The sequence below is a fragment of the Acinetobacter sp. ANC 3929 genome, assembly GCF_000369405.1.
Taxonomy (GTDB): Bacteria; Pseudomonadota; Gammaproteobacteria; order Pseudomonadales; family Moraxellaceae; genus Acinetobacter.
This window is the reverse complement of the sequence record NZ_KB850000.1, coordinates 519,041-634,383: the sequence shown is the minus strand read 5'-3', so window position 1 is coordinate 634,383 and position 115,343 is coordinate 519,041. Positions and strand designations below refer to the sequence as shown.

The 115,343-nt window shown below is 40.4% G+C and carries 109 protein-coding genes, 2 pseudogenes and 1 riboswitch (2 of these 112 running past the window's edge); of the genes and pseudogenes, 46 read left to right on the top strand and 65 right to left on the bottom strand.

What is annotated here, in order from left to right; genetic code table 11:
* The 3 genes from F909_RS05430 to ybaK all read right to left on the bottom strand — a co-directional run.
* Window positions 1-600, bottom strand: partial view of a lysine N(6)-hydroxylase/L-ornithine N(5)-oxygenase family protein gene (locus tag F909_RS05430; protein WP_005152735.1) — the start only. It extends 882 nt beyond the left edge of the window; only the first 600 of its 1,482 coding nucleotides appear in the window; its start codon is at window positions 598-600; its stop codon lies off the left edge, out of view.
* Window positions 593-2,377, bottom strand: a complete 1,785-nt coding sequence (locus F909_RS05435; RefSeq protein WP_005152734.1) for an IucA/IucC family protein — start codon at window positions 2,375-2,377, stop codon at window positions 593-595. The genes F909_RS05430 and F909_RS05435 overlap by 8 nt, the downstream gene beginning before the upstream one ends.
* Before the next feature lie 334 nt (window positions 2,378-2,711).
* On the bottom strand, window positions 2,712-3,176 hold the full coding sequence (gene ybaK / locus F909_RS05440) for a Cys-tRNA(Pro) deacylase (protein ID WP_005152733.1): 465 nt from the start codon (window positions 3,174-3,176) through the stop codon (window positions 2,712-2,714).
* A 165-nt stretch (window positions 3,177-3,341) separates the two neighbouring features.
* Between ybaK and F909_RS05445 the strand changes: the two genes are divergently transcribed.
* Both F909_RS05445 and F909_RS05450 read left to right on the top strand, forming a co-directional pair.
* Window positions 3,342-3,647 (top strand): hypothetical protein, encoded by a 306-nt coding sequence (locus F909_RS05445; protein ID WP_005152732.1) that lies wholly within the window; start codon window positions 3,342-3,344, stop codon window positions 3,645-3,647.
* Between the two features lie 194 nt (window positions 3,648-3,841).
* Window positions 3,842-5,215, top strand: coding sequence for an ABC1 kinase family protein (locus tag F909_RS05450; RefSeq protein ID WP_005152731.1), 1,374 nt, complete (start codon window positions 3,842-3,844; stop codon window positions 5,213-5,215).
* A 114-nt stretch (window positions 5,216-5,329) separates the two neighbouring features.
* On the opposite strand, the gene pobA is transcribed toward F909_RS05450, so the two are convergent.
* Complete coding sequence (gene pobA, locus F909_RS05455; RefSeq protein ID WP_005152730.1) at window positions 5,330-6,538, bottom strand: 4-hydroxybenzoate 3-monooxygenase; 1,209 nt, start codon at window positions 6,536-6,538, stop codon at window positions 5,330-5,332.
* Between the two features lie 146 nt (window positions 6,539-6,684).
* Between pobA and pobR the strand changes: the two genes are divergently transcribed.
* The 6 genes from pobR (at window position 6,685) to F909_RS05485 (ending at window position 13,071) form a co-directional block, all read left to right on the top strand.
* A complete protein-coding gene (pobR, locus tag F909_RS05460; protein ID WP_005152729.1) occupies window positions 6,685-7,491 on the top strand; it encodes an IclR family transcriptional regulator PobR in 807 nt (268 codons plus the stop codon).
* A 322-nt stretch (window positions 7,492-7,813) separates the two neighbouring features.
* Entirely contained in the window at window positions 7,814-9,244 is a 1,431-nt protein-coding gene (locus tag F909_RS05465) for a gamma-aminobutyraldehyde dehydrogenase (RefSeq protein WP_005152728.1), read from the top strand.
* A 28-nt stretch (window positions 9,245-9,272) separates the two neighbouring features.
* Entirely contained in the window at window positions 9,273-10,043 is a 771-nt protein-coding gene (locus F909_RS05470; RefSeq protein WP_005152727.1) for a nuclear transport factor 2 family protein, read from the top strand.
* Window positions 10,044-10,099: 56 nt separating this feature from the next.
* Window positions 10,100-10,819 carry a FadR/GntR family transcriptional regulator gene (locus F909_RS05475; protein ID WP_005152726.1) on the top strand — a complete coding sequence of 240 codons (720 nt, stop codon included), beginning with the start codon at window positions 10,100-10,102 and terminating at the stop codon, window positions 10,817-10,819.
* A gap of 64 nt (window positions 10,820-10,883) precedes the next feature.
* Window positions 10,884-11,591 (top strand): cache domain-containing protein, encoded by a 708-nt coding sequence (locus F909_RS05480; RefSeq protein WP_005152724.1) that lies wholly within the window; start codon window positions 10,884-10,886, stop codon window positions 11,589-11,591.
* 148 nt (window positions 11,592-11,739) lie between these two features.
* On the top strand, window positions 11,740-13,071 hold the full coding sequence (locus F909_RS05485) for an APC family permease (protein ID WP_005152723.1): 1,332 nt from the start codon (window positions 11,740-11,742) through the stop codon (window positions 13,069-13,071).
* Between the two features lie 422 nt (window positions 13,072-13,493).
* Here the strand turns inward: F909_RS05485 and F909_RS05490 are convergent, their stop codons facing one another.
* Genes F909_RS05490 through paaA form a run of 12 tightly spaced genes read right to left on the bottom strand, consistent with a single transcriptional unit; the run spans window position 13,494 to window position 24,414 of the window.
* Window positions 13,494-14,093 (bottom strand): hypothetical protein, encoded by a 600-nt coding sequence (locus F909_RS05490; protein ID WP_005152722.1) that lies wholly within the window; start codon window positions 14,091-14,093, stop codon window positions 13,494-13,496.
* Window positions 14,074-15,039, bottom strand: coding sequence for a phenylacetic acid degradation operon negative regulatory protein PaaX (gene paaX, locus F909_RS05495; RefSeq protein WP_005152721.1), 966 nt, complete (start codon window positions 15,037-15,039; stop codon window positions 14,074-14,076). Before paaX ends, F909_RS05490 begins: the two co-directional genes overlap by 20 nt.
* 60 nt (window positions 15,040-15,099) lie before the next feature.
* Window positions 15,100-16,389: a phenylacetate--CoA ligase PaaK gene (gene paaK / locus F909_RS05500; RefSeq protein ID WP_005152720.1), complete on the bottom strand. Its 1,290-nt coding sequence runs from the start codon at window positions 16,387-16,389 to the stop codon at window positions 15,100-15,102.
* Between the two features lie 52 nt (window positions 16,390-16,441).
* A complete protein-coding gene (gene pcaF / locus F909_RS05505; RefSeq protein ID WP_005152719.1) occupies window positions 16,442-17,653 on the bottom strand; it encodes a 3-oxoadipyl-CoA thiolase in 1,212 nt (403 codons plus the stop codon).
* Between the two features lie 12 nt (window positions 17,654-17,665).
* The gene (locus tag F909_RS05510; RefSeq protein ID WP_005152704.1) at window positions 17,666-19,204 is read right to left on the bottom strand and encodes a 3-hydroxyacyl-CoA dehydrogenase; all 1,539 of its coding nucleotides are present in this window, start codon (window positions 19,202-19,204) and stop codon (window positions 17,666-17,668) included.
* 2 nt (window positions 19,205-19,206) lie between these two features.
* Window positions 19,207-19,998, bottom strand: a complete 792-nt coding sequence (paaG, locus tag F909_RS05515) for a 2-(1,2-epoxy-1,2-dihydrophenyl)acetyl-CoA isomerase PaaG (protein WP_005152701.1) — start codon at window positions 19,996-19,998, stop codon at window positions 19,207-19,209.
* The gene (locus F909_RS05520) at window positions 19,998-20,771 is read right to left on the bottom strand and encodes an enoyl-CoA hydratase-related protein (protein ID WP_032878195.1); all 774 of its coding nucleotides are present in this window, start codon (window positions 20,769-20,771) and stop codon (window positions 19,998-20,000) included. Before F909_RS05520 ends, paaG begins: the two co-directional genes overlap by 1 nt.
* 10 nt (window positions 20,772-20,781) lie before the next feature.
* Window positions 20,782-21,843 carry a 1,2-phenylacetyl-CoA epoxidase subunit PaaE gene (gene paaE / locus F909_RS05525; protein ID WP_005152697.1) on the bottom strand — a complete coding sequence of 354 codons (1,062 nt, stop codon included), beginning with the start codon at window positions 21,841-21,843 and terminating at the stop codon, window positions 20,782-20,784.
* A gap of 23 nt (window positions 21,844-21,866) precedes the next feature.
* A complete protein-coding gene (gene paaD / locus F909_RS05530) occupies window positions 21,867-22,367 on the bottom strand; it encodes a 1,2-phenylacetyl-CoA epoxidase subunit PaaD (RefSeq protein ID WP_005152696.1) in 501 nt (166 codons plus the stop codon).
* Window positions 22,368-22,383: 16 nt separating this feature from the next.
* On the bottom strand, window positions 22,384-23,139 hold the full coding sequence (gene paaC, locus F909_RS05535) for a 1,2-phenylacetyl-CoA epoxidase subunit PaaC (protein ID WP_005152695.1): 756 nt from the start codon (window positions 23,137-23,139) through the stop codon (window positions 22,384-22,386).
* Window positions 23,140-23,151: 12 nt separating this feature from the next.
* Window positions 23,152-23,442, bottom strand: a complete 291-nt coding sequence (paaB, locus tag F909_RS05540; protein ID WP_004807366.1) for a 1,2-phenylacetyl-CoA epoxidase subunit PaaB — start codon at window positions 23,440-23,442, stop codon at window positions 23,152-23,154.
* Window positions 23,443-23,475: 33 nt separating this feature from the next.
* Window positions 23,476-24,414 carry a 1,2-phenylacetyl-CoA epoxidase subunit PaaA gene (gene paaA, locus F909_RS05545; RefSeq protein ID WP_005152694.1) on the bottom strand — a complete coding sequence of 313 codons (939 nt, stop codon included), beginning with the start codon at window positions 24,412-24,414 and terminating at the stop codon, window positions 23,476-23,478.
* Window positions 24,415-24,679: 265 nt separating this feature from the next.
* Between paaA and paaZ the strand changes: the two genes are divergently transcribed.
* The 4 genes from paaZ to F909_RS05565 all read left to right on the top strand — a co-directional run bounded on the left by paaZ (window position 24,680) and on the right by F909_RS05565 (window position 29,942).
* Window positions 24,680-26,782 carry a phenylacetic acid degradation bifunctional protein PaaZ gene (paaZ, locus tag F909_RS05550; protein ID WP_005152690.1) on the top strand — a complete coding sequence of 701 codons (2,103 nt, stop codon included), beginning with the start codon at window positions 24,680-24,682 and terminating at the stop codon, window positions 26,780-26,782.
* A gap of 87 nt (window positions 26,783-26,869) precedes the next feature.
* On the top strand, window positions 26,870-27,160 hold the full coding sequence (locus F909_RS05555; protein WP_005152688.1) for a DUF1330 domain-containing protein: 291 nt from the start codon (window positions 26,870-26,872) through the stop codon (window positions 27,158-27,160).
* Window positions 27,161-27,440: 280 nt separating this feature from the next.
* On the top strand, window positions 27,441-28,727 hold the full coding sequence (locus F909_RS05560) for an acyl-CoA dehydrogenase family protein (protein ID WP_171067350.1): 1,287 nt from the start codon (window positions 27,441-27,443) through the stop codon (window positions 28,725-28,727).
* A gap of 15 nt (window positions 28,728-28,742) precedes the next feature.
* Window positions 28,743-29,942: an acyl-CoA dehydrogenase family protein gene (locus tag F909_RS05565; protein ID WP_005152686.1), complete on the top strand. Its 1,200-nt coding sequence runs from the start codon at window positions 28,743-28,745 to the stop codon at window positions 29,940-29,942.
* 81 nt (window positions 29,943-30,023) lie between these two features.
* Here the strand turns inward: F909_RS05565 and dsbG are convergent, their stop codons facing one another.
* The 3 genes from dsbG to dsbD are packed head-to-tail and all read right to left on the bottom strand — an operon-like array spanning window position 30,024 to window position 33,561.
* Window positions 30,024-30,770 (bottom strand): thiol:disulfide interchange protein DsbG, encoded by a 747-nt coding sequence (dsbG, locus tag F909_RS05570; RefSeq protein WP_005152684.1) that lies wholly within the window; start codon window positions 30,768-30,770, stop codon window positions 30,024-30,026.
* The gene (locus F909_RS05575) at window positions 30,767-31,615 is read right to left on the bottom strand and encodes a TlpA disulfide reductase family protein (RefSeq protein WP_005152678.1); all 849 of its coding nucleotides are present in this window, start codon (window positions 31,613-31,615) and stop codon (window positions 30,767-30,769) included. Before F909_RS05575 ends, dsbG begins: the two co-directional genes overlap by 4 nt.
* Window positions 31,612-33,561 carry a protein-disulfide reductase DsbD gene (gene dsbD / locus F909_RS05580; RefSeq protein ID WP_005152676.1) on the bottom strand — a complete coding sequence of 650 codons (1,950 nt, stop codon included), beginning with the start codon at window positions 33,559-33,561 and terminating at the stop codon, window positions 31,612-31,614. Before dsbD ends, F909_RS05575 begins: the two co-directional genes overlap by 4 nt.
* Window positions 33,562-33,670: 109 nt before the next feature.
* Between dsbD and F909_RS05585 the strand changes: the two genes are divergently transcribed.
* Both F909_RS05585 and F909_RS05590 read left to right on the top strand, forming a co-directional pair.
* Window positions 33,671-34,342: a response regulator gene (locus F909_RS05585; protein ID WP_005152674.1), complete on the top strand. Its 672-nt coding sequence runs from the start codon at window positions 33,671-33,673 to the stop codon at window positions 34,340-34,342.
* A complete protein-coding gene (locus tag F909_RS05590; RefSeq protein ID WP_005152673.1) occupies window positions 34,339-35,685 on the top strand; it encodes an ATP-binding protein in 1,347 nt (448 codons plus the stop codon). Before F909_RS05585 ends, F909_RS05590 begins: the two co-directional genes overlap by 4 nt.
* Window positions 35,686-35,726: 41 nt before the next feature.
* Here F909_RS05590 and gorA read toward each other — a convergent pair whose 3' ends face one another.
* Together gorA and F909_RS05600 are read right to left on the bottom strand one after the other, a co-directional pair.
* Entirely contained in the window at window positions 35,727-37,079 is a 1,353-nt protein-coding gene (gene gorA, locus F909_RS05595) for a glutathione-disulfide reductase (protein ID WP_005152672.1), read from the bottom strand.
* Between the two features lie 158 nt (window positions 37,080-37,237).
* A complete protein-coding gene (locus F909_RS05600; RefSeq protein WP_005152671.1) occupies window positions 37,238-38,482 on the bottom strand; it encodes an alkane 1-monooxygenase in 1,245 nt (414 codons plus the stop codon).
* Window positions 38,483-38,669: 187 nt separating this feature from the next.
* Here F909_RS05600 and F909_RS05605 point away from each other — a divergent pair, with 187 nt between their 5' ends.
* Complete coding sequence (locus tag F909_RS05605; protein ID WP_005152669.1) at window positions 38,670-39,602, top strand: AraC family transcriptional regulator; 933 nt, start codon at window positions 38,670-38,672, stop codon at window positions 39,600-39,602.
* 43 nt (window positions 39,603-39,645) lie between these two features.
* Here the strand turns inward: F909_RS05605 and lpxA are convergent, their stop codons facing one another.
* The 12 genes from lpxA to rimO form a co-directional block, all read right to left on the bottom strand.
* Window positions 39,646-40,434, bottom strand: coding sequence for an acyl-ACP--UDP-N-acetylglucosamine O-acyltransferase (gene lpxA / locus F909_RS05610; protein WP_005152667.1), 789 nt, complete (start codon window positions 40,432-40,434; stop codon window positions 39,646-39,648).
* A complete protein-coding gene (fabZ, locus tag F909_RS05615) occupies window positions 40,431-40,916 on the bottom strand; it encodes a 3-hydroxyacyl-ACP dehydratase FabZ (RefSeq protein WP_005152665.1) in 486 nt (161 codons plus the stop codon). The genes lpxA and fabZ overlap by 4 nt, the downstream gene beginning before the upstream one ends.
* Before the next feature lie 6 nt (window positions 40,917-40,922).
* On the bottom strand, window positions 40,923-41,993 hold the full coding sequence (gene lpxD, locus F909_RS05620) for a UDP-3-O-(3-hydroxymyristoyl)glucosamine N-acyltransferase (protein WP_005152663.1): 1,071 nt from the start codon (window positions 41,991-41,993) through the stop codon (window positions 40,923-40,925).
* Window positions 41,994-41,996: 3 nt separating this feature from the next.
* The gene (locus F909_RS05625) at window positions 41,997-42,497 is read right to left on the bottom strand and encodes an OmpH/Skp family outer membrane protein (RefSeq protein WP_005152661.1); all 501 of its coding nucleotides are present in this window, start codon (window positions 42,495-42,497) and stop codon (window positions 41,997-41,999) included.
* A gap of 44 nt (window positions 42,498-42,541) precedes the next feature.
* A complete protein-coding gene (gene bamA, locus F909_RS05630; protein WP_005152659.1) occupies window positions 42,542-45,109 on the bottom strand; it encodes an outer membrane protein assembly factor BamA in 2,568 nt (855 codons plus the stop codon).
* Between the two features lie 34 nt (window positions 45,110-45,143).
* The gene (gene rseP, locus F909_RS05635) at window positions 45,144-46,499 is read right to left on the bottom strand and encodes an RIP metalloprotease RseP (protein ID WP_005152653.1); all 1,356 of its coding nucleotides are present in this window, start codon (window positions 46,497-46,499) and stop codon (window positions 45,144-45,146) included.
* A gap of 5 nt (window positions 46,500-46,504) precedes the next feature.
* Window positions 46,505-47,701 (bottom strand): 1-deoxy-D-xylulose-5-phosphate reductoisomerase, encoded by a 1,197-nt coding sequence (gene ispC, locus F909_RS05640; RefSeq protein WP_005152651.1) that lies wholly within the window; start codon window positions 47,699-47,701, stop codon window positions 46,505-46,507.
* Window positions 47,702-48,526, bottom strand: coding sequence for a phosphatidate cytidylyltransferase (locus tag F909_RS05645; RefSeq protein WP_005152649.1), 825 nt, complete (start codon window positions 48,524-48,526; stop codon window positions 47,702-47,704).
* A gap of 2 nt (window positions 48,527-48,528) precedes the next feature.
* Window positions 48,529-49,278 carry a polyprenyl diphosphate synthase gene (gene uppS / locus F909_RS05650; protein ID WP_005152646.1) on the bottom strand — a complete coding sequence of 250 codons (750 nt, stop codon included), beginning with the start codon at window positions 49,276-49,278 and terminating at the stop codon, window positions 48,529-48,531.
* 7 nt (window positions 49,279-49,285) lie between these two features.
* Window positions 49,286-49,840: a ribosome recycling factor gene (gene frr / locus F909_RS05655; RefSeq protein WP_005152644.1), complete on the bottom strand. Its 555-nt coding sequence runs from the start codon at window positions 49,838-49,840 to the stop codon at window positions 49,286-49,288.
* A gap of 96 nt (window positions 49,841-49,936) precedes the next feature.
* A complete protein-coding gene (gene pyrH / locus F909_RS05660) occupies window positions 49,937-50,665 on the bottom strand; it encodes a UMP kinase (protein WP_005152641.1) in 729 nt (242 codons plus the stop codon).
* Between the two features lie 51 nt (window positions 50,666-50,716).
* Complete coding sequence (gene rimO / locus F909_RS05665; RefSeq protein ID WP_005152639.1) at window positions 50,717-52,060, bottom strand: 30S ribosomal protein S12 methylthiotransferase RimO; 1,344 nt, start codon at window positions 52,058-52,060, stop codon at window positions 50,717-50,719.
* A gap of 328 nt (window positions 52,061-52,388) precedes the next feature.
* Between rimO and glnL the strand changes: the two genes are divergently transcribed.
* The 5 genes from glnL (at window position 52,389) to F909_RS05690 (ending at window position 57,462) form a co-directional block, all read left to right on the top strand.
* The gene (gene glnL / locus F909_RS05670) at window positions 52,389-53,498 is read left to right on the top strand and encodes a nitrogen regulation protein NR(II) (RefSeq protein WP_005152635.1); all 1,110 of its coding nucleotides are present in this window, start codon (window positions 52,389-52,391) and stop codon (window positions 53,496-53,498) included.
* Entirely contained in the window at window positions 53,485-54,978 is a 1,494-nt protein-coding gene (gene glnG, locus F909_RS05675; protein WP_005152633.1) for a nitrogen regulation protein NR(I), read from the top strand. Before glnL ends, glnG begins: the two co-directional genes overlap by 14 nt.
* Before the next feature lie 144 nt (window positions 54,979-55,122).
* A complete protein-coding gene (locus F909_RS05680; RefSeq protein ID WP_005152631.1) occupies window positions 55,123-55,764 on the top strand; it encodes a TetR/AcrR family transcriptional regulator in 642 nt (213 codons plus the stop codon).
* Between the two features lie 109 nt (window positions 55,765-55,873).
* Window positions 55,874-56,794: an ornithine carbamoyltransferase gene (argF, locus tag F909_RS05685; RefSeq protein WP_005152630.1), complete on the top strand. Its 921-nt coding sequence runs from the start codon at window positions 55,874-55,876 to the stop codon at window positions 56,792-56,794.
* A 143-nt stretch (window positions 56,795-56,937) separates the two neighbouring features.
* Window positions 56,938-57,462: a protein tyrosine phosphatase family protein gene (locus F909_RS05690; RefSeq protein ID WP_005152628.1), complete on the top strand. Its 525-nt coding sequence runs from the start codon at window positions 56,938-56,940 to the stop codon at window positions 57,460-57,462.
* Here F909_RS05690 and ispF read toward each other — a convergent pair.
* On the bottom strand, window positions 57,450-57,941 hold the full coding sequence (gene ispF, locus F909_RS05695) for a 2-C-methyl-D-erythritol 2,4-cyclodiphosphate synthase (RefSeq protein WP_005152626.1): 492 nt from the start codon (window positions 57,939-57,941) through the stop codon (window positions 57,450-57,452). The two genes, F909_RS05690 and ispF, sit on opposite strands and share 13 nt — an antisense overlap.
* Before the next feature lie 98 nt (window positions 57,942-58,039).
* On the opposite strand from ispF, the gene F909_RS05700 reads away from it, so the two are divergent.
* Window positions 58,040-58,687, top strand: coding sequence for an A1S_1983 family putative colistin resistance protein (locus tag F909_RS05700; protein WP_005152623.1), 648 nt, complete (start codon window positions 58,040-58,042; stop codon window positions 58,685-58,687).
* A 47-nt stretch (window positions 58,688-58,734) separates the two neighbouring features.
* Here F909_RS05700 and F909_RS05705 read toward each other — a convergent pair whose 3' ends face one another.
* From F909_RS05705 to F909_RS05720, 4 genes are all read right to left on the bottom strand, one after another.
* Entirely contained in the window at window positions 58,735-59,979 is a 1,245-nt protein-coding gene (locus F909_RS05705; protein WP_005152619.1) for a D-amino acid dehydrogenase, read from the bottom strand.
* Between the two features lie 179 nt (window positions 59,980-60,158).
* Window positions 60,159-60,248, bottom strand: a riboswitch (glycine riboswitch).
* A 137-nt stretch (window positions 60,249-60,385) separates the two neighbouring features.
* Window positions 60,386-60,877 carry a hypothetical protein gene (locus F909_RS05710; protein ID WP_171067348.1) on the bottom strand — a complete coding sequence of 164 codons (492 nt, stop codon included), beginning with the start codon at window positions 60,875-60,877 and terminating at the stop codon, window positions 60,386-60,388.
* A 115-nt stretch (window positions 60,878-60,992) separates the two neighbouring features.
* Entirely contained in the window at window positions 60,993-62,387 is a 1,395-nt protein-coding gene (gene fumC / locus F909_RS05715) for a class II fumarate hydratase (RefSeq protein ID WP_005152615.1), read from the bottom strand.
* Window positions 62,388-62,502: 115 nt separating this feature from the next.
* Entirely contained in the window at window positions 62,503-63,510 is a 1,008-nt protein-coding gene (locus tag F909_RS05720; protein WP_005152613.1) for an SDR family NAD(P)-dependent oxidoreductase, read from the bottom strand.
* Window positions 63,511-63,579: 69 nt separating this feature from the next.
* On the opposite strand from F909_RS05720, the gene tusD reads away from it, so the two are divergent.
* From tusD to F909_RS05740, 4 genes are read left to right on the top strand one after another with little or no spacing between them, the layout of a single operon-like run.
* Window positions 63,580-63,948 carry a sulfurtransferase complex subunit TusD gene (gene tusD / locus F909_RS05725; protein ID WP_032878070.1) on the top strand — a complete coding sequence of 123 codons (369 nt, stop codon included), beginning with the start codon at window positions 63,580-63,582 and terminating at the stop codon, window positions 63,946-63,948.
* A 43-nt stretch (window positions 63,949-63,991) separates the two neighbouring features.
* Window positions 63,992-64,342: a hypothetical protein gene (locus tag F909_RS05730; protein ID WP_005152609.1), complete on the top strand. Its 351-nt coding sequence runs from the start codon at window positions 63,992-63,994 to the stop codon at window positions 64,340-64,342.
* Window positions 64,343-64,353: 11 nt separating this feature from the next.
* Window positions 64,354-64,629, top strand: coding sequence for a hypothetical protein (locus F909_RS05735; protein ID WP_005152606.1), 276 nt, complete (start codon window positions 64,354-64,356; stop codon window positions 64,627-64,629).
* A gap of 39 nt (window positions 64,630-64,668) precedes the next feature.
* Window positions 64,669-64,980 carry a TusE/DsrC/DsvC family sulfur relay protein gene (locus F909_RS05740; RefSeq protein ID WP_005152605.1) on the top strand — a complete coding sequence of 104 codons (312 nt, stop codon included), beginning with the start codon at window positions 64,669-64,671 and terminating at the stop codon, window positions 64,978-64,980.
* A gap of 8 nt (window positions 64,981-64,988) precedes the next feature.
* Here the strand turns inward: F909_RS05740 and F909_RS05745 are convergent, their stop codons facing one another.
* The gene (locus F909_RS05745) at window positions 64,989-65,852 is read right to left on the bottom strand and encodes a DMT family transporter (RefSeq protein WP_005152604.1); all 864 of its coding nucleotides are present in this window, start codon (window positions 65,850-65,852) and stop codon (window positions 64,989-64,991) included.
* 124 nt (window positions 65,853-65,976) lie between these two features.
* On the opposite strand from F909_RS05745, the gene F909_RS05750 reads away from it, so the two are divergent.
* On the top strand, window positions 65,977-67,374 hold the full coding sequence (locus tag F909_RS05750) for an aminotransferase-like domain-containing protein (RefSeq protein WP_005152603.1): 1,398 nt from the start codon (window positions 65,977-65,979) through the stop codon (window positions 67,372-67,374).
* 1 nt (window position 67,375) lies between these two features.
* Here F909_RS05750 and F909_RS05755 read toward each other — a convergent pair whose 3' ends face one another.
* The 8 genes from F909_RS05755 to F909_RS05790 form a co-directional block, all read right to left on the bottom strand.
* Complete coding sequence (locus tag F909_RS05755) at window positions 67,376-67,858, bottom strand: winged helix-turn-helix transcriptional regulator (protein ID WP_005152602.1); 483 nt, start codon at window positions 67,856-67,858, stop codon at window positions 67,376-67,378.
* Between the two features lie 172 nt (window positions 67,859-68,030).
* Window positions 68,031-69,269 carry a molybdopterin molybdotransferase MoeA gene (locus F909_RS05760; protein ID WP_005152601.1) on the bottom strand — a complete coding sequence of 413 codons (1,239 nt, stop codon included), beginning with the start codon at window positions 69,267-69,269 and terminating at the stop codon, window positions 68,031-68,033.
* Window positions 69,269-70,192, bottom strand: coding sequence for a bifunctional molybdenum cofactor biosynthesis protein MoaC/MoaB (moaCB, locus tag F909_RS05765; RefSeq protein WP_005152599.1), 924 nt, complete (start codon window positions 70,190-70,192; stop codon window positions 69,269-69,271). The genes F909_RS05760 and moaCB overlap by 1 nt, the downstream gene beginning before the upstream one ends.
* Window positions 70,193-70,209: 17 nt before the next feature.
* The gene (locus F909_RS05770) at window positions 70,210-70,725 is read right to left on the bottom strand and encodes a molybdenum cofactor biosynthesis protein MoaE (protein WP_005152597.1); all 516 of its coding nucleotides are present in this window, start codon (window positions 70,723-70,725) and stop codon (window positions 70,210-70,212) included.
* Window positions 70,726-70,727: 2 nt separating this feature from the next.
* Complete coding sequence (locus F909_RS05775) at window positions 70,728-70,979, bottom strand: MoaD/ThiS family protein (protein ID WP_005152595.1); 252 nt, start codon at window positions 70,977-70,979, stop codon at window positions 70,728-70,730.
* A gap of 24 nt (window positions 70,980-71,003) precedes the next feature.
* Entirely contained in the window at window positions 71,004-72,035 is a 1,032-nt protein-coding gene (gene moaA / locus F909_RS05780; RefSeq protein ID WP_005152594.1) for a GTP 3',8-cyclase MoaA, read from the bottom strand.
* A 269-nt stretch (window positions 72,036-72,304) separates the two neighbouring features.
* Window positions 72,305-74,605, bottom strand: coding sequence for a molybdopterin-dependent oxidoreductase (locus F909_RS05785; RefSeq protein WP_005152593.1), 2,301 nt, complete (start codon window positions 74,603-74,605; stop codon window positions 72,305-72,307).
* Between the two features lie 18 nt (window positions 74,606-74,623).
* A complete protein-coding gene (locus tag F909_RS05790; RefSeq protein WP_005152592.1) occupies window positions 74,624-75,502 on the bottom strand; it encodes a MaoC family dehydratase in 879 nt (292 codons plus the stop codon).
* Between the two features lie 368 nt (window positions 75,503-75,870).
* Here F909_RS05790 and F909_RS05795 point away from each other — a divergent pair.
* Window positions 75,871-76,065: pseudogene (locus F909_RS05795) on the top strand (NAD(P)-dependent oxidoreductase); the annotation flags it as partial.
* A gap of 57 nt (window positions 76,066-76,122) precedes the next feature.
* On the opposite strand, the gene F909_RS05800 reads toward F909_RS05795, so the two are convergent.
* Window positions 76,123-77,532: an iron-containing redox enzyme family protein gene (locus F909_RS05800; protein ID WP_005152588.1), complete on the bottom strand. Its 1,410-nt coding sequence runs from the start codon at window positions 77,530-77,532 to the stop codon at window positions 76,123-76,125.
* Window positions 77,533-77,972: 440 nt separating this feature from the next.
* Between F909_RS05800 and F909_RS05805 the strand changes: the two genes are divergently transcribed.
* The 3 genes and pseudogenes from F909_RS05805 to F909_RS05815 all read left to right on the top strand — a co-directional run bounded on the left by F909_RS05805 (window position 77,973) and on the right by F909_RS05815 (window position 79,348).
* Window positions 77,973-78,155, top strand: coding sequence for a hypothetical protein (locus F909_RS05805; RefSeq protein ID WP_005152586.1), 183 nt, complete (start codon window positions 77,973-77,975; stop codon window positions 78,153-78,155).
* A 94-nt stretch (window positions 78,156-78,249) separates the two neighbouring features.
* Entirely contained in the window at window positions 78,250-78,570 is a 321-nt protein-coding gene (locus tag F909_RS05810) for a hypothetical protein (RefSeq protein WP_005152583.1), read from the top strand.
* Window positions 78,571-78,671: 101 nt separating this feature from the next.
* Window positions 78,672-79,348 (top strand): annotated as a pseudogene (locus F909_RS05815) (DUF421 domain-containing protein).
* Between the two features lie 39 nt (window positions 79,349-79,387).
* On the opposite strand, the gene F909_RS05820 reads toward F909_RS05815, so the two are convergent.
* The 7 genes from F909_RS05820 to F909_RS05845 form a co-directional block, all read right to left on the bottom strand.
* Complete coding sequence (locus F909_RS05820; RefSeq protein ID WP_005152576.1) at window positions 79,388-79,615, bottom strand: hypothetical protein; 228 nt, start codon at window positions 79,613-79,615, stop codon at window positions 79,388-79,390.
* A gap of 39 nt (window positions 79,616-79,654) precedes the next feature.
* Window positions 79,655-80,083 (bottom strand): hypothetical protein, encoded by a 429-nt coding sequence (locus F909_RS05825; RefSeq protein ID WP_005152574.1) that lies wholly within the window; start codon window positions 80,081-80,083, stop codon window positions 79,655-79,657.
* 276 nt (window positions 80,084-80,359) lie between these two features.
* Complete coding sequence (locus F909_RS05830) at window positions 80,360-80,614, bottom strand: hypothetical protein (RefSeq protein WP_005152566.1); 255 nt, start codon at window positions 80,612-80,614, stop codon at window positions 80,360-80,362.
* Between the two features lie 184 nt (window positions 80,615-80,798).
* A complete protein-coding gene (locus F909_RS21300) occupies window positions 80,799-80,960 on the bottom strand; it encodes a hypothetical protein (RefSeq protein ID WP_005152563.1) in 162 nt (53 codons plus the stop codon).
* 543 nt (window positions 80,961-81,503) lie between these two features.
* The gene (locus F909_RS05835; protein WP_005152561.1) at window positions 81,504-82,046 is read right to left on the bottom strand and encodes a glycine zipper domain-containing protein; all 543 of its coding nucleotides are present in this window, start codon (window positions 82,044-82,046) and stop codon (window positions 81,504-81,506) included.
* Window positions 82,047-82,296: 250 nt separating this feature from the next.
* The gene (locus F909_RS05840; protein ID WP_005152560.1) at window positions 82,297-82,776 is read right to left on the bottom strand and encodes a hemerythrin domain-containing protein; all 480 of its coding nucleotides are present in this window, start codon (window positions 82,774-82,776) and stop codon (window positions 82,297-82,299) included.
* An 83-nt stretch (window positions 82,777-82,859) separates the two neighbouring features.
* Window positions 82,860-83,312: a hypothetical protein gene (locus F909_RS05845; protein ID WP_005152558.1), complete on the bottom strand. Its 453-nt coding sequence runs from the start codon at window positions 83,310-83,312 to the stop codon at window positions 82,860-82,862.
* 345 nt (window positions 83,313-83,657) lie between these two features.
* Between F909_RS05845 and F909_RS05850 the strand changes: the two genes are divergently transcribed.
* Both F909_RS05850 and F909_RS05855 read left to right on the top strand, forming a co-directional pair.
* Window positions 83,658-84,110 (top strand): hypothetical protein, encoded by a 453-nt coding sequence (locus F909_RS05850; RefSeq protein ID WP_032878066.1) that lies wholly within the window; start codon window positions 83,658-83,660, stop codon window positions 84,108-84,110.
* An 82-nt stretch (window positions 84,111-84,192) separates the two neighbouring features.
* Window positions 84,193-85,518: a D-serine ammonia-lyase gene (locus F909_RS05855; RefSeq protein ID WP_005152549.1), complete on the top strand. Its 1,326-nt coding sequence runs from the start codon at window positions 84,193-84,195 to the stop codon at window positions 85,516-85,518.
* Between the two features lie 82 nt (window positions 85,519-85,600).
* On the opposite strand, the gene mobA is transcribed toward F909_RS05855, so the two are convergent.
* The 5 genes from mobA to F909_RS05880 all read right to left on the bottom strand — a co-directional run bounded on the left by mobA (window position 85,601) and on the right by F909_RS05880 (window position 94,878).
* A complete protein-coding gene (mobA, locus tag F909_RS05860) occupies window positions 85,601-86,227 on the bottom strand; it encodes a molybdenum cofactor guanylyltransferase (RefSeq protein WP_005152545.1) in 627 nt (208 codons plus the stop codon).
* Window positions 86,224-89,004 carry a nitrate reductase gene (locus F909_RS05865; protein ID WP_005152543.1) on the bottom strand — a complete coding sequence of 927 codons (2,781 nt, stop codon included), beginning with the start codon at window positions 89,002-89,004 and terminating at the stop codon, window positions 86,224-86,226. Before F909_RS05865 ends, mobA begins: the two co-directional genes overlap by 4 nt.
* Window positions 89,005-89,319: 315 nt before the next feature.
* The gene (nirD, locus tag F909_RS05870; RefSeq protein ID WP_005152540.1) at window positions 89,320-90,939 is read right to left on the bottom strand and encodes a nitrite reductase small subunit NirD; all 1,620 of its coding nucleotides are present in this window, start codon (window positions 90,937-90,939) and stop codon (window positions 89,320-89,322) included.
* An 11-nt stretch (window positions 90,940-90,950) separates the two neighbouring features.
* Window positions 90,951-93,497 (bottom strand): nitrite reductase large subunit NirB, encoded by a 2,547-nt coding sequence (nirB, locus tag F909_RS05875; RefSeq protein WP_005152537.1) that lies wholly within the window; start codon window positions 93,495-93,497, stop codon window positions 90,951-90,953.
* A gap of 28 nt (window positions 93,498-93,525) precedes the next feature.
* Complete coding sequence (locus tag F909_RS05880; protein ID WP_005152536.1) at window positions 93,526-94,878, bottom strand: MFS transporter; 1,353 nt, start codon at window positions 94,876-94,878, stop codon at window positions 93,526-93,528.
* Between the two features lie 530 nt (window positions 94,879-95,408).
* Here F909_RS05880 and F909_RS05885 point away from each other — a divergent pair.
* The 5 genes from F909_RS05885 to accC all read left to right on the top strand — a co-directional run bounded on the left by F909_RS05885 (window position 95,409) and on the right by accC (window position 100,042).
* Complete coding sequence (locus F909_RS05885) at window positions 95,409-95,999, top strand: ANTAR domain-containing response regulator (protein WP_005152534.1); 591 nt, start codon at window positions 95,409-95,411, stop codon at window positions 95,997-95,999.
* Complete coding sequence (locus F909_RS05890) at window positions 96,000-97,034, top strand: ABC transporter substrate-binding protein (protein ID WP_005152532.1); 1,035 nt, start codon at window positions 96,000-96,002, stop codon at window positions 97,032-97,034.
* Window positions 97,035-97,761: 727 nt separating this feature from the next.
* Window positions 97,762-98,211, top strand: coding sequence for a type II 3-dehydroquinate dehydratase (gene aroQ / locus F909_RS05895; protein ID WP_005152530.1), 450 nt, complete (start codon window positions 97,762-97,764; stop codon window positions 98,209-98,211).
* 26 nt (window positions 98,212-98,237) lie between these two features.
* On the top strand, window positions 98,238-98,660 hold the full coding sequence (accB, locus tag F909_RS05900; RefSeq protein ID WP_005152528.1) for an acetyl-CoA carboxylase biotin carboxyl carrier protein: 423 nt from the start codon (window positions 98,238-98,240) through the stop codon (window positions 98,658-98,660).
* Between the two features lie 17 nt (window positions 98,661-98,677).
* Window positions 98,678-100,042, top strand: a complete 1,365-nt coding sequence (gene accC, locus F909_RS05905) for an acetyl-CoA carboxylase biotin carboxylase subunit (protein ID WP_004807534.1) — start codon at window positions 98,678-98,680, stop codon at window positions 100,040-100,042.
* A gap of 50 nt (window positions 100,043-100,092) precedes the next feature.
* Here the strand turns inward: accC and F909_RS05910 are convergent, their stop codons facing one another.
* The gene (locus F909_RS05910) at window positions 100,093-100,572 is read right to left on the bottom strand and encodes a hypothetical protein (protein ID WP_005152526.1); all 480 of its coding nucleotides are present in this window, start codon (window positions 100,570-100,572) and stop codon (window positions 100,093-100,095) included.
* A gap of 204 nt (window positions 100,573-100,776) precedes the next feature.
* Between F909_RS05910 and F909_RS05915 the strand changes: the two genes are divergently transcribed.
* Window positions 100,777-102,267 (top strand): amidase, encoded by a 1,491-nt coding sequence (locus F909_RS05915; RefSeq protein WP_005152524.1) that lies wholly within the window; start codon window positions 100,777-100,779, stop codon window positions 102,265-102,267.
* 1 nt (window position 102,268) lies between these two features.
* Here F909_RS05915 and F909_RS05920 read toward each other — a convergent pair whose 3' ends face one another.
* Together F909_RS05920 and F909_RS05925 are read right to left on the bottom strand one after the other, a co-directional pair.
* Window positions 102,269-103,441 carry an MFS transporter gene (locus F909_RS05920; protein WP_081401922.1) on the bottom strand — a complete coding sequence of 391 codons (1,173 nt, stop codon included), beginning with the start codon at window positions 103,439-103,441 and terminating at the stop codon, window positions 102,269-102,271.
* Window positions 103,442-103,620: 179 nt separating this feature from the next.
* On the bottom strand, window positions 103,621-105,009 hold the full coding sequence (locus tag F909_RS05925; protein WP_005152519.1) for an amino acid permease: 1,389 nt from the start codon (window positions 105,007-105,009) through the stop codon (window positions 103,621-103,623).
* A 355-nt stretch (window positions 105,010-105,364) separates the two neighbouring features.
* On the opposite strand from F909_RS05925, the gene fahA reads away from it, so the two are divergent.
* The 4 genes from fahA (at window position 105,365) to F909_RS05945 (ending at window position 108,918) form a co-directional block, all read left to right on the top strand.
* Window positions 105,365-106,669 carry a fumarylacetoacetase gene (fahA, locus tag F909_RS05930; RefSeq protein WP_005152518.1) on the top strand — a complete coding sequence of 435 codons (1,305 nt, stop codon included), beginning with the start codon at window positions 105,365-105,367 and terminating at the stop codon, window positions 106,667-106,669.
* Complete coding sequence (gene maiA, locus F909_RS05935; RefSeq protein ID WP_005152516.1) at window positions 106,656-107,288, top strand: maleylacetoacetate isomerase; 633 nt, start codon at window positions 106,656-106,658, stop codon at window positions 107,286-107,288. The genes fahA and maiA overlap by 14 nt, the downstream gene beginning before the upstream one ends.
* Before the next feature lie 19 nt (window positions 107,289-107,307).
* The gene (locus tag F909_RS05940) at window positions 107,308-107,856 is read left to right on the top strand and encodes a VOC family protein (protein ID WP_004653219.1); all 549 of its coding nucleotides are present in this window, start codon (window positions 107,308-107,310) and stop codon (window positions 107,854-107,856) included.
* 282 nt (window positions 107,857-108,138) lie between these two features.
* Window positions 108,139-108,918 (top strand): IclR family transcriptional regulator, encoded by a 780-nt coding sequence (locus tag F909_RS05945; RefSeq protein WP_005152515.1) that lies wholly within the window; start codon window positions 108,139-108,141, stop codon window positions 108,916-108,918.
* A 71-nt stretch (window positions 108,919-108,989) separates the two neighbouring features.
* On the opposite strand, the gene hppD is transcribed toward F909_RS05945, so the two are convergent.
* Window positions 108,990-110,045 (bottom strand): 4-hydroxyphenylpyruvate dioxygenase, encoded by a 1,056-nt coding sequence (gene hppD, locus F909_RS05950; RefSeq protein WP_005152513.1) that lies wholly within the window; start codon window positions 110,043-110,045, stop codon window positions 108,990-108,992.
* 466 nt (window positions 110,046-110,511) lie between these two features.
* On the opposite strand from hppD, the gene F909_RS21425 reads away from it, so the two are divergent.
* The 4 genes from F909_RS21425 to F909_RS05970 all read left to right on the top strand — a co-directional run bounded on the left by F909_RS21425 (window position 110,512) and on the right by F909_RS05970 (window position 115,294).
* Entirely contained in the window at window positions 110,512-110,745 is a 234-nt protein-coding gene (locus tag F909_RS21425) for a hypothetical protein (protein ID WP_005152512.1), read from the top strand.
* Window positions 110,746-111,176: 431 nt separating this feature from the next.
* A complete protein-coding gene (locus tag F909_RS05960) occupies window positions 111,177-112,568 on the top strand; it encodes a GntP family permease (RefSeq protein WP_005152510.1) in 1,392 nt (463 codons plus the stop codon).
* 30 nt (window positions 112,569-112,598) lie between these two features.
* Complete coding sequence (locus tag F909_RS05965; RefSeq protein WP_005152508.1) at window positions 112,599-113,762, top strand: iron-containing alcohol dehydrogenase; 1,164 nt, start codon at window positions 112,599-112,601, stop codon at window positions 113,760-113,762.
* Between the two features lie 35 nt (window positions 113,763-113,797).
* Window positions 113,798-115,294 carry a CoA-acylating methylmalonate-semialdehyde dehydrogenase gene (locus F909_RS05970; protein ID WP_005152507.1) on the top strand — a complete coding sequence of 499 codons (1,497 nt, stop codon included), beginning with the start codon at window positions 113,798-113,800 and terminating at the stop codon, window positions 115,292-115,294.
* Between the two features lie 44 nt (window positions 115,295-115,338).
* On the opposite strand, the gene F909_RS05975 is transcribed toward F909_RS05970, so the two are convergent.
* Window positions 115,339-115,343 carry the 3' end of an IclR family transcriptional regulator gene (locus tag F909_RS05975; RefSeq protein WP_005152506.1) on the bottom strand. Its footprint extends 745 nt past the window's final position, so 5 of the gene's 750 nt are visible here — the last part of the coding sequence; its start codon lies off the right edge, out of view — the gene reads right to left on this strand; the stop codon is at window positions 115,339-115,341.

Genomic DNA, 115,343 nt, shown 5'->3' with positions numbered 1-115,343 from the left:
GAAAACTTCAGCTGCAGATTGACCAGAACCTAATACGACGACATCCCCATGCAAATCTGCATCAGCATGGGTCATATACTGAGCCGAATGTAGACATTGTTGTGGCTGTTGTTGCTGAACTTTTGCCAAGCATTCAGGTAAATAAGGGACATTTCCACTGCCAATTACCAAATGACGGCATAAATAACTTTGCTGAATACCTTCTGACTCTACACGTACTTTAAAACCAATGGTTTGAGGTTCAATCTCTAAAACAAGAGACTGATATTCAATACAATCCAATTGCGCTGCAACCCATTGGCAGTAATGGTTATACTCACAACGTGGAATATGTGGCTGCTCTAAAAAATAAAACTTATATAGACGCTGCTGGTGGCGTAGATAGTTCAAAAAACTGAATGGACTGGTTGGATCAACCATCGATACCAAATCAGCCATAAATGGAACTTGCAATACCGTATTGGGTAATTGCATGCCTGCATGCCAGTCGAACTGCGCCTTTTGCTCGAAAAATACATAATTAAGCGAGCTCTTATTTTGAAGAAGGCTGGCAAGACTTAAGTTAAAGGGCCCTAGACCAATTCCTATAAAATCAAGCATAACTGACATCCTTCTGTGAAATACGCAGTGGATTTGGCAGTTGTACATAGACCGATTGATTTTCAACAGGAGCGATGAGCTCATCTAACTCATGCAAGCGTGTCAACAAATTACCTTTATAAGGTAAAGTTGAATTGAATAATAATCCCTGTAACAAGGTACTGTCAGGATATTGCTGTAATTGCTCTTGTAAAAAGCCACTAAGATGTTCGAGCAGTTCGCCTTCAGTCATATAGCCCGTTGCACCAATCGCATTGATAATGCCAAATAAGGTATTTCCAAAGAAATAGTAGCTAAAACGTTCATCCACAAAATCTTTTGGACCAACAGCAAACGCTTTTTCTTTCAGTTCTGGCAATGCTTTTAAAATTTCAGTGGCAAATTCTTCAATATAATAAAAACCTTGGTTATCACGTAGCCATAATGTTTTAGGGAAATGATTTTCCAGCTCTAACAACACATTCTGCTGATGTGACTCAAAAGCCATCCCATAACGATGATAGAGATACATTAACGGTTGCAGACTAACTTCGAGGAAGCGGCTAAACCAATCTAAGGCAATCTCTGAAAAATTAGTTTCATGATGCGTTTTGGCGATTTTTGCAAATAAAGCATTAAAACGATTCAGAGATTTACTTGGATGATCTTGGCATAAGGATGCAATACAAGTAACTTGCTGTTGAGGATGGAATGGCTGATCTCGGAAAATACAAATACTTTCATTGACCACTTCATCATCAATTTTCAAAGCAATCCAGGCTGGATCATTGACTGCTTTTAAACTTGGGCATTGTTTTAAGATGGTCTGGCCCAATTCGCTATGCCATAAACGATGCGTAAGTTCACCACGGTGACATTCTTTTTCAAGGTTCACGCGAATTGAATTGGTAATCATCACTGATAGTGAAGGCTTGACCATCCACGGCGCATTAAAGCTTGCAAGCGTACGAATCGATGTCGTCGGATAAAATTGCCAACCACGCAAGCCTAAATCAATCAATTGGCCTGTTTGTTTCAAACGCTCAAACCAGGGTTTACTTTGTAAATAACGTGCCTGCCATGGATGCAAAGGCAGTAATTTATATTCCGTATGTGTTTTTAAAAGGTGTAGGTCATTTTCAGATAAATACCATTGCAACGCAGTTTTGAGCTGACTTGAGATCGTTACATCAGTTGCGCTGCCTTCAGAAATATAGTCTTGATGGACCAACCAGTAATGAAGTTGTGTCTTGCCTTTGTGCTCAGGAGAGAACTTTAGCCAATCTTCATGAACAAAACCTGTCCTGCTTTTCGGGGCGGGATGCATACTATGGCCGAGGATTAAAGCTTGCTCTGTTTCTATAAAGTTCTGACCCGCTTTCACCAAGTCATCAAAATCATCTTCACGTTGCAGTAAAAACTGTTGCAACGCATCACGACTTTGAATCCACTTTTCGACCAAAGAAGCCGCATCCACTGGAATAGAAGATTCAAAAACTAACTCTTCAAGTAATAACCCAATAACTGCAACTGGGCTGAATGTCTTGATTTGTCCTTGAATAATAACTTGTGGAAGATCTGCTAAACGGTGCCGTCCAACTCGACTGACATAAGATAAAGGAAAATTACAGTGTGCTTGAATAGAATGGATTGGAAGCGATAACAGCGTCAAACCTTGGCTAAACGCTTGTTGTTTTGGACTTTGCTGACTTTTATCTAGCAAGTGACCTTTGCCAGTTTCTTGCGTATATGCGTTGACAAAATGTTGCATCGCCAACCGATTGGCAAGTGATTGCATCTGACGGTTTCCTCTTTCAAGAGAGTTAATTTGTTTTTCGAAATGTTTAGGCCTGAAACATATCTTAAGCACAAGGGAGGTTATGATTAAGATCAAGCTAATGATAATTATTATCATTTATATTTTCAATTCAACAATGCTATTTAAAAAATAGAACTTAAGCTATTGAATTAATTTATTTAGTAGGCATTTTTTGAACAGAAAAGATACAAAAAGATAATAATAATTCTCATTAAATAAAATGATAATTTTTGTATCGGCAATAGTTTTTATAGATTTATAAAAACTTATAAATAACAATATTTTAAAAAAAATTGTCTGTGAAATTTATTTTTCAGTCTAAAAGATCAAAGAAATCTGCACCAAGCAATTTCGCGAGTTGCTGTGGATTAAGACCAATGTCCAGCCCTCTTTTACCGCCACTAACATAAATTTTATCAAATGACTTCGCCGTTACATCAATCACTGTTTTGAGGCGTTTCTTTTGTCCTAATGGACTAATTCCACCAACAAGATAACCTGTTAAACGCTCAGCGTCTTTAGGATTTGCCATTTGTAATTTCTTGCAACCCACTGCTGCTGCAACTTTTTTTAGATTGAGTTGATGATTTACTGGCAAAATTGCGATGAAATAATTTTTTTCATCTGTCACCATCAAGGTTTTAAATACTTCTTCAACATTTAAGTTCAACTTTTCTGCAGCTTCCAGCCCGAAACTTTTTGCATTAACATCATGTTGGTACTCATGAATTGAGAATGCTATTTTATTTTTTTCCAATAATTTACAAGCAGGTGTCATATCTATTCAGTATTTTTGATTTAGGAATAAAAGTGGGATAAGTGTAGCATTTAAAAATTAAAGATTAAATTTACTTAGGCTATTTTGGATATAAATATCTTCTTGATAAATGCTGAACCAACCTCATATATTGGCTAAGGTGAAACAAACAGGCTCAATTCCTATATGAGTTATAAGCATAATAATTTAATGGCCATGCGTCAGAATTATTGGGATGATGAGTCATCCAGTACCATACAAGCTGAAAAACAGTTTCTAAGAGAAATGTTGGTTGCTGAAGGCATTTTTAAAGATGCGACTTTAGACGACACCAAGTATTTTTTCTTTACACTCCCCAGTATTATTATTGTCAAAGCTTACTCAGTTGGCTTTCACCATAGTGAAGTCAAACGAATGTTAGTGAAGCATATTCATAGCAATCGAGCAGCCTTGATAAGAAAATCTTCACTCAAAATTCAGTTTAAGATTTAGGACATATGTATAGTAAATATCGAGTAAATGCGAAATATTTACTTAGGCTATTTCCATATCACGGCCCTTTTGCACAAATTTAGACTGATAATTCAAGAGATTGAACTATTTTAATACGTTCAAAAGCTGTAATATCCGCTACAATTAAAGTCTCGGCTTTTAACTCTCCAGTTTCAGCATAGGATTTTTCTTTCATGTCAGATCAGAACGATAAGCTTAAGAATCTAAAAACCTCATCGGTGGATCGTCGCTTATCTATTGCAAAAGCTTCTTTACTTGCTGGAACTCGTTGGGCGACTGCAAATGCCACTTCTCTTTTCTCAAGCGAAGAAGAAAAAGAGAAGAAACGTAAAAAAGCCATGGCTGAACAGGCACATTATTTAGTTTCTGAAATAGGGAAATTAAAAGGCTCAATCGTGAAGATTGGGCAAATGATGGCTCTCTATGGTGAACATTTTTTACCTGAAGAAATTACACAAGCCTTAAATACGCTCAATAATCAAACGGTTGCACTGGCTTGGCCTGCAATCAAAGCACATTTACAAGAACAGTTAGGTTCAAAATTAGATGAGCTTACCATTGATCATGAGCCAATCGGAACCGCTTCACTCGCTCAAGTGCATCGTGCCACACGTAAATCTGATGGTCTAGAGTTGGTACTTAAAATCCAATATCCTGGTGTTGCCGAAGCGATTGATTCAGACATGAATCTGTTCAAGAACATGCTGAAATTGACACGTATGGTGCCGCAAACTCGCGAATTTGATCAGTGGTTTGATGAAGTTCGAGAAATGATGCATCGTGAAGTTGATTACGGCATTGAAGCTGCGACTACACGTCGTTTTGCTGAACGTTTAAAAGATGATCCGCGTTATATCGTACCTCAGGTTGTTGATGAGTTCTGTGCTGAAAAAATACTGTGTATGACCTTTGAGCGCGGTGTTCCTGTGAATAGTCCCGTCATGCTTTCTCTTCCTCAAGAACGTCGTAACCAATTAGGTGAAGCTTCTTTAGAGATTGCAGTACGTGAGTTATTTGAATGGGGCGAAATGCAGACCGATCCGAACTTTGGGAATTACCTCGTTCGTTTAGGCGATGGTAATGACGTGAAAGACAAAATTGTTTTACTCGACTTTGGTGCGATTCGCCAGTTCGATAACAATTTACTGACTGTAGCGCGTAATCTGATTCAAGCAGGTTATGAGCATGACAAAAATGCAATGGTTAAAGCCATGACAGGCTATGAATTCTTCGATGGCATGCCTGAAAGTGTTAAACCTGGTATGGCGGATGTATTCCTGATTGCCACCGAAGCCTTTAGCTGCCCAAGCAATAATCCAGATATGCCTGTAGGTATTATGGATGAGCAAGACCGCTATGACTGGAAAAAAAGCCAATTACACAGCCGTGTCATGCAGCAGGCAGGACAATCCATGGCTTCTCGCTATTTTTCAGTTCCACCTAAAGAGTTCATGTTTATTAGCCGTAAATTCATTGGTGCTTATACCTTCATGACCGTGATTGATGCAAAAACCAATGTACGCAAAATGATTCCTCAATTTGCTTAATACAGCGATATTTTTAAATCTTTTAAAGGACCTGTCCAAGTCATTGTGCAGGTCTTTTTCATTTCAGTATGAAGCTACTTCATCAGTTAAAGTTTATCTAAAACAATACAAGACTTAAGCACAAGTTTCTGGCACTGGTTGAATTTCATAAGGTAAACCAACATAGTTTTCTGCCAATGTCGTCTTGCCCGCAGTCGAACCTAGAATGTAGCTTAGCTCAGCCTGTTTAATTTTATGCTCAAACTCCGTTTCGGTTTCAAAACGATGTAACAAGTGCGTCATCCACCAGGAAAAGCGTTCAGCCTTCCAAACTCGCTGTAAACATTTTTCCGAATATTCCTCAATACCTTGATCTGAACCTTCAACATAATATTGAATCAATGCACTTGATAGATAGGCAATATCTGACGCTGCTAAATTCAACCCTTTTGCGCCAGTAGGTGGCACAATATGGGCTGCGTCACCCGCTAAAAACATTTTCCCAAAGCGCATGGGTTCGGTCACAAAACTACGCAACGGTGCAATACTCTTTTCGATGGATACACCTGTGACTAAATGTTCTCGGCTTTCAGTATCTAAACGGCATTTCAATTCTTCCCAGAATCTATCATCTGACCAATCTTCAACCCGATCAGTCAATGGCACCTGTAAATAATAGCGGCTACGGGTTTCTGAACGCATGCTACACAATGCAAAACCGCGCTCAGACTGTACATAGATCAACTCATCTGCAACTGGTGGCACGTCAGCCAATATCCCCAGCCAGCCAAATGGATAGACTTTTTCAAAGGTTTTAATTTTATCTTTTGGAACACTGGCACGACAGATACCATGATAGCCATCGCAACCTGCAATAAAGTCACAGTGAATTCGAATCGCCTTGCCCTGATACTCAAAATGAACCTGAGGTCGTTCATAAAAATCTTTCACCTGCACATTTTCCGCTTCATAGAATGATGTGAGTTGTTCAGTCTTACGAGCAGCCATTAAATCTTTAGTGACTTCGGTCTGTCCATACACTGTGACTTGCTTTCCGCCTGTAAGCGCAGACAAATCAACGCGGTGCTTCTGACCATTGGTGAGTATCTCAATCCCTGAATGTGGTAACCCTTTCTCTTTTAAGTGTTGATCTACACCTGCCTGTTTGAGCAAATCCACCGAGACTTGCTCTAAAATTCCTGCACGAATACGCGAGGCTACATACTCAGCGCTGCGTTGCTCAATGATGATATGTTCAATACCTGCTTTATAGAGAAGTTGTCCCAACAATAATCCAGCAGGCCCTGCACCAATAATTGCAACTTGTGTTGTTAAAGTCTCCATGACTTCATCCTTGTACTGTCCTGACGTTTAAACTACTGCTTTTGTATTCTGTATACGATGTATCCAAGTTGAAAATATCCGTTTATCATTTAATCTGTCCGAATAGCGGACAAAAAATCAAAATAACTGTCAGGAAAGATCCCCCTATGGATACTTTTTTAGAGCACCCCAATTCACATGAGCGTATCCGTCAGGACGACTATATTGCAGGTTTAGCAAAAGGTCTGGCTTTACTTGAAGCCTTTGGAATTGATCGTCAGCGTCTGAATGTCACACAAGTGGCAGAGCGTACAGGGATTAGTCGAACCGCAGCAAGAAGGCATTTAAAAACCTTAAAATACTTAGGCTATTTGGAAACAGACGAGCACTATTTTTGGCTGACCCATCGGGTGTTACGGCTTTCAAGCTCTTATCTCAGTTCTGCTCATTTGCCTAAAATCGCCCAGTCTTTCCTGAATCTGCTGTGTGCCCAGACCACATTAACATTCTCTTTAGTGGTCTTAGATGATAATGAAGTTGTGCCCATCGCTCGAAGTTATCTTCCTCAACACGATAATTTGCGGGTGAGCCCCTATGGCATGCATTTAGGCAATCGCTTGCCTGCACATGCAACTTCGACAGGAAAGGTTTTATTGGCGGCACTCTCCGAACAAGCGCAGCATGAGTGGATCAAAAGCTATGGACTAAAACGGTTAACTCCTTTCACTATACTGGATGAGCCAACGTTTTTAGATGTATTAAAAACGATTTCCCGATCAGATTATTGTCTATCCAAGGAAGAACATGAACTCGGTGTGATTGCGATCGCAGTTCCTGTGCTGAATGCTCAGGGAAAAGCAATTGCTGCACTCAATTGCATGTCTCAAACCAATCGTGTACAGCAAGATTATTTGATTGATCAAATTTTACCGCTGCTACGCAACACAGCAAATGAACTACGTAATGTGATTTAAAAAGTAAGCTTTAAAATTATTATCGTCTTGCCCTCTTCATTTTTGCAGTTTCACTATACGAAATACGACCTAAAAAGCATTCATAAACAATTTAGGCATTTGATCGTAATTTTCTAAACATAACGGGACATTTTTCAAATTTAAAAAAGAAAAATGAATGAAACTATATTTAAATAGATATCAAATCCTTATGGACACTCAGCGTTTTTAAAAGCCAATTCCCCCAGTAAAGATGGTTCAAAATAATTTGACAGGAAATTTAAAACATAATACATATAGTTTTATATGTTATATTTTAAACCTAAAAGACAAGGAATGGACAATGTCTAAAATTCAACTGAAACACTTTATTAACGGCGAATATGTAGCGGCAAAAGGAAACGAATACTTTGACCTTGTAAGTCCTGTAACGGGGCAAATCTATGCAGAATCACCGAATGCAACGGAAGTCGAAGTAGATGCAGCGTATGCAGCAGCAAAACAAGCTTTTAAGATTTGGGGACGCAGCACACCGGCAGTTCGCCAAAAAGCCCTACTTGATTTAGCAGATGCCGTTGAAGCGAATGCTGATCGTTTAGTTGAGGCGCAAAGCCGTAATACTGGCCAACTTAAGCATCTGATTGCTTCTGAAGAAGTTGCTGTTTCTGCAAATCAAATTCGTTTCTTTGCTGGTGCTGCGCGTTTACTCAATGGTTCTGCTACAGGTGAATATCTAGATGGCTTAACCTCAAGTATCCGACGTGAACCTGTTGGCGTTGTCGGTCAGGTTACCCCATGGAATTATCCTTTGATGATGGCTGTCTGGAAAATCGCGCCTGCTTTGGCGGCTGGAAATACCGTCGTTTTAAAACCAAGTGATACAACACCTGAAAGTACCCTGCTTTTAGCAGAGATTGCCGCACCATTTTTCCCTAAAGGTGCTTTCAATGTCGTTTTAGGCCGTGCTGATGCTGGTTCTAAAGTGGTGTCACATAAGACACCTGCTCTGGTGTCTATTACAGGTTCAGTTCGTGCAGGTTTACAAGTTGCTGCTTCAGCTGCTGCCAACTTAGCCAAAGCACATCTTGAACTGGGCGGGAAAGCACCAGTCCTCGTATTTGCTGATGCAGATATTGATAAAGCAGTAGAAATGATTGCCTTGACTGGTTTCTTCAATGCAGGACAAGACTGTACCGCAGCGACACGTGTCATTGTAGAGGAATCTATTCATGATGCATTTCTAGCAAAACTGGTCACTGCTGCAAAAAAAACACGCTTTGGTGAGCCTGATGACCAAGATGCACTTTATGGTCCATTAAATAATGCCAATCAACTTAAAAATGTACAGACATTCATTGAAAAACTACCAGCCCATGCCAAAGTCGAAACTGGCGGCAAACATGCCAATCGTCCAGGTTTTTATTTTGAAGCAACTGTAATTAGCGGTTTACAGCAACAGGATGACGCCATTCAAAACGAAATTTTTGGCCCAGTGATCACGGTTCAAAAATTTACAGATGAAGACGATGCTGTTGAAAAAGCCAATGATATTGAATATGGCCTAGCTTCAAGTGTCTGGACAACCAACCATGCCCGCGCAACCCGTCTCTCTCGTGAACTAGATTTCGGTACAGTCTGGATCAATACACATATCCCTTTAGCGGCAGAAATGCCACACGGTGGTTTCAAAAAATCAGGATATGGAAAAGATTTATCTGGTTATGGATTCGAAGAATACACGCGCATCAAGCATGTCATGAGTTCAAATGAATAATAAAAACAGAAGCAAATAGGAGCATAGAATGGATACTCAGGAAGCCAAACGCTTTGTTAGCAAGGCTCATCATGTCTTGTTCAATTTACATGATCCCCGAGCTCTAGACCGTTATTTTTCTAAAGATTTTATTGAACATTCACCGTTAGTTGCAGATGGTCTGGCAGGTCTGCATCAACTGATCCAAGATTGCCCTCACATCCAGCATGAAGCAATTCGTGTACTGGCTGATGGCGATCTGGTGGCAATCCATGGTCGTTTTCATGGACTAGATGAAACGCCATTGGTTGGATTTGATATTTATCGTGTCAAAGACGACAAGATCGTTGAGCATTGGGATGGCTTAGTGACTGAAGCACAGCCGAATATCAGTGGACGTACCCAACTGGATGGCCCGACCCAGATTGATAACCATGCCGATCGTGAAGCAAACCGTAAAATCGTCCGAGATTTTTTTCAAAAGGCCTTGATTGACGGGGACTATGAAGCGTTCAGAACCTATACGGATGGCGATCATTTCCTACAACATAGTCCTGATATTGGTGACGGCGTAAATTCCGTGATTGATTTCCTGAACAAAATCCGTAATGAAGGACAAGGTTTGGTATACTCCAAAACGCACCGAAGCATTGCCGATGGACAGTTTGTACTGACCCATTCTGAAGGCAGTATTGCAGGAAACCGACACGCCTATTTTGAATTATGGCGTCTCGAAAATGGCAAAATTGCTGAACTCTGGGATGCTATACCTGCTGTTCCAGAAGATGAAAAGGCAATACACAATTTTGGCGTGTTTTAAGCCATGATCCGCATCATTAAGCGAAGTGATTAAACTTCGCTTTTAGAGAACTAGCTATGTCAGCATATACGATAATCTTTTCACCGATCACACAGTCAACCCGCTCAGAACAGGTAGTTGAACGTTTGGAGAATGCGATTATCTCAGGACTGCTTAAAAGTCAGGAACAGCTTCCAAATGAAGCTGACTTAGCGCGTTTAATGGGTGTTTCACCTATCACGGTGCGTGAAGCTTTAACCACTTTACGTGTCAAAGGTTTAATTGATACGCGACGTGGCCGCAATGGTGGCAGTTTTGTTTGTGAATTACCTGCTGATTTACGTTTAAGTCTGCATCCTTTGCGTCAGGCATCAACAGAGTATCTGGCAGATTTAGGCGAGTTCCATAGTGCGATTTTAAGTCATAGTGCATATCTGGCTTGTCAAAGAACAACCGACGCCGAACTTGAGAAAATTAGCACATTGATTGAACAATTTAATCAAGCTCGTGAAGCAGATATCCGTGCTCAGCTGGATTTACGTTGTTTACTCAGTTTGACTTCTGTTGCCCAATCTGCACGACTGGCAAATCAAGAACTGGCTTTACAGGCAGAATGGGCCCCACTTATTGCTGTTTTATACCAAGATGATAGATTTCATCAGGCTGTTATAAATCAATACCATAAAATTTTGTCATCATTGACTCAGGGAAATGGAGATGAAGCCATGCTACAAACGAGAAAAATTATTTCCATGCAAACCGATCAAATGCTGCAATACAAATTATCGATCAATTAAAAAAATAACCAAGGGATAATCAACGCATTGATTGCAAGAATATGGAATTTTAGGAGTTATAGGAATGACCCAACTTGCATATATAGAAGAGCTTCAACAGCTGCTTCAACACATAACCGATGAAACGACTTCTCTTGCAGAGATCCTCTCAGATAAAACCAGTCAGATTTTATCTAAGCATAAAACTGCAAAAACCAAAGACATCAAGCTTTCTACGTCAGAGCGTAAAGCACTGCAACATGAAATAAAAGCTGCGCTTCACCAAAGCCAGTATAGTCAAGGCATGGGGTTCGCCAGTTATAGTCCTGCAACCAGTACAGAGCAAGAATACTGGACACTGGAATGGTGGTATAAAAAGGAAAATCAATTACAACAGGCACAACTGGAGAACTATCAAAACGCGCAACGTTTTTTAGATTTCCGGACTTTTGAATGGTTCCAGCAACCTGCCAAAAATAAACAACCTGGTTTTTATGGTCCCTATGTCGATTATATCTGCAATGGTGCTTATACCATTACCATGGCTCACCCTGTGATGATTGGTGAGCAGTTTATCGGTGTGATTGCGATTGATGTTCTGGTCTCGGCATTAGAGAAAGTTCTGCTTCCAAAACTTAAAAACATCCAACAAAAAGCAGTCGTCACCAATAACACGGCTCGTGTCATTACCTCAAATGACATCAGTATCAGAACAGGCACTTTGTTGAAGAGTTTAACGAGCAAACACGCAAGTACTCTCACCAATCAGTCTTTAAGGTTGGTGGTGATTTAGCGTTATCTCGCTCTAAATTAAACGCTTAACCTTCTCTTTCTCATAAGTTTCTTCTTTTTGGCTTGTCAATATAAGCCAAGGGAGTTTTTTGCCTAAAAATTACAAGTTTTTCTGGATAGAAAAGCGCAATAAATCAGGTTGAAGGAATATGGAACAAGAATCTGTCTCTCTCAAAAAGCTTTCTTTATGGCAAGTCACCGTGATTGGTATTGCCTACATGACCCCAATGACCGTATTTGATACCTTTGGTATTGTTTCAGGAATTACCAACGGTCATGTCCCGCTGGCTTATTTATTGGCACTCACCACGATGCTATTAACTGCTTTTAGTTATGCACGATTTAGCAAACATTCTGAAAAAGCAGGTTCTGCCTATACCTACACCGCGGAAAGCATTGGCCCTAAAAGTGGTCTGTTCGTCGGTTGGTGTACCTTACTCGACTATTTATTATTGCCTTTAATTAACGTTCTACTTGCAGCTATTTATTTAACCGCACTGATCCCAAGTGTCCCCTACTGGTTTTGGGTCATTGTCTCTGCAGGTCTAGTGACTTTAGTGAATTGCTTCCGTATTCGTTTGCTCGCCAACATTAGCCTAATTTTTGTATTTGCCCCGATTATCCTGATGATTATTTTTGTGTATCTGGTAATTCAAGGCATTGGAAGCACACAAGGTTATGAATATGTACTGACCTTAAATCCTTTATGGACAGGCCCACAAGAGTTATTGCCGCTGGTTGCAGGCGCATCGGTACTGTGTTTTTCTTTTCTCGGTTTTGATGCAGTCACAACACTTTCAAACGAAACCCAAAATCCGACCAAGACGATTCCTTATGCGGTTCTCCTGACCACACTTTTTGGTGGCTTGATCTTTTTTACCGCATCTTGGTTTATTCAGTTGTATTATCCAAGCAATGTCCGTTTTCATCATCCGTCAGAAGCATTACCAGAAATCGTTCTGTATGTTGGTGGTGCTTTATTTCAGTCAATTTTCCTGTGCGGACAGATTATGAATACGGTGGCTTCTGGTCTTGCCTCACATGCCAGCGCCTCTCGCTTACTCTACATCATGGGCAAAGATAATATTTTCCCCAAAAAGTACTTTGGAACACTGCATAACACCTTAGGTACACCATTTTTCTCGGTGTTATTTGTTGGATTGATTTCATTAAGTGCTATTTTCTTAAACTTGGCGCAAGTGATCAGCTTAATTAGCTTTGGTGCTTTGGTTGCATTTACCGCTGTTAATTTTTCAGTCTTTGTCCGCTTTTATATCAAGGAAAAACAGCGTGCTGGATTTAGAAATAAATTTTTTAATCTTTTCTTACCACTACTTTCGGTCATTAGCATTGCTTGCCTATGGATCAATCTTGATTCATCAGCCTTAAAATTTGGCAGTTTCTGGCTAGCGATGGGCGTATTTCTATTTATTTACAAAATCCTCAGAAAACAAAAGATCCATTTAACCAATGCATATTGAGCAGGAATGTTTAATATGACGATTTCGACCTAAATCGTTAAATCATATGGATGACTGAAAAAAGTTACTGACTCACCCCGTAACTTTTTTGCTTAGATCCCATTCATATATGCACAACGTTTATCTATAAACACGCTCCTCTAAAATCATGAATCATACCGTTTGAAATAAGCTCAATATCTTCTAGACTTAATCCACTCAAATTAAGCACTACATCAGCAGAACTTTCGGCCTATGATTCTAAATCAAGAAAACTCTTTATAAACCATTAAAATAGGACAGTAATTTTTTATATTTAGGACATATCTTCGATATTTGATCTTTTATTATTGAATATTGTTTATACAGAGGGATGGATTATAATTTTTTAGCCTTATTACATTTAAAATAAAATGTCCATTATAAAAAAAGAGGCAGATTATTTATATGCTGGGTTTAATTTGGTGCTCTGACTGAAAATCCTGATAAGTCTTCCGTTCAGCAGATTCTTTTGCTAAAGGTACAACTTCCTTCATTGTGCTTAAACAACGCTGTGCCAACTGAATATATTCCTGCGTCCCTTTAATTTTCCAGTGTCTTTCTTTTTCCGAAAGTTCTCTGGCAACTTTTGCAGGACTGCCTAAAGCCAGAACATTGGCAGGAATATGATCTTTGGTTTTCACCAAGCTATTGGCACCAATAATGGTATTTTCACCAATTTCCGCATAATCCAGAATAACACTGTTCATGCCAATCAAGACATTTTTACCGATACGACAACCATGCAATGTTGCCGCATGACCAATATGTCCCATTTCCTCAACTAGTGTGACACTTTGCGGAAAACCGTGAATGATACAGTTGTCCTGTACATTGGCATTTTCCTTGATATGAATACGACCAAAATCAGCCCGTAATGAAGCAAAAGGACCAATATAAACCCCTGCCTCGATAACCACATCACCAATTAAAACGGCAGTAGGATGAACAAATGCACTAGGATGAACTACTGGAATCACACCATCAATACTGTAACAAGGCATCACTCATTCTCTCAGTGTTTTGATTCAAGCCGCCAAAGCGACGCCAAAAATGTGCAGTTGCATTTGGCATAGGCCCTTCGGATGTGGCAGCAACTGACAGGAAATAGTCATCCGCGGCCTCAAAGACTTTCTTATAAATATTCATGGATAAAGTACGGGCATTGATTGCAGGCCAATCTGCTGACAACAACTCTAATGGCAAAGCAGGATCTTTAAGCAAGATCCGACGATAATAATGAATCAGTAAAGTACGAATCTGAAAAGCTTGAACTGGTTCGATGCTCTCATCTTCCTGCATCAGAATTGCTCCGATTTCCCGAAACATATCCAGAAATTGCAGGTAACGTTGACGCAACTCATCAATCGGCCAGTTGGTCTCTAACATACGACTAATGGTATCGGTCGAGTTATTAAAGAGCTGCAAGGTCTCTGCCTTAAACACCACCACCTGTTCACTCATGTTGAGATCAACCAGTAACTTTTGCAATTGCAGTCGATTAGATCCCGGATAAGCCATCAGATTGGTCGAGATATTGGCAAAGCCCAGCCACTCCAGTTCTTTTTTCAAAAATGCTTTATTGTCCGTATCCAGGCTCGACATCAGAATTAGATCCCAAGAATGATCCCATTCTTTCATCTGATCATTATAAATCCGTTGCTCAGCCTGCAAATACTTGGATCGACTAGCATCGGTAATACGATAAAAACTGGTTCTGCCAATCTTGTCTGAATCTAGCCAGTCATTTTTCACCAAGCGAAACACGGAAGTCCGTACAGCGCGATCATTAAAATCAAACAGCTCCAGCAACTGAATCAAGCTGGCAAGACTAATATTACCGCCACGATGCAGCACCGAATCACCAAAAATGGTTGAAATGAGCGATGTACCGCTTAAGGTCTCATTCTGAATAATCGAATCAATAATTTGCTGTAGCTTTGCACTCATACTTTTATCTTGGCGTTTAAGATTCAGGATATAGATTCTATACCCTGAACGATCATAATGTTAAGCAATCTGGCGCATATCAATCACGCGTTTTGCTTTCCCCTCAGAGCGCGGTAAAGTCAGTTCATTCACCACTTCTACCGTTACTGAAATCCCGATCATGGTTTTAATGCGCTGCATCAACTGCTGAGCCAGTTGCTGCGCCTGCTTATCACAGTTATGGCACATTTCGGTCCGGATATGCAAAGTATCCATGTGACCTTTTTTCGCCACCAGAATTTCATAATTCGGCACCAAACTTGGAACCTGTAAAATCTGTTCTTCGATCTGGGTCGGGAAAACGTTCACACCACGAATAATCAGCATATCATCACTACGCCCTACGATCTTGTCCATACGGCGCATAGCAAGCTTCTGGCCCACCAATAAACGGGTTAAATCACGGGTACGATAACGGATGATGGGCAAACCTTCTTTGGTGATAGTGGTGAACACCAGTTCGCCCAGCTCACCGTCCTTGCACACTTCACCAGTTTCAGGATTAATAATTTCAGGATAGAAATGATCTTCCCAAATGGTTAATCCATCACCTTCATTGAGGCATTGCATGGCAACGCCAGGGCCCATAATTTCAGATAAACCATAAATATCCAGTGCTTTGATATTTAGGCGCTCTTCGATCTCACGGCGCAACTCTTTCGACCACGGCTCTGCACCAAAAATACCGACTTTTAGAGAAGTATTCCGTGCACTGCCCAACTGTTGCTCGAGTTTTTCAATAATGCTGACACAATACGATGGTGTTACCATAATTGCCGTGGGTTTAAAGTCCTGAATCAGTTGCACCTGTTTCTCAGTCTGACCGCCTGACATCGGAATCACGGTGGCGCCTAAACGTTCAGCACCATAATGCGCACCTAAACCGCCAGTAAACAGGCCATAACCATACGCCACCTGAATCATATCTTTGGCACTCAAGCCTGCCATACGCAAGCAACGCGCAACAATATCCGACCAAGTATTGATGTCTTTTTGGGTATAGCCAACGACGGTTGGTTTACCTGTGGTACCAGACGAGGCATGTAAACGAACAATCTGCTCTTGCGGAACGGCAAACATGCCAAACGGATAGTTGTCGCGTAAATCCTGTTTGGTGGTAAATGGAAATTTAGCCAGATCATCCAGTGTGACGAAATCATCTGGATGCACACCTGCATCATCAAACTTTTTCTTATACACAGGACTATTGGCGTAAACATTATTCAATGTTTCTTTTAACCGTTTGGTTTGAAGCGCTCGTAACTCCGCAAGCGTCATTTTTTCTACGTCTTCTGTGATGAGGCTATCCACTGCCGTCTCTCCTATTTCGTTATATTATTCGAACCGTTTCATTGCAATTAAATTAAGCTATATTTTCTAAAATCAGGGCGACACCTTGTCCAACACCGACACACATGGTGCAAAGTGCATACTTCCCTTGGCGTCTTTTCAATTCTCTGGTGGCGGTAATCACCAAACGCGTACCACTCATGCCGAGAGGATGACCCAAGGCAATTGCACCACCATTGGGGTTTACACGCGTATCATCATCCTTGAGACCTAACTCACGCATACAAGCCAGTGACTGTGCCGCAAAAGCTTCGTTCAGTTCAATCACATCCATTTGTTCTAAACTGAGTCCCGTTTGTTTCAATAATTTTTGTACCGCTGGTACTGGGCCGATGCCCATATATTTCGGTTCCACCCCTGCACTGGCAATCGCCACCACACGAGCCAAAGGTTTTAAACCATGTGTATCTGCAAACTGGCGGTTCGTGAGCAAAACACACGCCGAGCCATCGTTTACACCTGATGCATTGCCTGCTGTAACTGAACCACCTTCTTTACGGAATGGTGCTTTTAATTTTGCCAAACTGTCCAGACTCGTATCTGCACGAGGATGCTCGTCTTGGGCAAACATTGTGATGTTCTTTTTGCGATCTACCAGTTCAACTGGCAAAATTTCTTCATCAAAAAAACCTGCCTGTTGTGCCGTAGCCACTTTTTGTTGACTACGAATTGCAAAGGCATCTTGATCCTGTCGGCTGATTTGATATTTTTCAGCTACATGTTCAGCCGTTTCTGGCATGCTATCTGTACCATATTGTGCTTTCATCTTTTTATTGATGAAACGCCAGCCAATGGTCGTATCAAAAATTTCAGGACTACGCCCAAAAGCTTCAGTTTGCTTGGCTTGTACAAAAGGTGCACGGCTCATGGACTCGACACCACCCGCCAGTACAAACTGTGATTCACCTGATTTAATCGAACGTGCTGCCAAGCCTACCGCATCCAGTCCTGAAGCACAAAGCCGATTCACGGTCATTGCAGGAACCGCTTCTGGTAGTCCTGCCAATAAGGTTGCCATACGTGCCACATTACGATTGTCTTCGCCCGCCTGATTGGCACAACCTAAAAATACTTCATCTAAATCCTGCCACGGTAAATGTGCGTGTTTTTCTTTTAAATGCTTGATAGGCAATGCAGCAAGATCATCAGTACGTACTGAACTCAATGAACCCGCATAACGACCAATCGGGGTACGAATAAAATCACAAATAAAAACGTCTTCCATGATCACTCCTGCTTATGCAAATGCGGTTAAATCTTTTGAATCGTTGGCTGTTAGGCTTTGCTGCTGTGCCACGTATTGTTTGAGATAAAGACTTGCACGATATTTTTCTTCGCCATAAATGGCATATAAATTATTGAGGGTTTGCAGCACATACTGCGCACCCAATTGCATCATCCATTGATACGGCCCCTTAGGATAATTGACACCATATCTCATGGCATTATCAATATCTTCCATACTGGTAATCCCGTGAAGACTGGCTTCACAGGCTTCATTGATCAGCAAGACAAGGGTACGTAAAGTTAATAATGCAGGATGGTCTGTAATCCAGATCACATGCATCTGATATTGAGCAAAAAATGCCTCAACTTTTGCCAGATCATCGGCTTGACACAATTGATTGTGGCTCAGCACTACGGCTTGCGCCTTAGAAAAATCATGATGCCAATCCATCAATACCGTTTTACGGCTTTGGTAATTCAGGTTGGCAGATTCACCCTGACTTAACCGTAGATCAATATCATCCATCTGAATGATATTTTCTTCATTTTCAGTCCCACCATTCAGCGCTAAACGTGTGAGTAGCGTTGGTAGCTGAGACCATACGCCTTTGACCTGAACCTTTGCTTGAAAGGCTGCCGCTGTAATGGCTTGGGGTTGAAAAGTCGAATACTGATTTTTTTCATCGTAGTGATAGAAACCTTGCTTTGACTTACGTCCCCATGCGCCTGCATCGACGAGCTCTTTTTGTACCAGACTCGGACGATAACGCGGCTCATAAAAGAAGGCTTCATAAACACTTTGGGTTACAGAAAAATTCACATCCTGCCCAATCAAATCGGTGAGTTCACACGGCCCCATCGCAAAACCACCACACTGCTTTAAGGCATAGTCTAACTGATCATAAGTTGTGACCTGTTCTTGTAAGGCACGAAATGCTTCTGCGTAAAATGGACGGGCAATGCGGTTCACGATAAAACCAGGTGTAGACTTGGTCAAAACTGGGATTTTTTTCCACGCCAACATCAAGGCTTTTAACGCCTGACATAGGCCAACTGGCGTTTTTAAACCTTGTACAATCTCGACTAGTTTCATCACTGGCGCAGGATTGAAAAAATGTAAGCCCACGACACGTTCAGGTTGTGGAATCCCAGCCGCAATCGCAGTCACTGAAATTGAAGATGTATTAGTGGCAAAAATAGTATGTTCGCTACAAATAGCGGCAAGCTGTTGAAATAAAGACTGCTTCACTGGCAGTTTTTCAACCACAGCCTCGATCACCAAATTCACATCAGCTAAATCTTCTATACCATCAGCAATGCTTAAACGTGAACATGCCAGTTGAGCCTGTTCATCCGTTATCTTGCCTTTTTCAACCAGTTTGGCAAAGGTTTTGTGCAATCCATCAATCGCCTGCTGGATCTTTTCACGATCAAGATCGTAGAGAACAGTTGAATGACCATTCATAATAGCCAATTGGGCGATCCCGATACCCATGGTTCCAGAGCCAATGACGGCGATGCTGGCATCAGATAAATCCAGATGAGTCATGCTTAAAGCCCCTGAAAGTTTGGCTCACGCTTATTCATAAAAGCTTGTACGCCTTCACGATAATCTTCTGAACGACCCGCAATACGCTGTAGGTCTCGTTCCAGATGCATTTGCTCCTCAAAGCTATGATTACGAGATTGATGGATGGCTTTTTTAATCAATGAAAGACCAAAAGTCGGCTGTTTGGCGAGACGTTCAGCCAACTCAGTGACTTTTGTTTTTAATTCTGCATCTTCAGCAACATCCCAGATCATGCCCCATTCTTTGGCAGTTTCAGCAGGTAATTTATCACCGAGTAAAGTCAGGCCCATGGCACGTGCGTGACCGACTGCGCGTGGCAGGAACCATGTTCCACCTGAATCAGGTACCAGACCTAAACGGCAGAACGCCTGTACAAAGTTGGCAGATTTAGCTGCAATGACTAGATCACACGCCAAAGCGATATTTGCACCTGCACCTGCCGCCACGCCATTCACCGCACAGATGACAGGTTTTGGCATATTCACAATGGTTCTAATCAACGGGTTATAGTAAGTTTCAATCGAATACCCTAAATCAGGTGCAGCGGCATTCGGATCAACCACTCGATCGCCTAAGTCTTGCCCTGCACAAAAGCCACGACCTTCACCACTGATCACGATGCAGCGAACGTCCTGTTTTTTTGCCCAAAGATTCAAGACTTCTAACACCTCACGGTGCATGTCTACGTTAAAGCTATTCAATGCTTGTGGACGATTGAAGCTTAGATAACCCACACCATTTTTTTCTTCAACAATAATATTTTTATAGTCCATCACTCACCTCTAAAGATTGGTTTTCTTTTTTCAAAAAATGCGCTAATACCTTCATTCCGATCCTTGGTTGCTGCCAACCAGACAAAGTTTTGTCGCTCGGATTTCAGTCCCTGACTTAATGTTGTCTCATGAATACTTTTGATCGATTGCTTGATTACCCGAATCGCTAAAGGCGCTTGTTTGGCAATCTTACTTGCCAATTGAATGGCATATTCCACCGTGAGTGCGACGGGTACCACCTCGCTACAGATGCCATGCTGCTGTGCTTGCTTGGCGGAGATCATTTCACCCATCATTGCCCAACGCATGGTCAGTTGCTGACCGACCAAACGTGCTAAACGTTGTGTACCACCTGCACCTGGTAACATTCCTAAACCAATCTCAGGCAGAGCAAATTTGGTATTGTCACCACAAATCACGATATCCGAATGTAGAACCAGTTCAAATCCAGCACCTAAGGCATAACCATTCACTGCTGCGATGATGGGCTTAGTAAACGCATCGATCTTCTGCCATAACGTTGGACGAATATCGAGTTGTAAGGACACCGCATCCATTGCCGCCAATTCGCTCAGATCTGCACCCGCAGCAAAGCAATTGTGATTGCCCGTTAACACAACCACTTTTACTTGAGGATCGTGTTCAGCCTGTTCCAGCAAATCACATAAACACTGTAAAGTGGCGTTGTTCAAAGCATTACGTTTTTCTGGACGGTTTAAGCTCAGCAGCATGACACCCTCAAGCGGTGTTTCAACCTGAATCAATGTTTGCATCACTGTTTCTCTACTCATCAAAGCTCAAAAGCACATTCACACCTTTGGGTAAAGTCTGGCAGCTCAGTACATAGCCTTTTTCCACCTCATCGTCTTCAAGGCTATAATTCAGGAACATATCCACTTCACCTGAAAGTACCTTGCAGCGACAGGTGGCACATACGCCACCTTTACAGGCATAAGGCAAATCTGCACCTGCACGTAATGCAGCATCGAGAATACTTTCATCCTCTTGTCCAACTGCAACAATCAGCTCTCGTCCGTCGAGCACGATGTTGACTTTTTCTTCCTTACGATGGGCATCGGCTTCCGCTGGACGTTTACGGATATGACCTGTATTAAAACGTTCGGTATGAATGCGCTCTTTCGTAATCCCCAAATCAGGTAACAGGCTTTCGACGGTATCCATCATTTCATCAGGGCCACAGGCAAACACATGATCAAAGTCTGACTCTAATACGCCATGTTCAAATAACTGCTTGAGCTTCTTTTCATCAATACGACCATTCAGCAGCTCACTGTCGTTGAACTCCCGCGAAAAGATATTGATGAGCTGGAAACGTTCTTTAAACTGGTCTTTCAAATCCATAATCTGCTCGGAAAACATGGTCTGTTTCCACGAACGATTGCCATATAACAAGGTAAAATTTGCCGAATCTTGCTCAAATAAGACCTGTTTAATGATGGAAAGAATTGGGGTAATTCCACTGCCCGCAGCAACCCCTAAATAGGCTTGACCGCCGGTACGTGCTGCTTTCTGGAAAAACACACCTTGTGGTGGCATGACTTCCAGTACATCACCTACTTTTAAATGCTCATTGACCCAGTTGGAAAATTGGCCCTGCTCAATCTTTTTGACTGCAATACTGATGTCTTCTTTTGGCGCATAACTACAGATTGAATAGCAACGGCGAATTTCCCCAGCTTCGGTTAAATGGCGAATAGTGAGATGCTGCCCTGGCTGAAATTGAAACTGTTGCTGTTGTTCTGCGCCCAGATCAAAGGCAATGCAAATCGCCTGATCCGTCTGTGGTGTAATTGTTTTTACTTTTAATGGAATAAATTGGCTCATGGCTAATTTCCTTATCCAAGACTTTAAATACATTTAAAATAATCAAAGGGTTCAAGGCAGTCCTGACATTTGTACAAGGCTTTGCAAGCGGTGGAGCTGAACTCGGTTAACAGTCGGGTTTTACGGCTCTTACAATGGGGACAAACCACACCATCGCTCAGATGCACATGGGTTCCGCATTGCTGTGCAGTACCTTCTGGTGGCGCAATGCCATAGGCTTGCAGTTTCTGTTTACCTGCGTCCGACATCCAGTCCGTGGTCCATGCTTCTGATAGATCAATGATGACTTTTGCGGGAATCAAATCTTCTGCTGCCAATGCTTCGACAATCTGTGCTTTTAACAAGTCAGTGGCTGGACAACCGCTATAAGTTGGTGTCAATCGAACAATAATTTCTTGCTGTTCATTCAACTCCACACCACGGATCATGCCCAAATCCACCACCGACAGCACTGGAATCTCTGGATCGCTGACGTTTTGTAAAACATCCCAACATTGATCAATACAATGACGAATCATCTGCATGCTAACGCTCCTTGTGCTACCAAGTCATCTCAGGATAACTGCGTTGAATAGATTGCATTTCAGCCAACAGATAACCTAAATGCTCGGTATGCAAACCTTGTTTGGCCCCACGGCGGTAGGCACCATTTACAGGAATGCTGAGTTCAAAACGCTTCAGTTCGGCAGCGATGACCTGATCCCAATGTGCTTTTTCGCTGGATAAATCAGGAATGATGCCTTGCTCAACCAGTGTTTTTTCTTCCGCAGTCAGTTCGAACAGTTCGGCACTAAAACGCCACAAATTGTCTAATGACTGTTGTACACGTTGAAGTGCTTCTGCTGTGCTGAGGCTTAAACGCTCCATCCAGCTGGTTGAGAAACGAATGTGATACTTGGCTTCTTTTAAAGATTTCACCGCCAATGCCGCGACTTCTGCTGTTGCGGATTGAGTTAAAGCCGTTAACAACAACACATGGTAATGATCGATCAGCCATTGACGAACGATGGTCTGTGCAAAATCACCATTCGGTTGTTCACATAGCAATAAATTAAAAAACTCACGTTCGTTGCGGAAATAGGCCAGTTGATCTTCATCACGTTTCTCAGCTTCGTATTGGCCAGCCAAAGTCAGGAAATTTCGGGATTGTCCCAGTAAATCCAGACCGATATTGGCCAAAGCAATATCAATTTCCAGCTCTGGCGCATGACCACACCATTCCGCTAAACGTTGCGCCAATACCAACTGGCTATCGCCGATATGTAATAAGAACTTAGATAAAATAGGATTATTCATTTGCATACTCCCTTACATATGCTCAATGCCATCAGGGATATGGTAGAACGTCGGATGACGATAGACTTTGTCCAGTGCAGGTTCAAAAAACTCTGCTTTTTCATCTGGCTGTGAGGATTTAATCAGTTCCGAACGCACCACCCAGATACTGATACCTTCATTGCGGCGGGTATAGACATCACGCGCATGTTGCAGTGCAATTTCATCATCTGGGGCTCTTAGACTGCCGACATGACGATGGCTTAAACCTTGTTTACTGCGCACAAACACTTCATAGAGCGACCAATTGTTGTTATTTTCCATTTCGATATCCTCAAATTTTTCCCTAAATCTTGCTTAAGCAACTTTGCCCACTTGGTTTTGCTGCTTTTTGGCGTACACAACAGCTGCATCACGCACCCACTTGCCATTTTCCCAAGCCTTGCGGCGTGCTTCGATCCGTTCATGATTGCAAGGCCCACGACCTGCAATCACCTCATTAAATTCTTGCCAGTCAATTTCGCCATAGCTGTAATGACCAGTTTCCTCATTCCATTTCAAATCTGCGTCAGGCACGGTCAAGCCAAGCTGTAAGATTTGCGGTACGGTGTTATCAACAAACTTCTGGCGCAATTCATCATTACTAAAGCGCTTGATTCCCCATGCCATACTTTGTGCACTGTTTGGAGAATGGTCGTCACTTGGGCCAAACATCATCAATGCAGGCCACCAGAAGCGGTTCACTGCATCTTGCGCCATCTGTTTTTGTTCAGGAGATCCAGCAGCCAATGCCATCATGGCTTCAAAACCCTGCCGCTGATGGAAACTTTCTTCTTTACAGATTCGCACCATGGCACGCGCATACGGCCCATAAGAGGTACGGCATAAAGCCACCTGATTGACAATCGCAGCACCATCCACCAGCCAGCCAATCGCCGCCACATCGGCCCAGCTCACCGTTGGATAATTAAAGATCGATGAATATTTCATTTTTCCATCAATCAATTTTTCCATCATCTCATCACGGTCTGCGCCCAAGGTTTCAGCCGCACTGTAAAGATAGAGACCGTGCCCTGCCTCATCCTGCACTTTTGCCAGTAATACAGCTTTACGCTTCAACGTCGGTGCACGGGTAATCCAGTTGCCTTCTGGCAGCATCCCGACAATTTCCGAATGACCGTGTTGTCCAATCTGACGAATCAAGGTTTTACGATAAGCCTCAGGCATTTCATCTTTGGCTTCGATGGTGATGTCATTGGCAATGTTGTGCTCAAATTTCTGATAATTATTTTCCATGTGTCAATTCCTTGAGGATTTCATCCATGAATCTATTTTTCGATACACACAAAACAAAGTCAATCAATATTTTTGTATCAAATTACAACCCACCACAAAATCAAAATCAAGCAATTGATTTAATTAGATTTAATTAAATTTATAAAAATTTTATTTAATTTTAAAAACAAAATAAGGTTGACTTTTAGCGTAATCAATATGAAATTATGAATCATATTTTAAGTATTTCTATAATTGATGTATCACATAAAAATGGAGTTTGATCATGCTTGAACAAGCACATCTAGAAGAAGCGACCACGGATATTAAAGAACAAAGCGCAAGCCAGCAATTAACCAAACTGGCGTCTTATGTCTATGGAATCTGGCATTCAAGCCATGAAGAGACACGTACCGTTGTAGATGCAATTACTGGCGCACCGATCTATAGCGTCAGCAGTCATGGCATCGATATACAACAGGTCGTGCAATATGCCAAGCAAAATGGTACTGAACTGGCAAACTGGACTTTTCATCAACGTGCCAATGCCCTAAAGCAAATTGCTCAACATTTACTTGAACAAAAAGAACAGTTCTATAGCTTGGCTCATGCCACTGGTGCGACACGTAAAGATGCCTGGATTGATATCGAAGGCGGGATTCAGACCTTATTTGCTTATTCAAGTCTGGTACGCCGCGAACTGAATGATGAAAAAATTATCACTGAAGATAGCTGGATACAGCTCTCTAAAAACGGCACTTTTGGCGCCAAGCATATTTTAAGTCCTAAAGCCGGTGTTGCTGTGCATATCAATGCCTTTAACTTCCCAATCTGGGGCATGCTGGAAAAAATTGCGCCAACGCTCTTGGCAGGTGTGCCTTGTATTGTCAAGCCAGCCACTGAAGGCGCTCAACTGACTCAAGCAGTGGTCGAGGCAATTATTGCAACGGGCATTTTACCCAAAGGTTCGCTACAACTGATCTGTGGTCAAATTGATGATCTTTTTGATTATTTAGGCCCTCAGGACTGCGTCACCTTTACGGGTTCAGCGTATACAGGGCAAAAACTTCGCAATCATCCACACTTAAATAAATACTCCATTCCATTCAGTATGGAAGCAGATTCAGTCAATAGCGCGATTCTCAGTCCAGAAGCGAATGAAGCAACGCTAGATCTGTTTGTGCGCGAAGTATTTCGTGAAATGACCACCAAAGCAGGACAAAAATGTACCGCGATTCGCCGTGCCTTTGTTCCTCATACTCTGCTTGAACAAGTCCAGCAAAAACTGAGCGCTAAACTGGCAAAAGTCGTGGTTGGAGATCCACAAAAACCTGACACAACAATGGGCGCCCTAGCCAGCCCTAAACAAAAACTGGATGTAGCAGCCAAAGTTGCTGAACTGGCAAAAGAAGCTCAAATTGTTTTTGGTGGCGATAGCGCAGTCAAATTCAATGCGGATCATCCAGAAAAAGGCGCCTTCTTTCCACCGACACTCTTGCGCTGCGACAAACCATTAGAAGCCATCTCAGTACATACCACTGAAGCATTCGGCCCTGTATGTACCTTGATGCCTTATCAATCCATTGATGAACTTGCAGAGCTGGTAGCTCGTGGTGAAGGCAGTCTGGTGGCCTCCGTCGTAAAAAATACGGATGAAAATATTGAACAGATCATCCAGAAAATTGCGCCGTGGCACGGTCGTGTTCATATTCTGGATGAAGAATCCGCCAAAGAAAGTACGGGACATGGTTCTCCACTACCTCACCTCATTCACGGCGGCCCAGGCCGTGCCGGTGGCGGCGAAGAACTTGGCGGCATTCGTGCAGTCAAACACTATATGCAACGTACCGCAATTCAAGGTTCACCGAATAGCCTGACGCAAGTCACCCATTCATGGACGGTGGGTTCAAATATTAATGAAGACCGAGTCCATCCATTTAAAAAATCATTTGATGAACTGGTGATTGGTGAACGTTTACTGACTGCACGCCGTACCGTGACTGAAGCAGATATTGTCAATTTTGCTTGCCTCAGTGGTGACTATTTCTATGCCCATACCGACAAAATCGCTGCGGCAGATTCTTTCTTTGGTGAGCGTGTTGCGCATGGTTATTTCATTGTTTCAGCAGCAGCAGGCTTATTTGTCGATGCTGCTCAAGGCCCTGTGATTGCCAATTATGGTATGGATAATTTACGTTTTGTTGAACCCGTCAAAATTGGCGATTCGATTCGGGTAGAACTGACCTGCAAACAGAAAACACCAAAACCGCAAAAAGATCCTTCTCAACCCGAACATGGCGTGGTGGTTTGGGATATCAAGGTAAAAAATCAGCGTGATGAACTGGTGGCGACTTATGATATTTTAACTTTGGTTGCCCGCGCAGCTTAAATTATACAGATTGGTGGATGCGATCAAGTGTCCATCAATCATTTTGAAATTTAGTATCTTAAAAATAAGTTCAATTTAGGAAAATCCATGAGTGCATACATTATTCTTATTCGTAAAGAATTAAAAAACCAAGATGAAATGAAAACCTATACAACACTGGCACGTCAAGCCAGCCAAGGTTTCGAGGCTGAACCCATCGTATTTTATGGGCAATCCATTGCTCTGGAAAATATTGAAAGTGATGGTGTTGCAATCATCAAATTTAGCAGTATGCAGGAAGCACAAAACTGGTATCACAGTGATGCCTATCAACAGGCAAAAAAACACCGTGATTTAGCAGGTGAATATATCGTGATTCTAACGGAAGGATTAGAGTAAGCGCATATATAGAGATAGACAGATAAATGACAGATTCAGCTTACTGAACAAGAAACAGATCAAGGCAAGTTCTTACCTCTGTCATTTAGGTCAATTTTTAAAAGAAATATTTTTCAAACATTTTTTTTAAACTATAAAAAACAATTAAATACAAAACAAAAACCAGCTCTTTTACCCTTTATCTTTCTCCAGTCTGCATGTCAAACAAGACATAGTCTTTTGATCAGGAGCATGTCAGCATAATTTTACAACCATCCTTCAGGATATAACCATGTCGAATATGATGACTAAGGCTCAAGGCTTTGGGCTATCTTTGATCACCAAAATCGCAGGAAGCGAAGTTCTTGATCAACTCAAATTAAGAAAATTTGTAGAAAAATCATTATATCAAGGTTCAAAAACAGGCTTTAAGGTACTCAATAAAACTCAAAAAGCATTTAAGCCTCAACCGATCGATAAACAACGTCTCCCAAATCAGACCAACAAAAATCTGTTTGATCTCAGCTTGACCGAAGAACAGCAGATGACCGTTGACGCAATGTCGCAATTTGCTGGAGAGGTCCTATATACATTGGCACATGATGCGGATCATCACGCCCAGTTTCCAGAACAACTCTGGCAACATCTGGTCGATCTGGGTTTAAACTACTACGCGCTTCCAGAAGCTTTAGGTGGCGTTGCAGCAGAACAAAATATTGTTAGCAATATCCTGATTGCAGAAAATCTGGCAAAAGGCGATTTCAGCCTGACTGCGGGTTTACTGAGTACATTCAGCGTGATCAATGCCATAACTCGTTGGGGATCAACTCAAGTTCAATCCATGTATTTACCTGTATTTGCTGAAGATACCGATGTCACCGCAAGTTTTGCCTTCCAAGAAGCAACACCGGCATTTAACCCGTTTCAGTTAAAGACCAAAGCCACAGAAACCAATGGACAATTTTATATCACAGGTGAAAAAACCTTAGTGATTTTAGGTGATACCGCGGATGTCCTTCTTGTCAGTGCAGAATTCAATGGTCAGCCTGATATTTTCGTGGTGCAATCCAATGAAACTATTGCCATTAAAACCAATCCAGCGATGGGCCTAAAAGCCGCTGAAACCGCGGCACTGCAATTCAACCAGACCCCAGCCTTGCGTTTAGGCGATAGCGATTTTGATTACTCTGCTTTTGTCGATCTAGGCAACCTGATGTGGTGTGCCATGGCTGTTGGAACCTGTGAAGCCATCAAAACTTACTGTATTAAATATGCCAATGAGCGTACTGCCTTCGGTGAACCTATTTCACATCGTCAAAGTGTAGCCTTCATGATTGCGGACATGGCGATTGAAATCGATGCCATGCGTATGCTGGTACTCAATGCCGCAAGCTTGGCAGAAGCAGGACAACCCTTCCATCGTGAAGCTTATCTTGCCCGCCTGCTTTGTGCTGAAAAATCCATGAAAATCGGTACGGATGGCGTACAAATTCTGGGTGGTCATGGCTTTACCAAGGAGCATCCTGCTGAACGCTGGTATCGCGACCTTCGTGCGACTGCAATCCTGCATTCTGGCTTACACGCTTAATTTTGGAGAACAATAATGAACTTACAAAATCCGAAAAAATTCAAAATGCTGGTGGATCAGGCACACGAAACTGCGCTGAATGTTTTACGTCCTATTTCACGTAAATATGACAAAGCCGAACATGCCTACCCGAAAGAACTGGACATGCTTGCTGCCTTACTGGATGGTATGAATGAAAGTGGCGAAGGTGTCGGTGCAGCCAATGCCAGTAAACGCGGTACTGTAAACCCAAATACAGTGGTAAATGGCGGCAATATGTCTGCAGCGCTGGGTATTATTGAAATGTGTTACGGCGACACAGGCCTATTACTAAGCATGCCACGTCAAGGCTTGGGGAACTCTGCCATTGCTGCGGTTGCCAATGATGAACAGTTAGAACGCTTCAAAGGCACTTGGGCCGCGATGGCAATCACAGAACCTGGTTGTGGTTCTGACTCGGCAGCAATTCGCACTACGGCGACTAAAGATGGCGATGACTATATCCTGAATGGTGAAAAAATCTTTGTCACGTCAGGTGAACGTGCCGACTCGGTGGTGGTGTGGGCAACATTAGATAAAAAGCTAGGTCGTGCTGCCATTAAATCATTCGTGGTAGCAAAAGGCACACCAGGAATGAAGGTTGAGCGTCTGGAACATAAACTCGGAATTAAAGCTTCAGATACCGCTGTGATTAGCTTTATTGACTGTCGTGTGCCTGCTGCCAATTTGTTAGGTAATCCTGAGATTGACGTGGCAAAAGGCTTTGCTGGCGTCATGGAAACCTTTGACAATACCCGTCCACTGGTTGCGGCAATGGCAATTGGTTGTGCCAAGGCCTCGTTAGAGCGAATTAAAGAAATCTTTAAAGATCAGCTTGATCCAGACTACAAAACACCCTACTTACAAACTTCAAATTTAGCTGCGCAGATCTATCGAATGGAAGCCGAATGGGAAGCAGCCCGTTTATTAATGATTAAAGCAACGTGGATGGCCGACAATAAAAAGCCGAATTCAAAAGAAGCATCGATTGCCAAAGCGAAAGCTGGACGGGTTGGCAATGAAATCACACTGAAATGCGTCGAGCTGGCTGCCAGTGTCGGTTATGGCGAAGATGAATTACTGGAAAAATGGGCAAGAGATTCGAAAATCTTAGATATTTTTGAAGGGACACAGCAAATTCAGCAATTGATTATTGCGCGTCGTGAACTTGGTAAATCATCCAGTGAACTGAAGTAGTTTTTTCTTACGCGATATAATGAATTATAACAAGGACGTTTTCGAACGTCCTTGTTATATCTATCACTTCACGGATTCAATCTATTCAAAAACACTTTTCAAGTCTTTAGGTAATCCTTGAGCCGTTTCCAGTTTGCCTTGACTATTTTTCCAGATTAAAGCAGGTGTGGCATAAAACCCATATTTATTCATCATTTCTTCATTGCGCTCTAATTTTTCAGCGAGATGAGCTGGTATGGGTTTTAACTCTTTCAGCTTTTGTTTGCCTTTGGCTGCATTAAATGCTTCAAACACTTGTTGCGGATTAGAAGCAGCCAAAAGTGTTGCTGCCTGCCCTCGACTTTCAGGTCGAATCACCCCGACTTGAATATGGCGTAATTGCACCTTCCTCGCTTTCACATACGGACGCGCCTTTTCCCAAAAAGCGTGACAATAAGGGCAATTTGGATCCGAGAACACATAAATAATCCGTGGTGCTTTCTCACTTCCATCTTGGATCCACGCAGACTGCTCTAAGCTTTTCCACACATCATCCAACACAGATTGCTTTACATGTTTATTCAGCACATCGACCGTTAGATTATCGCCTTTGGCATTATGTAAATCGCCAATAATATAATATTTATTATCATTCGAAATAAACACCGTAGCTGGATTCTGTTGCATATGTCCCGCCCAACCTGTCATTTGAGCAGGCGCTTCAATTTGCTTAACAAAAGTGAAGCCTTCTTTTTCCAGTTTTTGCTTAATTGTCGGAACTGCGGCAAATACCTGAGCAGTAAATAAGCTCAGTGCTAAACCTATTAAAAATTTAGAATTACGGTTCATTGAGATGACACCTTCTGATGTTGATTAATCTTTTGCAAATACTGCTTAAGCATTGCAGGACTGAGTTCACCCATATGCCTTTCTACAAGTTGACCTTTAGCATTGAAGAACAAGGTACTTGGCATCCCGTACATATTCATCTGCTGTGCCATATCCCCATTAAGGTCTGTTAGTACATGTTTAAAATTAAATTCATGATGGCTTAGATAATCTTTAATGACATCAGCTGTTTCGCCCTGATTGAGCATGACAAAATGTATATTCGGATAATCTTGTTGCGCTTGATACAGTACAGGCATTTCACGATGGCAAGGTGGGCACCAACTTGCCCATAAATTAACCACTGTAGGTTGTCCAATAAACTGGGTTAAAGCTTGCGGCTGTTGCTGTAAATCATCAAAACTGAGTACGGGATAGTGTGATTGGACTTGAACGGATTTAATAACACCTACGCCTACGAGTTGTATTGCCAAAAAGACCATCAGGCTGATGCTCAGCAGTTTGAGTTTTAAGGCTCTATTTTGCCAAATAAACCATAGACAAGCTGCAATAATACCTGCACAAAGATGGAAGCCTTTATCCTGAATCTTAATGATATCAATTGGATGTACCAAATACACATCGGCATGGATCATCACAAAAACCATTCGCGCAGCGAAGAATCCCACCAAAATCGCCGACCAGAGCGAGTCTTTATAACACTGCCAAACATTTTCTGACCATGCATATTGACGACTAAAATAAAGCCCCGATAGAAAAACAGCGAGCCATCCAATTAAAATGATCAGCAATGTCCATGGCAAAATAAACCCACCCAAATGCAAGGCTTCTGAGGACATCATCATGATTCTTGCTCAACTAACTGTTTTATATTTTGAACCAATTGATTTGCAGTAAATGTTCCTGTTAAGCGTAAATCCCGCTGTTCCTCATGTGCTTTATTCAAAAATAAAACGGTTGGAGGACCTAAGATTTGACGCTCTTTTAAAATCGTGTCTTGTGATGCTTCATAATCAGTTAAATCCAATTTGATCCTCACGACATTTGCAATCGCGAGCTGTACTTCTTGTGAAGGAATCACATCCCGTTTAATAGGCTGACACGCTGCACACCAATCTGCATAGACATCGATCAAGACACGTTGATCAGCATGATCAGCTAAAGCCTTTTGTAGCTCTTGTTTATTTTTGACCACAATCCACGAATGCAAAACCTGGGCTTGTTGCTGATTCAAAGACGATATTGCGAAATGCGCTTGCCAAATACCACTGGCTGCTACAGCACCGATTAAAATGAACATCAAAATTCGAACAGGCAATTTTGCCATATGACACGAAATATTAATTAAATACCCCGCTGCTGCGATTAAAATAATTGCAAAAACAGAATAATAGATCACATTTGGCAATAACGGTCGTGCAAAATAAACTGCCATGGCCAACATGACAAAACCGAAGCAGAATTTCAGTCGTTCCATCCATAGCCCAGGCTTAGGGAGATACTTCGCCCCAAAAACACTGGCAATAAAGAGTGGAATTCCGATCCCCAAACCCATGATAAATAAATAAAATCCGCCTAATAAGCCATGTTCCAGTTGTGAAACATACAATAGAGCACCAGCAAGTGGAGCACTCATACATGGACCTACGATTAAAGCAGATACAGCTCCCATCACCCCAGCCCCAACAAAAGTCCCACCCTTTTGAGCTTGTTGAATCCGATCTAAACGCTGTAATAAAGCTTGAGGTAAAGACAATTGATAGAGCCCAAATAGATTCAATGCAAAAACAATGAACATCAAAACAAACAGGCCAATAAAAACAGGATTTTGGAACCAACGTTGAATATTAAAACCGAGCTGTGATACCACGACACCCATCATGGCATAGACCAATGCCATACTCAGCACAAAGGTCATGGCGATCAGTGCTGCCCGATGCCCTTTATTTTGCTGTACTAAAATACCGGAAAGAATCGGAATTAAAGGCAATGAACAGGGTAAAAATGCCAACAATATGCCAAAACCTAAGAAAACGATTAAATTGAGCCAAACCGTTTGGCTGGATAATAAGTGAAGGAAAAACTGGTCGTTATTCCAGTCTTTTTTTAGTGATTCGCCAAAAATCGGCTGTGACTCAAAGAAATCATTTGATTCAGCCGCAGACTTAATCGTTTCTACATCTGATAAAGGCAGCACCTCTTCTAAATTTGGTGCCGTCTCAATTTGCTGATCTTCTTCAGTTCGGGCAGCATTTAAAGAGGTTACAGAAGCTTTACCCACTTGAGCATCAACTGAATTAATTGACTGATCTGAAGGTTGATTTGACTTTGTCGGTGCTTGCGCTAAAAGTGTCAAATTCGCTTGAGGTTCTTTATGCTTTAGCTGTGGTAATAAGCCTGCATCGTCAGTCTGAATAGTTGTTCGTTGTACGGGATAACATAATCCATCTTCAGCACAGCCTTGCCATTGAACCTTATATTGCTGATTTGGCTGTACCTCAAATTGTGCGGTTACGTTGTTATAATGAACATCCGTGATACCAAAAGTTGGATCATCCTTTTCTATTCCCTGAGGTAAGTTTAGATCAATATTTTTACCATTTACACTTACTTTGAATTGATCATGATAGAGATAATAATGAGGCACAATGTCCCATTTTAACTCTGCTTTCTCTTTTGAAATGGAATTTGCTTGAAACTTAAAAGCTTGATCAGGCGGCAGAAACTCTCCAGCGGCCCATGCGGTACTACTTAATCCAAGTAACATACCCGCAAGAAATTGAAATCGCATATCAATGTGTCTAAAACTCAACGTGAAAGTATTATCAAACGGATAAAATTAAGAGAACATTAAGAGCTGTATTTGTTTGTAAAATGAGTGCAGTTATTGAGGGAAAGCCATGTTTGTTGTACTTGTTGAAGATGATCCCTATATCGCCCAAAGTATTATCGCGACATTGGATTATCTAAATATCTCGGTAGAACACGTAAATACGGCAAAAGCTGCTGATTATTTTATCCGCAACAGTGCCGTTGATTTATGCCTACTGGATCTTGGCTTACCAGATCAAGATGGGCTAGAGCTATTACAGAGCTGGCGCAAAGCGGGTTTACATGTTCCTGTACTAGTTCTTACAGCGCGTAATCAAACTCAACAATGTGTGGAAGCCCTGAACAGTGGAGCTGATGATTATCTCACCAAACCATTTGATCTAACTATCTTGGTTGCTCGAGTTCATGCATTGGCGCGGAGAAACCGAGGCTATTCTTCCAATATTTTACAGCTTGGTGATCTAAAAATTCATCAAGACACTCAACAAGCCTACTACCAAGAGCAACTTTTAGATCTCTCTCGACGTGAATACAGTCTGCTCGAAACTTTTATGATGTACCCCAACCAAATCCTTAAAAATGAACATTTAATTGATAAGGTTTATGGTTTTCAGGACAGCATCGAAAGTAACGCCATTAATGTGCATATTTATCATTTAAGGCAAAAGATTCAGCCAGACATTATCCAAACCATTCGAGGTGTCGGTTATATGTTTAAAGCGCCTGAGTCCAGCCTATGAAAAACTATAGCCTAAAGTGGCGTTTGGTGACCACCATCTCCCTTGTGTTTATCCTATTATGGTCACTGGTATTTTATTGGCTCTATGTCGATCTAGAAAAACGTTTACAAAATACATTGGATGAACGTCTTTCAGCTTCAGCCCAAATGGTTGCCCATCTGATTCAACAGCTGCCCGTTGATCAGATTATGAATAGCTTGGATTCTGTACAACAGAAACATAATCCGCAGAATTTAATTGTCTGTGAAGTTTCTCTTTTTAGCTACAATCGTGCTGAAGATCATCAGGTGCTTGTAAGGACTCAAGGTTCACCAAGTTTAAACTCTAGAACAGTTGGTTTTAGCACATGGCAAGAAAATGGTATTGATTGGCGTAGTTATGTCCTGCAAAAAGGACAAATAAGAGTGGTCACTGCTGAGAAATTACAGCTTCGTTATTCTCTGCTCACCCAAATTTTACAATCTGTTTTAATCCCTTTAATGCTTACGCTAATTTTATGCATTCTTTTGATTTTATGGATTATCCGAGTTGAATTTAAGCCGCTTGATCAAATAGCACAACGACTCCGAAAAAAAGAACAGTTTTCCATAGCGGCGAATCATCTATTAGATTTAAATACCCAAAATATTCCTAATGAAATTCAACCCTTTGTAGATAGCATATTGGAATTAATACAGAACTTACATCAAAGTTTGGAAAATGAAAAAAGTTTTAGTGCTTTTGCGGCACATGAGCTACGCAGCCCACTCACAGCAATTAAAACACATGTACAGCTCAGTAAACTCATGCTGACACAATCTAGCTCTGAGCAGTACAAACTACTGGATAATTTAGAAAAAGCAGAAACAAGCATCCTTCGTTATGAACAATTATTGGAGCAATTATTATTACTGAGCAAAACTGAGAATCAAGCTCAATCATCCATCGGCATAGTTGATGTTACTAGGTGTCTAACCCAAGTGCTGAATGAATTGGAAAAGAAATATCATCACTTATCACAACAATTATTTATTGATTGGAACAGTCTATCTCCCATTCCACTTCCATCTGAGACATTGAGTATTGTGCTGAAAAATTTAATTGAGAATGCCTATTTACATGCTCAAACCCCAATTCATATTTATATGCAAAACAATCAGCTCGTAATCACAGATACTGGCAATGGCTTAACTGATAATGAACTGTCTCTACTCACTCAACGTTTTTGGCGTAAATCATCACAAAATGATGGACATGGACTAGGATTGTCGTTAGTGAAATTGCTACTGGATCAATATGAGTTCAAGATCACATTCAGCCACAATTCTCCAAGTGGCCTCAAAGTGATCATTTCCATGATTTGATCTATGAAATGATCACTGACATTTAGAGATGTAAAGTACGATTAACGCATGGTGACAAACTCTTCGGCGGACGTTGGATGGATAGCTACCGTATTATCAAAGTCTTTCTTGGTTGCTCCCATTTTTAAGGCAACAGCAAAACCTTGCAGAATCTCATCCATACCAAAGCCAATGCCATGAATGCCTACAATTTTCTCCTCATCACCCGCACACACCAATTTCATTTTGGTTGGCTGACGGTGCTGCGTAATGGCACTGTACATCGCAGTAAAGGATGAGTTATAGACTTTTACCGCTTGCTGACCATATTGTTCAATGGCTTCCTGCTCAGTAATCCCCACCGTTCCTATTGGAGGATGGCTAAATACCACCGTCGGAATATTGTCATAGTCTAAATGCTCCTCTAGTTTATGATTGAATAATCTTTCGGATAATCTTCGCCCAGCAGCAACGGCTACCGGTGTGAGTTCCATTTTCCCAGTAATATCGCCCACCGCATAAATGCCCTGTTGTGAGGTATTCTGGAATTTGTCGGCTTGAATATAGCCACGCTCATCGAGCTGGACATTGGCTTTATCCAAATTCAAACTCGCAGTATTCGGTTCTCGACCCGTTGCCCAAATCAGACAATCTACTGTATGTATTTCACCATTCTCTAAATGCAATACAACACGGCCATCCGCATTTTTGGTGACTTTTTTAGGAACAGCCTGTGTATGTACAGTAATTCCATCCGTTTGCATCACCTCAACTAAAGTTTCACTTAAGAAAGAATCAAAACGTCTTACAGGTAAATCTTTACGAATAAATAATCCCACCTGAGAACCTAAAGCATTCAACACACCTGCCAATTCAACTGCAATATAACCCGAACCAATCACGGCAGTTGTTTTTGGTAAAGCACTTAATTCAAAAAAACCATTTGAATCTATCCCATATTCCACCCCGTCGATCTTAGGCAATGAGGGCTGTGTGCCTGTCGCAATCAGAATATGATCTGCTGTGAATCGTTCACCGTTGACTTCAATCGTATTTTTATCAATAAAATAAGCCGCACCGTGAATAAGATCAACCTGATTTTTGCTTAGGCTATTTTGATAAGACTGATGAATTCTATCAATATAGGCCTGTCGATTTTTGATTAAAACCTGCCAGTCAAATGACTCGACTTTACTATTGAAACCATAGTCAGGACCATATTTTTGAATCGATTCAGCAATATGAGCGGCATACCACATCACTTTCTTAGGCACACAGCCCACGTTGACACAAGTTCCACCTATTTCCGATTTTTCAATTAAGGCACATTTTTTTCCATACATGGCAGCACGATTCACTGATGCAATACCGCCACTACCACCACCAATCGCAATATAATCATAATGTTTTGTCATCTTTGCCTCATAAACCAATTACAAGATTATTTTTAAGTTATACATAGATATACAGCAAGAATATTCAAAATCTGTACTTGGTTAAGCTTTTTATACAAGAAAATAAAAAGGCACTGACGATTGCTCATCAGTGCCCTGCTTTGGGAAAGCAGTTTGGATTATGCTGTAGTTAGTGTCTCGGTAGAAACTTCATTCAGAGACTGATCCACTACACCAAACTTTTTAAAGATTTTAGCGCGACGTTTAGGGAAAATATTAGCTTTATTCAAATCACCTTTGTAATGATCAAATACTCGCTTATCCATCATTTTTGACCACAGTGGTGGAATCAAAGCAGGCAATAACATACTTGCATAACCACTTGGCAACTCAGGTGCTTCATCAAAATGACGCAACGCTTGGAACGGGCGTGTCGGATATGCATGATGATCCGAATGACGTTGTAATTGATACAAGAATAAGTTAGTCACAATATTATTATTGTTCCAGCTATGTTCTGGCATGGTACGTTCATATTTACCATTCTTGTCTTTTTGGCGTTTTAATCCATAGTGTTCGATATAGTTAATAATTTCAAACAAGCTAATGCCATAGAAAGCCTGTGTTGCCAGATAAGGAATGACCCCTTTACCAAACAAGCCAACCATTGAACCATGAAAAGCAGCACTCATGCCCCAACCTTGCAACAATTCATTGTCCATTGACCAGAATTGTTTGCCTTTACGTTTTAAACGAGTCGTTTCAATTTCAATTGCTGATTTGAAAGAGCCAATGACCGTACGTGGCCAAAACTCATAGAATGTTTCACCCATTTGTGAAGATGCTGGATCTTCAGGTGTCGCAGCACGTTTATGGTGACCATAAGGATGCTCAATACGGAAATGGTTATAACCCGTTGGTACCAACGCCAAATGTGAAAGGATATGATCAATACGATCAGATTTATGACTCAGCTCATGTGCAGTATTAATGGCAATCCCGTTAATTGCACCCATTGAAATACCTAAAAAGATCTTATCAATCAAAGACGTTTCTTTACGACTGGTTAAATAACATGCATAGATATTGGCTGCATATTGCAAAGGAATAAAGCTTTTCACCAATCGAGAATAATATGGGTCTTTTTCAAGTAATCGAATATCTTCATCTGTAGGATTATTTGCATCTTTACCAATAATGGTATCAATTGTTGGAATCACAATATGCAAAACAATTGGGCCGCCTAAAGCAAAGATTTTCTTCAATGGACGTGGCGCAAATTGATAACCTGCTAAAATACCAATCCCGATTGCAGGCAAAGCTGGGCTAATGGCCCATAAATAACGTTTACGATCTAACTGAGTTTTTGACTTTGGAATGCTTACTGGCGTAAGTTCTTGCTCAACATTTACTGGCGCATTCATCATCGAATCCATGTCTTTGTATATATGTATATTCTGAGGAATTATGAATTTCATGACAGTTGCAAGCGTCCAAAAAACCTATGTCAAAGTCTTTGGCATCATCCACCCTGTTTTTGTCCTATAAACACATATTGAGTTATTGGCGCAGCTCTCTATAATTTAAATGAATACATCGTTAAAAAATCATATGGATGCTTTAAGTAAAATATTTGCTGATATTCATTTAAATCACACTGAATATATCTACTTGAAAACTCAAGGAGAATGGAGTTTTATCTGCCAAGATCAAACGGCCTTAATTGTTCATATTGTTTTAGTTGGTTCTGTTTTTATTCAAATTGACGCACAAAATAGTTTAACTGCACATGCAGGTGAAATTGTGGTCATTCCGTCAGGGAAAGCACATACAGGCGCAGATAATACGATTACCAAGCTGGTCGATGCCGTTGATATTTCAAAGCTGTTCGATGGTCATAAAGAAGAAGCCATCGAATTCGGTACTCACTCATCTGAGAAAAACCTTATTCTGACCGTACGCTGCCAGATTGATACGATTATGGCTCGTCCTTTTATTCAGGCATTACCTGCAATTATCCATTTGCAACATGGAGATACCAATGCACCTGAATGGCTGCAAATCGGCTTACACTTTCTGGCCTTAGAAACGCAGAATATTCAAGCAGGTCGCGATATCATCATCGATCATCTCGTCAATATCTTACTAATTAAATGTATTCGAGACCACATTCAACAGATTTCAAGCCAACATGGCTGGCTCAGTGCTTTAAATCATCCTGAACTGAGCAATAGCTTGGCAGCAATTCACAATCATCCTGAAGATGCCTGGACGGTTGAATCATTGGCAGAACAATGCTGCATGTCGCGTTCAAAGTTTGCCAGTTTATTCCATGAAGTGATTGGCGAATCTCCGCTTGCTTATTTACAACAACATCGCATGCGCCTAGCCAGCCAATATTTACGTAAAAGTAATTATTCAGTTCAACAAATTGCAAATAAAGTAGGTTACTCATCAGAAACCGCATTCAGCCAAGCTTTTAAACGCACTTTTGAGCATTCACCTAAACAGTATCGACAACAATTTGTCGAAGAAGAGAATTAGGCATAAAAAAAGACACCTCAGTGTCTTTTTTTCAATCTCGTGATTAACGCACAATACCACGCGTTGATTGCTCTAAAGAGTCAATAAACAATTGCGCTTCTGGGGTTTTCACTAGAATTTCATTACGAATCTGTTCAATTGCCTGATCAGCGGTTAAACCAGATTTATAGATGAGCTTATAAGCTTCTCTTAAACCCTGAATGGTATCTCTGGACCAACCTTTACGACGCATACCTTCAATATTCATACCATAAGCACGTGCTGGGTTACCAGAAGCCATGATATATGCTGGCACATCTTTAAGAATTAAAGCAGCACCGCCGATCATACTATATGAATCAATACGACAGAATTGATGAATACCCGCATTACCACCGACGATCACATGATCACCAACATGAACATGGCCAGCAACACCCACATTATTGGCAAAAATATTATGATTACCAATCACACAATCATGTGCAATATGTGTATTGACCATTAACAAGTTATGACTGCCAATTTTGGTCAGGCTATGATCCTGAACTGTACCTCTATGCAAAGTACAATGTTCACGAATCGAGTTATGATCGCCAATTTCTAACCAAGTTTCTTCGCCCTGATATTTTAAATCCTGACAAATTTCCCCAATGCTCGAGAATTGAAAAATATCATTATTTTTTCCAATTCTCGTAAAACCACCAATGACAACATGTGAATGTAATTTTGTACCAGAGTCAATACTTACATTGGGACCCACAACACTATAAGGACCAATTTGTACATCAGATGCAATTTCTGCAGACGGGTCAATAATTGCTGTGGGATGTATTAAATTTTGACTACTCATGTCTGCTCAATTTTCTGGTGGGAAATAATAATCTCTGCCGTTGCAGCAACAATGCCATCGACGCTCGCAGTACAATTGTACTTGTAAATGCCACGTTTTTGCATCACTAGTTCAGATTTTAAGACAAGCTGGTCACCTGCAACAACTTGTTTCTTAAATCTGATTTTTTCTGCACCTGCAAATAAAAACAGCGAACCTGCTTTCGGCTTTTGATTAGTTAAGACAAAACCCAAGATTCCAGAAACCTGTGCTAATGCTTCAATCATCAGTACACCAGGCATAATTGGATAGGTTGGGAAATGCCCTTGGAAAAACTCTTCATTAATAGAAACGTTTTTATAACCGACAATACTATTCTCAGTAATTTCTGTAACGCGATCAACGAGTAAAAATGGATAACGATGAGGTAAATATTCACGAATCGTAAGAATATCCATGGGTAATTCAGGCATCGTGAATGCAGGTAATGTAGTCTCAGTCATAATAAATTATTTACGTAACTTAAAGGTTGATTCAAGGGACTCTAATTGAGCTTGCATATGATCAAGCCTTTTAGTGATTTGGGTCAATGGCACATCTGCTAATTGTCTGAGACGTACAATTGTCTTTTTCCAATGGCTATTTTCAAAAAGCCCCATCCCAGAAGAATACGTTCCTGCTTCAGAAATATTTTTTGTGACCATTGACATTGCCGTAAGTGTCACATTATCGGTGATTTCAAGATGTCCAACCACCCCAGAGGCACCACCCATGATACAGTTTTTGCCAATTTTTGCACTTCCAGCAATACCACAGTTTGCTGCAATCGCAGTATTTTCTCCAATCTGAACATTGTGAGCAATTTGCACAAGGTTATCAATAATGACACCATCCGCTAGAATTGTATCGTCTAATGCGCCACGATCAATACTACAATTTGAACCAATCCGGACATCATTTCCGATGCGAACTGAACCCAGTTGCGCAATGCGATGCCATTTCCCTTGATACGGTGCAAACCCAAAACCTTCAGAACCAATCACTGTATTCGCATGAATACGAACACGATCTTGTAATTTTGCTGCACCCGTAATAGTAACATGTGCATCAATAAAGCAATCTTTACCAATCTCAACTTCATCATCAAGGAACGTATGTGCCTGAATAATTGTGTTGTTCCCCACAACACAATGTTCACCAATCACAACATAATGCCCAATATAAGCATCATCAGCAATCATGGCAGAAGGATGAATTTGAGCAGTACTCTCGATACCTCGTTGAGTTATTTTGTTTTGAAATAAATGCGTTAAAGTAGCAAATGCCAAATAAGGATTATCTACAACAATAAAATTTTGTTTGCTTGTCAGTTGTTGTTTAAGTTGTGCTGTGACGATAAATGCGCCAGCATGACTTGCCTCTGCTTGTGCTAAATATTTTTCACCATTTACAAAGCAAATATGCTGTTCTTGCGCATATTCCAAACTTGCCAAGTTAGAAACTTGGAAATCTTTTTCACCGAAATGCTCACCTTTGACAAGGTGAGCAATTTCTTCTAAACGATAAGTACGTCTATTCATTGATTATTTAATTGCGTTAACCTTTTGAATCATTTTATCAGTTAAATCATACTGAGCGTCAGAGGCAATCGTAGAATTTTTATTCAAAATGAAGTCTAAGTTGTTTTCTTTACGCAATTGTTCAGCAGCTTGCTTCACGCGCGATTCAAAAGTTGTATTCATCGCTTGTAAGCTTGACTGAACTTTGGTCTGTAAACCTTGCTGAGTCGAGTTGAATTCACTTAATTTCGACTGATACTGAGCAGTGAGCTTTTGGATATCAGCCTGATTCATTTTTTGACCATCAGTCTGCGCTTTTTGCTGCAAAGACTCTAACTCTTTACCCAATTGCTCAAGTCGAGTTGAAGTAGGTTTTACTGACTGAGTTAAGCTCGCATTTTGTTGTTTGAGATAAGTACTGCTTTCAACAACTTTAGCTAAATCAACTACAGCAAGACCAGCGGCATTTACAGTTGCAGAAACCGTAAATCCTAAACCTAACATAAGCATTGTTAATTTTTTCATTATTGCATCCTTTATATATTTTACAGCGATAAACGAGGTCGCCCTTAGAAGGTACGACCGATTTCGAATTGGATAGATTTGGTGTTATCACCTTTTTTATCATTCAATGGGAATGCATAACTGAGAGATAATGGACCAATCATGGTAATCCACGTGAAGCCAACACCGACGCTATAACGCATATTGCCAAGATCAAACTTATTGTTATCATTGCAATATTGCTTCATATCAATATTAGTACCGTAGACTTTACCTTTTGGTATGTCACATTTCGTATCAAAGACTTGTGCACCTTCGGCAAATAAGACTGGACGCACTTGACGCGTCCAATCACCTTTAAATGGTAAAGGAAGCGCAAGTTCTGTACCAAACTGAACCAAAGCGTTACCGCCAACTTCTTCAGGATTCGGGTCATTTTGACCTTGCTCTTGGAAAATTACACTTGGGTATTTAGGCCCTAATGAGCTGTTATCATAGCCACGTACTGAACCATAACCACCCGCATAGAAATTTTTATAGAATGGTAAATCATTACCATAGCCTAATTTACCGTAACCACGAAGAACAAATCCACCCCAAAGTGATTTAAAGGCCTGCGCATCATAAGTTAACTTTTGATAATCTACATCACTACCAGGTAAACCAATTTCCAAACCAACACGATGTGACATACCAGAAGTTGGGAAAATTGGTCTATTCAAAGTGTTATAAGACCAACCTAAATTTAACATATAGGTTAAGAAAGTACCTTCAAATGCGTTACCGTATTCGGTTAAGTCTAATGGCTTAGAGTCTTTATCTACACAATTTATTGCTAAATCATAGTCAGCAGGTACAGGACTCGGTGCAGGCTTACCATTAACCGCATCTATTTCTCGCTGTGACTTATAGTTACCAGAGCAATACGTACTTGTAGAAGTCTGTTTACCACCATTCGCTAATAAATAATCACGGATATAAGTCGAAACACTTGGACCAGTCCGTACTTTGGTTTGATCAATACCTAAAGAAGCACTTAGACTTTGATTTTCATCAATTGGGTAACCAAAACTGACGCTACCACCAATACTATCGGTGACATAGTTGTTAACGTTATAGTCTTTGTTTAGCTTAGTTTTACGGTAATAAACGTTATAACCACGGCTCACACCATCAATGGTGAAGTATGGGTCAGTCACACTTAAGTTATAGTAATCTTGCGTTTCTGAACGAGATAAATCGATCGCGACACGATTACCTGTTCCCATAAAGTTGGTTTGACTTAAACCTGCTTGGAAAGTTACACCACCATTTTGTGAGTAACCTACAGCTAGTGTAGTCGTACCAGAATGCTGTTCTTCAACATTCACGTTTAAATCAACTTCGTCTGGTGAATTTGGTACGCGAACAGGTTTAACATCTACGGTCTTAAAGAAACCTGTACGTTCTAAACGAACTTTAGACAAGTCGATTTTTTCATTACTTGCCAACGCACCTTCCATTTGGCGCATTTCACGACGTAATACTTCATCAGCCGTTTTACTATTACCAGTGAAGTTAATACGACGAACAGTCACTTGTTGACCTGGGTTAATATAATAATTTAACCCCACGATACCCGTTTCATTATTGATATCAGGTACAACATTCACTTCAGCATAGTAATAGCCTGCATTACCATACTTGCGCAATAATAATTGCTTAACAGCATTCACTTTTTCCTGAGAATAAGTTTCACCATCTTTGTACAATTTAAGCGCTTGTAACTCTTGTGGTTTATAGAGTGCATCACCTAAGAATTTGGTTTCACCAAATTTAAACTGGCTACCTTCATCAACCGAAACTTCAATAAAGATATGTTTTTTATCTTCGCTAATATTCAACTGAGAATTGATGATATTAAAGTTGATATAACCTTTGTTTAAATACAATGCACGTAAGGCTTCTAGACTTGCAGCCATTTTTTCGCGTGCATAACGGTCATTACGAGTAACAATAGATGCCCAGCCACTTTCTTTAACGGCAAAGGCTTGCTTGATATCACTATCACTAAAGACAGTGTTACCAATAATGTTGATATCAAATACTTTTGCAGCGGTACCTTCATTAAAATTAAGCTTTAACTCAACACGGTTATTTGGACGAGCAACTGTTTCAACAGTCACATCCGCATCATAGCGACCTTGCTGGGTATATTGTTGCTCAAGCTCAGTTTCAATCGTCTGCAATGCAGATTTTTTAAACACTTCGCCTTCGGCAATCCCCATTTTCTTTAAGCCCTGCTCTAAGGCTTCTTTTGGAATCAGTTTATTACCTTTGAATTCCAGCTTTGAAATAACTGGACGTTCAACCACTTTAAAGACCAAAACATTATTTTCTTTATAGGTTTTGATGTCATCAAATAAACCCGAAGCATATAAAGTACGGATTGCCTCAGCAATCATAGGATCACTTACTCTATCGCCACTATTTATTGGTAACATAGAATAGATACTTGCAGGTGTTAAACGCACTAAGCCATCAATTCGTATATCTTGTGCAAGAAACTCATCTGCAGCGTATGCTTGTTGTACCACTGCCATCGCACTAACCAGTGCCAAAGGCATTAATAAATGTGTGTGACGCATGCCCATATATTTTCCAGTAAGTTAAATTCCATTTGCGTTGTTATAAACGCATGAAGTCGTTAAATAAAGCCAAAAGCATCATGCTACCGAGCAGTACCATACCAACTTTTAGACCAAACATCTGTATTTGTTCAGAAACAGGTTTACCACGGATTGCTTCGATGAAGTAATAGACTAAATGACCACCATCAAGCATCGGAATTGGTAATAAATTTAGAATGCCAAGACTTACACTCATCAAAGCCATGAAAGAAATGAACGTTTGCCATCCCATTTCAGCACTTTGGCCAGCCACTTTGGCAATGGTGATTGGGCCAGATAAGTTATCCAAACCAATTAAACCACGTACCATTTTGATAATCGAATTGAAAATCATGCCCGAAAGCTGAGTTGTCTTTTCAAAAGCAACAACTAAGGCTTCTACAGGTGAATATTGAATGGTTTGCTTGTAATCATTCGGAATCGTGATTTTGCCTGCATCACTTTTCACGCCAAGCATTCCAGTAGTATTGCCCATATTATCGCGCTGCCCTTGTGGCATCACTTGTAAATGGACAAGTTGACCTTGACGCATCACATCAATATTTAAAAGCTTTTCTGGTGAGCTTTGAACAACAGCAACTACATCAAACCAATCTTTCATTGCAACATTATCAATTGCAACGATTTGATCTCCGACTTTCATACCTTGGCGTATCGCTGCGCCATCAGGACTCAATTCTTTCACCATTGCAGGAATCTGAGGACGATACGGTAAAAAACCTAATACGTCCAAAGGCGACTGACTTTGATCTTTCAAAAACTCTTTAATCGGTAAATTAAACTGTTTTTCGGTCCCCGCACGATCAACGATGATTGAAACCTGCCCAGTCTCACCAACACGGTTCACTAAGGCATAATTCAATTTTTCCCATGTTGGCGTTGTTTGTCCGTCAACATTGATAATCTTATCGCCGACTTTTAAATCGACTTGAGCTGCGGGTGTATTTGGCATGATTTTGCCAATACGAGTGTTCAACTGATCTTGTGCGGGTAAAAATAAAATCCAAAATAGAAATACAGCAAAAATCAGATTAATCAAAGGACCAGCAGCTACAATCGCAATGCGCTTCCACGGAGATTGGCGGTTAAAGGCATAAGGCAGGTCTTGCTCAGCAACATTCCCCTCACGCTCATCCAACATTTTGACATAACCACCCAGCGGTAATGCTGAAAGCTGATATTGGATTCCTGATTTTTTAGATTGCCATTTCAATAGAGTTGGACCAAAGCCAATGGAGTAAACCAACACTTTGACACCTAATCTACGTGCAACCCAATAATGACCAAATTCATGAATTGCAATTAGAGGACCAAGCAATAAAATCGCTGCAACAATCATAAATAGTGCATTCATACGATTTAGCCTCCTATATCCACAATATACTTTTCTGCAATTCGTCTTGCGATCATATCAGTCTGCAAGATGATGTCTATATTTTCTGCTTTAGCATTTTGTACAGTTTGCAAGGTATTTTCGACAACTTGAGCAATCTCAGTAAATCGAATTCTTTGCTGCAAAAATGCTGCAACTGCAATTTCATTTGCCGCGTTTAAAATCGTCGGTGCTAAACCACCTGCACGCATCGCCTGACGTGCTAAATCTAATGCAGGAAATTTAACAAGATCAGGCGACTGAAAGTTCAGTTGAGCCGTCTCAAATAAATTTAAAGCAGGAACATTTGTCTCCAAACGTGTTGGCCAAGCCAATGCATGTGCAATTGGTGTACACATATCTGGATTACCCATTTGTGCCAAAGTTGATCCATCCACATACTGCACCATGGAATGAATAATACTTTGTGGATGAACAACAACTGTAACAAAATGTTCTGATATTGAAAACAAATGACAAGCTTCTATTAATTCTAAGCCTTTATTCATCAAAGTCGCAGAATCAACAGAGATTTTTTGCCCCATTGACCAGTTTGGATGCTTACACGCTTGCTGCGGAGTGACATCATACAATTGATCTAATGAGTGATTCAGGAACGGACCACCAGATGCAGTCAGTAAGATCTGAGATACACCTAATTGTGGTTGGCCCGTTCTTTCAGCATCTAAATAATTATGCGGTAAGGATTGAAAGATTGCATTGTGCTCAGAGTCGACTGGCAGTAACAAAGCATTATGTTCGCGCGCAGCTTGCATCATGATATCACCAGACATCACGAGCGACTCTTTATTGGCAAGTAAAACACGCTTACCGGCTTTGACTGCCGCCAGTGTTGGTAACAACCCAGCCGCACCCACAATGGCTGCCATGACGATATCAACATCAGCATGTTCAGCAATTTCAATTAAGCCAGTTTCATCTGTCAAAATTTCAATCTGTTTTAGATTTTCTTGATTGAAACGTTGTTGTAACTCAAATGCTTTCTCATTCGGCACAACAACAATTTTGGGATGATGTTTTTTACAAACTTCTAAAAGTTCATCTAAACGACTATATGCAGAGACTGCAAATACAGTGTATTGGTCTGGGTGTTGTTCCAATACTTTTAAAGTACTCTGTCCAATTGAACCCGTAACACCCAATATACAAACAGCTTGAGTCATTTAAAGATCTACACCAATAAGTTTTAATATATACATGCCAGTTGCAAAAATCGGCGCAGCAGCAAGTAAAGAATCAATACGGTCTAACACACCACCATGCCCAGGAAGAACACGACCAGAATCCTTGATTCCTGCACGGCGTTTAATCATTGATTCAAACAAATCACCTAACACAGATGCAAACACGGTAATAATCGAAAGGATTAAGAATAAAATAAGCTGTATAACACTTAAATTTAAATAGAAATATTGTACAACCAGCATAATGATAATCGTGGTTGCAATGCCGCCATATAAGCCTTCAACCGATTTATTTGGGCTTACAAATGGTGCTAGTTTTTTCTTACCAAATTTACGCCCAACAAAATATGCACCACTGTCTGCTCCCCATACCAACAGGAACAAATACATCAACCACCACGGTGAACTATGCCAAACAGCATACAGTGCAGTAACCGCAGCAGATATCAGAATAAAGCCAACGATATATAAAGATACGTTGTACCAACTATCTGATTCAGGAAAATTCTTAACCCAATAAATACTGCCTAACCACGTGAGAATTGATGCAGCCCAAAGCAAAAGTGCGACATCATCAAAAAATAATGCGAGTGTTGATACTGCCGCAACACATCCACCATATAACCAAGCTTTCGGTTTTGACACAGCCGTAACTGCTCGCGGCATAAGCTTAAACCACTCATAACCAGCGACCCCTGCGGCTAAAATCATAAGCATAAACATTGGATAATGTGATTGCGTTGCAAACATGCAACTTAAAACAACAGCAACTAACACCAATGCGGTAATAATCCGCTCTAACATTATTAATTCTCTATTTTCGCTTGTTGAATCTGTTCTGAGGTTTTACCAAAGCGTCTTTCACGTCCTGAAAAAACACGAAATGCGTGATCTAGCTCTTTCACTGTAAACTCGGGCCATAATGTCTCGGTAAAATACAACTCTGCATACGCGGCTTGCCACAGTAAGAAGTTAGATAAACGATAGTCACCACCTGTACGAATTAACAAATCGACAGCTGGGAGATCATTTAGACTGACATATTTATCAAATAAATCAACATTTATCTGATCTGCTTGAAGTTTTCCAGCGAGCACATCTTGAGCAATGACTTTTGCAGCCTGAGCCATATCCCACATACCACCATAACTAATGGCAATGGTGAGCGTCATTGAGTCAAAAGCTGCTGTTTTCTGCTCTGCATATTGCATTAAATCACGCAACTCATTTGATAACCGAGAACGGTCTCCAATGAAACGAAGCGCAATATTGAATTTTTCCATACGAGGTAACTGCTCATGAATTGTCTCTTCCAACAATTTCATTAACAGGTCAACTTCATACTGTGGTCGATTCCAATTTTCGCTTGAGAATGCAAAAACCGTTAATGCACGAACACCTTCTTTTTTGCAATGCTCAACAATAGGATCCAAGACATTCTTGCCTTCTCGATGCCCATCGCCTTTTTGCATTTGCTTTTTTTTGGCAAAACGATTGTTGCCATCCATGATGATGGCAACATGTTGAGGAAGAAGCGGTTCTTCTTGCAAGGTCATAGTAATATCAGACCTTCATCAACTCTGCTTCTTTCGCTGCAAGACGCTTATCGACTTCTGCAACATATTTATCCGTAATTTTCTGAATTTCATCTGATGCACGGCGATCATCATCTTCAGAAATTTCTTTTTCTTTCAATAATGCTTTGATATCACCTAACACATCACGACGAATGTTACGAATCGCAACTTTGGCATTTTCAGCTTCATTACGCGCAACTTTTTGCATGTCACGACGAGTTTCTTCAGTTAACGCAGCCATTGGTACACGGATTGCGTCAGCAGTAATTGGATTCAAACCTAAACCTGCTTCGCGAATCGCTTTATCAATCGCAGCAACCATCGAGCGCTCAAATGGTTGTACCAATAGTGTCCGCGAATCTTCAAGTCCAACGTTTGCCACTTGATTCAATGGAACATCGGAACCATAGTAAGAAACCATCACACCATTTAAAATAGATGGGTGCGCACGACCTGTACGAACTTTGGCAAAGCCCAACTCTAAAGAGTCAAGCGACTTCTGCATACGCTGTTCGCTATCTTTTTTGAGATCGTTAATCATATGATCTTCCTTACTTATTCATAGGTATTACAAAATATTTAGACATTAGTATAAAGAGCTTTACGGCTCACGTACATGAGGGTTTATTAACAAATCCTAATTCGTAACGTGAGTACCTTCTTTTTCGCCCATTACAACAGAAAGTAATGCACCAGATTTGTTCATATCAAAAACTTGCAATGGAACATTATGGTCACGACATAAACAAATTGCCGTAAGATCCATTACACCAAGCTTCTCATCTAAAACCTGATCAAAAGTTAAATGATCATATTTAACCGCATCATCATATTTACTCGGATCTTTATTATAAACGCCATCAACTTTAGTCGCTTTCAAGATCAAGTTCGACTCGATCTCAATCCCACGCAAGCAAGCAGCTGTGTCTGTTGTAAAGAATGGGTTTCCTGTACCCGCAACAAATACACAGACTTCACCTTGGCTTAAATGACGAATTGCATCACGGCTTGAATATGGCTCAACTACTGTACCAATCGACAAAGCTGACATTAAACGCGTTTTGATATTGCGACGAACCAATGCATCACGCAGTGCCAAACCATTCATTACCGTTGCCAACATGCCCATTTGGTCACCCGTAACACGACCAACCAAACCATCTTTTTGCAATTGGCTACCGCGATACAAATTACCACCGCCAACCACAATACCGACCTGAACACCTAGACCAACCAAATGAGCGATTGAAAGTGACATTTGATCCAATACTTGGGCATCAATACCCATATCTTTGTTACCTGCTAAAGCTTCACCTGAAAGCTTTAGCAAAATACGTGCATAACGTGGATTCTTAGAAGCTGACATACTTTTCTCCAAACCGACCAATCTCAAAACTTTCTTAAATTTAATTCAACATTAAGCAGATTTAATCTGAATTAACTTTGCAAACAAGTCATACTCATCCGCATCTGTAATTTCAACTTCAAGTAAGTTACCTGCTTTAATGAGACTCTTATCAATATCTTCAACAAAAACGTTGCCATCAATCTCAGGTGCATCTGCATATGAGCGAGCAACTGCAACAGGGAATTCGTCTTCCAAGCTATCAACTAATACCGTCATTCTCTGACCAATACGTTTTTGCAATTTAGCTGCTGAAATTGCTTGTTGCACTTCCATGAAACGTTCATAACGCTCTTGCTTGATCTCTTCTGGCACATGATCTGGAAGATCATTTGCTGTTGCACCTTCAACGGGTGAATAAGTAAAACAGCCAACGCGATCTAGTTGAGCTTCTTTCAACCATTCCAATAACATTTGGAAATCTTCTTCGGTTTCACCAGGAAAACCGACAACGAAAGTTGAGCGAATCACTAATTCAGGGCATTTTTCACGCCAGAGTTTCAGGCGTTCTAAAGTATTTTCACTATGCGCTGGTCGCTTCATCAATTTTAAGATGCGTGGACTGGCGTGCTGAAAAGGAATATCTAAATAAGGCAGGATTTTGCCCTGAGCCATCAAATCAATCGCAGCGTCCACATGTGGATATGGATATACGTAGTGTAAACGTACCCAAATTCCCAACTGACCAAGTGCTTCACACATGTCATAGAATTTGGTTTTAACTGGCTGACCATTCCAAAAATCTAACTTGTACTTGGTATCCACACCGTATGCAGACGTATCCTGCGAGATCACCAAAATCTCTTTTACACCTGCACGCTTAAGTGCAGCTGCTTCATCCAACACCTTCCCAACAGGACGAGACACGAGGTCGCCACGCATGCTTGGGATAATGCAGAATGTACAACGGTGATTACAACCTTCCGAAATTTTCAAATAAGCATAATGCTTCGGTGTTAAACGAACACCTTGCTCTGGAACTAAATCAATAAACGGGTTATGTTTTGGCGGTGCCGGTACATATTCATGCACCGCTTCCATTACATCTTGATAGGCCGCTGCACCTGTTACTTTAAGAACATTTGGGTGCATCTGGCGAATTTTGTCTTCGTCTTTACCTAAACAGCCAGTAACGATTACTCGACCATTTTCACTCATGGCTTCGCCAATGGCGTCTAAAGACTCTTGTACTGCAGATTCAATAAAACCACAGGTATTAACAACAACCAAATCTGCACCGTCGTAATCTGATGCTACTTGATAACCTTCAGTCTTTAACTGAGTTAAAATTCGTTCAGAATCTACCAATGCCTTAGGACAACCTAAAGATACAAAACCGACTTTGGGGGTCTTCATGAATCTGCGCTCCACTAGAATCGGCGTATTGTATGACTTTTCTTTGCTTACGCATAGCTGCAAAGCCATCTCTTTGTGTAATGCACCAAAATACAACCAAAATTTTAAATAAAATCCAACAACGCACCAATTTAGAACATAATAAAATATTGAAATAAGCGGATGTATGTGAAAAATACCGTATAAATCGATTCTTTCAGATTTAAGTGATTGAAATTTAGTTAATACAAAGTTGGCTTGTATTTTGCATAAAGTACATTTTAGAAGTTAATGGCTATTCATTAAAATTTATATTTATTGCGCCATTTTAAAACAGGATGATTCACAAATGGATCAACAGAACACTATCGACTATCGACTCTTAGTAGATAATCTGAGCACTGCCATTTTATTGGTCGATAGTAAGCTTAATATTTTTTATTTAAATTCTGCTTGTGAAGCATTATTTGATGTCAGCTTGCTCCGCGCCTCGGGTCAACCTGTATTAAATTTACTGCATGCACATGATGATTCATTTAATACACATGAAGCATTATTAAACACTTTAGAAAGTGGGCAACACTATACCCGTCGTGAAGCGGTCATCAATGTGAATTTCAAACCAATTCATGTCGATTACACAGCGTCACAGCTCAATGCAGGTAAAAGTTACCATCCACTACTGTTAATTGAACTCAATCCAATTGACCGTATGTTGAAAATTTCGAAAGAAGAAAACCTAGTTCAACAACATCAAGTCGCTCGACAGCTAGTTCGAGGTGTGGCGCATGAAATTAAAAACCCGCTCGCAGGTATCCGTGGAGCAACTCAACTCCTTGCCCGTAGTTTAGCTGACGATAATTATCGTGAATTTACCGATATCATTATTAGTGAAGTAGATCGACTCACCAACTTGGCTGACACCATGCTTGGTTCACGTCAGTTACCAAGCTACGAACATGTTAATGTGCATGAACCTTTAGAACGCGTTCGCTCACTCATTGCAAATCAGACCAAGAAGAAAATTAAAATCACACGAGACTATGACCTTTCCTTACCCGATGTGATGGCAGATCGTGATCAACTCATTCAAGTCATGCTCAACATCAGTGTCAATGCCGTACAAGCGATGACCGAAAATAAAGACTTTTTTACCGACTCAGAGCCAGAACTGGTTTTAAGAACCCGAATCCAACGACTAGTCACGATTAATGGTGTGTTAAATCGCTCAACGGTTCGCATTGACATCGAAGACAATGGCCCTGGTGTTCCTGAAAACATCTTGGAATCTGTTTTCTACCCACTGGTCACTGGTCGCGCCAAAGGCACAGGGCTGGGTCTCAGTATTGCTCAAAATATTATGCATCAACATAACGGAATGATTGAGTGTCAATCAGTTCCAGGAAAAACCGTATTTAGCCTATATCTACCTTGGGAGTTAAACCATGTCACGAAATAAAATTTGGGTAATCGATGACGATCGTGCCATGCGCTGGGTACTGGAAAAAACCTTTAAAGAAGAGGGTTTTGATGTCACCAACTTTGAAGAAGCACAAACTGCGCTTGAGCGTCTACACGATGATGCACCCGATGTGATTTTAACCGATATTCGCATGCCTGGGATTGACGGTTTAACCTTCTTATCTAAAGTTAAAAATACACATCCTGATTTACCTGTCATCATCATGACAGCACACTCTGATTTAGAATCAGCGGTATCAAGTTATCAAACAGGTGCTTTTGAGTATTTACCGAAACCATTTGATATTGATGAAGCATTAGCACTAGTTAATCGTGCAATTTTGCATATCAATAAATTGCAACAACAAGAAGCAACCAAAACAGCTTCACCATTGCAATCAACCGAAATTATTGGCGAATCACCTGCAATGCAGGAAGTATTCCGTGCAATTGGTCGCTTATCACAATCACACATTACCGTATTGATCAATGGTGAATCAGGTACAGGTAAAGAATTGGTTGCGCATGCATTACACAAACACTCACCTCGTCGTGCCAAACCTTTTATTGCCTTAAATATGGCAGCCATTCCAAAAGACTTGATCGAAACTGAATTGTTTGGCCATGAAAAAGGTGCTTTCACAGGTGCAAATACCCAACATCAAGGCCGTTTTGAACAAGCCAATGGTGGTACTTTATTTCTAGACGAAATTGGTGATATGCCATTTGAAACTCAAACACGTTTACTTCGTGTTTTAGCAGATGGTGAGTTCTACCGCGTAGGTGGTCATATCCCTGTTAAGGTTGATGTCCGTATCGTGGCTGCAACACACCAAGATTTGGAAAAACTGGTGAATGAAGGTCGTTTCCGTGAAGACTTATATCACCGTCTAAACGTAATCCGTATTCACATTCCAAAGCTGGCACATCGTAGTGAAGACATTCCGATGCTGGCACAACACTTCTTGGCACGCGCTGGCAAAGAACTGGGTGTAAGTCCTAAAATCTTACGCACAGAAACCACGGATTATATGCAACAACTACCTTGGCCTGGTAACGTGCGTCAGTTGGAAAATACTTGTCGCTGGTTAACGGTTATGATTACGGGTCGTGAAGTTTATCCAGAGGACCTACCAGCAGAGCTTAAACAAGCTTCTATGCATAAAAACAATGAAGCCCAAGCGGCATCCAATGCCAGTCCTGCTTTGGTTGAACGTATCGCAGTTCATCATTGGGATGAATTATTGGCACAATGGGCGATCCAAAAGCTTAAAAATGGTGAAATGAAACTTTTAGACATCGCCACACCAATGTTTGAGCGCACGCTGATTAATGCCGCGCTACAACAAACCCGTGGACGTAAACGCCATGCCGCTGAGCTTTTAGGTTGGGGACGTAATACTCTGACCCGTAAACTCAAAGAGTTAGGTATGGATTCTACCGATGACGATGACGACGAAGAAATTCGTTCTGCTTAATTAAAACACTACGCCAAAGCGAGTACACGTTACTCGCTTTTTTATTTGAAATGAGAAATTTTGAAACACTGATCAATTTCATAGCCATACAATCGATATGGTTTTTGCTATACTAAAGTTAACCCAACCATCCCAAAGTAGATAATGACTGATATTTGCTATCCAAGCTGTGCTAAACCTCAAACACGCCGCGGGGAAGAACGTCGTCATGCACTATTATTGTGCGCAACCGATTTATTCCTAGAAAAAGGTTATGAGGCAGTATCTTTGGATGATATCGTCAATCATGCAGGTGGTTCAAAAACGTCGATTTATAAATACTTTGGCAATAAAGAAGGTCTATTTACAGCCATTTGTGATTATCGCAGGGAAGTATTTTTTAAGGGCGTATGTTTTCCATATCTACCAGAATCAACGGATTTAAGAAATTACCTGATCCAAACCCTACAGCGTTTTTATCACCACATTATTCAACCAGAAAATATCGCCTTTATGCGTATGTTTACAGAACAAACGCAAAAGGATATTCAACTTGCACATTATTTCTACGATCAATGTGCACTCAACATTGAAAACACGATTGCTTTCGCACTTGAACATGCACATGCAAACAATGAAATCTTCTGTGCTCAACCCAAGTTTTCTGCAATGATGTATTTTGGAACCCTACGCGATGTCGAATGGCGTAATTTAATGGGTTTAGATGTCACTGAAAATGATGCAGAAATTATTGATTATATTAATTATTCTGTAGATTTATTTTTAAAAGCCCACCAAAAGGTCTAATTCTTTTGCTTTTTTTTGCGCGTATAGTATAGTATTCAATTCCTTTTTTTATACCCATTAATCATCACTTAATTATTGTTTTTATTCAATAATTATTGGGGGAGCAAATATGGCGCTTCGGCATTTTCTTACTTTACGAGACCTATCCTCTTTAGAATTGCAGCGTATTTTAGATCGCGCACAAGAACTTAAACGCATGCAACATAGCAATACGGTCTATCAACCTTTTGCCGGTAAAGTTTTGGGAATGATTTTCGAGAAATCGAGCACACGTACGCGTATTTCTTTTGAAGCAGGTATTTGCCAATTTGGTGGTAACGCAATTTTTCTTTCACCACGCGATACACAATTAGGACGTGGTGAGCCCATTGAAGATTCTGCACGAGTCATTTCAAGCATGCTCGACATTGTCATGATCCGTACTTTTGGTCACGATATTGTAGAACGTTTTGCATCTTACTCGACTGTACCTGTCATCAATGGTCTAACTGATGATCACCACCCTTGCCAGTTACTTGCTGATTTGCAAACGTTCCAAGAGCATCGTGGTAGCATTGAAGGTAAAACCGTTGCATGGATTGGTGATGGCAACAATATGTGTAACTCATATATTGAAGCCGCACACATGATGGGCTTTAAACTTAAAATTGCATCGCCTGAAGGTTATGAACCACAAGCAAGATTCCTGACTGAATTTGCTGATTGCGTAGAAGTCTTTAATAAAGCGGAAGACGCTGCTGTCAATGCAGACCTGATCGTGACTGATGTATGGGCTAGCATGGGTCAGGAAGAAGAACAGAAATTACGTGAAAAAGCATTCTCAGATTTCCAAGTCAATGAAAAACTTATGGACTTGGCACACCCTGATTGCCTATTCATGCACTGCTTACCAGCACACCGTGGTGAAGAAATTTCAGAAAATATGTTAGACCACAAAAATGCGGTGGTTTGGGATGAAGCAGAAAACCGTTTGCATGCTCAAAAGGCCTTGATGGAATTCTTACTAAATGAGAATCTGAAAAAAGACTAAATTTTAAAAACAGCATCATTCGATGCTGTTTTTATTTATGTGTTCTAAATTGAACACTCGAATAAAAACACTTATAGTAAGACTAGCCCATTAGATTAAGTTTCTCATGATATGAGAACTTCACTCAACACACAGCGGATGTTATGACTTCACTCGAACAAGCCTTATCTCAAATACCAAGCTTTTCTTTGGTGCATGAGCATCTGTTTAGCTCTGCTCAACCGACTGCTGAGCAACTGCAACAGATCAAAGAATATGGTTGCAGTACTGTCATTAATCTTGCAACTAGCAAGGCAGATAATCACCTATCTGGGCAGGATCAGATTTGTTTAGACTTGGGATTAAACTACATTCATATTCCAATCGGCTGGGATGTACCTTGCTCTGAACAATGTCTCTTCGTTCTGGATCTCATTGATCATCTCGTTCAAAACGAAATCATTTGGCTACATTGCGACGATAATATGCGTGTCAGTAGTTTGATGTATCTCTATCGTCAGTTCTATATGAATATTGATCTACCAACCGCCCAAGAACTTTTACACCAAATTTGGGAACCGAACGAAACATGGACAGGCTTAATTCATAGCATTACTTTACAACTTCAAGGTCGTAAAGCAACACAAGAACTTGAACAGTCATTAATTAACAGCAATCATTTTGCTTGATGCGAAATCAATACTGTTGCCGTTGCCAAGATACCTTCTTGGCGACCAGTAAATCCCAATTTTTCAGTTGTTGTAGCTTTAATACTGATCTGAGTCACATCAACCTCTAAAACATCTGCAATACTTTGGCGCATCTCCAAGTTGTGCTTTGCTAATTTAGGGCGTTCACAAGCCACTGTAATATCTGCATTATTAAGTTGATAACCACGATCTAAAATCAACTGATAGACATGTTTAAGCAACAGTCGACTATCTGCACCTTTGTACTCTGGATCTGTATCTGGGAAATGCTGTCCAATATCACCCAGTGCCAATGCCCCTAATAAAGCATCACTCAGCGCATGTAATACCACATCCCCATCCGAATGTGCCTTTAAACCATGCGTATGTGGAATTTGAACACCCGCTAAAGTAACAAAATCACCTTCTTCGAACGCATGTACATCAATCCCTTGTCCAATCCGAATTTGAGCAACCATATGATTTTCCTTTTACAATATACCGAACAAATCTTGTATTCAGGCTTTCTATTTCGCTATAGTACGTTGAGCAAATTAGACTGAAAGTATAAGTGATTATGCTGTTTAACACTGTAAGAAATCAATTAAAGAAATCTGGCTATATCATCACATTGAGTTGTTTTTGCTCAACATTTGCCTATGCACAATCAATTGACTGCACTAGCAAAGATTTAGAGGTTAAAAAAATCTGCTCCAAGCCATATAAAGAGCAGCGTCAGAAACTCAATGCCAAATTTTTAACAGCATATTTGGTAACCGATGCCCCATTACAGTTATTACATGACACACAAACACTCTGGCTGAATCAAATACGTCAATGCAAAACCAAAAGCTGTTATCAACAGCAATTCGATGCACGCTTGGATGATTTGAATTTTTATACCTCAATGAACCAAACCTTGACGCAACATTATCTGAAATATGAAAACGGTAAACTAGCAGCTCAACCTGTGCATTTACAGATCCATCAGTTGGATAAAGATAAACTTAAAATAGAAGGCACGGCATATCGTAACCCCAATAATCGCCCAGAAACTCAAACCTTGTCTTTATTGGCATATAGTACGCCTGAACAAAAAGGTCAAATCATCGATAATGAAAAAAAATGCCAATATCAGTTTGATTTTCAAAAAGCCTTATTGATTATTAAATCTGAGCAAAAAGATTGTGGAAGATTTACAGGCATCTATCGTTTGTATGATTAATGGTTTTAAGATTTAAAAGCCGATGTTCTCACATCGGCTTTTCTAATTCAGTTAGGGTATTTTTCTGCAATTTCTTGGCTAATCAATACCGCTGTTGCAGCAGATAAAGTCCACCCTAGATGGCCATGCCCAGTATTATAGAAAACCCGAGCGTGTTTGCCTTGTTTAACCACAGGCAACATATTCGGCATCATTGGACGCAAACCCGCCCACGGAACCACATGTTCAGTTGAAATATCAAAGTTTTGATTGACCCAATTAATCAAAGGCTGAATCCGATCAGCACGAATATCTCGATTATAACCATTAAATTCTGCCGTCCCAGCGATACGTAAGCGATCTGAGCCTAAACGCGAGGTCACGATCTTTGCACTTTCATCCAGCAAACTCACCCAAGGCGCATTTTTCACACTACGCTCATCTTTCAGTTGCACCGTAATGGAATAGCCTTTGACTGGATAAACATTGACACTATCACCTAACATGTCAGCTAATTGATAACTTCCTACTCCACCACACACCAAAATCAGATCCGCAACAATTTCAGTAATACCATCAGGGCTTGGATTAACATTTTCCGAACTGTTTTTACAGTGCACCACCACTTTGTCTTGATTAAATTTGACATCAACAACATCTAAACCAAAACGGTATTTCACGCCATTTTGTTGAGTATTGTCAGCCAAGCCAACTGAGAATTTATGAATATCTCCTGTTGCATCCCCAGCCGTATAATACCCCCCAAAATAATCGCCTGTTAAGGTAGGCTCAATTGCTCTCATTTCTTCTGGTGTAATCGCGTTCCGCTCTAGCTTACCTTCAACCAGCACATCATTGACCTTCTTGGCAATCTCATAGTCTTCTTTGGTGTGATACATATGTAAAATGCCACGTTTTTCCAAGTCAAACGAGATATTTTCTTTTTCTGCAATCTCAAATAAACGCTGCCTTGCCAAAAGTGCTAAACGCACTGTCTCTATGGTATTGGCTTTATAATTTTTAATATGTGTTAAAAACTCAATCAACCAGCGATATTTGTGTGCACTAAAGGAAGGATTGAGCAATAAAGGAGCATCCTTTTTACTCATCCACTTAATACCTTTAAGCACCGTTGCCTTTTGATTCCAAACCTCAGCGTTACAGGCAGACAACTGCCCCCCGTTAGCAAATGAAGTTTCCATGGCAGGAAAGAGATGACGATCTATCACCGTCACCTCATAGCCCAATTTATTTAATTCATAAGCAGACGTTACACCCGTAATCCCTGCACCAATGACGACAACATGTGGCATAGCAAACTCCTAGAAATGCATAACATTTCTTAATGCATAGCCCCATCTGTCATGGTACCTGAGAGTTTTGGCAGATGATTACCAATTAATCATTTAGCCTTCCCCTTCGGTGAGTGTTTATCATAGAAGTAAATGGTTGTTAATTTCTACAAGTTGAGCACTGCTCTCCAGATTGTATTTCTATTATTACAGTCCTTCTGCCTGAGAGTTTCCGGGGTCGTTGCTCCTTCGGCGAGTCCATTGAAGAACTTCTCTCCCGCAATAATATTTATATCCATATAAGCAATATATATGCCGCATAAAAATACAGACACTAAATTCTTGTAATTGTTTGTAGATTAAGATTTATGCGATTTAAAATGAGCTTCAGTATAAAAAAAGCAGACTTAAAGTCTGCTTTTCAACATTAAAATTTGCATTGCAAAATTTGTTCTGGGAACTGTCCTTTCCACAGTTCACGTAATGTTGGCAAATAGAATTTTTCACCAATCATCACCAGTTCAGCATCGATTAGCGCATGAATCTCATGCATTAATACATAATCCAAGGCAATAAGTGATAATTGTGGCTGACTTTGGGTAATTTGCTTACGTCTAACTTGCGCTTTTTTTACCAGTTCATTGGCAAAGTTTTTATCTTTATAAGTGGTAATCGCACTTAATCGTAATTCGATAATGCCCCAACCTTCTAATAATTTTTTAAAAATTTCAAAATCTTTAGAGGTCGCTTCCCAAGTTACATTTTCCAAATCATTGTCTTCTGGTAATACAGGTAACAACAAATCAGCGGTGCTCGGAAAAATTTTCTTTAAATTCAACAGAAACTTAACAGGATTTTCATTTGGAAGATCAGAAAACTGGATGTTGGTTTTTGTATCCGTTAAATAAATATTCAGCATAAGGAAGCAACAGTCTGGTAAATCAAACGAGTATTGTACGCAGTTCACTTTATAAAAACTACTCATAAAAAAATCCCCCTAACAAAAGAGAGATTTTGTATTACAAATAAAGAACTTACTTACTATTTGGAGAAACCATATTTTCAGGTTTTACTACTTCATCAAATTGCTCGGCAGTCACTAAACCAAGTTCAACCGCGACTTGCTTCAAGGTTTTATTTTCCTTATAAGCTGTTTTCGCGACTTTAGCAGAGTTTTCATAACCAATCACAGGATTCAACGCAGTGACCAGCATCAATGAGTTATGTAAGAAGTGATCAATCTTGTCACGATTTGGTTCAATACCTACCGCACAGTGGTCATTAAAACTATTACATGCATCACCAAGCAACTGAATTGATTGCAGTAAGTTATAAGCAATCACAGGCATAAATACATTCAGCTCAAAGTTACCAGAAGCACCTGCCACATTAATTGTAGTGTCATTACCTAAAACCTGAGCAACCACCATAGTCATTGCTTCACTTTGGGTCGGATTCACTTTACCTGGCATGATACTTGACCCAGGTTCATTCTCTGGAATACGAATTTCACCAAATCCACAGCGTGGACCGCTCGCTAACCAGCGAATATCGTTGGCAATTTTATTCAGACTAGCAGCAAGTGTTTTTAATGCACCAGAAGCAAATACTGCAGCATCACGGCCTGCCAATGCTTCGAACTTATTCGGTGCTGTCACAAAAGGCAGACCTGTTAATTCTGCTAATTGCTCAGCTGCTTTAACCGCATAATCGGGATGTGCATTTAATCCAGTACCAACCGCTGTTCCACCTAAAGGCAATTCATACAAACCTGAGAGAGCTTGCTGTAAGCGCTTCAAACCATGCTCTAATTGTGAAACATAACCACTAAACTCTTGTCCCAAGGTCAAAGGGGTCGCATCTTGCAAATGGGTCCGACCAATTTTGACAATATCATCAAACTCTTCTGACTTACGCTGTAAAGTCTCTTTTAACTTCTCAACGGCTGGGATAAGTAATTCATTGATTTGAATACTTGCAGCCACATGGATGGCGGTTGGGAATGAGTCATTGGTTGATTGTGCACGATTGACATGATCATTTGGATGTACTGGTTTTTGTGCACCCAATACTTGTCCTAATTTTTGATTGGCAATGTTTGCAATCACTTCATTACAGTTCATATTACTTTGTGTACCTGAACCTGTTTGCCAAACCACCAATGGAAATTGTGAGTCCCATTGTCCAGCAATCACTTCTTCAGCGGCACCAACGATATATTGGCTTAATTCTTCAGGAAGTTGTTTTAGTTCAGCATTAGTAATCGCAGCCGCTTTTTTCACCAGACCCATTGCACGAATCATGGCTCGTGGCAAGCGCTCTTGACCAATTTTAAAGTTCTGTAAACTTCGTTGCGTTTGCGCACCCCATAAGGCTTCATTCGGAACTTCAATGTCACCCATTGTGTCGTGTTCAATTCGCATTTGCATAAACAACCTCTACTCTATTTGGTTAAAGTTCTCACGGGCTGAAGCAAAGTGATGCTTTGGCTAGTTGCCGTTATCCTAATCAAAGCAGAAATAAATGTAAATAAGAATCATTATCTTAATTACCTTTTAAGGTATTCAGATAAAAGCGCCATTCATCTTCAATCATTTGTGTTAAAGGCCGTTTTGGTGACCAGTTAAGAACCGTCTCTGCTTTCTCTATTGTTGCACCTAATTGTGCAATCTCATCATGCTGAAATACTGCGGGCTGAACATTTACCTTGGCCTGAGTGACCTTCTCAATTTCATTGAGTAAATTTTGGATAGAGGTCACTTGTGAATGTGCGATATTGAATGACTCCATGCAGTTATTCTGCGAACTCAACCAATTTAGGGTCATTAAAATGGCATTACATGCATCTAAAACATGCAGAAAGCTTCTCTCAACTGTTCCATCAGCAGTCGGGGCCTGATTCTGCAATTCAATACATTCACGCTGCATAGCAGCAACTTGTAAAGCCAATGGCACGATATTCTTAGGCATTTGCGTGACAAATTCACCTAATACACCATGCTCAAATGCACCCACAATATTGGACAGACGCAGATTTACAACTCTCCATTCAGGGTCTGCACGATAAGTATCTGCAATAATATCTTCAACCATTTGCTGAGATCGAACATAAGGATTCGAGTATTTATAATTAAACTCAGTTTCTTCTTTAAGTTCCGCACTTGATTGGCCATAAACCGCCAGACTGGACAAATTGATTAACTGCCTCACCCCCATTCGTTGCATTGCTCTTAATAAGCTCATAATGCTGCTAACATTATCATTATAATATTCAAGAGGTTTTAGAGCCGATTCTTCTAATGATTTAAAACTAGCTGTATGGATAACAGTATCAATTGAATACTGCTCAAAAACTTTATTCAGGGCTGGTGTATTCCGAACATCAAGCTTCGCGAATGGAATATATATTCCCGAAATATATTCCAAGCGTTCCAACGTTTGTAAGGTCGAATTAGCTAAGTTATCTACAATGACAATCTCTTGCCCATGAGCCAATAAACTCAAAGCAATGTGTGAACCGATAAAGCCTAAACCACCTGTCACCAAAATCATTGTATACTTACCTTCCCTTAAATCTGTCCATCATCATTTTTGCCAACTTCAACCCATAGTGAATATTCAATGAGTACACTACTGCTAATTACTTCTGCACCTACGTCCATTATGGCTTGGCATGCTTTTGGTTTAGCTCAAGCTTTACAAAGTAAGCATAAAGAATTTCGTGTCTTCTTTTACCAAGATGGTGTTCAGGTTGCGAATGATTTACAGTGGTTTCCTGATGATCAACGCAATCTAAAACAAGAATGGCAAAAGCTCGGCATCCGACTCCCTGTCTGTGTCAGTGCTGCCCTTGCTCGGGGAATCACTGATGCGGACAATGCAAAACGTCATTCACTTCAATACCACAACTTAGCCAATGGCTTTGAATTAATTGGTCTCGGAGAGCTTGCTGACGCAGTGCAAAACTGTTCTCGATTAATTCAATTTTAATTAAAGTTCTTTACTAGAGTGTTGCTTTGAAAAGGTAAATTGTGTGAAATCTGTACTCGTCATCCTAACGCAACCTAACTTAACAAGTTTGCAAATCAATGAAAGCTTGTCCGCAACTATGGTTTTAGCAACCTTTGGTATTTCTGTCAAAGTATTATTAAAGTGTGCGGCTCTTAGCTTATTAAACAATAATTTAGAATTTGATCAATTTAAACACGAGTTCAAAATCGCAGCCAACATGGTCGAAAGTTTCGAATTCTATGATTTAACTCCACTGCTAATTGAATCTAAAAATCAACAGCTTAGCATAGTCAAAAATACCGATCAGGACATTGAATTTATTGATCTGAATCCTGAGTTTATTCAATCATTTGACCATATTCTGTATTGGTAAGGTGCCATGCTATGGAAAATACAACACTCATTTTAGTTCAATCTACAGCTGATCTGATTTGGTCTGATCTAGTAAAAATGGCACAATCTGATGACTGTATCGTACTTATGGGTAATGCTGCTGTTCTAGTGCCTTCATCCATTACAACGATTTATCACAACATTTATTGTTTAACCAGTGAATACAGCCTTCTTTCCGATGACGTGAAAGACCAGATTCAGGAAATTAACTATGCACAATTTGCAGATTTGGTTTTAAGATTTAAGCGCTGTATTTCATTGAAATAATATGTATTCGATTCATTCAAAATTTTGTTAGGCTATTTTATGCAGTTAGAGTTAGATCAAGACGGTCATTTGGTTGATTACACGATTTGGAATCAAGACGTCGCTCAAGAGTTAGCAACCTCTCTGGATTTACAGTTAACAGACTGGCATTTTGAAATTCTGCATGCTGTACGCCAATTTTACCAACAGTTTGGGCACTCACCAGCCACACGTCCACTCATTAAGTTTTTAATCAAAACAGTGAGTCCCGAGATTAACAATGCGGAGCTACAACAAAAATTTAATACAGGTTTAGTTGCTCGCCATTTGAGTCGTTTAGCTGGCGTGCCTAAACCTGCAAATTGCTTATAATTTTTTAGTTAAGCAAATTTCTTGGCACAAGCTACACAGGCAATGACTGCAATTGTAACACCAAACATGGCTGGGCTTACTTGCTCATGTAATAAAGCTGCTGCAATGATCAAACCAAAGATTGGTTGCAATAATTGAAGTTGCCCTACTGTAGCAATTCCTCCTTGTGCCAAGCCCTTGTACCAAAAGAAAAACCCAATCAGCATACTAAATAAAGATACGTAAGCTAGACCAAATTTTGCCGACGTTGAAATTTGTGCAAAGCTCACAGGCATATACAAATATGAAATGAGCAGCATAATCGGTAACGTGATGATCAGTGCCCAGCAAATCACTTGCCAGCCACCGAGATGCTTAGATAATTTGCCACCCTCAGCATAGCCAAAACCACACAGTAAGATTGCGGCTAACATAAAAATATCACCGTAATTGAATGCCCAACTTCCAGTTTGAATCAGCATATATCCAAAAACCAGTGATGCACCCAAAATTGCAAATAGCCAAAATACGAAATTCGGTCTTTCTCCGCCCCGTAATACACCAAAAATAGCCGTTGCCAAGGGTAATAATCCAACAAAAACGATGGTATGTGCAGCACTTACGTACTGTAATGCCAAGGCTGTAAACAGTGGGAATCCAACTACGACACCAATGGCAACGTAAAGCAAAGGAAGCCAGTCCTTTCGCTCTGGCAATTGTTGCCGTGATAATAAGATGAGTACGAGCCCCAATATACCTGCGATTGCAGCACGTGCAGCAGTTAAAAAGGTAGGGCTGAAATCCATAACCGCAACGCGTGTTGCAGGCAATGAGCCTGCAAAAATAATCACGCCGATTAACCCATTCATCCAACCACTACTTAAAGTTTTCATTTAAATTCTCCAGATCTATGTGAAGAATTTAAACTGTGTTATGGTTTATGCACCATACACACTACAGTACAATTTTAAATAACTGTACTGCATCAATAACCAATACAGTCAATGATTAAATGTAATGAAAAGTACAAAGATTGATTTCGTGATGCAACACATCCATGAACAGATTAAAACGCGTACATTACTTCCCGGCTCTCGTTTGCCTTCTGTACGTGCTTTGGCAGGATCATTGCATTTATCTATTTCGACAATTGTTGAAGCTTATGAACGTCTTGCTTCGCAAGGAATTATTGAAGCGAAAACAGGTTCAGGTTTTTTTGTTGCAGGACCACTTGCCCCATTATCGATTTCTGAAATACATCCTAAGATTGATCGAAGCATCGATCCTTTATGGATTTCAAGGCAGGCATTAGAAGCAAAACAAGGCGTTTTAAAACCCGGCTGTGGCTGGTTGCCTGATGACTGGATGCCACATGAAAATATCCGTAAAGCCATCCGTAAAGTTTCTAAAGCCAATCCACATATTTTGACCGACTACTCAACCCCACTCGGTCTTGCGCCATTACGAGAGTTGCTCTCACGGAAAATATTAAGTAAAGGTATCGAAGTAGGACCCAATCAGATCTTATTAACCGATTCTGGTACACAGGCGATCGACTTGATTTGTCGTTATTTCTTAAAACCCAATGATGTGGTTTTAGTGGATGATCCTTGTTATTTTAACTTTCATGCCTTGCTCAAAGTCCATCAGATTCAAATCATTGCTGTCCCTTATACGCCTACTGGCCCTGATGTTGAAGCCTTTTCTCACGCGATTCAAAACCACAATCCTCGTTTATATATCACCAACTCAGGTATTCATAATCCAACAGGAGCCGTATTGACAGCAGCAACTGCATATCAGGTTTTAAAACTGGTTGAGCAATCCAATCTGATCGTAATTGAAGATGATATTTTTGCAGATCTAGAGCGGCACAGTGCCCCTCGTCTTGCTGCATTGGATGGCTTATCGCGCGTTATTCACATCGGCAGTTTTTCTAAAACTTTATCTGGCTCAGTTCGTACTGGATATATTGCAACCAAACCAGAATGGATCGAAGACTTAACTGATATCAAAATCGCGACTTGCTTTGGCGGCAGTAATTTATCCTCTGAAATTTTATTCGCAGCACTAACCGATGGAAACTATCGAAAATATCTAGAAGAGTTGAAAGTCCGTTTGGCAAAAGCAATGGATGCAACCATCAAGCAGCTGGAAAAATTGGGAATCACGGCTTGGACTCATCCCTCAGCAGGAATATTTGTCTGGTGTGAACTACCAGAACATTTTGATACAGCTCGTATTGCACAGCGCTGTCTAGAAAATGGCGTGATTTTGGCTCCAGGAAATGCATTCAGCCAAAGTCAGAATTTTAAAAACTTTATTCGCTTTAATGTCGCTCAATCATTGCAACCCAAGGTTTTTGAGGTTCTATCTCAAGCGATTCAACAAGAGATAGAACGACAAAATTTATAAGTCAGGCACTTTGCTTCTTCTGCTCTATAAAAGCGAAATATCCAGGACCAGCCGCGACTCGAACATCTTTGGCTTGAATCGGTTGATCGCACTCAGAACACACGACTTTAGGATTGATTTTTCGACCACAACTTTTATGGGTAAATTCAACAGGTTTACCGAGTCCCATATCCATCCATTTATCCGCCCATTGCACCATTGAGAGAATGATTGGATAAAGGTCTAAGCCCTTGTCTGTCAGTTGATATTCAAAGCGCTCTTGACGATCAACATAAGGAACTTTGGTTAAAATCCCATGTTCAACCAAACGCTTTAAACGCTCAGAAAGTACATGGCGTGTAAGCCCCAAACTCCGCTGAAAATCATCAAAACGGCGTATACCCATAAAAGCGTTACGTAAGATGAGCATTGTCCAACGATCACCCAGTACTGAAAGCGTCCTCGCCACTGAACATGGCTGGTCGCCAATTTCGTCCCATTTCATTATTATCACCTAATCATTTTTTAGAGTTTTTAAAAGACATGGAATCTATGTCTTGAACCGTAATGCTTAGAAACTAAACAATATAAAATATACACTAAACCACCTTATCTATCAGATGCAATATTGGCACTTGGCTAAAAGTGACAAAAACATTGAATGTTACATAAATTCATCAATACGATGAATGATGAATAAATAAGCCGCTAAGCACTTGCCCTGCTTCAAGCTGAATATTGGCAGGAATACGCACCAAACTATTTGCTTGCATTAAATTGCTTAACATATGTGATTGCTGTTTGGACAAACTCTGTAGCTTCAATTTTCCTTGTTCAAAATAAGCATTCATCCTCAAAAACCGTTCACGTGCATCTGACTTCAAATCTTGTGTCAGTTCCCCACTAAACCATTGCAACGGCTGACGTTGATTCTGTAAAGCATCCAATAGCACTTTGCCATAGACTTGCATGCACACATAAACTGCGGCAGGATTTCCCGGTAACCCCAATAGATAACTGGCATGATCTTGTTGTATAAACTCAGCAAAGAAAAGTGGTTTTCCTGGTTTTTGTTTTACTTTCCAAAAGACTTGTTCAAAACCTGTTGCAAATGCGCACGGTCGAACAAAATCATAATCCCCGACCGAAACACCACCTGTGGTGATAATGAGGTCATATTGCTGTTTTAGGCGTTCAAAACACTGCGTCACCTGTGCGGCTTCATCTGCAATATGCAAGATATCCACCTCTAAACCATAGTCTTTCAACCAAGCTTTAAGCAACGGACCATTGGCATCAAAAACTTTACCTGCATGTAGGTCTTCTGGTGTTTCAGCAACTTCATCGCCAGTAATCACCACCACAACTTTAGGCACTCGAAACACATCAATGTGTTGTATACCAGCCATACTGAGGGCTGCGAGTGCACCAATATTGATTCGTTGCCCGACATCCGCCAATTGCTGACCAGATTGCACTTCTTCACCAACAAAGCGAATATCTGCTTGAGGTTTGATATGCTCAACTAATCGAATGGCTAAATCGCTTTCAACTTTAACAATTTCTTGTCGCGCGACATGAGTAGTGCCATCAGGCGTTTTCCCACCTGTAAATATCCGAACCGCTTGCCCGTCAGTAAGTTGATGCTGAGTTTCACTCCCCGCTTTAATCTCGCCAATCACCTCAAAAGTACAATTTTGCAGATTCTCAAGCGTGCTGCTCAATGCATAACCATCCACAGCACTTTGTGAAAAACTAGGTAAATCCACCTTTGAACAGACCGCCTTGGCTAAATAGCGATTGAGACAATCCTCCAATGGCAAAGTCTCAATAGTTAAAGCTTTAGGCCGTGTCTGAACCAATGCCAAAGCTTCATCGATACTGATCAAACCTTTTTCAGCGCCACATCCAGACATTATTCATATCCTCCTGGATGTGGTAAGTCCCGACATACATCAAAAATATGGACCAATGCAGGTAAGATTGCAGCCATTGATTCACTTGCCCCACCACGACTTCCTGGTAAAGTCACCAGCAAGGATCGATCAATAAAGCCAGCAACGCCCCGTGACATAGCCGCATATGGGGTTCTTTTTTGCCCAAATGAACGCGCGGCTTCCATTAAGCCATCTAATTTCCGTTCCAGTAATGGCTCTAATGTATCCACGGTAATATCTCGCTTACCGATTCCTGTCCCACCAACCGTCATAATGCACGCATAAGATTTGGTCAGCTCTAAGACTAAATCTTTTAACTGATCAGCTTCATCTGGCAAAATTTGATAATGAATCGGATCAAAGCCTGCTTCCGTTAAGGTATCTACTACAGACTTACCCGCAGTATCTGGTTTACGACCCGCCGCAACCGTATCTGACAGTACAATCACTGCCGCTGAAACAGGCTGACGTAAAGTACGTTTAAAGTGTGATTTTCCACCTTTTTTCTTTAGCAATTTACATTGATCTAAACACAGCTCTTCAGGTTCACAATGCGGCTTGAGCATATCATACAGGGTTAAACCTGCCAGACTCGCAGCGGTTAATGCCTCCATTTCTACGCCAGTTGGACCAATGGTTTCAACCGTCGTCAGAATCACGACATAATCATCATGCAGATCATATTCAACATCCGCACGGTAAATCGGTAAAGGATGGCAAAGCGGAATCAGCTCATCTGTTCGTTTGGCCGCCAAAATACCTGCAATACGCGCTGTTTTTAAAGCATCCCCTTTTTCTGTATTACCGTCACGCAATAATTGGATGCAATGTGCTGGGGCATGTAAAACGGCTTGTGCTTCTGCAACACGATAACTTTCGGGTTTCATCCCAACATTTTTCATTTTAACTTCCTGACGCTTTATTCGTGTGTATGCTCATGTGCACAGTGTGGATGGTTGTGGTCATGTTTGTGAGAGTGGGAATGAACAGCTTGCTCTGTCTGATCTTTACGAATACAACAGCCCTCGACATATTGACTGGTTCCATCCATAAAAAATTCTTCTTTCCAGATTGGTACCTCGTGCTTAACGCGCTCGACTGCCTCTTCACACGCTTGAAATGCTTCACGGCGATGGGCAGCATAAGCAATCGCAATAATCGCAGTTTCACTGACATCCAAATAGCCAATCCGATGCATCACCCGAACATAAGAGACTTGATATTTATCTTTAATTTCCTGTTCGATTGCACGAATCATTTTTTCCGCCACAGGCGTATAAGAAGTATATTTCAGGGCCTTAACGGCTTTGCCTTCATGATGGTTACGTACCGTGCCAATAAATATGTCAATGCCACCACATTCAGGAAATGACTGAATTGGATCAAAGCTGTCTAGACTCAAAGCCTGATCTTGGACGCGGGCAAATTCACGCATGTTTAACCTCCTGCTACTGGCGACAACAAGACTAAGGTACAGGACCTATCTAGTGCCGTTTGACGGGTCACAATATCTTCACCAACCGCACAGGCACATTTTTCCATGGCTGTGCTGGCATCTGGATATAAGCTTGTAATGTGTGACAATACATCTTTAACCATTTGATCTTCTGCAAACTCAAGTGCCAGCGCTTTGGGTAATAACCGTTCAATTGCACCAAAAGCTTCTATTTTTATCTCAATGGTTTGCATATCTTCTCCAGACCACTTTCCTTCCTAACCACCCAGCATATGCATGCTAATTTTACGTGCCTGCTGATGTTGTATGGCATGATAACCCTGCGCTTTATTCCAAATATAAGGCTTAATTTTTTGCTCAAGATGATGAAATTCTACCTGCTTGAATTCAGATTTTTGTTTGATTGCTTGTAACAGATCCGGTTTTATATTTAAGCCTTGTCTTGCAAACAAACAATTATATAACTCACCTTGGGCTGTCAATCGAATCCGGTCACAGTCACCACAAAATGAATGGGTAATTGTTGAAATAATGCCGAGCTGATATTGATCATCGAGCTGATATAAGCGCGCGGGTTCATGCTGCTGTGCTAAAACCTGAATATCATAATGCGGCGAGAGTTGCTTTAAAATTTCCGCTTCACTCACTACGGCTTGATCCGTCCAATGCTGATCACCATCAAGCGGCATGAACTCGATAAACCGCAATGGAATCTGCTGTTGTTTGGCCCATTTCACCATCGGAACAATTTGGTCATCATTCTGACCTTGCATCAGTACACAATTAATTTTGAATGGTAGACCAACTTTTCTAGCAGCTTCAATACCTGCCAATACTGGTGCAAGCTCTTTTTTTGTGAGTTGTTTAAATTGATGTGCATCCAGACTATCAAGACTAATATTTAGATCGTCCAGACCCGCTTGCTTTAATTGCTCCGCATACTTCGCCAAATAGTGACCATTGGTTGTGATTGAAATACGCTTCAAACCCAAAACTCTTAAATCTTGCAAATCACGAATAAAATGCACCACACCTTGACGCATCAAAGGCTCACCACCCGTGATACGGATATTTTCAATGCCCTGTCTAACCATGTACTGGCAGAAAATAAATAGTGCTTCAAAACTGAGTAGATCTTTTTTTTTCATCCATTCAGGATGTTCAGGCATACAGTAAATGCATTTGAAATTGCAACGATCCGTCACGGAAATCCGCAACTTGCGTTTAATACGACCATACTGATCTTGTAAGATCGGTATGCTCGTGTCATCTATTTCATGCTTCATCATATGCACTCATATTGTGAATCTTTTGACTGGGTTTAGCACAAGTTCTGTGCGTCCTGATTTGACTCATCACAGTGAATTGTTTTTATTACAGCAATAATTATTCCAGCTTTAAGCCCTCAGTACTGCCCGTGCTGCTTATTCGTTCAAACCAGCAACTCTTTCAATCTATAAACAAAAGTGGGCTTTGTCCTGAGTATTTTTGTTCAAGTTTTTACACCATTTCACAGCATGTTTTATTTCATATGCAAGAGGATGGTGCAAATACATCATTAAATCAACTCTTCTCTCGTCTGGGTATTCAAACGCTCTAAACGAACAGGCACATATTTATGATATGGCGTCTTAGACAATGGATCACAATGCTGGGTAGAGGTTAAACGATTCAGTTGAGGCCCTATTGGCTCACCACCACGGTAACGTAAGCCATAACCATGCGGTAATGACACTACCCCCTTTCGCATTCCTTCATCAAGTTCAACCATGACCTGAATTTCCCCATGTTCAGAAATACACTGCAGCAGATGACCTGTTTCAACGCCAAAACTCAACGCATCATCTGGATTCATCCTCAGGCGGCCTTCAGCATCGACTTTACGCCATGCAGGGTCACGATAAATTTGGTTGGCGTTATAGCTACGACGTTCACCTGCAAGCAAAATAAAGGGATATTCATCGGTCAAGGTCAAGGACTGTTGCTTTAACTGTGCCAATTCGATAAACATCTCTGGAATCGCTAAACGAATTTTTTTGTCCTTATACGCCAGCAAATCCCATACATCTGCATAGTCATGTTGAGACAGTACCACCCCAGAACGTTGCTGCAAAATGGTTTGGAATAATTTCACCCCCAGATTGAAGCGATTACCTTCATAACCTGCTTGCTTCACAGCTTTATAATACCGAGCCGTATATTGCATACACAATGGAAGTAACAATGCCGTAGAAGCAGCTTCATTGGGTAAAGTCTTGCCTAAAGTGCGATACACAATCGATGCTGCAAATGGAGTCAACTTTTTGTTTCTCGCAAAATTCGCAGCAAGCGCACCAAAGTAAGCAAGATAAGAGGTATTGGCTGAATCTTTTTCGGCGATTTTACTCAGGATAGGAAATTGTTTCGGTATCATCTGCATAGCTTCAAGCAAGCGCGTATAGATTTCAGCCTCAGGCAAACTATTCCCTTGAGCTTTAAATAATGGATGACGTAAATGGAAGCCATTTTTAGGGAATTCCAGATTAAACCCTGTAAATTCCCACTTTTCAAATTGACTATGCGCGGGTAAAACATAATGCGCTAATCGCGCCGTTTCAGTCATTGCCACATCCACAACCACCAATAACTCAAGCGACTGGAATGCTTGCTCGTATGCGGCTGTATCTGGATAAGTCAGCAAAGGATTACAGCTATCTACAAATACCGCACGAACACGCTTTTCTCCAGCCTTCAAGATTTCATCAGGCAGAATATTGGGTGGGAAAAAGCCAGAAATGGGGAACATGTTATGATAAACCGTACGGCGATATTTGGGATTCCGCTCATCGGTATCGGTCAAAATTGGAATAAACATAGTATGCAGGTTATTGGTCCCTTGTTTGCCAAAATGACCTGCCAATAAATACAAAAGCTTTTCAAGATAACCATTCAAAGTGGTGTTCAAGGTATGTTGAATGCCTAAGTCGATCCGTACACACCCCCGCTTTGCGCGAGAAAAATCACGGACCACCTGATAAATCAATTCCACTGGAACATCTGCTTTTCGAATGTATTCTTCAATCGGAATCGCAAGAAATGCCTGTTTAACCTGATCAAAACCATGCGTGTGTTGCAGGATGAATTGATGATCATACAACTCTTCTCGCAACATGATCGCGATCATTGCTGACATCAGATAAGCATCTGTTCCAGGTTTTAATTGCACGTGAATATCAGCTTGTTTTGCGGTTTCCGTCACCCGTGGATCAAAAACCACCATCGTTCGATTTGGATCTTTTTTGATATGTTTTAAGGTATCTCTTGCATTTGGAATACCATGTGCCTGAAAAGGATTGGTTCCGATAAACAGCACATAATCTGCATGTTCAACATCCTCGGTGGTATGACAAGCCTGACTGCCGAACAAACGTCCATTGACCCAGAAATCACCCGTTTTTTCTTGAGCCAATGAATTATAGGAATAGAAGCTTTTCATCGCATAGAGCAATTGACGACCATATGCCGCACCCAAGTGATTACCCTGCCCAGCGCCACCCACAGATGCAAATGCAGTTCCACCATGCGTATCACGAATTTGTATCAACTGTTGAGCAATTTCCTGAATGGCTTGATCCCAACTAATCTCTTGATATGAACCATCTGACTGACGTTTTAACGGTGAAGTTAAACGATCAGCGTGTTGTTGATAATGCTGTAAACGCGCGGCTTTTTGGCAAATATAACCTTGAGAAAAAGGATTCTGATCATCACCTTTAATTTTCTTGAACTGGTTATCTTCAATTTCTACACTGAGCCCACAATTACGTGAACATAAAATGCAAGCGGTTACGTCCTGTTTGGTTGCTGTAGCAGTCGTCATTTTTATCACCTTATTATGTTATGAATATTGCCCCATTAAACAGACTTGTCCTGCCGAGCCCACAACCCGAACATCGCTTTGTGTTGGTTCGGTACTGATCTCAACTTGATTATGTTGTGACGGTAATTTCACTGGCTTTAAAAAGCGCACATCAATTTGCTGTATTGTCTCAGGTAATAATTCATAACTACGCGCAAACACGCCAAATCCGTGTAATACCTTTTGACCAAAGCTTGAAAGTTTTGCCAAAGGACCGACCCAATGAATTGGATTAAAATCACCTGTCAGTAATGCAAATTTAAAACCATCATCTGCTGTCGCAGACCATTCACCCAAACTTTGCCAAGTTTTATGTTCCGCTATTTCTGTACGCTTGGTTTTCTCAAAATGAGGTAAAATAAACGCCATGTGCAATACGGTCTCAACTAACTCAGGTTGTGCAATCGTACCTGTGGTGATTTGCACAGAAACACGTGCTAGACCATTTCGTTCATCTACATTTGCAATTTTGGCTTGGATGAGCAGTTCCTGATTTCGTGGAATCTTGCCATGCACCTTGAGGCTTACTCCTTGATTGATGACTTGGCTCAATGGATAGTGGGTTTGTAAAAGCAGACGTGTTGCAAAGGAAAGTCCCCATTGCGACACCATATGCGGCGGAATAGAAGTTTGATATTTACTGGCTTCGGCACCACTCCATCGCACATATTGATCTATCAATTCAAGGCTTGGAGGATTGATCACTTCATTAATCGATGCTAACGACTGCCAATCGGTCTGCTGCGTTTGCTGATGCTTTTTGAGGCTACGCAAACCAATTTTTCCAAGCCCTGCCAAAGTTGCCTGATGTTCAAATAAAACGTGCAAGGGTATTTGCTGGTAACTAATGCCAAACATATAAAACTCCTGTTCCTTTATTTTTCTCACTTCCCAAGCCATAGTGGGGTAAATTTCAGTCCTGATCGGACACACCTGATATGGTGAAAGTTTAATTAAGTTCCAAAATAGAACTCATTTACCTAAAGGTCAAGTGTACTCATCATAAATTTAATAATGAAATGTTAAGATTTAATATGGTAGGCTTTGATAAAATAACTAACATCAAATATATCAACTCATTTTTATAAAGCAGTACAGATAGATTTTTTGAATTCCTCTAGCTAAAAAATACAAATAAAACCAATCAAAACATGGTCCTTACTAAAATTAACAAGTTTTTAAAAGCTCATTGAACTTATGGATTATAAGTTTAAAGGACACTCACAATGAATAATCAGTCGAACCATTATCCTGCTTCAGCTCAAGCGCAACATCAACAGCATCAACCCGGTCATCAGGAAGTCATGCACCCAGAACCTGAAATTATTAAGAGTACACATCAAGGGAGCAACAAGCTCAAAGCTAAAGTTGCCCTGATCAGCGCTGTAGATAACGGTATAAAACGCTCTATAGTCGTCCTCTAATAGATAAGTAAAAAAAGCCTCCCAAAGGAGGTTTTTTATCTTGATTACAACTGACTAAGATGATGAATTTTTTAAATAAGGAAATAGTAATTCAACGTATTTCTGGGTACTCCACAGCCCTATGCTTTTATGATGAGATTCGGGCGCCAAGAACGGAATTAACTGACATAACTTCAATGCGAAATTATCGGTTTGATTAATCTTTCTCTGTAAATTTTCCAGTTCGCCATCAGAAATATAGCTAAAGAGAAAGTCATGCAAAGGCTGATCTTTATTTTTGTTGTGATGATAAGGAGCAACGATTGCCGAGTACTGGTCGCCAGCGATCCAATCATAAATAATCTGTCTTTCTGCGGGAGTAAACACACCGTACATCTTCCCATCTTCATGACTGATCATTCGCCAGAACATACTTTGTTCAGGAGCAAGATTAAATTTAATCCATTTTTTCTCAACCAGTTGTTGAATAAAATCACTCATTTCCTGCGGATTTGCTAACCACTGATTAATAGACTTACATCCGATCAATTGCTTCTGGTTATGCACTGATTGGCCAATCATCGCCTTGCGCTTTAAAATTTTATGAACGAAGCTTTCCAGATCAAGATCTTGAATAATGTTTGAGGATAAAATTCCATGTTGATTTAAAGCATAGCCGCGTTTCACTTTATCCATAAAAATTATTTTATCTTTATATTTTTTATATACATTTTCTAATACCTTCAATGACTTATGCGCATGACCATTGGCAAGATTATCAATCGTAATATGTAAGTTAAAATATTTGGCATCAATACCCAACTCTTTGAGCTCATAATTGGTAATTAAAAGATGTAAAGGGAGTTGTTCGTATCCAAGATTGAAGCCAATAATCTCTGGCATAAATTCAGGGGGCGCATATCCGAAAGCCAATTGAATGGCAGCATGATGATAATATTCATCATCAAGAAAAAATTCAAAATCATCTAAACCTAGATTGCGGAGCAAATCATCATAGATACATACATGATTGGATTTTGCCTGCCCTAGCCCTAGTTCTTCCAAATAAATCACAATAAGGTCATGAAAAGTCGGATCATTCCAATAATTGACGATGCTGTATAGCCAAGCACCGTCTACCTTTTTGGTCGGTGCGACTTTCACTAAGAACTCAAATGCCTGTCCTATATTTTTAAAGTATTGGCGTTCTTCTCCAGACTTTCGATGAGATAAATATTCTTGATAGCTTTGACATACTTTTCTATTTTCAGATTGATACCAATCTTTTATTTCCTCAGCATTATTGGGTATATATGATTTTTTTAAGTTTACAATTTCTAATTCATGAGTTAATAAATTAACGGCTTGCTTTTCTTTTTCAAAATTAGATATATCTCTATCTAGAAAAAAACTAACTAACTCGTAATAGTTTTTATGATCATCCTGCAATAAATCAAGCAATCTTTTTTTTACGGCGACTGGCATTTTCATTCTCCGAATCGAAAATATAAGATCACATTACGTTGTTCATCCCTGAATCCTGCTTTAATTTTGTTAATTCTGGTTAATATTGCAACAGCACCATTTAAAATACGATCTATATCAATACCCTGTGATTGATGACTTTTTACATTCTAATATTTTGAATTATTTATTTAAAAAAAATCATAAAAACACATAAAACCAGACTAAATCAAAGTTAAATGTTGCAACATGTAATTCATATATAAAGTTATATTAATACTGTTTTAAATTTAAAAAATAAAAAAAGCTAAGCCATTAAAATACCACCATTTATCAAGAACAATTGCATTACATTTAAATATAATGAAACAGGCTGGCACTATTTTAAAATTAAAAAAATGTTTTAATTAAATCATCTGATTTACTCAGATAAAATCCAAAACCAAATGAGGTGTACGATCATGAGTAATACAAATAATCAACGCAATGAAGAGCGTAATAATCCACAGCAACAGCAGCAAAACCAAAATAATGACAACCGTCAACAGCAGCAACAACAGCAAAATGACAATCGTCAGCAACAAGGGTCTCATCAAAAAGATGAAAACCGCCAAGGATCAAACCAAAGTAATCAACAAAAGTAATTCCTGATTATTTTTGATCCATAGATATTTAGGAGAATAATAAAAATATTCTCCTAAATTTTATCTAATCTGCAAAATTAGCTGGAGAATTATCATGACAAATCCGAATTTAACCAATACCAATAATCAAACTTCACGCGTAAATATCGACCCCAATGATCATTGGCGTTCAAGTTATGTGACGCGCCCTTATTATCAAGAAGCTTCACTCGATACACCCGACCTTGATTATGACCGAGATTTTTCCAAAGCTTATGAGCTTGGCAGTCGCGCACGTGCTGAGCATGATCGCAATACCCAGTTTGAGGATGTTGAAGGAAACCTCAAACAATCATGGGAAGAACTAAAAGCTGAATCAAGATTGAAATGGGAACAAGCCAAGCAAGCCATCAAGGATGCTTGGGATCGAATTTAAAATCATTTACGCTACAAAAAATGAGCTTATTGGAAACATAAGCTCATTTTTATTGGGTGAAATATATACACTTACCAATGATAAGAAAGAGTATCTAATTAATGGATTTAATGGGTGTTTTCCTCCACGACACAACTTGGACTCTAGTTCTGGAAATTATCATTCGCTGTTGTGTGATGTTCCTTCTTATCTTAGTTTTTCTCAAACTTTCAGGTAAGCGTGGAATTAGACAATTATCTATCTTTGAAGTTGCCATCATCCTTAGTCTAGGGAGTACGGCTGGTGATCCGATGTTTATTGACGATGCACCAATTGTTCAAGCATTTGTGGTTATGGACACAATCATTATTCTCTATCGTTTTGTCACCTGGACGATGATGAAGAACAAAAAGGTTGAAATCCTTTTGGAAGGAAAACCTCTGTGCATCGTTGAGGATGGGTTATTAGTGATACAAGACATGCAAAAGAAAAAATATTCACATGATGAGTTCTTTGCTGAAATACGTCAGAAAAGTGTAGAGCACTTGGGACAAGTCAAAGTTGCTTTACTGGAAACCGATGGCTGCCTAAGTATTCTTCTTTATGCCAAGGAAGATACCAAATGGGGATTACCCTTATTCCCTCAACATTATAAAAAGGCAGATAATTTAAATATTCAACGCTATTATTCTTGCATGTATTGTGGCTTGACCCAGCGTTGCTTCATTTAGAGCAAGAATGTACACGTTGCAACAGCAAGGATTGGACTGAGTCGTTGCTAACACCACATATCAGCTAAATCTCACTTGATATACTCAATCCTTCTCAATGTTAAATGTTAAGTGCCAATTCTAAAAGTTTTTCCAGTCCGTGGATGAGTAAATGTTAAGTCCTCGTTGAGTTGAATCACCGTATCTCTAATGACTACTTTAGACAATGGTGACCATGCTAAGTTACCGACCACTAAATCTGTAGCAGGTTCCATTTCATAAATTTGCTCGACAATAATTTTATCGCCTGTCTCACTGCTGGCATCAACTTCTTTTAGCATATATTGCTTTACCATTTCCAAACCCTTCGATATAACTTAGTAAAATTTAATATATTAGACGGACTGCTTATCCTTGAAATATGAAACAATTGCATCACCGTTATTTTTTGTTCTATTCACAATGTTTCCAACATCATCATAGTGGTAGTCAGGCACAATCACCTTACTATTTAAGTTAGATTTTTTTTTACTGTTGGATATTGTGACTTTTTCAATAAAACTGGCAAGCCATAGAATATATTCGGTTCTATTTTTACTTTTAGGTAAAATACTAATATCCAAACTTAATGGCAAATCTTTTGAATTCATGAGTAGATCTTCAAAATTTATATAGTTATAAAGTATCTTAAAATCTGTTTCTTTTATTTCAATCCGTAGCTCAATCATTAAATTATTTAGATCTTCTAAAGGTTCATCTACAAAGCCTTTTGAATCTTTAACATTCAAATATATTTTTTCTGCTAATTTTAAATATTGGGGCATGAGATTATTCCTTTTTTTCTATTATGCGAGTTTGCTCTATTTAAAGTAATCAATTGTTAATATTGTTTTGACTTATGCTACTAAATTAAAAATTCGTATACATAAAAATTACACGATAAGTGACAAATCCACCATTACAAAAAAATAATGTGTATCACATCACATAAAAACAATATCTAGTCTTACATCTATTTCTCCCAAAACGCCTGAAAAAGTTGAAGTTATTGCTCAAACTTCAACTTTTTCCTATAGATTAATTATATTAAGTATGAACAGCTAAGGGGTTTGCTGCGAGGTGGCACTGCCCGTATGAGCATCTGATGTACCATCTTGATTTGTTACAGGTACTGAAGCCTCATGCTGCATATCATCGTGTAGCTGATTACTATTTGGCACAGGTTCAGTTTCCATCGAATGCGGTGTGGTTGTTTCCTGTCGAAGCGCAGAATTATCTGCTGTTTTGTTCTTTTCACATGCTGCAAGTGTGAAAACAAAACTTAATGCGATACTTTTCGCAAGTAAATTCTTCATTTTCATTACCTCTCGCTTGTTTAAGATTTCACTAAAATAGATAGAAAATTATTCAGCATCAAAATGATAATTTGATGCTATTTCATCACTATTTCTTCGATTATCCTGCATATTCCATTTATTTATACTGCATGGTTATAGGGTGATATAAAAGAAGCTTGTAACCAAGCTTCTTTTCTCAAGTCTATTTCAGGTACTTACTCAGCACCTTTTTTCCTTTAACTTCATCACTCAAGTTAATATCCTCATCTCGTTTCTCACTCGATAATTTGGTCTTATCTTTATGAGACTTATAATAACAGCCTAAAGCAACACCTGTTCCTAAAGTAATAATTGTCTTCAACATATCATACCTCATTAATATATTTCAAAAACCTTATACTGACTTTTTTTCATGTAACTTTCGCTCCTACTTATTTTAACTTTCTTAAAGAATGAAATTTTATGTAATTAAATTAAAAACTAAAATACAACAAAAATAAAGCAACAGCCTTAAAAACAAGGATTTATATTTTTAAATAAAATATTAACCAAACATCTAGAAACAAGTTTAATTTAAGAAACATCGTGTATTAACCAAAACTTTAAGACTAAAATTTAAATTAGAACAAAATCTAGACTCATATGTTCTGGCAGACGTTTCAAATAGCACTTTGCACAGTCAAATATCAATTTTAAAACCGAGGTGAATTCCCCCTCGGTTTATTTGCTTTCACCACCAAATAATCCTAGAGAAAAATAAATATTTTATCTATTATTTACTGATTAATCCCGAAAAACCATACAGACCATTTTTATTTATAGATATATAAAATAACAGTAAATATCCCTTGCATAAAAAACCCTATTCTTTTAAGAATAGGGTTCTAAGCCTGACCAATGCCGATCTCTATTTGTTATACTTACTATTTCTATTCCAAGCATCACGTGAAGCATGTTTTGCTTCTTCCCATGATAGGCGTGATTCAGCTTTGGACTGTTCCCAGTTGGTTCTTAACTCGGGTTCAACCTCTTCAAACGCCACATCTGGATCATAACCATAACGTTTTTCGTAACCCACTCGATAGGCATCTCGATAATCCCGATCATAATCTAGATTCGGATATTTGGCGTTTGCATCATTATAATAAGGCTGATTCAAGTAGTTTTCACGCCAGTAGGCATCTTCGATCGTAGGGTCTATGGCTTCTCCTACAGCTTTTCCAGCCAAACCTCCTACAACTGCGCCTACTGCACCACCCACTAAAGTCCCTAATGGACCACCAACACTCCCTACGACAGCACCTGTTGCTGCACCACCCGCAGCTCCAATCCCAGTTCCAACTGGATGTGAACCAGGTTCACCTGTAATGGGATCGGCATTTAGCTCTTCTTTTACTTCATCTGGTGCATTTCTAATACGTTCACGATCATAATCATCTTGGTTTATCATCTTTTCTCTCCTTTAAGAAAATAATCCACTCAAAACAAAATTCTCAACTGGAATTTGAATAAATGAATTGTGTGTACTTTCACCATAAGCGAGTTATTTGTTAAAAACAGTGATAAGAATTTTCTTTAAGTTAATGTTTATCACTTATGGTAAATAGAGAAACATCTTGAAATAGGATGACACTCTTAAATAATTAAAATCAAAAAACCCTCATATTGAGGGTTTAATGATTTCATAAACTTCTATTATTTTAAGTCAGACTATCTTTGTCTTTATTTAAATATTTTATATATTCTGCACGATATTTCTGAGCTAACTCTTTTTTCTGCTTCTCAGGCAAAATTTTCCCTGCTTGTTGAAAAAAGCGATGCTCTTCTTCCTCTAAATGATGATGAACGACATGAGATAATTTTTTAGCAATCGCAAGCCATCCAGTATGACTGAATTCAGTTTCTGTCAGCTTTTCCAGTAGCTCATCCATTTCATGATGCTCTGACAAAGCATGACGCGTAATATTTAATCCTGCATCTGACATCATTAATGGAATGTATAAATATCGATCTTCTGCCACAGCATGTGCAAAAAGTTCATTTTTCAGAAGCTCAAAAAGTTCTCTTCTTTCTTCGCTATCACCCGATGTTCTAATTAACTTTTCAGAAAAATTCCTTTGTTTTTCATGACTTTCACGTAAAACTTCAAATATTGTCAATTCATTCTCACTTGTTGGCATATTCTACACCTTAATTGGAAAGACGTTTTGTTGTTCTAATTAACACGAATTTAAATCAGTCATTTTGAAATTCTTTATAAATTTCAAATACCTTTAATTTCGTCAGCGAAATCATCACTTCTAAAGTAAGAAATAATTCTTTCCCCGCTATGCTCATTTCTTATGTCCAAAATAACATTTGGATCACTTTGAAAAGTAAATTCTGGTGGGATATCCTTATGTATCGGTGGTAGACGTTTCACACCGCCTTCTGTAATTTTTTCAATAAACCCCGCAAGCCATAGAACAAACTCATCCTTGTGCTTATAGCTTGGAATAAGACTAATATCCAGACTGATAGGACCATCTTTTGCGGGTTCTTTAAAGCCATCAACAAAATCGATATAGTTGTAAACTAGCTTTAAATCCGTATCGATTAACTCTTTACGAATCTGCTTGATGATGAGATTTAAACAGTCTTGTTTATCAATCATAAACTGATCATTTTGCTGAAATTTTCTGTAGATATTTTCAGCAATTTTCAGATATTGAGGCATTTTTTTCGATCCTCTCAAGTGATGTACTTCGTTTTATTATGAAATGGAAATTATTCTTATTTGTAATGATTCACTTTAAACTTGTAAATAGTATGATCATTATGCAACTTTTTAACATTTCGTAATAATCACCCCATTCCCTCTTGGCTTATAAATTTTAAGTTTGGTGCGCGAAAGGTAACAGAAAGTACACCTAAGATTTCATGTATAAAACAATCATTTAATGAAGCTCAATTTAATTTACATCAGCTCATAGTTTTAACAATTCAATAAATAAATTTAGTTAAATCTTACATTTAAAGTGCTTAACTTAAAAGAATACATATTACTTCAAGAATGAGAGAAATGGCTTATCAAAATGATATTGAAACCCTCACAGAGATTGCTGAGGCTTTTCGCGAAGCATTGGATCATGTCACTCATGGCTTCATTACAGGTCTATTCAGCAAGTTCCCAAAAGAATGTGGTGCTGATGCCTGTGATCTATTGCAGTATTACTTGCTGAATGTTCATGCGATTAAATCAGACTATCGAGTTGGAAAGGTTCAAATTTCACCTCAAGCACCAGAAATTGCGCACTGCTATCTGCTCGTGAATGGCATCATTATTGATATTACTGCTGATCAATTTCATCAAGAGTGGTTTCCCAAAGTAATTGTATGCGAAAGTAGTGAATATCCACTGAGCCCTTATTTTAAATATGTTCGCAGCAAGTCTGGTCAAACACTGCTTCCATTAAATGATTATTTGCAATCTATCTATGGGCAAGTGATAAAAATTTTACAGGCTAAAGTGTGAGAAACAGTACATCCAAGTGCCAAATTGCTTTAGGCTGTACCTCATTAAGTATTCACTTTGTTTAAATTTTTTGAGTACGCTCATGCAGTTAGAACAGATCCAACACCTTGCAACAGAATATCCAATTGTTAAAGACCTGATTGAGCTCAAAGAGACGGTTTGGTTTAACCCTGATTTCACCACGCTAGATGAGGGTTTACCTTATGTTGGGCTTAATCAATCTGATATTGATGATGCCCGTGATCGCTTAGCACGTTTTGCACCTTACTTGATGGCTGTCTTTCCAGAAACGCTTGCAACGAAAGGTATTATCGAATCTGAGCTGATCGATATCCCGAATATGCAACAGCATCTGGAGGCTCACTTTAATCAAAAAATAGCTGGAAAGTTATGGCTTAAAAAAGACAGCCATTTGCCCATCTCTGGATCGATTAAGGCACGTGGTGGTATTTATGAAGTGCTTTATCGGGCAGAGCAACTTGCGCTACAAGCAAAACTACTCAGCGTCCAAGATGATTACACGAAGCTAAACAGCCCTGAATTTAGAGATTTTTTTGGTCAATATAGTATTGCCGTCGGTTCAACAGGCAATCTCGGATTATCAATTGGCATTATGAGCGCAAAATTAGGCTTTGATGTGACGGTACATATGTCAGCAGATGCCCGCCAATGGAAAAAGGACAAGTTACGTTCACATGGTGTAAATGTCATTGAATATGATCAAGATTATGGCATAGCTGTAGAACAAGGCCGAAAAGCTGCATCAGAAAATCCAAATTGTTTTTTCATTGATGATGAAAACTCTCGCACTCTATTTCTAGGATATTCAGTCGCTGGTGAACGTTTAAAAGAACAATTAAAACAAAACGATATTGTTGTTGATCAAAATCACCCTCTATTTGTTTACCTACCTTGTGGTGTTGGTGGCGGCCCAGGTGGCGTTGCATTTGGCTTAAAAATGGCGTTGGGCGATCATGTGCATTGTATATTTGCCGAACCCACTCATTCCCCATGTATGTTACTCGGCGTATCCAGTGGTTTACATGATGAAATTTCGGTTCAGGATATCGGCATTGACAATATCACTGCTGCTGATGGTTTAGCTGTGGGTCGTGCCTCTGGTTTTGTTGGTCGCGCCATGCAACGGTTATTAGATGGCTTTTATACGCTTGATGATCACAGCATGTATAGCTTACTCGGGATGTTAAATCAGTCTGAGCAAATCAAACTCGAACCTTCTGCATTGGCAGGTATGTTGGGTCCGATCTTGGTCAACAAACATCAAAACTATGCGGCTTTACATCAATTTAATGAGCAGCAATTACACAACGCCAATCACATCGTTTGGGCAACAGGCGGTGGAATGGTTCCCGCGCAAGAAATGGAAAACTATCTGGCAAAAGCCTGAATATGTTTTATTCCACTGCAGAAAAATTGAGAAATTCCGGCCTCTCTATTTTTCTTTACGCTAAATCAGCTGAGTCGACCCATCAACCTGAAATAGATTGCTTAAACACCTTCATCTGCTTGTATTGTTGCAACTCATCTAAGGAGTTAATGCTATGACAAAACAGGCTTTGTTTTTGAAATACAACTACCTGCGCTTCAAATTGTTGAAAACAATCTCGTAAGCTGAGTCTGTTCTCCGCAATCGCTTGCGTCAGCACAGGCAAACTTTCTCGCTTCAGTAAACAAAATGGATATAGCGCATCTCCATTCATGGTAATGTAAGCCACCTGCGCTTGAGGGGTCTTGTGTAAAGCTCGATGCAGTTTGACTAAAACCTGATTGGGAATATAAGTCACATCACATGGAATAAATAAAACATAATCAGCTTTAACATACGACCATGCGCTTTTCATTCCCATTAATGGGCCTAAAAAACCATGCTGATCATCGGCATAGCATCGAATATTAGGTTCAATCTGTTTATATATCGAGTTATCACGGTGGCTATTCACCCAAATGTGTTGAACCTGGGCCTTAAAGCTTTCACAAATTTTTGACAGCTGAATCTGATCATCAAACTGTTGTAGCAGTTTGTTAGTCCCGTTCATACGGCGCGCTTGCCCTCCCGCCAAGATCACCAGATCTGTAGCGGGATATTGTGTATTCATGCTTCTGCCTCCAGTTGACAGGTTTTGATCAGACCACGAATCTCAGGTAAGCAGGAACCACAATTTCCACCTGCTTTTAAACATGCTGTGACTTGTTTTTCATGCGTGATATTTTGCGTTTTAATGGCTTCAATAATCTTATTTTTACCCACTTTAAAGCAACTACAAACCAATGGTCCATCATTATTTGTAGCGGACATCGGCATCCCTGCCAGCAAAGCTTTACGATGCAGGGCACTTAATCGTTCACGTTTAAACAGGCTAGCCACCCAATCCCGATCAGGCAATAGATCGGCAGGTGCGATATATAAACTGGCAACCAGGATACCATCTTTTAAAATCACACTATGGCTGAGCTGCGATGAAATATCCTCCAGACTTAACCATTCATAGGTTTCATCGACAAAAGGCAGGAAGCTTTTTAGATTCTTTTGAGTCTCATCAATACTGTGACGATCAGCAATTTCATAACGCATTGCTTTCGCTGTTTTGATCTTGGTCCACCATGCACAACTTTGTAAAGATGCTTTGATATGATGTTCAAAGCCTTCACGTACATAGAGCACACCTTGCCAAGTTATATGGAATGGCTGAATTGCAACAGGGGTATGTTTAAATTCAGGTTCACCTGAAATCGCATCCACCACAGGATTGACCACTTTACCAATCCGCGCATCAGAAGCGACTTGCTCAGTCCAATGAATCGGTGCAAAGATTTGGCCACGGCGTACCCCTTGTGCCAAGGTCACACGCAGCACGCAACGACCCCATTCCGAGCGAACTTCGACCAAAGCTTTGTCGCGAATACCAAATTTTAACGCATCATTCGGGTGAATCTCACAAAATGGTTCAGCGCGGTGTGTGGTGAGGTTTGCCGATAAACCTGTGCGGGTCATGCTATGCCACTGATCACGAATACGCCCCGTATTCAATACCAATGGGTAATCTTCCGAGATGGCATGCACAGGATCAATGGCCACGGTTGGAATCAGTTTGGCTTTTTGGTTTTTATGGCTAAAACGACCTCGATCAAATAGCTGCTCCACTACAACACTTTGACCTTTCTCCCATACAGGCCATTGGATTGGGCATAGGTGATCATATTCATCCAGACTTAAATTCATGAGGCCTTTTAAATTGAAATAACGGAAATTTTCAACTTGGTCGCGTTGGTCAACACTGGCATTTTGATGAGCCGATAAAGCCGCATGTTCATTAAAAATGTCACAGGCATGATTAAAATCAAAACCATTAAATCCCAGTTTTTTCGCAACCTGAGCAACCGACCACCAATCGGCTTTGGCTTGTTTTGGCGGCGTTAAAAATGCACGTTGACGTGAGATACGGCGTTCAGAATTGGTGACTGTGCCCTCTTTTTCACCCCAACCCAGCGCGGGTAACAATACATCTGCATAAGCCGTGGTATCGGTATCTGCACAAATATCAGAGATCACGACAAACTCACATTTTTCCAATGCACGTTTGACTTGATCTGCATCAGGTAAGCTCACCACAGGATTGGTTGCCATAATCCAGATGGCTTTGATTTTACCGCTTTCCACTGCTTGGAATAAATCAACTGCTTTTAAGCCTGCTTGCTTAGCAATCACAGGACTGTTCCAGAAATCTTGTACTAGTTTTTGATGTGAAGGATTGTCCAAATCCAGATGCGCAGCCAACATATTGGCGAGTCCACCCACTTCACGACCGCCCATGGCATTGGGTTGACCCGTCATCGAGAATGGCGCTGCACCTAATTTGCCAATTTTTCCAGTCAGTAAATGACAGTTGATAATACTATTGGCTTTATTGACTCCTTGAGAGGATTGATTCACCCCCATTGAAAATAGCGTAATCACTTTCTCCGTCTTGGCAAATTTATCAAAAAACAGCTGTAATTTTTCTGCGGAAATCCCTGTCCGTTTCACTAATCCATCAAAATCTTGTTCGCTGCTACTCGCTGCTAAAAGTGCCGCTAAACCTTCAGTATGAATCTCTACAAAATGCTGATCGATGTAATCATTGCGATATAAATACTGAAACAGGCCATTAAATAAAGCCACATCCTGACCAGGTAAGATTGGTAAATGTAAATCCGCTTGCTCACAGGTACTGGTAAAACGAGGGTCAACCACCACCACAAATAAATCTGGATTCTTGCTTTTGGCCTGCATAATCCGCTGATACAGCACGGGATGACACCATGCGGTGTTGGAACCGACTAAAACCACCATGTCAGTATGTTCAAAATCTTCATAACTGGCAGGCACAATATCTTCGCCAAAAGCACGTTTATGCGCTGCAACCGCAGATGACATACATAAGCGTGAATTGGTATCAATATTGGCTGTGCCTAAATAGCCTTTTACAAACTTATTCACCACATAATAGTCTTCCGTCAGCAACTGACCTGAGACATAAAATGCAACGCTGTCTGCGCCATATTGATCAATACAGGCTTGAAACTGATCTGCAATTTTCTCAATGGCTTGATCCCATGTGGTGACTGTACGATGGTTTTTACGACCAAACATCGGATGTAAGACACGAGTTTCCAAGCCCAATGTATCAGCTAAATTACTCCCCTTGATACACAATCGTCCAAAGTTTGAAGGATGATTCATATCACCAGCGACTTGTACCGTCGTGCCATGCGCTTTATGTTGCACACTGACATCCACACCACAGCCCACGCCACAATAGGGGCATGTTGTTTTTGTTATGATTGTTTCTGCTTGATCGGAGCGACTGTGTTCTAGATTTTGAATACTGTTCATGACTGCCCCTTTTACCTCATTAATTCACTGAACTCTACGTTCAACAAAAAGTCTTTCTGAGTTCTTCTCCAGTTTCAGCTTAAACAATCTTTCTAAAACTAGATTTTTCTCATCACCCACTACCGTGACAGGCGGCATGGATGCCGCCTTGTTGAACTGCGGTAGCAAGGACGTACCGTCAGTTCAACAAAGGATTTTTGTTACTTTTCATCCTTGAAAAGTAAGGCAATGCCTTTGAAAATAACATCTGCTCATACATGAAATATGCGGCAATGCCATTAATACGTAACCTATTCTTCACGAAAAAGTTAACTTTTACCCTGCCTTTTTCATTGCAAAATCCTTACCAAATAACAGCTTATTTCTAAATGTAGAAACGGGTGTTTGATCTGCAATCAACTCGGCATACCACATGCCATCTTCCGTATCACCAAACAGAACCGCACCAATCACCTTGTCTTTTTGGATAATGATGCGTTTATAAATTTGACGTTTATCGTCATTCAGAATGATGTCTTCATAATCTTCTTTCGGTTCAAAGTTCCCAGCCGAGAATACATCGACACCACTGACTTTTAACTGTGTTGGTACAGTTGGCGATTTAAAGGTTAAGCTGCCATGTTCAGCCAAATGTGTTGCACAAATAAAGGCTTGTCCCCACAGTGGTTCAACCAAACCAAAAGTTTGATTACGGTGTTCGATGCATTCGCCCACAGCATAAATACTTGGATCAAAGGTTTGCATGGTGTCATTCACCAAGATGCCACGATTACAACGTAGTCCTGCACGTTGAGCCAACGCAATATTTGGACGAATCCCGACCGCAAAAATGACTAAATCTGCATCTAACACAGTTCCATCTTTAAGACGAACTTGACTGACATGACCTTCTTCACCAATCAATACTTCGGTATTGGCTTCGGTAATGATATTGATACCCTTTTGTTCAATACTATGGCGCAACATACGGCTGGCACGGCCATCCAACTGACGTTCCATAATTCGATCCATCAGGTGCAAAACCGTCACATTCATGCCACGTTGTTTCAGTCCATACGCCGCTTCCAGCCCTAGCAAACCACCACCAATCACCACAGCATTTTTTTTGGTTTCGGAATATTTGATCATGGTGTTAACATCATAAATATCACGGAAGCTGATCACACCTTTTAAATCCACACCTTGCACAGGTGGAATAAACGGCGAGGAACCAGTCGCAATGATCAAACGATCATAATCAACGCTTTTGCCTTTCTCGGTATGTACCACTTTGCGAGTACGATCAATTTTTACCGCAGGATCATCAGCAATAAATTGAATCCCTTTATCGCGATACCATGCATGTGGATGCAGCATGATGTCATCAATGGTTTTTTCACCTGAAAGCACTGGTGACAGCATAATACGGTTGTAATTACCCCAAGGTTCTTCACCAATCACCGTCACCTCATAACGATCTGGTGCCATATCCAGTAAATCCTCTAAGCAACGCATCCCCGCTAGACCATTACCAATCAGCACCAGTTTTAGCCTTTCTTGCGCAACACCATTGTTGGTAATATAGGTTTTTTGCGGAACAGACCTGACCCAAACACGACCATTTTCAATTTTGGTTGGAAAAACCAATAACTTTTGGTCTTTATCTTCCAAACAACGTCCCGTCGCTAAGCTGAAATGTTGCTTATAAATCGGCGATGCAATGACACGTTCACCTTGTAAATCGCCAATAATGCCACGGCACATTACGTTGGCTTGGCTGAACGGATCCTTATTGCTTAAAGCATAAATACGTTTTTCATGCCCAACACGGAACAGTGCAACCGATTGACCTTCAATCAATGCGCCTACGCCTGTATTCGGTGTGATGTCATCCAGAGCACACACCTCAACCCATTGATTTTCTGGCAGCATATCGATGTTCTTTAAACTGGTCATTTGAGTTCTCCTTATGCTTTAACCATTGGGATACGATCTTCTGAACGCTCAGCGTCATTTAATGGGCGAATCTGATCACGCACTTGAGTAAATTGAATATGTGGATCAGCTTGTTGTTCTGCACTGGTGTTGATATAGGTTTGGAAGCGTTTACGAATTTCAGGGTCTTCAACCGCGGTACGCCATTCATCTTGATAAGTGCCAATCACATGGCTCATACGAAGTTCTAACTCTTCTGCAAGCCCTAACGAATCATCGACAATGACCGATTTAAGATAATCCAAACCACCTTCCATATTGTCACGCCATACACTGGTGCGCTGTAAACGATCGGCTGTTTGGATATAGAACATAAAGAAACGATCGATATAACGAATCAAGGTTTGGGTATCAAGATCTGATGCCAGTAGCTCTGCATGACGTGGTTTCATGCCGCCATTCCCACAGACATATAAGTTCCAGCCTTTCTCAGTCGCGATTACCCCAACATCTTTACCTTGTGCTTCTGCACATTCACGAGTACAGCCTGACACAGCCATTTTCAGTTTATGCGGTGAACGTAAGCCTTTATAACGATTTTCAAGTTCAATCGCCAAGCCAACAGAATCATCGACGCCATAACGACACCATGTACTACCGACACATGATTTCACGGTACGTAATGATTTACCGTAAGCATGACCTGATTCAAAACCTGCTGCATTGAGCTCTTCCCAAATAAATGGGAGTTGATGGATTTGCGCACCAAATAAGTCGACCCGTTGTCCACCTGTGATTTTGGTATACAGGTTATATTTTTTGGCAATTTGACCGACAGCGATTAAACCATCTGGGGTGACTTCACCGCCTGCCATACGCGGAACTACCGAGTAAGAACCATCTTTTTGAATATTACCCAAGTAGTAATCGTTACTGTCCTGTAGACCCGCATGGCTTGGCTCAAGTACGAAATCATTCCAGCACGATGCCAGAATATTGGCCGCCATCGGCTTACAAATATCACAGCCTAAACCATGACCATGTTGCTGAATCAAATCGTCAAAGGTCTTGATTTCATTGACACGAACCAAGTGATAAATTTCTTGGCGTGAATATGGGAAGTGCTCACAGACATGGTTATTGACCGTTACCCCTTGACGCTGTAACTCAGATTTCAATACTTGCGTCACTAAAGGTGCACAACCACCACAGGCCGTTGCCGCTTTGGTACATTTTTTCAAGGCACCCAAAGAGGTTGAACCATCACAAATCGCTTGGCAAATATCAGCTTTAGAGACGTTATTACATGAACAAATGGTTGCACTATCTGGTAATAAATCAACACCACTACCACCTGCTTTCGCACCTGAATCCGAAAAGCCAGGCATGATCAAACTTTCAGGCGTTTCTGGAAGCGTCAAACCATTCAACATCATTTGCAGAAGATCATTGTATTCTGTGGCATCACCGACCAAGACCGCACCGAGCAGTTTGGTTTTGTCTACATCGACTACAATCTTTTTATAAACCAATGCATCTTCGTCGGCATAGAAATAGCTGAGTGAGTTTGGCGTCATTCCATGCGCATCACCAACGGATGCCACATCAACACCCATCAATTTCAACTTGGTGCTCATATCTGCACCCGCGAAACAATGGGTTTCTTCGGCTAGGATATGTTTTGCAGCAATACGTGCCATGTCGTAGCCAGGTGCGACCAGACCGTAGATTTTGTTATCCCACAGCGCACATTCACCAATCGCATAGATATGTTGATCTGAGGTTTGGCAATAATCATTAATTTTAATCCCGCCACGTTCACCCAACGCCAAACCACTGACACGCGCTAATTCATCACGTGGGCGAATCCCTGCTGAGAATAAAATGATATCGGTTTCAAGTACGCTACCATCCGCAAATTTCATCACATGTGTTGCACTTTCACCCGCTTCAATACATTGTGTGGCTTTTTGGGTATGAACTTTAACCCCAAGATTTTCAATTTTACGGCGTAGAACTTTGCCACCGAGATCATCAATTTGTACCGCCATCAAACGTGGTGCAAATTCCACCACATGGGTTTCCAGATTTAAATCACGTAGTGCTTTGGCTGCTTCCAGACCCAATAAACCACCACCAATCACCACACCTGTCTTTGCGTTTAAACTTGCTGCACGAATCGCATCCAAGTCTTCAATGGTACGATAGACAAAACAGTTTTCACGGTCATTACCAGAGATCGGTGGAACAAAGGCATAAGAACCTGTTGCCAATACCAATTTGTCATAATGAATCACATCACCGAAATTGGTGGTTACCGTTTGCTCGGCAGCATGGATCTCAACCGCTTTGGTATTTAATCGGAGATCAATACCATGCGCATCAGCAAAATCAAAACGAGCCAGTGATAAGTCTTTTGCTGTTTTACCAGAGAAATATTCAGTCAAATGTACGCGGTCATAAGCAATACGAGGTTCTTCCGCAAGAATGGTAATTTCTAATTCATCATCCGCTTTCTCCAAGATGGCTTCGATGAATTTATGTCCCACCATACCGTGACCAATCATCACTAATTTCATTGTGTTTCTCCCAAAATCTGACGAATAATTAAGCTATGCTGCTTTGTTCTGAGCCACGTTCTAAAACGGCCTGTTCAAACAGACGTTGTTCTTTTTCTTTATGTTCGACTGAGAAGCGGATCAACATGACTGAACCTGCTGCAAAGACAACTAAGCCACCTAAAACCATTAAACAGGTTTGAATATCGACCATACCTTTCAACAAAAAGCCTGCTGCAACTGCACCCACATTGCCGCCTGCACCAATGATGCCTGCTACGCCACCCAAGGCTTCACGATCAATGAATGGAACCAAGGCGTAAGTTGCACCACAAGCCATATGGGTAAACAGTGCAAATACCGTCATACTCATCATGGCAAGCGCAACGCTATTCATTTGTGAAAACAGCATCAGGAATAAACCTTCACCCAAGATCAGGACAAATAGCACTTTGGTACGGCCATCCAGTCCTTTTTTCAGTGAGATTTTATCTGAGACCATTCCACCAAGCGCACGGGCAAATAGAGCCAATAAACCAAAGATTCCCGCAGCCAGACCCGCTTCTTTTAATCCAAAATCAAAATGCTCGACGTAATACATCGCAATGATGTTATGCATAAAGATTTCAATGCCAAAGCAAGCTGCATAAGAACAGAACAATATCCAAACTCGATAGTTACGAGCTGCATGCATCAATATTGCAACACCACCTTTTTTGTCGCTTCCAACCACCGTTCCTTGAGCGCGTAATTCTTTAAAGTTACCTTGTGGGCTGTCTTGAGTCAGTTTCCAGTAAAGAATGCCAACAATCACCATCATCACACCGGGAACAATCAACGCAATTCTCCAGCCCATGGTTTGTTCAACACCAAACATTATTAATGCTGCGAGTAGTAATGGCATTAAGGCCTGAGTTGCTCCACCACCGGCATTGCCCCAACCTGCGGAAGTTGCATTTGCAGTGCCCACTACATTTGGTGCAAACATAATGCTGGTATGGTATTGCGTGATCACAAAGCTTGCGCCAATTGCACCAATCAATAAGCGGAAAAACAGGAAGGATTCATAACTATTCGCTGCCGCAACACCAAACACGGGAATGCTGCCCAATAATAATAATGCCGTGTAAGTTTTACGTGGCCCATACTGATCGCACAGCGGACCGACGATGAGGCGAACCACAATGGTGATTGCAACAGCAGCAATATTGATATTGGCGATCTGATCTTTGGTGAGATGAAATTCACCTGCGATCACTGGCATTAACGGTGCGCAAGCAAACCAGGCAAAGAAGCAAACGAAGAAAGCAAGCCAACTCATATGGAAGGCCCGCATTGCTGCTGTAGAAAAGTTAAATAACTTGATTGATGTGGCTTTTTTCGCCGATAAATCTAAAGACATTGCCATCTCCCATACTGAACGTATCTTGTGTTGTTGATACATCACGCTGTATCAACAAACCGATCAGATCGGACATCGTTGGCCGTCTTACAATTTTGCAAGTCGTCTTTGACTCAAGGAATAATTAGCAAATGCTGTGCCAAGTCTCTACCAGAAACGTGCAAATAAAATATTAGCCATTGTTTTATATTAACTTTATTCATTTACTCTTTATTTTTAATAAATACCAATTCGATTAAAAATAGCAAATTCAATACAACAACCTGTTTTACAGCACAATTCGTATTGCTTCAAAACAACTCTTTTTACGCACCAAAAAAGTACAGCTCTATTTTTTTAGATGGCAAATCTAATTTTTCACTTTTAGTCATCACCGGCAGCGATACAATAAAGCGCATACACAATACGCTTACGGAGCGATTGCACCGAATAAGAAGTCAAAAGACACACTGGCACTAATTTTGCTTCAAAACAATACGCACAGCCCCTAATAGACCTGTGCACAACCCCACCGTTTGACCTATATACTTATGCCGAAACTCAAGATCGCACTTATTGATGACGACCAGACTCGGGCTGAATACATAAAAACCTGTTTGATTGAACATGACTTTGATGTAGTGGCTTGTTTTACCCTCGATCATCTCAATATTTTTAAACTCGAACACCTTCAAGCAGATGTGATTCTGCTTGATATGGATCACCCACAGCGCGATGTGATCGAAAGTTGTGTCAGTAACTTTGACCTACCCACCGTTCTATTTACCAAGAACACTGACAAAGACATGATTAAACAAGCCATCGATGCAGGGATTACCGCCTATATTGTCGATGGCATTGATCCAAGCCGTTTGCACACCATTTTAGATATTTCGATTGAACAGTATAAAAAACATAAAAAACTAGAATGTGACCTCAAAGATGCCAAAACCAAACTGGCAGACCGCAAAGATGTGGAAAAAGCCAAAGTGTTGCTGATGCAACTACATGGCTTAACCGAAGACACCGCGTTTCAATTACTCCGAAAGAATGCGATGAGTCATCGTATGACCATTGGAGAAATGGCGCGGCGTTTACTCGACGCACAAAAACTTTTAAATAATCAGCTAAAGGATGAATAGATGAGCCATTTAGTCGAATTAGCAAAAGTAGAGAAAACCGAATTACAACTTGGCTATATTCCTTTACTCGATTGTGTCGCGTTACTTTGGGCAAAACAGCGTGGTTTTTTTGAAGATGTCGGTTTAAAGGTGAATTTAGTCAAAGAAGCATCTTGGGCCAGTTTAAGAGATCGCCTCGCTTTTGGCTTGCTCGATACTGCTCATTGCTTGTCTGCTATGTTACCTGCTGCGGCTGTAGGCAGCGATCAAATTGGAATTGCTTTACAAACACCATTGGTACTCAGTGAAAATCGCGCCTTTATCAGCTTGAGCCAAAAGCTCTGCTATGCACTCGATATTCAGAAACAAGATTCTGCGGAAAGTTCAGCCAAGAAACTGACAGATTACATTCACCAGCATCAAAACGTCTCTTTGGCGCATGTGTTTCAACACTCAATTCATCATTATTGTTTAAGAGAATGGCTGGCTTTGGCTGATCCGAAGCTCGCACAATCGATTCAGGTAAAAACATTGCCGCCACCCTATATGGTCGAGGCCTTGAGTAATCATCTGGTAGATGGCTTTTGTGTGGGTGAACCATGGAATACACAAGCTGAGTTACAGGGTTTAAGTCAAATCGTCTGTTCAAGCCAACACATCATTCCGAATGTTGCAGACAAAGTTTTGGCGGTGACTCAAGAATGGGGCCAGAAACATCCACATACGTTGATTGCATTGACCAGCGCCATTATCAAAGCACAACAAGAATTACGTGATCTCGAAGATTTTGCGCCCGTATGGCAACTTCTGATGGAATTTGATGTCATTCAATTCTATTGTTCGCCAGACGTTCATGTTGAAAAGTACTTTACCATCCAAAATATTATTAGGAATTTTGTGCTCAACAGTGCTGAACCAAAAGCCCAAGACTTTGAATGGTTATTTCAACAAATGCATAAATGGAATGCATTGGAGCCAGAACAAGACACTTATCTGACTCAAGCTCAGAATTGCCTACTGCTTGAAACGTATCAAACTGCTGCAAACACTCCATAACACTGAGAGCAAAAAAAAGCTGTCTTTAACGATCAAGACAGCTTTTGAAAGACCCAAAAGAGATTACGCCAATCAAAAGTAACCCCTTAAGTACTCACTATCATATTGAAAGCAGAGATATCTTTTTCGGACATTTTCATGTCATTAACTGCCATCCAGAATGCGGAATTTTATCATTTCTGCCAACTGAGTAAGCGATCGCAATGTTCAATCTCTAATCATCTTGCATCAAAGTAACCAATCGCTTCGCAATGGTGCTGAATGGCTCAGCAGCATCGCAAAATGTTTAATATTCAAAATTTAGCCTCGTCGACTTAAATATCTTAAAAAATACTCATTTAAACAATTAAAAACAATATGTTAGTATAAAATTTTCGTCCTATTTAATCGCTAACAAACACCCGTTACCCACTTCCTTTTTAGGGATCTAAATCGATTTAAAATACGAAAATCCAAGCAGTCTGACTGCTGAGTTACACAAATCCCATGAACGAAATGGGGTAATTCAGTTTAGAATGTTTAAAAATAAAATTACGCTAAATTTTGTCATATTTTAACATTGCCAATTCCTTGCAAAGTTTTCATTATATGCACCATGCTTGGTATGCAAATTTCTTCATTGATTAAAGCAAATTATAAAAAAATTGCAGAATTTTGTGCCATAATAAGCAAACTTTGCAGACATCTTGCAAAAAACTTTTGCAGATTTAGAATTGGAGCAGGCTGAATGAGCTCAACCATTTTGGTAATTCATGGACCGAATTTGAACTTGCTAGGAAAACGCGAACCAGAAGTATATGGTTATCTGACACTAGATGATGTTAACCAGCAACTCAGCGCTCAAGCCCAACATGCATCACTTACACTAGATACTTTTCAGAGCAATTGGGAAGGTGCGATTGTTGATCGTATCCATCAAGCACAAAACGAGGGTGTGAAATTTATCATTATCAACCCTGCTGCCTTGACCCACACCTCTGTTGCTTTACGCGATGCCCTTCTCGGTGTTGCTATTCCATTTATTGAGGTTCATTTGTCAAATGTTCACGCTCGTGAAGCATTTCGTCATCACTCATATTTATCAGATAAAGCCATTGGCGTAATTTGTGGCTTAGGTGCAAAGGGTTACTCCTTTGCTCTCGATTACGCTATCGAAAAAATTCAATCTTCTAACTAATTTAAACTTTTTAGGAATGCTCACTCATGGATATCCGTAAAATCAAGAAGCTCATCGACTTGATGATTGAATCTGACTTACAAGCGATTGAAGTTAAGGAAGGTGATCAATCCATCTCATTAACTCGCCCTACTCCTGTGTATGCGGCAGCCGCTGTAACCGCTGCTCCAACAGCATCAGCACCTGCTGCCCCAGCGGCAAAAACACCACGTGGTGCAGTTGAAACATCACCAATGGTCGGTGTGTTCTATGCAGCGCCAAGTCCTGGTGAAGCACCATTTGTCAAAGTTGGTCAAACAGTATCTGCGGGTGAAACGCTGGGTATTATTGAAGCAATGAAAATCATGAACCCGATTGAAGCAACAAAAAGCGGCGTAATTGAAGAAATTCTTGTGAAAAATGGTGAAGTGATCCAATTTGGTCAACCACTTTTCCGCTACCGTGCTTAATCAGTTTGGGGATTCCTATGTTGCAAAAAGTATTAATTGCAAACCGTGGCGAAATCGCTTTACGAATTACTCGGGCTTGTAAAACTCTTGGCATTAAAACAGTTGGTATCTACTCAGATGCTGATAAAGACTTAATGCACTTACGCTTTGTCGATGAAGCAGTATGTATCGGACCGGGTGCAAGTAGTGAAAGCTATTTAAATATACCTGCAATTATTACTGCTGCCGAAATCACAGGTGCGGATGCAATCCATCCTGGCTATGGTTTCTTATCCGAGAATGCGGAATTTGCAGAAATCGTCGAGAGTTCTGGTTTTATTTTCATTGGTCCTCGCCCTGAACATATTCGCCTTATGGGGAACAAAGTCTCAGCGATTATTGCCATGAAAAAATCAGGCGTACCAACGGTACCTGGCTGTGACCATGCCGTAACGATTAATAATGCACTCGCGGAAGCAAAAGAGATCGGCTTCCCATTGATCGTGAAAGCTGCTTCTGGTGGTGGTGGTCGTGGTATGCGTATCGTAGAACGCGTCGACACCCTACTTGAATCTGTTCAGGCAGCACAACGTGATGCTGAAATGTGGTTCGGTGACGATACCGTTTATATGGAGCGTTTCTTACAGAAACCACGTCATGTCGAAGTACAGGTTCTCGGTGATGGTAATGGTCATGCGATTCACCTATATGATCGTGATTGTTCTTTACAACGTCGCCATCAAAAGGTATTAGAAGAAGCACCTGCCCCAAATCTACCTGAACAAGCACGTGCTGATATTTTAGAAGCGTGTGTGAATGCTTGTAAGTTGATGCAGTATCGTGGTGCTGGTACATTTGAATTTTTATTTGAAGATGGTGAATTCTTCTTCATTGAAATGAATACACGTGTGCAAGTTGAACATCCTGTCACAGAAATGGTGACTGGAGTTGATATCATTGAACAGCAACTTCGTATTGCTGCTGGTTTAGGTCTTGAACTTGAACAAGAGCAAATCGAAGTCAAAGGTCATGCGATTGAATGCCGTATCAATGCTGAAGATCCAACCACGTTCTTGCCATCTCCAGGTAAAATTGAAAGTTTCTATGCACCAGGCGGTGCAGGGATTCGTTTGGATTCACACATCTATCAGGGCTATAACATTCCGCCTTACTATGACTCAATGATTGCAAAATTGATTTCTCATGGTAAAGACCGCGAAACATCATTAGCTCGCATGCGCCAAGCATTAGATGAAATGATTTTGACAGGGATTAAAACCAATATTCCTTTGCATAAAGATTTGATCTTACAAGACAAAAATTTCTGCGAACAGGCAATGGATATTCATTATCTTGAAAAACATTTGCTAAAACAGCTTGAACCAAAAGCTGAAAAAGCCTAAATAAAAAAGCCTCTTACTCAAGAGGCTTTTTTATGTCTAACTCAATCTTATTAAGGTAAAACACGACGCAAGGTTGCAAAACACTTATCACCTTTCTCACTGGCACAAAAATCGATGGTTGAATCATTGGCCCATTTTACGAAATATTGGGAAACCTCACCTGTTTGATCTTGCTTTTGACCTGAACAGTCCATTTCGTTATTGTCATATTTAATTTGTAGGACCAATGCTGGCAAGCGCTCTTTATGATCTTCTGATGGCTGATAATCATATAAACCATACGACCATTCTTGACCACTCTTAATCACCACATCACTTGCACCACGGAAGTTATAGTATTCGACACACTTCTTATTGTTCGGAATTTCCATTCCCCACAGTCCCATAATCTCAGGGCGAGTTGTGACCCGAATCGCATTTGCTTTAGCTAATTGTTGTGGTGTTACTGCTGCTTTATCATTTACGACCGTCTCTGCCATAGTCCATGTTGAGCAAGCCCATAATAATCCAATAATATAAATATTTTTCATAGATTTAATTAAGTCGTCATCTTAACGGTGCATAGGCTTAAATTAGCATATTTTTTGATAAAAGCATGCATTCATAACCATATAAACACAATATTTTTACCATGTAATTTAATTGCTTGTTGTGACACTTTTTCAGGTATCCTATTTTTCAAATTGTATTTAAGTTTTTACTTTATAAAGATTTTCGCTTTAGGGATAAAAGGCATGAAATTTTCAGAATACGTACAGTACGATGGTTTAGGGTTAGCTGAGTTAGTCAGAAACAAAGAGGTACAACCTTTAGAGCTGCTCGAAATCGCATTAGATCGAACTTATAAAGTCAATCCAAAGCTAAATGCCATCATTATCCCGATGTACGAACAAGCTAAACAACGTGCCCAACAGGCTGTATCTGGTCCATTTGCAGGTGTTCCATTTTTAGTTAAAGATCTATTTCAGGAATATCAGGGTATCCCTACTTCCTACGGCAGCAATGCACTCAAACAGATCAATTACACGCCTGACTTTAATGCAGAAATTGTCAATCGCTGGGAACAAACGGGTATTATCACTTTCGGTCGCACCAATACACCAGAGTTCGGAATTAAAGGGATTACTGAGCCTGACGCTTGGGGAGCATGCCATAATCCTTGGAATTTAAAGCATAACAGCGGTGGATCTTCAGGTGGGGCTGCCTCAGCAGTTGCAAGCGGCTTAGTCCCTATTGCCGGTGCTGGAGATGGTGGTGGATCAATTCGAATCCCTGCTTCTTATTGCGGTTTATTCGGACTCAAGCCAAGTCGTGGACGTACACCATGGGGACCACAATTTAGTGAAGCTATGCACGGAGCAGCCATGCAGCATGTGCTCACCAAAACCGTTCGGGATAGTGCAGCCATGCTCGATGCAGTACAAGGCCCCGAACAAACTTCACTATTTCGTATTGAATCACCTGAACAAAAGTATGTAGATGTTATTCAGCAAGTACCAAAGAAACTCCGTATTGCGTTCAGTACCCAATCACCAATTGGCACCAAAATTTCTAAAGATGCAATTCAAGCCGTACAACAAACTGCGAAGCTATTGGCGTCATTGGGTCATATTGTAGTTGAAGACCGTCCGAAAATTGATGGGCTGGAACTTGCAAAAGATTTTGTCACCACATGGTTTAGTCAGTTCTCCTATATGCAGGCACAAATCAAACAAATGGCGGGTGCGACAGATCGTGATTTCGAACTCGATTCAATTGCTTTAGCTGCCTTTGGAGCGAAGACCACGGCGACAGAATATATTCATACCCTCAATAATTGGGGGCTATATAGCACACAGATGAATATTTTCTTTGAAAAATATGATCTGTACTTAACCCCAACCACAGCCTCAGTCGCGCCTAAAAATGGTGAAGTTGCCACACCTGCTTGGCAGAAACCAATCCTAAAAGGCTTGCTAAAAGTTGGTAAAGCACACTATTTAGCACAAGGTAAACTGGTTGAAAAAATGGTACAGGACAATTTGAGTTGGGTACCATTTACCCAACTCGCCAATGTAACGGGTTTACCTGCCATGTCGGTGCCACTGTATTGGAACAAACAGGGTATGCCACTGGGTAGTCAGTTTATTGCACCTTTTGGACGTGAGGATCGTTTGTTGCAACTGGCTTCTCAATTGGAACAGGCTCAACCATGGTTGCCGCAATATAAGCACATCCAAATCTAACTTAATTTTTGGCTGCTGTTTCCACTTGATTCGGCAGCCATAGTACCAGTAATAAACCAAACAAGACCACCACACTGGCACAGTAGAAAATTATCGCACCTGAAAAAATTTGCCAATAATGCCCTGCCAATAGACTTCCAGATGCTACACCTAAGCCCCACATCGTACTGTATAAGGCTTGCCCCCGACCTTGCTGCTCTGGTGTAAAGTTTTGGAAAATCACTTTCATCGCAATCAGGTGGAACAGGCCAAAACTAAAGGCATGTAAACACTGAGCAAGCAACTGTCCAATATAGCTGGTCTCTAAGATACCAACCAAGAACCAACGTAAACTGGTCAAAACCAAGCAAATCACCACCAACGTCCGCCATGAAAAGCGAGTGAAGAATAGCTTTTGTGCCACAGCAAACATCACAATTTCAGCAATGACGCCCATTGCCCATAAGCTACCAATTTGAGTGGTGCTAAATCCAATTTCTTTCAGGAAGTTGCTATAGAAACTATAAAAGGGTGCCAACGAAAATAGTAAGATAAATTCAATGGTAAAGAATGCTGCTACAGTTGGCTTCTTTAAAATTGGCCATAAAGGTTCTAATTTTTTCTGTGAACTCGGTGCATGCTCAGGTTCTTTAATACTAAATGACCAAAGAAATGCAAGAAATGAAATCGCCAAAAGTAAAATGGGCAACATTGAAATTGGAACAACTTCCAATAATGTCCCAATCGAAAATACACCCACAATAAAACCGACTGATCCCCACTTACGCACTTTGCCATAGAGTTCTGCACGTTTTTCGCCAAGCCAAAATAAAGTTACCCCTTCAAATTGCGCCAGAATTGCATTTTGGAAGAAGCTAAAAATCAGCATCAGCAAGGCCACTGATTGAAAGCTATTTGGAATCACAAAAATGGCAAACCAAATACAGGCTTCCATCCATGTCGCAATTCGAACCAAAAGCATTCGTTTACCAGACTTATCGGCAATCCAGCCCCAAATCAATGGGGCAAAAAAACGGGTGATAATGGCAATTGAGGAAAGGATGCCGATTTCTTGATAATTAAAACCTTGATCTTGCAGATACAGATTCCAATACGGCATGAAAGTTCCAACTATGGCATAGTAGAACAGGTAGAAACCAGCCAATCGTGTTTGGATACTGAATGATTGAAGCAATTCAAATGCCTTTTTAAGTGTCAGATAAGAATAAAAAAGAACGGAAACTCGATTGATATAAGCGAATTTTAGCTCATTCCACCAAACAATTCGCCAAATATCAGCATCAATATCAAAGTCTATATCTAAAAAAAACAGGGCTGAAAATTTAGCCCTGTTTTTTAATATCACTTTGAAGTTTACACATCCGTATTTAAGGCCACGCTCGGCTGAGCATTTCTTAATTTTCGCTGCTTCAAATAATAGGCTAACATCAAACAGAGAATCCATGCAGGAATCATGATGACCGCGATCCGCATATCTGCAGTCAATGACATCACCACAAGAATGCTCAGCATAAAAATAATGCATAGATAATTACTGAATGGATAAGCAATACTTGGGAACTTAGTCGTTAGCCCTTGCGCTTGCATGGCTTTACGGAACTTTAAATGCGTCCATGAAATCACCACCCAGTTAATCACGATCGCTGCAACTACCAACATCATCAACAGACCAAATGCTTTCTCTGGGAATGCATAGTTCAATAATACGCACAGTACCGTCACGAATGCAGAGACATAGACGGCATTGGTTGGAATACCACGTTTATTGATTTTCTCAAGAAACTTGGGTGCATTACCTTGTTTGGCCAAGCCCAATAACATACGACTACTGCAATAGCTGGTTCCGTTATAAACAGATACAGCCGCAGTCAAGATCACAAAGTTCAACATTGTTGCAACGCCTTGGCTATCTAATGAAGCAAAGACCATCACGAATGGACTACCACCTTGTGCCATTTGGTTCCAAGGGAACAGTGCAAATAAGATGAAAAGCGTTGCAATATAGAAAATCAAAATACGGTAGATAATTTGATTCACTGCTTTTGGCAAAGTTTTATCAGGATCGTGTGCTTCTGCCGCAGTAATACCAAATAACTCAATGCCACCAAAAGCAAAAATGATCACAGCCATTGCCATCACCAGGCCTTCTACGCCAAATGGAAAGAATCCACCCAATGCCCAAAGATTACTGATTCCAGCCTGCGGCCCTGCTGTTCCCGTTGCGAGTAAATACGAACCAAAGCCAATCATGGCCAAGATTGCTAAAATTTTGATGATCGAGAACCAAAACTCCATCTCACCAAAAAACTTGACATGCAAAAGGTTGATACCGTTAATTAAGATAAAAAAGGCCAATGCCGAAACCCATGTCGGGATTTCAGGCCACCAGTATTGAATATATAAACCAATCGCTGTGAGTTCGGCCATACAGACCAGTACATTGAGTACCCAATAGTTCCAACCTGACATGAAACCTGCAAATGAGCCCCAGTATTTGTAAGCAAAATGGCTAAATGAACCACTGACTGGCTCTTGTACCACCATCTCACCTAACTGTCGCATCATTAAAAATGCAATAAGCCCTGCAATCGCATAACCCAAAATGACCGAAGGGCCAGCCAGCTTAATCGATTGTGAAATACCTAGAAACAAACCTGTGCCAATCGCACCACCTAGCGCAATAAGCTGGATGTGCCGATTGCTTAAACCGGGGTTCAGGTTTCCTTGCTCCTGTTTTGACATATGATTATTCTCATCCTTGTCGCGTAATTTTTATGTACAAAATTACGTATATCATAAGTTAATCACAAATGCCTATATCTAATTCGAAAAATAATCAGTTCACTTTTCGAATAACCGCGCATATAAACAGAAAATTCAATAAATAACAAATATTATGAATAATGTAATTAAATTATGTATTGCGTAATTAATTATTTTCAGTATGATAGAAATTAAGACGCAGGGATTTTTGCTCTAAGCAAAGTAGAATCGGCAGATAAAAGCCTATACATCATTTTATCTTTCAATTACTTAGTCAAATACTCCTTGAACAACCAGATTAGACCAACAGAATTAAAGACAAGGAAAGCGAATCATGGCACATCATTTAACTTCTTTTCTTGAGATTGATGCCCAATCAGATTTCACAATACATAATTTGCCATACGGTATTTTCAGCGAAACCGCACAAGGTGACAAACGCGTTGGCGTTGCAATTGGCGAATGGGTCCTTGACCTTGCTGCATTAGAGCAAAAAGGCTTATTACAGCTCACGACCGCAAACTGCTTTAATCAGCCAACACTGAATAAATTCATCGGAACAGGCAAACAGAATTGGCATACGGTTCGCAGCACTTTACAAAGTTTATTGTCTGCGGAAAACCCGACCTTACGTGATCATGCCGATTTACGTCAGCAAGTGATGTTTAAACAAGAAGATGTGGTTTTACATTTACCGATTCATGTTCCTGGCTATACCGACTTCTATTCATCTAAAGAACATGCCACCAATGTGGGCACTATGTTTAGAGACCCTAAAAATGCGCTATTGCCGAACTGGAGCGAACTTCCTGTAGGCTATAACGGTCGTGCAAGTTCTGTAATTGTCAGTGGTAAAGAGATTGTGCGCCCTTCTGGGCAAATCAAATTACCCAATGAAGAACGTCCTGTGTTCTCGGCAACACGTAAACTCGATTTCGAACTTGAGACTGCTTTTGTTGTCGGTAAAGCAACTGAATTGGGTGAACCAATTGCCATTGAAAATGCATGGGAACATATCTTTGGCATGGTGTTGCTGAATGACTGGTCAGCTCGTGATATTCAACAATGGGAATATGTACCTTTAGGCCCTTTCAACGCCAAAACTTTTGCCAGTGCCATTTCACCATGGGTGGTGACAATGGAAGCGCTTGAACCATTTAAAGTCAAAGGTCCAGAGCAACAGCCAAAACCATTGGGCTATCTACAAGAAAACACCGCAAACAGCTATGACATTCATCTGAGTGTTGAAGTTCAAACACCTCAATCAGAACAAGCTGATGTGATTTGCCAAACCAACTTTAAATATATGTATTGGTCAATGGCACAACAACTGACTCACCACACCATTGCAGGCTGTAATGTACAAGTGGGCGATTTAATGGGTTCAGGCACGATTTCAGGCCCAACGGAAGATTCTTATGGCAGTTTACTGGAACTGACTTGGAATACCACCAAACCGCTCAACCTTTCCAACGGCGAAAAACGTGGCTTCTTGGAAGATGGTGACCGTGTTGTGATGAAAGGCTATTGCGAAAAAGACGGGATTCGTGTGGGCTTTGGTGAAGTTGCCAATACCATTTTACCAGCACGTCACTTTCGTTTTAATGAACAAAAGGACGAGCGCTATGAAACTGTATAGTTACTTTCGTAGCTCTGCGGCTTATCGGGTACGTATCGCGCTTAACCTGAAGGCGCTGCCCTATGAAACTGAGGCAGTGCATCTCGTTAAAAATGAGCAGCAACTGGCAAGTTATCGTGCACTCAATCCAAGTCAGTTGGTTCCGACACTGCTTGACCAAGATCAGACCTTTACCCAGTCGCTTAGTATTTTGGAATATCTGGAAGAACGTTATCCGGCCAAAGCGCTGCTACCTAAAGATCTAGTGCAACGCGCCAAAGTCCGTGCCTTTGCACAAAGCATTGCCTGTGACATTCATCCAATCAATAACCTGAGAGTATTGAAATACCTGCAAAACGATCTTGCTATCAGTAACGAGCAAAAAACGCTGTGGTATCGACATTGGATTTTAGAAGGCTTTCACAGCTTAGAAATGCAATTACAACATTCCAATGGGCAATTCTGCTTTGGCTCACAGCCGACTTTTGCAGACTGTTGTTTGATTCCTCAAGTCTACAACGCCAAGCGTTTTAAAATTGACTTAAGTGCTTTTCCAAAGATTGAGTCGATCTATCAACATTGCTTGACCCTTCCCGCATTTTTAAATGCTACCCCAGAACAACAACCAGATTGGGAATAAAGATAAAAGGAGTTTTATCATGAGCTTTGCAATTAAAAAAATTCATCATGTGGCTTATCGCTGTAAAGATGCTAAAGAAACAGTCGAATGGTACAAAAAAATGCTGCATATGGATTTCATTTTGGCATTTGCAGAAGACCATGTGCCATCTACCAAAGCCTTTGATCCTTACATGCATTTATTCTTAGATGCGGGTCAAGGCAATGTACTGGCATTTTTTGAACTGCCGACGCAACCAGATATGGGCCGTGATGAAAACACACCACAATGGGTGCAACATATTGCTTTTGAAGTGGAAGATTTAGATGCACTGATGGCAGCAAAAGCACATCTCGAAGCCAATGACGTGAAGGTATTAGGGGTGACCAACCATGGTATCTTCCATTCGATTTACTTCTTCGATCCAAATGGTCACCGTTTGGAATTGACCTATAATGATGTCCATGCTGATGCCAAGATTGCACGAATCACCGAAGAAATGAAACTAGAAATGCTGGATGAGTGGAGTCGCACCAAACGTGCACCGCACCATACCCACTTCTTACATGAAGATGAACTCGGTGCATAAATCCAGTTCAATAAAATTGGCATTAGCGTTGTAAAATGTTAATGCCTTTTTTATTGTCTAAATTTAAAGCATTCTGTGTATTTTTAAGGCATAGTAAGCTCAGCAAGATAAAGTGCAATCTCTCTAAAAACAATTGTATGCTTATGCAATTCACCAATTTGATTCATTTAAAAAGATGATTTCTATTTTGCCAAATGCTCAGGCATTATGTGCTGGATGTAAATTTTCCATGATTGACAGCAACAAATACGGCGTAAAAGCACGCAGCTTAAGGGTTATTGAATGATTGAAGAAAAGTTATCTGGTGGGGTTCAATCACTTGAGGTCGGATTAGCCGTACTCAATGCCCTTTTAGACCATAACAAGCCCATTATATTAAAAGATCTATCTAGCAAACTGGATATGCACCCTGCCAAGGTACACCGTTATCTGGTCAGCCTGATTCGTATGAACTACGCCAAACAACTGATTGATGGACAATATGCTCTGGGTGATCAAGCATGGCGCTTAGGCTTAAATTGCATTCAACATACCGACGTATTACAGCTGGTTCAGCATCTGATTTACGAATTACAAAACAAGATTGGCTGCGGCATCCAAATCAGTAAGTGGTCACCTAAAGGGCCTTTAGTGGTTCAATCGATTGAATCCAACCACCCTATTTCGATCGTGACTAAGGTCGGTTCGATCATGCCGTTGGTCAATTCTGCCGCAGGTCGTGTGTTCGCTTCTTATATGCCCGAAGCGATGATCAAACCACTCATGCAAGCGGAATGGGAAAAAGCTGCGCACAACCATTACCCGATTAAACCCATCGACTGGGATGAATTCTTGGTATTAAAAGAAAATGTATTGCAACACGGCATGTCAATTGCACAAGGTGATCTTCTGGTCGGGATTAATGCAGTTGGTCTACCAATCTTTAATGCGCATCATTCAATGGAGTTCTGTATTGTTGCATTGGACAGTGAAATGTTTTTCTCTGTCCATGACGGTAGCGAAAAACTTGAGTTATTTAAACGCGAAGTTGCTGCAATCAATCAATATATTCAAATACGTTAAAATGAATTGATACAATAAAAAGCCAAGAATCAAAATTCTTGGCTTTTTATTGTATCAAGCTTTGATGTGGATTATTTTGCTTCTAAAACACCACGGCGGATTTGGTCACGTTCGATGGATTCAAACAATGCCTTGAAATTACCTTCACCAAAGCCGTCATCATCTTTACGTTGAATGAATTCAAAGAACACAGGCCCAAGCATATTTTGCGAGAAAATCTGTAACAGCAGCTTTTTCTGACCATCTTTGGTATTGCCATCCAACAAGATACCACGTTTTTGCAATTCTTCAGTTGGCTCACCATGATTAGGTAACCGCTCTTTCAGCATTTCATAATAAGTTTCAGGTGGTGCTGTCATAAACTGCATGCCGATCCCTTTCAACTTGTCCCATGTTGAAAGCAAATCATCGGTAATAAACGCAATATGCTGAATACCCTCACCATTGAAATCTGACAAAAACTCTGCAATTTGACCATTGCCTTTGTCTGAATCTTCATTCAATGGAATACGAATCATGCCATCTGGTGCAGTCAAGGCTTTAGAGGTTAAACCTGTATATTCGCCTTTGATATCAAAGTAGCGAATCTCTTGGAAGTTAAAGATTTTTTCGTAAAAGTTCGCCCAATACTCCATACGTCCTTTATAGACATTATGGGTTAAATGGTCGATTTCATTCAGACCTGCACCTTTTGGATTTCTGTCTGCATCATCAAAGAAAACGAAGTCATTTTCATAGATATCACGGTCAACAAGGAAAATTGGCATGCCACCAATCCCTTTGATCGCAGGAATATTTAATTCCATTGGTCCAGCTTGTGAATACATTGGCTCTGCACCAAGCTCCACAGCTTTGCTAAATGCTTTGGCTGCATCACGGGTTCTGAAACCCATCGCACATGCTGAAGGACCATGTTCTTTAAAGAAGAATGAAGCATAAGATTCAGGCTGGTAGTTCAAGATAATGTTGATATTACCCTGACGCCATAAATAAACTTTTTTAGACTTATGCTTTGCGACTTTGGAAAAACCGATGGTCTCAAAGATTTGATCTAATCCATTTTCCGTCGAAACAAATTCAATAAAAGCAAAACCACATAATTCTAATGGGTTATCTAAAATGTCCATCTAGTTTCCCTTATTTAGATAAATTCATCCGTTTAATGCTCTGTATAGGTCTTATTCTTCAATTGCTTAATCGCTATCTAAAAGCATCAACCTATACATGCGTTATTAGAAAAGGCGACAGGTGTTTTATAAGTATGTAAAAGCATCCGTGTTTAAGCCCTTTCAGTCCATGAGTCAGCCAAATGAAGAGATCATTGATCTTGGCTCTCAGCTATAAATTCATGCTACAAGAAAGTTTAAATTTATGCAATACATAATTAAATTATGTTATGTGTAATTTTATTACTGTTTGGCTCTCCCAATAAAAGTCGTTATTAAAGGGGAATTGGTAATATCTCTAAATCAGACCATGGTCTCAAACTCATACGAATAAATGTCTTGCGATTAGGCTATTTGTCTTATTTCCTTAACAAAGTTCGATTAGCTTAAACCTGTGATCTACAAAGGCGAATGAGATATTTTAGACATGACGCAAACTTCGATTTTCGAACAGTTAACTCAACTCATTGAAAGCTATAGCCATGAACATGGCAGTAGACCACAAAAAATTTTAATTGGGTATAAGGCCTATTATGACTTGATGGGAAATTCGAGTTTTGCCACTGAGGTCACTGACTCAGCTTTAAACCCAAATAAGAGAAAGTATAAAAAGATTAAAATCAAAGTCACTAAAGATGACTATCAACTCGAGCTAGAGTAATTTTTCTGGCTTGAGCAATGCATTCTTCTATGATGCCTATCACCCCACAAAAACAACAATTAAAAGTTGAGGGGGGGAACAATAGATGTTGAGTTAGACCATATCAACTTAAAGTTTTGATGACTCACTTTTCCTACTTACTTTAAAAAACATTTACTCAAAATTTGCTTATAAAAACTTGGTTAGCAATGTTCTTTGCGGCATCAATGCTCTATGTAATCTAGAACTTTCAAAATAAAAGTTACTATTTGATTTTAATATTTTTTTTAATTTATCCGCCTCTCATCTCACAAAAATCCTCCAATACAAGCGACTAACTTCGCGATTACTTCACTCTAATTGTCACTATTGACTTCATTTAGATTAAATTATATACATTAATAATGATACGTTTCGTATCATTATATAAAACTACAAAAACAGGTGTGTAAATGGTCGGACTAATTGGAATAGTCTTGTCCTTAATACTGCTGATGTATTTAGCATATAAAGGATTTAGCGTAATCGTACTTGCGCCCTTACTAGCATTATTTGCTGTCGCATGGAGCGGACTAAGCAATCAAATACCTGGATTTTATTCTCAAGTGTTTATGACAGGTTTAGGCGGTTATATCATCAAATACTTCCCGCTTTTTTTATTAGGCGCAGTATTTGGAAAATTAATGGATGACTCTGGTTCTGCACAAACCATTGCCAATTTTTTTGTTGAAAAACTTGGTCATCACAGAGCTATGCTTTCCATTGTGTTGTCTTGTTCAATTTTAACTTATGGAGGCGTTTCACTTTTTGTTGTAGGTTTTGCAGTCTTTCCAATTGCCTCTGCATTATTTAAAGAACTTGGTATTCCCAAGCGATTCATCCCAGCGGCAATTATGTTAGGTGCACTTACCTTTACCATGACGGCCTTACCAGGCACACCTGCAATCCAAAATGCAATCCCGATGCCTTTTTTTGATACTGATCTCTATGCTGCACCAGGACTCGGTGTTTTGGCATCGATCTTTATCTTGATAACCGGTATGTGGTGGCTCAATCGGCGTGTCAAAAAAGCGGATATCAAGAGCGAAGGTTATGGGTATCATAACGAGACTCACCTTGAGCGGAAATCAATACATGCTCACCCCAGTCTTGTGGTCGCGTTTATTCCAATTTTCATTGTAATTGTGAGCAACTTAGTCCTCACTAAACTTATCTTAGCTTCGCTGGATACTGCATATTTGGCAACGGATCAGTTTGGGAATACCTCACTCAATTCAGTGATTGGACTATGGGCAATCATATGTGCACTAGTTCTGGCTTGTTTAAGCATTATTGTTCTGAACTGGAAGTCGATTGTCGATATAAAAGACTCAATTCAGCAAGGCGTTTCCTCGTCATTTTTACCCATTTTTAACACGGCATCAGAAGTCGGCTACGGTTCAGTCATTGCGTCTTTAGCAGGCTTTATTATCTTACGTGACTTTCTTGTCGGCATTGCACCCAACAACCCACTCATTTCAGAAGCCATTGTGATCAATGTATTGGCAGGTATCACAGGTTCTGCCTCGGGTGGTTTGAGTATTGCCCTGAATACCATGGGAGAAACGTATAAAGATTTGGCTTTCCAACACGGGATTTCATTGGAACTCATGCATCGGGTTGCCTCTATGGCTTCTGGTGCACTGGATTCACTTCCTCATAATGGTGCCGTCATTACTATTATTACCCTTTGTGGTTTAACCCATAAACAATCTTATTATGACATGTTCATTGTCGCGGTCATCATTCCATTAATTGCACTCAGTGGTGTAATCGTACTTGGAACAGTATTCGGTTCTTTTTAAAAACAATCAATTTAATACGGAGAATTAAAAATGTCATTTTCAACTCACCTTCCAAGGATTATGGAAATTGGAAAAAATGCGCGGGCTAAGCTTCCCATGATTTTAGAAAGCTTAGGTGCGAAGAAGCCACTCATTATTACCGATAAAATGATGGTTTCACTTGGGTATATCAAACAAATTCAAGAGCTGTTAAAAGCTGAAAATATAGAAAGTGACTATTTTGATGGAACTATACCAGAGCCCACTTCTAGTTCCATTGAGGCTGGTGTGAAATATATTCAGGCGCAGCAGTATGATGCCATTATTGCGATTGGTGGTGGTAGCCCAATTGATAGTGCCAAAGCGATCAGTATCTTGAGCAAACATGGTGGTGATATCTCTGATTATAAATTCCCTAGACAAGTTAATGAGCTAGGACTGCCCATCATTGCTATTCCAACTACAGCAGGAACCGGATCGGAATGCACGCGTTTTACCATTATTACCAATGATAAAACCAGTGAGAAAATGCTGTGTGCTGGGCTCGGTTTTCTGCCAATAGCGGCAATTATTGACTACGAACTCACCCTATCTCTTCCTCCACGTACAACCGCAGATACAGGTATTGATGCGCTTACCCATGCCATCGAAGCTTATGTCAGCAAGAAAGCCAGTCCATATAGCGATGCGCAAGCTCTTGCAGCGATGAAACTTATTGGTCCAAATTTACAAATCGTTTATCACCATCCTAATAATGAGCAAGCACGTGAAAAAATGATGCTCGGTTCTACTTTGGCAGGTATTGCTTTTTCAAACGCCTCTGTTGCTTTGGTGCATGGTATGAGTCGGCCCATTGGTGCTTTCTTTCATGTTCCGCATGGCTTATCTAATGCAATGCTGCTTCCTCTTATCACAGAGTTTTCTATCCAAGCAGCTCCTGAACGCTATGCCAACTGTGCAAAAGCAATTGGTTGTGCACATTCAGATGATGCGATTGAGATCGCCAATCAAAAGCTTATAAAAACCTTAATTGCGATTAATCAAGATTTAAACGTTCCGACAATGGCTGAGTTCGGTGTAGACAAACAATATTTTGATGACGTCGTTCAGACCATGGCCGAGCAGGCCCTGGCCTCGGGATCACCATCCAACAACCCTATCGTGCCGACGATTAAGCAAATGATCAACCTATATCAACAGCTTTGGTCAGCATAAAAAACTTTCATTTTTATAACAGAGGATCAATTCACATGGAACTCATTGGACATTTTATTCAGGGTGCAATCAATACAACGCATACACGTACGCAAGCGGTTTATAACCCGTCATTAGGCATACAAACAAAAGAAGTCGCACTTGCCAGCAAAGCAACCGTGGAGGAAGCGATTGCAGCGGCAGAAGCGGCTTTCCCAGAGTGGCGCAATACCCCAGTGATCAAACGGGCTCGCGTCATGTTTAAATTTAAAGAGTTGCTTGAAAACAATGCTGAAAAAATTTGTCAGCTAATTGGTGAAGAGCATGGCAAAATCGGACATGATGCCGCAGGCGAATTACAACGTGGCATCGAAAATGTTGAGTATGCTTGTAGTGCCCCTGAATTTTTAAAAGGTGAATTTAGTAAGAATGTCGGACCTGCAATCGACTCATGGAGTGAGTTTCAACCTTTAGGGGTTGTTGCAGGGATTACCCCGTTTAACTTTCCAGTTATGGTTCCATTGTGGATGTTCCCAATGGCCATTGTGTGTGGAAACACTTTCGTGCTTAAACCTTCCGAGCGTGATCCTTCATCAACGTTATTTATTGCCCAACTGCTCAAAGAAGCAGGACTTCCTGATGGTGTATTAAATGTTGTAAATGGAGATAAAGAAGCAGTTGATACTCTGCTGCACGATACGCGTGTTCAAGCGGTTAGCTTTGTCGGTTCCACACCAATTGCAGAGTATATCTATAAAACAGCAACTGCCGCAGGTAAACGCTGCCAAGCATTGGGGGGCGCAAAAAATCATGCCATTGTCATGCCTGATGCAGATTTAGATAATGTTGTCAGCTCTTTATTAGGTGCAGCATTTGGTTCATCTGGCGAACGCTGCATGGCACTTTCAGTCGCGGTCGCGGTAGGTGATGAAATTGCAGATCAAATGATTGCAAAATTATCCAAAGAAATCGATTTGCTTAAATACGGTTCATATTCAAATAAAGACAATGATTTTGGTCCAGTGATTACGGCGCAACATAAAGCGAAAGTGGTCAACTATATTAATAGTGCAGAACAACAAGGTGCTAGCGTGATTGTGGATGGTCGAAATGCAGCGCCTAAAGGCTACGAAAATGGTTTTTATGTTGGTGCGACGCTGATTGATCAAGTTCGCCCTGATATGACTAGCTATAAAGAAGAGATCTTTGGTCCCGTACTGCAAATCATCCGTGTTAAAACCATGCAAGAGGCCATGGACCTGATCGACAGTCATGAATATGGGAATGGCACATGTATCTATACCCGTGATGGTGAAGCCGCACGCTATTTTAGCGATAACATTAAAGTGGGAATGGTCGGCATCAATATCCCGCTTCCAGTTCCTGTGGCTTATCATAGTTTCGGCGGTTGGAAGCGTTCATTGTTTGGTGATTTACATGCCTACGGGCCAGATGGTGCCCGTTTCTATACGCGCCGTAAAACCATTACTCAACGCTGGCCGAGTACCAATGTCCGTGAAGGGGCACAATTTTCGATGCCGACTCTCAACTAATTTAGTTACCCACTAAATAAGAGTGAGCACTCTGCTCACTCTTTTTACA

What these genes read in the sequence shown, in the direction of transcription:
- paaX (WP_005152721.1), bottom strand. Translation starts at nt 15,039, where the DNA reads ATGAGTGCAAAGCTACAGCAAATTATTGATTCGATTATTCAGAATGAG.
- pobR (WP_005152729.1), top strand. Translation starts at nt 6,685, where the DNA reads ATGGATACTTTTTTAGAGCACCCCAATTCACATGAGCGTATCCGTCAG.
- bamA (WP_005152659.1), bottom strand. Translation starts at nt 45,109, where the DNA reads ATGGGCATGCGTCACACACATTTATTAATGCCTTTGGCACTGGTTAGT.
- F909_RS05865 (WP_005152543.1), bottom strand. Translation starts at nt 89,004, where the DNA reads ATGAACAGTATTCAAAATCTAGAACACAGTCGCTCCGATCAAGCAGAA.
- F909_RS21300 (WP_005152563.1), bottom strand. Translation starts at nt 80,960, where the DNA reads ATGTTGAAGACAATTATTACTTTAGGAACAGGTGTTGCTTTAGGCTGT.
- F909_RS05485 (WP_005152723.1), top strand. Translation starts at nt 11,740, where the DNA reads ATGGAACAAGAATCTGTCTCTCTCAAAAAGCTTTCTTTATGGCAAGTC.
- F909_RS05850 (WP_032878066.1), top strand. Translation starts at nt 83,658, where the DNA reads ATGGCTTATCAAAATGATATTGAAACCCTCACAGAGATTGCTGAGGCT.
- F909_RS05835 (WP_005152561.1), bottom strand. Translation starts at nt 82,046, where the DNA reads ATGATAAACCAAGATGATTATGATCGTGAACGTATTAGAAATGCACCA.
- F909_RS05965 (WP_005152508.1), top strand. Translation starts at nt 112,599, where the DNA reads ATGTCATTTTCAACTCACCTTCCAAGGATTATGGAAATTGGAAAAAAT.
- paaG (WP_005152701.1), bottom strand. Translation starts at nt 19,998, where the DNA reads ATGGACTATAAAAATATTATTGTTGAAGAAAAAAATGGTGTGGGTTAT.
- rseP (WP_005152653.1), bottom strand. Translation starts at nt 46,499, where the DNA reads ATGAATGCACTATTTATGATTGTTGCAGCGATTTTATTGCTTGGTCCT.
- ispC (WP_005152651.1), bottom strand. Translation starts at nt 47,701, where the DNA reads ATGACTCAAGCTGTTTGTATATTGGGTGTTACGGGTTCAATTGGACAG.
- F909_RS05785 (WP_005152593.1), bottom strand. Translation starts at nt 74,605, where the DNA reads ATGACGACTGCTACAGCAACCAAACAGGACGTAACCGCTTGCATTTTA.
- rimO (WP_005152639.1), bottom strand. Translation starts at nt 52,060, where the DNA reads ATGAAGACCCCCAAAGTCGGTTTTGTATCTTTAGGTTGTCCTAAGGCA.
- F909_RS05645 (WP_005152649.1), bottom strand. Translation starts at nt 48,526, where the DNA reads ATGTTAGAGCGGATTATTACCGCATTGGTGTTAGTTGCTGTTGTTTTA.
- F909_RS05775 (WP_005152595.1), bottom strand. Translation starts at nt 70,979, where the DNA reads ATGCAAACCATTGAGATAAAAATAGAAGCTTTTGGTGCAATTGAACGG.
- F909_RS05830 (WP_005152566.1), bottom strand. Translation starts at nt 80,614, where the DNA reads ATGAAGAATTTACTTGCGAAAAGTATCGCATTAAGTTTTGTTTTCACA.
- argF (WP_005152630.1), top strand. Translation starts at nt 55,874, where the DNA reads ATGGCGCTTCGGCATTTTCTTACTTTACGAGACCTATCCTCTTTAGAA.
- F909_RS05680 (WP_005152631.1), top strand. Translation starts at nt 55,123, where the DNA reads ATGACTGATATTTGCTATCCAAGCTGTGCTAAACCTCAAACACGCCGC.
- F909_RS05445 (WP_005152732.1), top strand. Translation starts at nt 3,342, where the DNA reads ATGAGTTATAAGCATAATAATTTAATGGCCATGCGTCAGAATTATTGG.
- paaB (WP_004807366.1), bottom strand. Translation starts at nt 23,442, where the DNA reads ATGGAAAATAACAACAATTGGTCGCTCTATGAAGTGTTTGTGCGCAGT.
- F909_RS05480 (WP_005152724.1), top strand. Translation starts at nt 10,884, where the DNA reads ATGACCCAACTTGCATATATAGAAGAGCTTCAACAGCTGCTTCAACAC.
- F909_RS05940 (WP_004653219.1), top strand. Translation starts at nt 107,308, where the DNA reads ATGAGCTTTGCAATTAAAAAAATTCATCATGTGGCTTATCGCTGTAAA.
- F909_RS05450 (WP_005152731.1), top strand. Translation starts at nt 3,842, where the DNA reads ATGTCAGATCAGAACGATAAGCTTAAGAATCTAAAAACCTCATCGGTG.
- pyrH (WP_005152641.1), bottom strand. Translation starts at nt 50,665, where the DNA reads ATGTCAGCTTCTAAGAATCCACGTTATGCACGTATTTTGCTAAAGCTT.
- F909_RS05565 (WP_005152686.1), top strand. Translation starts at nt 28,743, where the DNA reads ATGAACTTACAAAATCCGAAAAAATTCAAAATGCTGGTGGATCAGGCA.
- F909_RS05825 (WP_005152574.1), bottom strand. Translation starts at nt 80,083, where the DNA reads ATGCCCCAATATTTAAAATTAGCAGAAAAAATATATTTGAATGTTAAA.
- F909_RS05475 (WP_005152726.1), top strand. Translation starts at nt 10,100, where the DNA reads ATGTCAGCATATACGATAATCTTTTCACCGATCACACAGTCAACCCGC.
- moaA (WP_005152594.1), bottom strand. Translation starts at nt 72,035, where the DNA reads ATGATGAAGCATGAAATAGATGACACGAGCATACCGATCTTACAAGAT.
- F909_RS05845 (WP_005152558.1), bottom strand. Translation starts at nt 83,312, where the DNA reads ATGCCTCAATATCTGAAAATTGCTGAAAATATCTACAGAAAATTTCAG.
- lpxD (WP_005152663.1), bottom strand. Translation starts at nt 41,993, where the DNA reads ATGAATAGACGTACTTATCGTTTAGAAGAAATTGCTCACCTTGTCAAA.
- glnL (WP_005152635.1), top strand. Translation starts at nt 52,389, where the DNA reads ATGGATCAACAGAACACTATCGACTATCGACTCTTAGTAGATAATCTG.
- nirD (WP_005152540.1), bottom strand. Translation starts at nt 90,939, where the DNA reads ATGACCAGTTTAAAGAACATCGATATGCTGCCAGAAAATCAATGGGTT.
- hppD (WP_005152513.1), bottom strand. Translation starts at nt 110,045, where the DNA reads ATGGACATTTTAGATAACCCATTAGAATTATGTGGTTTTGCTTTTATT.
- fabZ (WP_005152665.1), bottom strand. Translation starts at nt 40,916, where the DNA reads ATGACTGAGACTACATTACCTGCATTCACGATGCCTGAATTACCCATG.
- F909_RS05880 (WP_005152536.1), bottom strand. Translation starts at nt 94,878, where the DNA reads ATGTCTTTAGATTTATCGGCGAAAAAAGCCACATCAATCAAGTTATTT.
- F909_RS05745 (WP_005152604.1), bottom strand. Translation starts at nt 65,852, where the DNA reads ATGAAAACTTTAAGTAGTGGTTGGATGAATGGGTTAATCGGCGTGATT.
- F909_RS05800 (WP_005152588.1), bottom strand. Translation starts at nt 77,532, where the DNA reads ATGCCAGTCGCCGTAAAAAAAAGATTGCTTGATTTATTGCAGGATGAT.
- dsbG (WP_005152684.1), bottom strand. Translation starts at nt 30,770, where the DNA reads ATGAACCGTAATTCTAAATTTTTAATAGGTTTAGCACTGAGCTTATTT.
- F909_RS05890 (WP_005152532.1), top strand. Translation starts at nt 96,000, where the DNA reads ATGAGCCATTTAGTCGAATTAGCAAAAGTAGAGAAAACCGAATTACAA.
- F909_RS05910 (WP_005152526.1), bottom strand. Translation starts at nt 100,572, where the DNA reads ATGAAAAATATTTATATTATTGGATTATTATGGGCTTGCTCAACATGG.
- lpxA (WP_005152667.1), bottom strand. Translation starts at nt 40,434, where the DNA reads ATGAGTAGTCAAAATTTAATACATCCCACAGCAATTATTGACCCGTCT.
- F909_RS05690 (WP_005152628.1), top strand. Translation starts at nt 56,938, where the DNA reads ATGACTTCACTCGAACAAGCCTTATCTCAAATACCAAGCTTTTCTTTG.
- F909_RS05915 (WP_005152524.1), top strand. Translation starts at nt 100,777, where the DNA reads ATGAAATTTTCAGAATACGTACAGTACGATGGTTTAGGGTTAGCTGAG.
- F909_RS05585 (WP_005152674.1), top strand. Translation starts at nt 33,671, where the DNA reads ATGTTTGTTGTACTTGTTGAAGATGATCCCTATATCGCCCAAAGTATT.
- nirB (WP_005152537.1), bottom strand. Translation starts at nt 93,497, where the DNA reads ATGAAATTAGTGATGATTGGTCACGGTATGGTGGGACATAAATTCATC.
- gorA (WP_005152672.1), bottom strand. Translation starts at nt 37,079, where the DNA reads ATGACAAAACATTATGATTATATTGCGATTGGTGGTGGTAGTGGCGGT.
- F909_RS05840 (WP_005152560.1), bottom strand. Translation starts at nt 82,776, where the DNA reads ATGCCAACAAGTGAGAATGAATTGACAATATTTGAAGTTTTACGTGAA.
- F909_RS05755 (WP_005152602.1), bottom strand. Translation starts at nt 67,858, where the DNA reads ATGAAATGGGACGAAATTGGCGACCAGCCATGTTCAGTGGCGAGGACG.
- F909_RS05605 (WP_005152669.1), top strand. Translation starts at nt 38,670, where the DNA reads ATGGATGCTTTAAGTAAAATATTTGCTGATATTCATTTAAATCACACT.
- F909_RS05490 (WP_005152722.1), bottom strand. Translation starts at nt 14,093, where the DNA reads ATGCCTTGTTACAGTATTGATGGTGTGATTCCAGTAGTTCATCCTAGT.
- F909_RS05885 (WP_005152534.1), top strand. Translation starts at nt 95,409, where the DNA reads ATGCCGAAACTCAAGATCGCACTTATTGATGACGACCAGACTCGGGCT.
- F909_RS05520 (WP_032878195.1), bottom strand. Translation starts at nt 20,771, where the DNA reads ATGCAAACATTGATTCAGGTTGAAACACCGCTTGAGGGTGTCATGCTG.
- F909_RS05805 (WP_005152586.1), top strand. Translation starts at nt 77,973, where the DNA reads ATGAGTAATACAAATAATCAACGCAATGAAGAGCGTAATAATCCACAG.
- F909_RS05750 (WP_005152603.1), top strand. Translation starts at nt 65,977, where the DNA reads ATGAAAAGTACAAAGATTGATTTCGTGATGCAACACATCCATGAACAG.
- F909_RS05760 (WP_005152601.1), bottom strand. Translation starts at nt 69,269, where the DNA reads ATGTCTGGATGTGGCGCTGAAAAAGGTTTGATCAGTATCGATGAAGCT.
- F909_RS05700 (WP_005152623.1), top strand. Translation starts at nt 58,040, where the DNA reads ATGCTGTTTAACACTGTAAGAAATCAATTAAAGAAATCTGGCTATATC.
- paaA (WP_005152694.1), bottom strand. Translation starts at nt 24,414, where the DNA reads ATGGAAAATAATTATCAGAAATTTGAGCACAACATTGCCAATGACATC.
- F909_RS05510 (WP_005152704.1), bottom strand. Translation starts at nt 19,204, where the DNA reads ATGACTCATCTGGATTTATCTGATGCCAGCATCGCCGTCATTGGCTCT.
- fahA (WP_005152518.1), top strand. Translation starts at nt 105,365, where the DNA reads ATGGCACATCATTTAACTTCTTTTCTTGAGATTGATGCCCAATCAGAT.
- F909_RS05705 (WP_005152619.1), bottom strand. Translation starts at nt 59,979, where the DNA reads ATGCCACATGTTGTCGTCATTGGTGCAGGGATTACGGGTGTAACGTCT.
- pobA (WP_005152730.1), bottom strand. Translation starts at nt 6,538, where the DNA reads ATGGAGACTTTAACAACACAAGTTGCAATTATTGGTGCAGGGCCTGCT.
- aroQ (WP_005152530.1), top strand. Translation starts at nt 97,762, where the DNA reads ATGAGCTCAACCATTTTGGTAATTCATGGACCGAATTTGAACTTGCTA.
- ybaK (WP_005152733.1), bottom strand. Translation starts at nt 3,176, where the DNA reads ATGACACCTGCTTGTAAATTATTGGAAAAAAATAAAATAGCATTCTCA.
- pcaF (WP_005152719.1), bottom strand. Translation starts at nt 17,653, where the DNA reads ATGGAAGACGTTTTTATTTGTGATTTTATTCGTACCCCGATTGGTCGT.
- F909_RS05770 (WP_005152597.1), bottom strand. Translation starts at nt 70,725, where the DNA reads ATGCGTGAATTTGCCCGCGTCCAAGATCAGGCTTTGAGTCTAGACAGC.
- F909_RS05555 (WP_005152688.1), top strand. Translation starts at nt 26,870, where the DNA reads ATGAGTGCATACATTATTCTTATTCGTAAAGAATTAAAAAACCAAGAT.
- F909_RS05625 (WP_005152661.1), bottom strand. Translation starts at nt 42,497, where the DNA reads ATGAAAAAATTAACAATGCTTATGTTAGGTTTAGGATTTACGGTTTCT.
- F909_RS05435 (WP_005152734.1), bottom strand. Translation starts at nt 2,377, where the DNA reads ATGCAATCACTTGCCAATCGGTTGGCGATGCAACATTTTGTCAACGCA.
- accB (WP_005152528.1), top strand. Translation starts at nt 98,238, where the DNA reads ATGGATATCCGTAAAATCAAGAAGCTCATCGACTTGATGATTGAATCT.
- F909_RS05970 (WP_005152507.1), top strand. Translation starts at nt 113,798, where the DNA reads ATGGAACTCATTGGACATTTTATTCAGGGTGCAATCAATACAACGCAT.
- paaC (WP_005152695.1), bottom strand. Translation starts at nt 23,139, where the DNA reads ATGAATAATCCTATTTTATCTAAGTTCTTATTACATATCGGCGATAGC.
- F909_RS05790 (WP_005152592.1), bottom strand. Translation starts at nt 75,502, where the DNA reads ATGTTTGGCATTAGTTACCAGCAAATACCCTTGCACGTTTTATTTGAA.
- uppS (WP_005152646.1), bottom strand. Translation starts at nt 49,278, where the DNA reads ATGACCTTGCAAGAAGAACCGCTTCTTCCTCAACATGTTGCCATCATC.
- F909_RS05465 (WP_005152728.1), top strand. Translation starts at nt 7,814, where the DNA reads ATGTCTAAAATTCAACTGAAACACTTTATTAACGGCGAATATGTAGCG.
- F909_RS05945 (WP_005152515.1), top strand. Translation starts at nt 108,139, where the DNA reads ATGATTGAAGAAAAGTTATCTGGTGGGGTTCAATCACTTGAGGTCGGA.
- F909_RS05810 (WP_005152583.1), top strand. Translation starts at nt 78,250, where the DNA reads ATGACAAATCCGAATTTAACCAATACCAATAATCAAACTTCACGCGTA.
- accC (WP_004807534.1), top strand. Translation starts at nt 98,678, where the DNA reads ATGTTGCAAAAAGTATTAATTGCAAACCGTGGCGAAATCGCTTTACGA.
- fumC (WP_005152615.1), bottom strand. Translation starts at nt 62,387, where the DNA reads ATGCAAATGCGAATTGAACACGACACAATGGGTGACATTGAAGTTCCG.
- F909_RS05720 (WP_005152613.1), bottom strand. Translation starts at nt 63,510, where the DNA reads ATGATTTTGGTGACAGGTGGTTTAGGCTTTATCGGTTCACACATTGCT.
- F909_RS05735 (WP_005152606.1), top strand. Translation starts at nt 64,354, where the DNA reads ATGGAAAATACAACACTCATTTTAGTTCAATCTACAGCTGATCTGATT.
- ispF (WP_005152626.1), bottom strand. Translation starts at nt 57,941, where the DNA reads ATGGTTGCTCAAATTCGGATTGGACAAGGGATTGATGTACATGCGTTC.
- frr (WP_005152644.1), bottom strand. Translation starts at nt 49,840, where the DNA reads ATGATTAACGATCTCAAAAAAGATAGCGAACAGCGTATGCAGAAGTCG.
- F909_RS05575 (WP_005152678.1), bottom strand. Translation starts at nt 31,615, where the DNA reads ATGATGATGTCCTCAGAAGCCTTGCATTTGGGTGGGTTTATTTTGCCA.
- dsbD (WP_005152676.1), bottom strand. Translation starts at nt 33,561, where the DNA reads ATGCGATTTCAATTTCTTGCGGGTATGTTACTTGGATTAAGTAGTACC.
- paaD (WP_005152696.1), bottom strand. Translation starts at nt 22,367, where the DNA reads ATGCAGATGATTCGTCATTGTATTGATCAATGTTGGGATGTTTTACAA.
- moaCB (WP_005152599.1), bottom strand. Translation starts at nt 70,192, where the DNA reads ATGAAAAATGTTGGGATGAAACCCGAAAGTTATCGTGTTGCAGAAGCA.
- F909_RS21425 (WP_005152512.1), top strand. Translation starts at nt 110,512, where the DNA reads ATGACGCAAACTTCGATTTTCGAACAGTTAACTCAACTCATTGAAAGC.
- mobA (WP_005152545.1), bottom strand. Translation starts at nt 86,227, where the DNA reads ATGAATACACAATATCCCGCTACAGATCTGGTGATCTTGGCGGGAGGG.
- F909_RS05560 (WP_171067350.1), top strand. Translation starts at nt 27,441, where the DNA reads ATGATGACTAAGGCTCAAGGCTTTGGGCTATCTTTGATCACCAAAATC.
- paaE (WP_005152697.1), bottom strand. Translation starts at nt 21,843, where the DNA reads ATGAGCCAATTTATTCCATTAAAAGTAAAAACAATTACACCACAGACG.
- F909_RS05470 (WP_005152727.1), top strand. Translation starts at nt 9,273, where the DNA reads ATGGATACTCAGGAAGCCAAACGCTTTGTTAGCAAGGCTCATCATGTC.
- maiA (WP_005152516.1), top strand. Translation starts at nt 106,656, where the DNA reads ATGAAACTGTATAGTTACTTTCGTAGCTCTGCGGCTTATCGGGTACGT.
- F909_RS05820 (WP_005152576.1), bottom strand. Translation starts at nt 79,615, where the DNA reads ATGGTAAAGCAATATATGCTAAAAGAAGTTGATGCCAGCAGTGAGACA.
- F909_RS05960 (WP_005152510.1), top strand. Translation starts at nt 111,177, where the DNA reads ATGGTCGGACTAATTGGAATAGTCTTGTCCTTAATACTGCTGATGTAT.
- F909_RS05710 (WP_171067348.1), bottom strand. Translation starts at nt 60,877, where the DNA reads ATGCTGAATATTTATTTAACGGATACAAAAACCAACATCCAGTTTTCT.
- F909_RS05855 (WP_005152549.1), top strand. Translation starts at nt 84,193, where the DNA reads ATGCAGTTAGAACAGATCCAACACCTTGCAACAGAATATCCAATTGTT.
- paaZ (WP_005152690.1), top strand. Translation starts at nt 24,680, where the DNA reads ATGCTTGAACAAGCACATCTAGAAGAAGCGACCACGGATATTAAAGAA.
- F909_RS05600 (WP_005152671.1), bottom strand. Translation starts at nt 38,482, where the DNA reads ATGAATGCGCCAGTAAATGTTGAGCAAGAACTTACGCCAGTAAGCATT.
- F909_RS05925 (WP_005152519.1), bottom strand. Translation starts at nt 105,009, where the DNA reads ATGTCAAAACAGGAGCAAGGAAACCTGAACCCCGGTTTAAGCAATCGG.
- F909_RS05590 (WP_005152673.1), top strand. Translation starts at nt 34,339, where the DNA reads ATGAAAAACTATAGCCTAAAGTGGCGTTTGGTGACCACCATCTCCCTT.
- glnG (WP_005152633.1), top strand. Translation starts at nt 53,485, where the DNA reads ATGTCACGAAATAAAATTTGGGTAATCGATGACGATCGTGCCATGCGC.
- F909_RS05740 (WP_005152605.1), top strand. Translation starts at nt 64,669, where the DNA reads ATGCAGTTAGAGTTAGATCAAGACGGTCATTTGGTTGATTACACGATT.
- tusD (WP_032878070.1), top strand. Translation starts at nt 63,580, where the DNA reads ATGAGTACACTACTGCTAATTACTTCTGCACCTACGTCCATTATGGCT.